Here is a 112,773-nt window from a genome sequence, read left to right on the forward strand (position 1 = left end):
GCTTGGCGCTGCGGCGGACGCATAGGGGGAGAGAAGTGTCACCTATGTATCCGGTTCAAAGTGTTACCCATCTATCGGCTGGACACTGACCGCAACCTTGGCGCTCATTCTGACGAGCTGGCGAAATCCTCGTAACAGCCTCTTTCTCCCCGTCACTATACGGGGAGAAATGCCCGGCAGGGCATGAGGGGCGGCGCCGACGGTTGGAGTCACCATCGCAGCGGTGGGTCCCTCTTTCTACCGCTGGTACTTATCCGCCTTACGCGTCCCCAGCAAAAGCTTGCGCTCAAGCTGTGCCCGCAGCTCGCCATAATAGGCGGTGAGGAAGGCCCTGGAATCGACCGGCTCGATCGTCATGCCGATCTTGCGCCCGATCGTCTCGGCCACGGCTTTCAGCGCGAAATAGTCGTCGCGGCGGAGCACCTCTTCCAGCTTGTGCAGTTCGGCGATGCCATAGGCATCGAGCTGCGCCTGGGTGAAGCGGAAGGCGCGGGTGGTGGTATCCTGGCGTCGCGACAGGTCTTCGACCAGCGCCAGCTTGGGCGCCTCCACCACCCAGGTTCCGGCCAACAGGTCGCCGATGCGCATGCGGTCGCGGTTGAACAGCGGGAAGAGCGCAAACAGCAGCGTCCACACCAGCCCGAAGATCGTCGACAGCGTGTCGGCGAGCCCCATCTGGCTGCGGCCTAGGATGATCGACAGCGGCAGGAAGATCTCGATCTCGCGCATCAGGTTGCGGGCAATGACCTGATCGATCGACAGGCCGGCGCCGCTGCGCGATGCCACCCGGATGCCGAGCATCCGTTTGCCGGGTGTGGCGGCGCGGCGGCCGGCTTCGAAGACGATGAAATATGCGTTGCGCAGGAAGAAGATCAGGATGATCCAGACGATGAACAGCGGCTGCGCGCCTTCGCCTTTGAGGCCGGCCAGCCCGAACAGTGCAACGATCGAGATCACGATCGCCGTGACGATGATGATGACAAAGTCGAGCAGGAAGGCGGCGGCGCGGGTGCCGGCATCGGCGAGCTTGATCCGGAGATCGACGCCTTCCGGCGTGACCAGCGGCCGTATTGTCGAGACGGCAGCACGCCTAGCGGTTGCCATGCCGCACCACCCTGAACACATAGAAATAGCAAAGCCACAGCGTCAGCATGACGCCGCCAATGGCGTAGCGTGTCACGTCGCTGGTGATCACCTGCCTGCCGATGCCTTCGAGCAGGCCGGCAAACAAAAGCATGATCGTCACCCCGACCATGGTGGTTGCGGCCACGCGCCCGGCATCGGCTGCCGCCGTCATCCGCGTCAGTTCGCCGGGGAAGGCGATGCGCGTGCCGATGCGCATGCCGGCGGCGCCCGCCAAGGCGATCGCGAACATCTCGGTGGTGCCGTGGATGGACAGCCAGCCGCCCAGCTCCAGCCCGAGCCCCTTGGCGACGTAGATCTGGAACATCGCGCCAAGCAGGCAGCCATTCATCAGGATCAAGAGCACGCTAGGCACCGCGAAGGCAAAGCCCAGCGCGAAGGCCAGGATCGCCACCTGGACATTGTGCGTGAACAGATAGGCGGCGAAGCCCGACAGGAAATTGCTGTCGGCGCCGTCATAAAGCACCTGTCGCAGGACTTCGGCCGAGGCATCCGGGTTGCGCCCGCCGGCCAGGCTCGGCGGAATGATGGCGTCGAACCAGCCCTTGTCCTTCGCCACCAGCCAGTAGCCGGCGCCGGCGCCGACAAAGGTCAGGACGACCGACAGCAAGGTCTCGCGCCACAAATCGCGAATGGCATGCGGCCAGTCATGCAGGAAGAAGTCGCCGATGCGCTGCCGCAAGCCGCGACGTGCGCCATAGAGGTAGAAGTAGCCGCGCAGGCACAGCGCTTCGAGATAGCTGACCAGCGCATTGTCGAGCGACGTCGCCCGCGCCACCGAAAGCGAGGACAGCGCCGAGCGGTAGAGCAGCGGCAGCGACAAAAGCTCGTCTTCCGACAGCGTGCGCGGCGCACGTTTCTCGACCCGGGCAAGCAGCGCCTCGAACGCCTTCCAGTCGGCCTCGCGCTCCGAACGGAAGCTCGCCAGCGACTGGCGCACCGCATCCTTGCCGACCAGCGCGTTCACAACAGATCCTCCCGCTTTAGCTCGAGATAGCGCTCGACCAGCGCCGGTCCGAGCCTCTGATGGTCGGCTTCGATGACATGCGCGCCGAGCAGCCTGAGCCTGCCGATGACGACCTGCCTTTCGCGCAGCAGCCCGCCGGCGACGACCGAGCGCGCCACATCCTCCGGTGCGTCCGGCGGCATGTCGGCCAGTGTCTCCAGTTCGACATCCTTCATCATCATGAACAGCACCAGATGCCGTTCGGTGAGCCGACCGACGGTGCGCAGCATCAGTTCGGCGCTGATCGGATCGACGAAGTCGGTGAAGATGATCACCAGCGAACGCCGGTCGAGCTTTGCTGCAAGGGTCGTCAGCGCCAGGGTGAAATTGGTCTCTTCGGTGGAATAGTCGATCTCCGCCGCCCGCTTCTGGATCATGGCGAAGCTGGCGGAGCCGCGCACGGCGCCGCTGGAGACGCGCGGCCGCGCATCGAAGCCGAACAGGGAGACCATGTCGCCGCCCTTCAGCGCAATGAACGCCGACAGCAAGGCGGCGGTGACCGCGCGGTCGACCTTCGGCACGCCGTCGACGGGCTCGCACATCAGCCGGCCGCTATCGATGGCCAGCACGATGTTGTTGTTCTCCTCAATACGGAATTCGCGCGCCAGAAGCCTGCCGTGGCGGGCGCTGCGCTTCCAGTCGATCATGCGCCGGCCCATGCCGGGCTGGTAGTCCTTGAGCGCCTCGAATTCGCGGCCCTGGCCGGCGCGGCGCTGCGCATGTCCGTCGGGCAGCGCCTGGCGCTGCAGAAGCGTGATCGCCTCGTCGCGGGCGCTGCTGACGTTGGGCAGCACCGCCACCTTGCCGTCCATCGGCAGAACCACCTGGTTCCAGACCAGCCCGAACGGCCCGCGCCAGCGCACCCACAGGCGATCGAACCTGGCAATGCCGCGCCGCAGCGCCTGAAATCTGAGATCGAGCGATGCGCTGCCGGCCTCGGCGGTCGATGCGCCGCCGGTGCCGCCCAGCGGTTGCAGCCGCTCGTCATGGCCAAGACGCGCCTGCACGGCGCGCGGCCGTCCGCCGAGCCTGGCGGTGACATTGACGGTGAGCTGGCCGCCGACGCTGACCTGCGGCGGGGCGTGGATGCTGGCGTTCAGAGAAGCCCGTCCGCGCCCGGCGGCCGCGTCCACGGCCAGGAAAGCAAGCAGCGCGCAGATCCACAACAGGCCGAGATACCACAGCGACGGCAGCGCGAGCGCGATCAGGAAGGCCGGTATTGCACCGGCCGCACCTGCCCAGACTGCCCGGCCGCTCGGATAAATCAACGTGGCGCTTCCGTCTGGTCTACAAGGTCGGTCACGATCTGTTCGACCAGGCGGCCGTCGATCTGCGCCGCCGGCGACAGGATAACGCGATGGCGCAGCGCCGGCACGGCAAGCGCCTTGACGTCGTCGGGGATGACATAGGCGCGCCCGTCGAGCGCTGCCCGGGCGCGTGCGGCTCTCGCCAGCATGGCGCCCGCACGCGGGCTGGCGCCGACTTCCAGATCGGGGCTGGCGCGCGTGGCCCGCACCAGCCTTGCGATATAGTCCACGACGTCGTCGACAAGCGTGACCCCGCCGACGGTCGCCAACGCCTTTTCCAGCGTCTTGCAGTCGGCCTGGGCGGTGATGCCGTATTGCTTGATATCGTGCGAGGCGGTGCCGCCGCCATGGTGGATGATGATCGCCTTTTCCTCTTGCGCGCCGGGGTAGCTCACCCGGTGCTTGAACAGGAAACGGTCGAGCTGGGCTTCGGGCAGAGGATAGACGCCCTGATGTTCGATAGGGTTCTGCGTCGCCACCACCATGAAGTTCGGGCCGAGCGCATGAGTGGTGCCGTCGAAGGTGACGGCATGCTCCTGCATCGCCTCCAAAAGGGCAGCCTGGGTCTTGGGCGGCGTGCGGTTGATCTCGTCGGCGAGCAAAAGGTCGCAGAAGATCGGGCCGCGCGTCAGCGTGAATTGCCCGGTCTGGAAATTGTAGATGTTGGAACCGACGATATCGCCGGGCATCAGGTCGGGTGTGAACTGGATGCGGCCATAGGCGACGCCCAGCGCCTGGGCAAAGCAGCGCGCCGTCATCGTCTTGGCCGTTCCCGGTGGTCCTTCGAGCAATATATGCCCGCCGGCGAACAATGCCGTGAGCATCAGATCGACCGTATCGTGTTGCCCGGTGATGGCCTTGGCCACCTCTTCCCTGATCTGTGTCGCCAGGGCCTTCACATCATCGACGTTCACCGAGCCTCCTTGCCGTCCAGTCGTGCAGCTTTTCGGCTGCATCATGCATTTGTGTCAGGGTCTTTGCCGCGTTCGCAGCTTGCAGGCGGGTCGTGAAACCGCCGGCTTCGTCCTTGTCGCGGGAATCGAGCCAGCGGTCGAGCGCTTCGCCCTGCAAACCGTGCGGCGCGCCGAGCAGCGCGCCGGCGCGCACGCGTGCCAGTGCTCCATAGCGGTCGCCCAGTTCCTCCAGCCGGCCGGCGCGGCGCAACAGCATCGCCGTGGTGTCGACCAGCGCGCGTTTGCCGAAGGCGATGGCGCGCTGATCGGCCCGTGGCGGCCCGAACCGGCCAAGGCCATGCAGGAAGGCAAGTGCCGCGGCCGCCAGGATGGTCAGCGTCAGCGCCAGGAAAGGCGGTTCAACCAGAAGCTTGGCGAGATCGTATTTTCGCCCGACGCCATGCAGCGTCAGGTCGAACATGACGGCACCCTCTTCGGGCTGGAGGAGCTCGATCAGCTTGAGCGCCGCCGCCGCCTTGTCGGGATCTTTCAAGCCAGCGTTGTTGATGAGATCGGGGTCCGTCAGAATGTAGAACCGCTCGTCTTCGACCTCGGTCAGCACGGCCTTGCCGTTGCCGGCGGCAATCAGCGGGTGTTCGTCGGCCACCCATTGCAACTGGTCGGGAACGCTGACCATTTGCCCTGAGACGTCGAGTTGCTTGACCGTGGTCTCACCTTCGCCGAGCTTGGCCTTGGCGATGCGGCCGAGCCAGTCGTTGACCACCACATCCGGCAGTCGCTGGATCTTCATCTCCCAGCCCTCGTGCTGGAACAGCGGCAAGGTCGCCCATTTGGGCAGCACGAACAGCGTATGCATGCCCTTGCGAAGCTTGATGATGTTGGCGAGCGCATCTGGGTTGCTGTCAGGCGAAATGGTGACGATCAGCAGCGCCGTGTCGATCTCAAGATCGCTGTCGGACCGCGCCATATCCGGCGGCTCGCCGGTCAGCTTCAGCCATTCCGCCAAGCCGGCATAGCCGATGCCGCTCTTCGACAGTGGGGTTGCGCCACCGACGCTCGGCTGGCGAAAGTCGGGCGCATAGGTGGACAAAAGGAAGAAGCCCGCTGCCGCGAGCAGGCTGGCGAAAATGCCCCAGAACAGCGTCCTTCGGCTGAACGGTTCCTGCTGGGCGATGTCGGCTGTCGCGTCGCTCACGTCCAGGCATCCCTGAAGACGAATCGCTCATAGGCGCTGCGCGCCTCCTGCCAGCCCTCGGGCCCGACCGGCCGGCGCGCGAACAGAGCGGCCTCGACGATGCGCGCGATCTGGGTAAAGGCGCCACGCGCCCGCGTTGGCAGCGACGCCGCTCCCGCGATATCGCGCGCGGTCAGCGACGGGCGCAGGAAGTCGGGCAGGCGGCCGGCAATGTCGGCAACGCTGCGGCGCAGCAGGAGATGCACCGCCTCGTCATACTCGCCCCGGGCGGCGAGCGCATCGGCTTCCGACAGCAGGACCTGCGCGGCGCCAACGTCGGGGTGCCATGTCGCTTCCGCCTCGGTCACGCTCTTTTTGCGCCACCAGGGCAGGCGCCAGGCGACGCCTTTCACCTCAAGGAAAATCAGCATGAGGATGATGGCGGCACCTGTGATCACCGCTCCCCAGAACAGGTAGATCATATAGGGGCCGAGCCACTTGAGGAACTCGCCCAGCGGCTTCAGCCACTCCGGCGTCTCCGGCGGCCTGAAGGCCGGCAGGTCGAACTGGATCGAATCGTCCGACAGCAACTGCTTGTGCAGTTTGGCCAGCCATTCGGCTTGCGCAGCGTCCGGCTGTGCAGCAGTCACCTTCTCGCCCCCATGAACCTGCGGTCCCCGAGCCGACACTGGCAATGCAGCGTAACTTTTGCAAGTGGGCTAGACGCCAGTCGTTAATCTTGGCAAATTTACTACTGCGGCTGCCGGACAATATTCGGCGGTGGAACAGGGGGCGCATCATGACTTCGGCAACATTTGCACGGCCTGAGAAATTTCAGATCGGCAGGGTCTTCAACAACAGCTTCTCCGTCATCGGCCGCAACGTCGTACTTTTCGTGGGGCTTTCGGTGCTGTTTGCGGGGGTGCCGGCAGTTATTCTTCGGCTATGGACCGAATCGCGCATGCAGGCGCTCCTAACGGCCAATCCCGGCGCTGCGGCCGACCCCGCCCTGGTGTTTAGCAACATTTGGGTGACGCTCCCGGCCAGTTTCATTGCCTCCCTTTTCGTATTGGTGCTGCAGTCGGCGCTCGTGCGAGCCACAATCGAGGATTTGAACGGCAAGCGGCCGACCTTGGGCGATTGCCTGCAGATAGCCATCCGATATTTTCTGCCGACATTGGCGATCGGCCTGCTCGTCGGCCTGGGCGCAGGCCTAGCCGCGCTTGCGTTGCTGGTGCCCGGCATCATCTTGTGGCTGGGCTGGTCGGTTGCGATACCGGTTCAGATCCAGGAGCGGCTCGGCGTGTTCGGCTCGATGTCGCGCAGCCGCGCCCTGACCAAGGGCAGCCGCTGGTCGCTCTTCGGCTTGTTCCTTGTCCTGATCATCATCGGCATGGTCATCCAGGGCGCGGTGGGCGTGTTTGTCTACCTGTTTCACGACATTGTCGCTACTGTCGTGGCGGCACTGGTGCAGAGCGTGATGTCGATGTTGCTGTCGGTCGCCGCCGCCGTCAGCTATGTCGAGCTGCGCCAGGTCAGGGAAGGCACCAGCATCGACGAACTGGCCGAGATTTTCTCGTAAGCCGACGGGTTTGCACCGCCTTGACCCGGTCAGGTCAAGGCGGGTGCCAGGGCAGGAGGCATCGTGACGTCACTGGCGCAGGACCGACCGGAAAAATTCCGCATCGGCAGGGTCTTCAGCAACAGCTTCGCGGTTATTGGCCGCAATCTGGGTTTCCTTGCTGTGGTTGTCGGACTTTTCTCGACACTGCCCGCACTGCTGTACAACCTCTGGAACCTGTCCCGGGCGGCTACATCTGTGAACGTCGACAGCGCCGGGAACGCCGCCGCTTTCGAAACGTCGGCCATGGGAGACTACTCGGCCTTGTCGATAATCGCTTCCTTGATCATTTTCGTGCTGGCCTTGTTGGTGCAAGCGGCGCTTGTCAGGGCGGCGATCGAGGATTTGAACGGCAAGCGGCCGGTCATCGGCGACTGCATCCAGATAGCATTGCGCAGCTTCTTGCCCACGCTGGGCATAGGCATTCTGGTCATTGTCACTGTGGTGGTGGCTGTTTTTGTGATGGTTTTCATCGCCTGGGTCATCCCCCCTATCGGCTGGCTGATCGGGCTTGCCCTGGCGTTGATCCCAGCTTTTATGTGGCTGATTTCCGTGTCGGTTTCCGTGCCCATTGCGGTTCAGGAGCGGCTTGGCGTATTCGGCTCGATATCGCGTAGCCGTGCCCTGACCAAGGGCAGCCGCTGGTCGATATTCTGGCTGCTGCTGATCATTGGCGTGGCGGCGATGCTCATCCAGGCGGTGTTCACTTTGTTTTTCGGACTGGCGGTCGCCACCACCGGCGGCATTACCGGCGTCGGTGTCCTGGTCGGAGCGCTCGGCAGCACTCTGGTGTCGACGATCTTTTCGACGATGCTGTCGGTGACCATTGCCGTCACCTATGTCGAACTGCGCCAGGTCAAGGAAGGCACCAGCGTCGACGAACTGGCGGAGATTTTCTCGTAGGAGGCGAAAGCTGACTCGGCTGGTCGGACGGCGGGATCTCAGTGACAACAAGCGTGTTTCGCCTGCACGCTCGTCCGTGCTCCTTCCAGGTGAGGTTATAAAAAGGCCCGGCGGCATAGGCGATGCCCCAATGCACGAAGGCGCAATCAGGATCTGTCTCCAGCGCCTTCTCGAAGCACTTTATGCCTTCCTCATGGTTGAAGCCGTAGCACCAGTTCAGCCCGATATCGAACCAGCGCTGCGTCTCGGCCGAGGTGGTGGAATGGGGTGGCGATAGGTGCCGAGGTCGAAATGATCCATGCCTGATTCGCTCTGAGCCGAGAGTCGGTCAGGCGCAATCTGTGCCAAAATTCTTGCGCATGGCAAATGGCATTCGGCTGGCGTGGTCCTCCGAACCCCCAGCCGTTTTCGTTCTGGAAAGGATCACCCCTCCAGCCACACCTTCTCAAAATGCTGCTCCAGCGACTGGTGCTGTTCGCAGCCCTGCACGCCTTTGCGATAGGTGCGGTAGACCGAGCGCCAGTAGGGCTGGATGATGATGCCGGCATCGCGCAGATTCTGCTCGACCCTGGCCATGATCTCCTTGCGCTGGGCGGCGTCCGGCGTTGCCAGCGCCTTGTCGAGAAGCGTGTCGAATTCCTTGTCGGCATAGGCGCTTTCGTTCCAGGCGGCGCCCGATTTGTAGGCGAGCGCCAACACCTGGACGCCGAGCGGGCGGCCCAGCCATTCGGTTGTGGAGAAGGGGTATTTGCTCCAGTCGTTCCAGAAGGTCGCGGCGGGCAGCACGGTTCGCTTGATCTTCAGGCCGGCCTCACGCATCTGCGCGGCGATCGCATCGCCGGTGCTCTTTTGCCATTCGACGTCGACCGAGATCAGCTCGAATTCGTGGTCCGTCTTGCCGGCCTCGGCGAGTAATTTCTTGGCCTGTTCCGTGTCGCGCTTGGCCGGGCCGATATCGGCAAATTCCGGGTGCATCGGGCCGACATGGTGATTGTCGGCAGGCTTCCCGCGGCCGCCGAGGCCGAGCGCCAGCACGGCCGAATTGTCGACCGCAAGCTGGGCGGCGCGGCGCACCTTGACGTCGTCATAGGGCGCGTTGCCGACATTGAAGCGGGCAACGATAGTCGAGCCGGTGGCGATCTCGGAATTCAACAAGCCCATTTGCTCGGTCTGCGACACGGCGTCGGACGCGGTCTCGTGGTCGGTGTCGATTTCGCCGGATTCGAACGCCGACAGCATGGCGTTGGGGTCGGAGCCGTAATCGACCCATTTGATGCCGTCGAGGTAGAAGTCGCCCTTCCACCAGGGCTTGTCCTTGCGCTTCACCTCCGCACTGGTCTCGGCTTTCCAGCTGACGAGTTCGCAGGGGCCGGTGGTGATCGCCAGCGCCTTCATCGGGTCGTCGCCGCCCTCATAGGAGCGGTGCATGATCAGCGCGGGATAGTCGGCCATGCCGGCGATCAGCGAAATGTCGGGTTTCGGCAGATTGAGCTTTACGGTGAAGTCGTCGACCTTCTGGATGCCGCCATCGACCGGCTTCTTGGTGTCGGCATTGACCAGCGCGCCCATGCGTGCGGCGACCGAATTGCCGGCGACGGAAGCATCGCACCAGCGGCTGAGATTGTGGATGACGTCATCGGCGTTGAAGGCGTCGCCATTCGACCAGGCGATGCCCTTGCGCACATGAAGCGTCAGCGTCTTGGCGTCGTCGCTGGTTTCCCAGCTTTCGAGCAGCCACGGCTCGAAGGTGAAGTCGCGGTTCCAGCGCACCAAATATTCGTTGCAATGGCGCGCTACATTGGACATTTCGACGCCGTCGAAAGTACGTGGATCCTTGAAGCCCTTGACGTTCATGGCGACGCGCAAGGTGCCGCCGCGTTTCGGCTCTTCGGCCCGGGCAGGCGAAGGGGAAAGGCCGCCCAGCGCCAGCGCGCCGGCGGCGCTGACGCCGAAGCCGGCCATGATGGCGAGATATTCGCGCCGGTTGACGCCGCCTTTCCTGAAATCATCGGCAACGGGCTTCGCCTGCGGGTGCAAATTGCGGTCGGTCAGCATGAATTTCATCGTTGTTCCCTCTTTTGTCGGGCGCCCCGACGGTCCGCCTCCGCTGGGGGGCGGATGCGATCATCGGGCGCCGTTGCCTGAGCAGGTGATGATAAAGCGGGCCGATCCCGGGAAATGTTCTCATTTCCGCAATTCTTGTGCGCCACTCCGCAGAGGTAGACGGCCAATCTCCCCCCTTGTGGGGGAGATGTCCGGCAGGACAGAGGGGGGCGCTGTCCCGCCATCCCGTCTGCCGACTGGAGTATCTTCACAGATAATCGTTGCGTTGATTTAGGATACTGAAGGGCCGCGATCCTTCGCGCCCCCCTCTGGCCTGCCGGCTTTCGTCGTTCGGAAAGCCAAGCAATTGGCTTTCCATCCGCTACGCGGACCACTCCTCAACCCCCATGAGGGGGAGATCAGCGCTTCGCCGCCTCAATATGGCCAGTCGTTCTTGCCGAGCACGGCGACGGCGGCGATGGCTGCAAGCGTGCACACGAACGCCTCGCCGGCGCGCGGAACACTTTTGCGGGCGCGCAGAAAACTGTGCACCAGCCGCGGCTCCTCATACCACCAGGCGCGGCCGCCGGCGGCAACGACGCGGTCGCGATAGGTCTCGCCGTCCGACGACAGCGGATCGCACTGGGCAGTGATGATGACAGTCGGCGGCAGGCCGGAGAAGTCGTTGTCTTTCAGCGGAGAAAAAGTCGGGTCGTCGGGCGACTGTGCCGGGGCAGCGCGAATGGTGCGGTAGAACGCGATGTCGCGCAGCGTCAGCAACGGTGCCTCGGCATGTTCGACATAGGAGCCGGCACTCTCGTCGCCGCCGAGGCCGGGATAGATCAGCACCTGGCCGGCCGCCCGGCGCAGGTGGCGGCGAGACGCGTGCGCGACCGCGGCGGCAAGGTTGCCGCCGGCGCTTTCGCCGACGAGCACGATCGGCAGGTCCGTTGTCACCGCCGCCCATTCGAACACGGTCAGCGCGTCGTCGAAGGCGGCCGGGTGGGGATGTTCCGGCGCCAACCGGTAGTCGGCCGAGACAACGTCGAAACCGGTGCCGGCGCAGATCTCGGCGCAGATGTCGTCATGGCTGTCGAGCCCGCCAAGCACAAAGCCGCCGCCATGATAGTAGACGATGACGGCGCGCACGGGCTTGCCCGCCATCCGATAGTAGCGGATCGGGATGGCGTGCCCTGCATCGGCGGCGATGATGCCGCCGCTGGCCGAAACCCCTTTGGGATAACCCTGATGGAAGGCGCGGCACATCGCATCATAGACCGACCTTTGCTCGGCGATCGGAAGTTCGGCGATTTCTGGCGGGAACCAGTCATTGACCAGGTCGATATACTCCCACAGCGCCGGATCGAGCAGGGTGGCGTATTTCCCCCGCCTGGCGGTCTTGAGCTTGTGGACCGTGCCCATCTCTCAGAGCTCGCCGTAGAGCCGTTCGGCGTTTTCAAAGGTGAAGCGCAGCGGTACCGAGCCTTCGACCTGCCATGCATCGATGGTGTCGCCCGCCATCAGCCGGCACGCGTCTATCGTGTTGGTGACGGCGCCGCCATAGAGCCGGTTGGCAAGGTTGAGGATGGCGGTCTGGTGCATGGCGGCACTGCCGCTGCCGCAGGCATCCTTGACCAGAAGCACGCGAAAGCCGGATGCCACCGCGTCCTTCACGGTGGCGTCGATGCAGGCCTCGGTCCAGACGCCGGCGACGATCAGCCATTCGATGCCGCGCGCCTTGAGTTCGGTTGCGGCAGGCCCGGCGCCGAAGGCGCTGGCCTGCGTCTTGACCAGCATCGTCTCGCCGGCCGCGGGCGCCACTTCCGGGCAGATTTCCGTCAGAGGATCGCTCTTGTCGGAAAAGGCGGACTTGCCGTCGGCGTCGAGCGGATGGAAGGGATGCGCCTTGGCGGCATCGACGATATAGGCCCAGTGGCAAAGCGGCACGAAGTTGCGCCGCGCCGCCGCCTGCAGGCGCTGGACGTTGGCCAGCACCTCGCCATAACCTTCGACCAGATAGCGCTTGTCCTGCCGATGCTCTTCCTGGAGGTCGATGAACGCCGCGGCGACCGCGCCGCGTTTGATCGAGATGGGGCTTTTCATGCGGATGGGCCTATGCCTGTCGTCGCCAACGCCGCTCGGGTCGTGTCGACGCAAACGGTGGCGATTAGCGGGTGCCTCCCCACCTTCGTCATCCACGGGCGAAGCAGGAGCGAAGCTCCGTCGCGAAGACCCGAGGATCCATTCCGTGAGGTTGGCCGTGGGGTGCGGCGGAGCAGAACTTGCACCGTTGCGGCGCGGATGAGTCCCGGCATGGATCCTAGGGTCTGCGCCGCGTCGCTGCGCTCCTTGCTTCGCCCTAGGATGACGACGGGATTGGCGTTCGCGCTGGTTGCCAAGGGATGCGAAACGACCATCAAACCTGTTTCTCCAGAAACTCATCCTCGTAGGGAAAGCGCGACAGAAGCTCGGTGCCGGTGTCGGTGATCAGGATTTCGTCCTCCAGCTTGACGCCCTCGCGGCCACCTTTCTCGCCGATATAGCTTTCCACGCTCACCACCATGCCGGGCACGACAACACCGTCGCGGCCATAGGTCTCATAGTCCATGGCATGCGCGATGAACGGCGTCTCGCCATGCATGCCGACGCCATGCATCACCGAGGTATAGCGCTGGTCGACGAAACGGTCCGGGATTTTCCACGCTCTTTCGGCGATCTCGCGAAACGCCATGCCAGGTTTGACAATCGAAATGTTGTGCTGAACCTGGTCGTGCGCCATGCGGTAGAGCGATTTCTGATAGCCGGTCGGCTTGCCCGGCCCGCAGCGGAAGGTGCGCGAAAAATCGGAATAATAGCCATAGCAGCCGATCGTATCGGTATCGAGCGCCAGAAGCTCGCCCGGCCGGATCTTGCGGCCGCTGGCCTCGTTGAACCACGGATTGGTGCGCTGTCCCGAGGTGAGGAGCCGCGTCTCGATGAACTCGCCGCCCTGGCGGATCACCTCGCCATACATGATGGCGAACAGCTCATTTTCGGAGACGCCGGGTTTTATCGCCTCGCGCACCGCATAAACAGCGGCTTCCGCGCCGGCCATCGACACCTGCAGGCATTTGACCTCCTCAGGCGTCTTGACCGCGCGCACCGCCAAAATCTCGCCCTGGCAATCCTTGACCTCGCAGCTGCGCTTTTCCAGCGCCAGCGCCTGCAAATGGCTGCAGCGGTCGAGCCCGAGCTTCATCGAGCCGCCGCCGTGCTTCTTCAAAAGCTCGGCGATCTCGTCGGCGAAGGGACCGGCGGTCTCGTCGTCACGGCCCGACACCGAAGACCACACCAGCTTGGACGACCGCGCCTCGTCGATCGTGTCGAGCACCATCGAGACATGGTAGCTCTGCGGGTACTCGAACAGCACGATCGGCCCGTCGGTGGGGATGAAGAAATACCGCGTCGAGTTGCGCAGGAAATAGCCGAACATGTTGCGCGAGCCGGTGGCGTAGCGCTGGTTGTAGGGGTCGAACAAAACGACGCCGCCATAGCCCGCCTCGCGCATCCAGCCGCGCAGTTTCGCCAGCCGCCCCTTGCGCAAGGCGTCGGCATCGATGAAGGACGGCTCGGTGTCCGACAGCCACATGCCGCCGGCGGAGTCAGCCGCGACCGGGTGGCGCATGCGGTCCTTGAAATCCACGTCTTCGGTGCTGTCGGGATCGAAAACGACGATGCTCATTGGGTGCGCCTCCTGAAGGGCTAGACCATAGCCATGCGCCGAAAAATGTCTGTGCGAGAATCCGCAGATGTCGTGCGAAATGCCGCAAGAAGGGCATGGATACAAAGGGCAATGTTGCGATCCTTCGCGCCCCCCCTCTGTCCTGCCGGACATCTCCCCACAAGGAGGGAGATTAGCAGCTTTCGCGTCCCGCTCGCCCTGCAACGTTGGTGATTGGCGAAAGCCGAGGCGACATCTGATCTCCCCCCGTGTGGGGGAGATGTCCGGCAGGACAGAGGGGGGCGCTGTCCCGCCAGCATCTCACCGCGTTAGCGCGCAGCGCCCTCTAATGCCGCCGCATCGCCTTCGGCGCGTGCCCATGCTCCTCGCGAAACGCTCGGGCAAAACTTGACATGGACGCGAAGCCGCAGGCCAGCGCCACGTCTCGCACCATCAGCGTCGAATGGGCCAACAGGTCGGCGGCGCGCCGCAGCCGGAGCCGCCGGTAATATGCATTGGGCGAAATGCTGAGCTGGGCGCGGAAATTGCGCTCCAACTTGTCGGAGGAGACACCGAGCCTTGCCGCCAGCTCCGTCATGCCGAGCCGCTCTTCCACCGCATCCTCCATGATGGCGATGGCCGACAGCACCAGTTCGTTCTGGACGCCGGTGCGCAGCCTGAGCGGCATCAGCTTGCGGTCGACGCTCGAACGCAAGGGGCTGTGCACGAACCATTCGGCAACGCCCGCCGCGAGCTCGCCGCCATAATCGTTGGTGATGATCTCCAGCATCATGTCGAGGCTGCCGACGCCACCGGCCGAGGTGAAGCGCTTGCGGTCGATGACGTAGAGATCGCGCCGAAGCTCGATATCCGGGAACGCCTCGGTGAAGGCGGCCTGGCTGGTCCAGTGCAAGGTGCAGGCATGGCCGTCGAGCAGGCCGGCCCTGGCGAGGAAGAAGGCGGCGTCGGCCACCGCGCCGATATGGGCGCCGGCGCGCAGGCTCCTGCGGATCCAGGCAACCGCATCGTCCGCGACAAGCAAGTCCGCATTGCCGCCGGAGCAGACGACGATGCGGTCGACCTTCGGTGCGCTGGAGGCTGAGAATCCCGGTTGTATGACAACCCCGTTGGACGCCTCGACCGTTCCCTGGTCGGCGCCGACGATCACCCAGCGGTAACAATCGCGTTTGGCCAGCACATTGGCGGCGCGCAGCGGCTCGATCACCGAACTGAACGCCATCATCGGAAAGCCGGGAAAGACCAGCACGGCGAAGGTGAGGGGACCTTCGCTTGCTGCGGGTTGCGCCCGGTCGTGTGTTTGGCTGGCACGGTCGGTATTCACAATTGTGTATTTCCCGGGAGCATCATTGGTGGCAGACAGGAAATGTAGCGGGCTTTTTGGCCCGCCGGCAATGGAGACGACGCCATGTTTGCGGCCCAGACCATCGACAGCACCAACAAGCCAGCCTTCTACCGCGAACTGGCCACCCAGTTGAAGGCGCTGCTGGAAGGCGAGAGCGACTCCGTCGCCAACGCCGCCAACACATCGGCGCTGATCTTCCAGATGGTGCCCGATCTCAACTGGGCCGGCTTCTATTTCCTGGCCTCCGACGAGGAACTGGTGCTCGGACCGTTCCAGGGCAAGCCGGCCTGCGTGCGCATCGCCGTCGGCAAGGGCGTGTGCGGCACCGCGATCGATCTCGAAATGTCGATGCTGGTCAAGGATGTGCATGAATTTGCCGGCCACATCGCCTGCGACGCCGCCTCGCGCTCCGAACTGGTCGTGCTGCTCAGGGACAATCAGGGCGTCTTCGGCCTGATCGACCTCGACAGCCCGACGCCCGGCCGCTTCGACAAGGACGACCAGGCCGGCATCGAAGCGCTGGCCGCGATCTATGTCGCGGCGAGTTCGTTCGAGGATTAAGCGAACTTCACCAGCATCAGGCTGAAGCAGCCGATGAACAGGAAGGCGCAGTAGGCGAGCGCCAGCGGGCGAAGGCCGCGCGAGCGCAGCTGCGAAATGTTGGCCTGCAGACCCATGGCGGCGAGCCCCATGGTCAGCATGATGGTGGTGGCGAACGCCATGGCCGACTTCACTTCGGCCGGCACGGCAACCAGGCTGTTCAGCGCCACGACGGCGATGAAAGCGGCGACGAACCACGGCATCGGCGGCCGCGCACCGGATTGGTCGCTTGGGCGATCGCCATTGCTCTTGCGGCGCGCCATCAGGCCGAGCGCGATGACCATCGGCGCCAGCATGGCGACGCGGGTCAGCTTGGCGACGGTGGCGATCTCGCCGGACTGGGCGCCGTTCTGGAAGCCGGCGCCGATGACCTGCGCCACCTCGTGGATCGAGGCGCCGGCCCACAGGCCGAATGCATGCTGGTCGAGGCCGAGCACCGGCGCCAGCAGCGGAAGGCCGAGCATGGCGACGGTGCCGAACAGCGTGATCGAGGCGACGGCATAAGTGACGTCCTCGTCGCGCGCATCGGTGACGATGTTGGTGGCGACGATCGCCGAGGCGCCGCAGATCGAGGTGCCGGCGGCAATCAGCTGCGCCAGCTTGGCGTCGACGCCGAGCAGCCGGCCAAGCGTGATGGTGAAGACGAAGGTGGCGCCAAGGGTGGCTGCCACGATGCCGACGCCGCCGGCGCCGATGGAGACGACCTGGCCAAGCGTCAGCTGGAAGCCGAGCAGCACGACGGCAAAGCGCAGCAGGCGCTTCTGCGAAAAGGCGATGCCGGCCTTGGCATGGGCGGGGGTGCCGAGCACGTTGGAATAGATCATGCCGGCGCCGACGGCGAGGATCATCGGGCTGAACAGCGCGAAGCCGGAGACATTATGGGCCGAGAAGGCCACAGCCGTGATCATCGCTACCAGCACGATCCCGGGGATGACGCCATTCCACATGGAATCGAGCCGCTTCCGGCCCACGGCGGAAATCATGCTGATCGGAATATCGTTCGCTAGTTGGGCGGCGGCAGACAATGCAATTCTCCAGGCAAGTACCTCAGGAGAATGTCATTCCAGAATCGATCTTTCCAACGAATTGTTCTTATTGGAATGATCGATCTTTGCGAACGGTCGGCAATGCTTCAATCTTGCCTGTGCCATGCAAACATGATGACTGGCTCGGTTATGCAGCTTGACGCTCTGCGTCTTGCACTCCAGCGTGGCGTCATGTCCATTTTCTCGCTCGCCATCGCCCAGCGACGTCGCCTCTGCACAGTGCGGAGCGGCAAGGCGCGACGACAAAGACCGGCACACTAAATCGGTTCGTTCGTTCCAGCCCCGCCCGCGACGTGTGCCGGCGGGGTTTTCATGTCTGGAGCCTTTGCCATGTCCAATTCTTCCATCCTGTTTCGGCCGGCCCAACCGGCGGACGCTGCCGCCATCAAGGACATTGTGCGTGCCGCCTATGCCAAATGGGTGCCTCTGATCGGCCGCGAGCCGCTGCCGATGCGCGCCGACTATGACAAGGCGGTCGCCGAACATCCGTTCGATCTCGCCATCGAAAATGGCCGCATCGTCGGCATGATCGAGACCATGCCGGCCGACGATCATCTCTGGATCGAGAATGTCTGCGTCGCGCCACAGGCGCAGGGCAGGGGAATCGGCCGGCTGTTGCTGGAACGGGCGGAGCAGAAGGCGCTGGAGGCCAGCTGCTTCGAACTGCGCCTGCTGACCAATGGCGCCTTCATGGCCAATGTGTTGTTGTACAAACGGCATGGCTATACGATCGACCGGGAGGAGCCGTTCATGAACGGCATCACGGTCTATATGAGCAAGAAACTGGGGTGATGGCCGATAACAGGGAGGATCGGATGGTAGTCAGGGTCCGGTTGAAGCCGCTCTCGGGGAGGTATGCGGTTTCGCGCCTCGAAGCAAAAGACAGCATTCCCGGCTGGGCGGACGGGCCGGGCTTCGTCAGCATTACCAGGACCGACGACGAGCTTTCGGTTGTCTGCCTGCAGGATCGGGTGCCGGACGGGGTGAAGCATGACAGGGACTGGGTCGCCCTGAAACTCCAAGGTCCCTTTGCCTTCGACGAAGCCGGCATCGTGCTGTCGGTGATAAAACCATTGTCGGAAAACGAACTCGGCATTTTTCTGGTATCCACATTCGATGGTGACCATCTGCTCGTCAAAGCCAAGGATGAAGCCGCGGCAAGGGGGCTTCTGGTCGCGGCGGGGCACACGCTTCTGTAGCCGTCCGCTCAATCGCCCGCCCTTGCGTTTGACATCGCTCTTGCCCCATCGTTATCCCTGAACCGATACGACGATCTGGCGATCGCCCCCCATCAATTCAGAAATCCCCCGAGGAGAAGCCCGTGTCACACAATCTGCAGTTCTATATCGACGGCGTGTGGGTCGATCCTGTCGTGCCCAGCACACTCGACGTCATCGACCCGTCAAACGAAGATGCTTTCGCGCAGATTTCGCTCGGCTCAAAGGCCGATGTCGACAAGGCGGTTGCCGCCGCCAAGCGCGCCTTCGAGACATTCGGCTTTACTTCGGTCGAGGAGCGCCTGGATATCCTCAACCGCATAATCGAGATCTACAAGAAGCGCAGCGCCGATCTGGCGCTGGCCGTATCGCGCGAGATGGGCGCGCCGCGCCAGATGGCACTCGACAGCCAGGTCGGCATCGGCCTGGCACATCTCCGGAAGATGGCCGAGGTGCTGAAGTCGTTCGAATTTCGCCACGTCAAGGGCTCGTCGCTGATCGTCAAGGAGCCGATCGGGGTCGTCGGCCTGATCACGCCGTGGAACTGGCCGCTGAACCAGATCACCTGCAAGGTCGGTCCCGCGCTCGCCGCCGGCTGCACCATGGTGCTGAAGCCCTCGGAAATCGCGCCGCTCGACGCCATCATCTTTGCCGAAATCATCGACGAGGCCGGCGTTCCCAAGGGCGTCTTCAACCTCGTCAATGGCGACGGCCCGGGCGTCGGCCAGGCGCTGTCCAGCCATCCCGATGTCGACATGATGTCGTTCACCGGTTCGACTCGCGCCGGCATCCTGGTCGCCAAGGCGGCCGCCGACACGGTCAAGCGCGTGCATCAGGAGCTTGGCGGCAAGTCGGCCAACATCCTGTTTCCCGATGTCGATCTTGAAAAGGCCGTCAGCAAGGGCGTCGCCGGCTGCTTCAGCAACTCAGGCCAGTCCTGCAACGCGCCGACCCGCATGTTCGTGCCGCGCGACCGCCACGACGAGGCGACCGGCTACGCCAAGACGGCGGCCGAAAAATTGACCGTCGGCCCGGCCGATGCGGCCGGCACCAAGCTCGGCCCGGTGGTCAGCCAGATCCAGTTCGACAAGATCCAGGACCTGATCCAGGCCGGCATAGATGAAGGCGCCACGCTGGTCGCGGGTGGACCGGGGCGTCCGGCCGAGCTCAACCGCGGCTACTATGTCCGCCCCACCGTGTTCGCCGACGTCACATCAGATATGCGCATCGCGCGCGAGGAAATCTTCGGGCCGGTGCTGGCGATCATGCCTTACGACACCGTGGAAGAGGCGATCGGCACCGCCAACGACACTGTCTATGGGCTGGCGTCCTACATCCAGGCCAAGAATATCGAGAAGGCCCGCGAAGTCGCCGCCCGAATGCGCACCGGCAACGTCTACATCAACTATCCCCAATGGGACGCCGGCCTGCCATTCGGCGGCTACAAGCAATCCGGCAACGGCCGCGAATACGCCGAATACGGGCTGGAGGATTTCCTCGAGATCAAGGGCATCGCCGGCTACGAGGCGGCGGAGTAGGGCTAGCCCTTGGGGACCGGCAACCAGCCGGTCTCGAGGCTTCAGCTCTCAAAGGTGCGGCTTCACTCTTCCCGGAAAGCTTTCTGGATCTGATCCGACATCGGCTTCACCAGATAGGAAAGCATCGTCCGGTCGCCCGTCGGGAAGAACACTTCGGCCGGCATGCCCGGCGCCAGCGCCAGCCCGCGCAGCTTGGCGACCTCGGTTTTGGGCAGCGTCACCCGCGCCACATAGAAGGCTGCTCCGGTGCGCTCTTCGATGGTGAGATCGGCCGAGATCCGCGACAGCGTCCCGGTCAGCTCCGGCGTGGTTTGCCGATTGAACGCCGACAGGCGCAAAATCGCATTCTGGCCCATCGTCACCTGGTCGATATCCTGCGGTGCGATATGCGCTTCAACGGTCAGGTCGTCCGTCACCGGTACGATCTGCATCACCTGTTCGCCGGGGGTGATGACCCCGCCGATCGTATGCACCGCCAACTGCAGCACCACGCCATCCTGCGGGCTGCGCAGATCGATGCGCTTCAACTGGTCCTCGGCCGCTACCTTGCGTTCGACGAACTCGGAGATCTTTCCCTGGGTATCGCGTAAATCGGTCGCGACCTCGCTGCGAAGATCCTGGTCGATCTGGATGATCTGCAGTTCGATCTCGGACGCCTTGCCTTTCACCTGGGCAATTCCGGCTGTCAACTGGCCATGCTCGCCTTCGAGCCGCACCGCGTCCCGTTCCAGCGACGTCATGCGGTCGATTCCTATCAGCTTGCGATGCCAGAGCGACCGCACACCTTCCAGCTCGATCTGGATCAGCTCGATCTCGCGGCGTTTCGCCTGCAGCTGCTCGGTCAGGCCGGCACTCTCCTGCGTCAACTGCGCGATCCGTTCGCGCAATTGCGATCGCTGGCCAGACCGCGCCTGGTGTCGGAAATCGAACAGCGATTGTTCTCCGGCCATCGATGCGGCGACACCGGCTTCGTCGCGCCGCGATGTCAAAACGTCCGGAAAGCTGATCGTGTCCTTGCCGTCACGCTCCGCCTCCAGGCGCGCCAACCGGGCATAAAACTCATCCAGACCTTTTGAGACGATCGCCAGATTGGCGCGCGTTGTCGTTTCATCCAGCCGTACGAGAATATCGCCCGCCTTGACCCGGTCGCCTTCACGCACCCTGATCTCGCCGACCACGCCGCCCGTCGGATGCTGAACCTTCTTTACATTGGAATCGACCACCAGCCGGCCAGCTGCGATCACCGCACCCGACATCTTGGTCACTGCCGCCAGACCGCCAACACCTCCGACAAGCAGCAGACAGGTAGCAACGCCAGCCACGAGATAGCGGCGGACCTGCCGATGATGCAAAGCGCTTCTGTCCTCGCTCATGCAGGAACGCCTCTTTCCGTGGCGGCAACGACCTTGAGCGGTGCCGCCGATCGGAAGACCTTGTTCAGCACCTCGTCCTTCGGACCGAAGGCCTGCACATGGCCATTGGCCATCACCAGCACCGTATCGACATTGGCCAGCACACTGGACCGGTGCGCGACGACGATAATGATGCCGCCGCGGTCCCTGATGCCCTGGATGGCGGCGGACAAGGCCACTTCACCCTCCGAGTCGAGATTGGAATTCGGCTCGTCCAGGATGACCAGGAACGGATCGCCGTAGAGAGAGCGGGCCAGGGCGACACGCTGGCGTTGCCCCGCCGACAGCGAGGCGCCGGCTTCGCCAACCTTTGTGTCGTAACCGTCCGCCAGATGCACGACGAGATCATGCACGCCGGCGGCCTTGGCTGCCGCAAGCACCATGTCGGACGACGCATCCGGGTCGAAGCGGGCGATGTTCTGCGCAATCGTGCCGTCGAACAACTGCACATCCTGCGGCAGATAGCCGATATGTTTGCCCAGCTCGTCGGCCGGCCACTGGTCAAGCGTCGCGCCGTCCAGCCGCACGGCGCCGCGCGCCGGCAGCCAGACACCTGCAAGCGTACGCACCAGCGATGATTTGCCGGAAGCACTCGGGCCGATGACCCCCAGGCCTGCTCCCCTGGCCAGTGAAAAACTTGCATCCCACACCACCGGCGTGCGTTCGCCCGGCGGCGCGACACTGACATTCTCGACCGCCAGCGCGCTGACAGGCGCGGGCAGGGTCACGCCGGTTGCGCCTTCCGGCAGCGCGGACAGAAGCTGCTTCAGGCGTGCCCAGCTTTGCCGCGCCGAAATGAAACCCTTCCAATGCGCTATCGCCAGTTCGATCGGAGCCAGCGCCCTGCCCATCATGATCGAGCTTGCGATCATGATGCCGCCGGTCGCCTCTTGCTTGATGACCAGATAAGCGCCGATCGTCAGCATTGCCGATTGCAGCATCAACCGCAGGATCTTGGAAATCGTGCCAAGCGTTCCCGCGACATCGCTGGCCGCCGCATGGGCGTTCAGGTACTCGGCATTGACGGCAGACCACCGCTCGGCGATACGCCCGCCAAAACCCATGGCCTGCATGGCTTCGGCATTGCGCCTTGTCGCCTCGGCCAACGTGCTGCGAACGGCCGCGTGCTGTCCGGCGATCCTTGTCGGGCCGCGGGTCCGGAATTCGGCCAGAAGCGTCAGTGCAAACAGGACAACGGCGCCGGCAAGCGCGGTAACGCCGATCCAGAAATGAAAAATGAAACAGATGCCGATATAGAGCGGCATCCATGGCAGGTCGAACAAAGCGGTCGGTCCGGCACTACCGATGAAGGAGCGGACCTGATCGAGATCCCGTAGGGGTTGCAGCCCGTCGCCGGAAGGCTTGGCGCGCAGCGGCAGGCGCATCAGCGCCGAATAGACCGACGGGCTCAGCTTTGCGTCCAACCCCTGTCCCAGCCGCACCATGAGGCGAGAGCGGATCAGCTCCAGCACTCCCTGAAACACGAACAATGTTCCCGCAAGCACCGCCAGGCCGACCAGCGTCGGCACGCTGCGACCCGGAACGACGCGGTCATAGACTTGCAACATGAAGAACGAGCCGGTCAGGGTCAGCACGTTGACGACCCCGCTCATCAGGACGATGCCCGAAAACGCACGTCGAAAGGACGCCAGGATTCCGACCAGCGTAAGCGGCGTCGATGGCGTCAGCTGCATGCAGGCTCGCAATCAGGATATGGCATCTCGTCCCTTCAATAGATAACTGCCTTGAGTGTGACATGGACGGGCAAGCCGGCCTGGAACTGCGCGCTGCCCCGCGCCACCAGCCAGCCGTCCGCACGCTCCAGGCGCGCAACGACCTGCAGCGTTGGTGAAGCGGTCGAGCTTGCGGGCAGGGGCAAGGAAAATTCTATCGTCTTTGAGCCGCCCTCGCTCTTGAGGCTGGTTTTGGCGGCGCGGCGTCGCCCACTGTCCTGAATGGCGGGATCCTCAAGATAGATCTCGAGATGACCTTCCGGGATAGCCTTGCCGCCCACAAAGGTGACCGCGCCGCGAATATCTGTTGCGCGAATATCTGGCGCGCGAATATCTGGCGATTGCGCTGCCGCTGCCCCGGTGGCCGCGGCGACTGCCGCAACTCCGGCGGCCATTAACACCGTGCGGCGGTCGGTCATCGCGTCCTCTCCCTTTTCACTGCGCTGGGGTATGCGGGAGGGCAGCCTGACGGCACCCCTCCCGGCAACGCGTTAGATGACGATGAAGTCTGCAGCCGAAAGATCCAGATTTGTGTTCAAGTGTGCAAACTGAACGGCTGCTCCCTGTCCGGAACCATCGGCGTCGTAAGACAATATTCCACTGTCGGTGTCGTAGATGATGCGGTCGTCGGCATCATGAGCAACACCGGCTGCGCTCTTGTAGAATGAGCCCAAAGCGAGGGCACCGTCGCCGCCAACGCTGGCAAAGATGAGGTTGTCCAGCAGGATCGTATCGTCGGCGACCTTGAAGTCCTTGATCCAGTCGATATTGCCGTTCCCGAGTTCTGTCGAGAAGCGGAAATAGTCGTCGCCGGCGCCGCCGGTCAGCGTATCGGCAGCCAGCCCGCCATCCAAAAGGTCGCTGCCGCCGCCGCCGTTGAGCGTATCGGCGCCCGCAACGCCCGGCTGAGCTGGTGCCGGCGGGAATTCGACCGATACGTTCAGCTTGTAAGTCGAGCCCTCCGGCACGGATTCCACCCAGCCATCGCCAGGAGCGGAGTCCGACCATTCGCCCTCCACAATATAGTAGGTTCCGGTTTCCGGAACGATGAAGCTGGTGCTCGAATCGCGGCCGTTGTTGGAGCCGGGGTCGTTGCCGCCATCGTCGTTCTGGGCGACGATATTGCCATCGCTGTCCAGCACCCTGACGATGCTGTCATGGACATTGGGGTCGGCAATGCCATCGATGTCGATGGTGATGATCGTGCCGGCCGCCAGGTTGATGCTGTAATATCCGCCGAGGCCGTTTCCGGTGGCATTGACGGTGGTGTGAAGGGTGGTCGTCGAATCGAAGATGTCGGGGTCGGCGGTCAGCGAGAAGTTGTTCGAGATGTCGAAGGCGGTCGAGACCGAATTGTTGGTCGCGTCCGGTCCGAGCGTGGCGTAGCCGGTGCCCATGCCCGGGCGTGGCGGAGCATCGCCCTGATAGGCGAAATCGCCGAGCAGGGTGTCATCGCCGCCGCCGCCGTCGATCTTGTCGGCGCCGCCCTGGCCGGTCAGCACATTGGCCGCACCATCGCCGGTCAGGTGATCGTTGAAGCCCGAGCCAGCCAGATTTTCGATCGAGATATAGGTGTCGCCGCCGGATTTGCCGCCACCCAGCTTGAGGTTTTGCCCGCTGGCCGCGTCGGCGTAGTCCGCCGTGTCGCTGCCGGCGCCGCCATTCAATATATCGGCGCCGCCACCGCCGGTCAGCGTGTCGTTGCCGGCGCCGCCGGAAAGTTTGTTGGCCTGGGCGTTGCCGATGAGATGGTCGTCGAAGAACGACCCGACGGCGTTTTCGAAGCCGACCAGGATGTCGTGCCGGATAACGGTGCCGCGCCCGACGATCTGCACCGGGCCATCGCCGTCGCCGCCATTGGCCGTGCCATTGGCGAGGTCGATCGTCACGCCGGCGGAGCTGCCTTCGTAGACGACCGTATCAATGCCGGCGCCGCCATCCAGATAGTCCTGGCCGGCGCCGCCGATGATCGTGTCGTTGCCGGCTTCACCGTACAGGATGTCGCCGTCATTGCCGCCATCCAGTATGTCGTTGCCGCCGCCGCCATTGAAATAGTCGCCGCCGCCCCGGCCCCAGAAATGATTTGCCGCCGACGTACCGATGAAACGGTCGATGCGGTCATCGGAGCCGATCAGGTTCTCGATGCTGTAGAAGGTGTCGCCCGTGGCGGTTCCGCCGCTGGCCACGTTCGTCTCGAGGTTGACGAGCAGTTGGAAGGGGCTCTCCTTGCTGAAGTCGACCGTGTCGACGCCGGCGCCGCCTCTGAATATATCGACGCCATCCTGGCCGCTCAGCGTATCGTCGCCGTCGCCGCCGTCGAGGATGTCGTTGCCCTGGCCGCCGAGGATCGTATCGTTGCCGCGGCCGCCATAGAGCGTGTCATTGCCGTCGTCGCTCTCGGTCTGGTCTGGAAGGTCGGCGACATCGATGGTGTTGTTGATGTCGCGGCTGGCGAGCGAGTCGCGGCCGCCGATGATGAGATCATCGCCGCCTTGGCCGAAGATCGTGTCGTCGCCGGCGCCGCCGTCGAGCGTATTGTTGCCATTGTCGCCGAAGATGACGCTGGTCATCGTGTTGTCGCCGATGATTGGCGGGGTTTCGGTGCCGCCGTCTCCAGGCTGGAGTGTCGACTCGTCGGCGTAGATGATGTGTTCGACGTTGGCGATTTTCCGGATATTCAAGTTCCGGTTCAGCAGAACGACCGTGTCATTCCCGCCATTCGCTTCCTCGCGCACGATGTCGTCGAGGGAATCGACGAAGTAGGTGTCGTCGCCGCCATTGCCGGCCATGCGGTCGCCGCCCCCGCGGCCATCCAGCACATTGGCTCCGCCATTGCCAATCAGGACGTCGTCATAGCTGCTGCCGATGCCGTTCTCGATGTAATAGTCCGTGCCGTCGGCGTTGTGCCCGGCAAAGATCGACACATTGTTGCTATGGCCGTTGACGCTGGAGAACTGCCCGGCGCGCAGATCGAGGATCGTGCCGGCCGTCGAGCCGGAGAAGTCGATCGTGTCGGTTCCTCCGGTGTCATTGATGACAAAACCGATATCGTGCTGCATGCCCGAGGAGGTCAGCCGGTAGCCGTCCACGGCACTGCCGAAACCGTAGACGTTGTCGCCCGTGTTGAGGTCGATATGCTGATAGGTGCGCACGCCGTTCTCGTCGACGGTGGAGAAAAAGCGGCGGATGACTGCCTCGATGTCGGCCATCATCGGCGTTGACGCCGACCAGCGGCTGGTTTCACCGACATCGATCCCGTCGAAATAGGACATGACGCTGTATTGCTGACGGTCGTAGGTCCAGGTCGCATTGTTCAGATAATTGATCTGTACGCCGCCGGGGCCGCTGTAATTGTAGAGCCCGGGGTGGTTCAGGCCGAACTCATGACCGAATTCATGGATGAAGGAATCGAAGACATAGCCGCCAATATCCGTCTTGTTGACCTCGGTGTCGTGGAAACGCTGGCCGATGCTGACATAGCGGTCGTTGGAATAGGCGCTGCCGTCGTCCTCTTCGCCCAGTTCGGGGCTGACAACCTGCATCCAGTCCGTTGCGCTGTTGTATGGTGCATTGTCGACGATTTCGAACTTCAACGGGGTGACACTGGCCCACATCTGCAGGGCGCCGATCGCGGCGGCCTTGTATTCGGGATGGTCATTGAGCTCGGATACATTGATCCTCAGCGTTCCCGCCGCGACCGCCGGCGTTATCGACCGGTCCAGCGCTCCAAGATAGGTGAGGAAGGCTCCGTAATCTTCGCTTTTGCCGTACGGGTTGTCCGGCGTCTGGTCGTTAACCCACCATTGATCGCTGGTTTGGCTTGGGTTCGGCATCCTTGGGACTCCTTGGTCTCGCAGCCGTGGCAATTACGGCTGTACGGTTTAGCAGTTGCCAACCACCGACAAGCATCGTTTGCGCTTGCCGGTCGAGCCCCGTCCCAGTGCCAACAATGCTATTGGAATCTTCACTTGTCTAGCCTCAGTTCGCGCTCGGTACATATGAAGGTTCTTGGGCGCGCTTGTACCGGCGATTTGAGATACTGGTTTGGTGTTAATTGAGCTATCGCTAATCTATGGTCGTACCTCGCCCGTAGGCACGAGGGGCTGAATGCACAGGCGTGCTTCAGGATCCCGTCCGGCGCGCGAAATGTTCATATGTCACGCGCCAGGGGTCGCTCTCCGCTCGTCTCTCCTCACCGATCCAGTGAAAGCTGGCGGCGGTGATCTCGGTGAACCGCCACCGCGCCTGCAGGCCGCGCGAGTCGGCGCCCATCTGGACGATGTCCTTGCCTTCGGCCCGCCCGATCTGGCGCGAGTAATCCTGGTTGAGCGGATCGCTCCAGATGACGTGCCAGCCACCCATCCCGGGATCGAAGACGCGCAAGGTCGTGCCATACATGGTGGACGGGGCAGGGCGCCTGGGCCTGATCCAGATGTCCTGAATGGCGCGGCCTTCGAGCACCCAACCAAAGTGACACTCGCCATCCCATTTCTGAATTGTGCCGTCGTTGCGGTGGTGGAGCGTCTCCATGTCCCAACTGCCGATCAACCATCCATACAGGTCCATGTCTTTAGCCCAGTCGGCTGGCGGACCTTCGGATGCGAGAGCGGAAAGAAACGTCGCCATGATTGTCTCCAGGCAAGCCGCGCCGAAACGCTGGGCGTTCGTTGCGGGTTCCTGGTCTTGGGAAAAATTGCGGTAATGCTGCTGTGAAGGCAGCCGGCCTTCCGCGTTCGCGCCATACCAAATCTATGCGTGAATGCTAATGTAGCGTCGGCGGGTACCCCAATGCCCGCCTGGCCGGCGCCTCCTCAGGCAATCTCTTGATGAGCGGCGCCGGCCGCTGACTTCGGCGGCGACCAAGTTCCTGCCGGGGAAATATCAGGCCTTGCGGGAGGGTTACCGCTGGGCGGTTTTGGCCGGCATTTGGATATCGGTCTGTATTCCCAGAACGTCCGTTGCCCAATCGCGCAGTTCCGGAGAAGCATCGCCCGATTTTATGATCGACACGGCCAGGGCCGCCACGTCCGCGGGCGGCTTTGTTGTGCGAAGTCACATAGGTGAAATAGCCGGCCATGATGGCGTATCCCACCAAAATGACCAGCGGGGCGATCTGGCGTGTCGCCAAACCTATTGCGCGCCAGCGGCCTGATCGGCTGGGTGCCGGAAGCTCATCCTCATCCACAAGGTTAGTCCATTCCACGCTGCTCACCAGCCGGGAGAACGTTCTCCGTGAGGATTGTCTACATTAGTTAAATTGCGGATAAATCCGCGTTGGGATGCCGAGGAACCTCGTCAAAGCGCACCGAGGGCAATGCCCACCGCGCTAGGCGAAATAGATCAACAGGGCGAGGAGTCCAAAGACAACGATAAGGCCAACCGGCCAATACCGTACGATCTGATCAGGATATTTCTCGCTCAGGCTAAGCAACCGGTCCTCGTAAGGGAGACGACTAAAGCCTGCCGGGCCGTTCTGTTGCTTGATGTCCCGGAGGATGCGGCGCGATTCCCTGATATCTCTGTCCTCTGGTTCGGCCATTGCAAAAGTCCTCCCTGCCGGGACCGATCTTAGCTTCTTTACGTGAAGTGCCCAACAGCGTCGACCGGATCGCACGCCAGCGGCGCATGACATCGTTGGAACCCAATCAATTCTCGGGTGGCGCTTCATCTTCCCAGCCGGCCAGCTCCGGCAGGTCGTCAAGCCAGCTTTTCTCTGTGATCGAGGTTTCGCCGGTCTGCGGCACTTCCTCAGTCGCGTTTTGAATAAGCCAGTCCATCCACTTGCGATAGGCAGCCGGCGCCAATTCGGGCGGCAGCACCTTGGCCTTGGCCAGCATGCGTTTGCGGAAACTGAGTTGCCGGCGCAGTTTGGTCGTCGTGAATTTTATCGCCTTGCCCTGGTATTCCACCGTCCAGCGCCCATCGCCGTGGCTGGTCAGCCTGTCGATGGCAAAACCGGCATCGACGGGCCTGTCCCGCCAGGGAAGCTCGATGGCATTCCGCCTCAGATCGAGAGCCCATCGCCGGTAGTCGGCCCCGGTACGCCGCGGCGGCAGCACGCCAGCCTGTTCGAGGATTTTCCTGCGAAAGGTCGGCTGCTTCTTGATCTGGCCGGTCGTCAGCTCAATGCGGTGCCCGCGCAATTCGACATGCCAGCGGATCCTGCCGTTGCCGACATATTTTGCCAGCCTGTCGATGGCGAACTCGTCGTCGGACAACTCCACGCATCCCTGGCGGATGCGTTCGAGGATGTACGGGCTGTCAGTGGGCATGACGTGCATTGGCTGGGGAACCTGGATTCGAACCAGGACTAACGGAGTCAGAGTCCGTGGGTCTACCGTTAACCTATTCCCCAGCAGGCGCTGTCGCGCTGGTGGGCCGCCGAAGCAGCCGCGCGTGCCTTGTAGCCGCCGCCGGAAAATAGTCAAGCCTAAGCTGCGTTTCAATCACAGCGTTTCATAGGGGCAATTACGCCCGGGTGGCGCGCCGCACCCAATCATCCTCAGCTCTCCGTCCGGCTGTATTGCGAATGCTCGAAGAACAGCACCACGCCGAGCGCGATCAGCAGCGGGATGATCAGGTAGAACAGCCGGAACACCAGAAGTGCCGCCAGCACGCCGACCGGGTCCATATCAGACAGGCCGGCGAGGAACACGACCTCGAACACGCCGAGCCCGCCCGGCGCATGCGAGATCTGCGCCACCGAGAACGAGACCAGGAACACGCCGAGGATGACGAAATAGCCGGGGTTGCCGGCAACGGGCAGGGCAAAGAAGATGATCGCCGCCGCCGCCAGCAGCTCGATCGGGCCGATCAGCAATTGCCGCGCCACGATCGGCAGCGCCGGGTAGTGCAACTGGAAGCCGGCGATTTTCAGCGGCTTCAGATGCAGCCAGCTGCCGAAGATGTAGGCGCCGACCAGGATCAGCAAAGCGATGCCGGCGGCGATCGCCAGCCCGTGGTGCGGCGCTCCGGAAAAGCGGTCGATGATCGCAGGCTCGAACACCAGCACCAGGCCGCCGACCAGAATGCTGGAGAGCACGAAGGTGATCCAGCAGATCGCCACCAGAATGCCGACATCCTGGCCGGTCAGCCCCCTGGTGCCGTAGGCGCGGTAGCGGATCACGGCGCCCGAAAACACCGAGCCGCCGATATTGTGCGACAGCGCATAGGTGGTGAAGGAGCAGAAGGTGACGAACAGCCACGACACCTTCTTGCCGATATGTAGAAGGGCAATGTGGTCGTAGCCGGCAAGCGAGGCGTAGGCGACCACCGAGCTCAGCGCCGCCAGCACCCAGCCGCGCGTCGGGATGGATGATATGCCGTCCCAGACATCGTCGATCGAGATGCCGCGCAGTTCATGCCACAGCAACAACAGCGACCCCATGACCGCCGCGACACCGATGACCGGCCACAGATAGCGCTTCCAATTCGTGGCCCCCCAATTCATGGAGTTATCGTCATGTGTTGCTGCCCATCGCCCAGGCGGGCGTGAAAACGTCCGCGATTCACCAATATTCCCCCTCATTTCAGAAATGCCTCATCGAAGCCGGCTATTCAACCGGCAAGGGTGAGCAGCCGGTTCGCCAACGGCGAATTCATCGTGCCAGTGGCACGAAGAAAGGCTAGCGAACGCCGGGACGCTGCAAAGCAGCGGGGACCTGGCAGGACGCAGCCGGCAAAAATTGAGCCCTTGCTCTTGGTGATCCGGTCCGGCGCTGCTACTCTGGCGGCAACTTAAAAGATTGAAGCGCCTGCTGCGTCCGGTTTTCCGGTTCGCGCGGCGCCGGAAGGAACTGAAGTGGAAGACCACGACACCGGCGCTGGCGCGCCGGAAGTGGGCGTGTCCAGGGCTTCGCCGCCATCAGGCGGGCCAAGCCCATCCGCCGGGCGGCCCCGCCAGGCGGGGCCCCAGTCCGGCAACGGACAGGCCGGCGACGCCCAGCATCAGCGCGGCAAGGCGAGAAAGCGGCGCAAGCGCCGGCGTGGGCGCAAGGTTTTTGCGCGCGACGACAGCCCTCTCGCAACGGCCGCGGCGGTTGGTGCGCCGGCCTCCGTCGGCCCGGCCGCTCCAGCGCCGGTGCCTTTGCCCTCGGCGCCACAATCCCGACCGGAACAGCCCGCGCATCGGCCGCCGATGCAGGAGCTGCCGGTGTTTGCCGCGCTCGATCTCGGCACCAACAATTGCCGGCTTTTGGTCGCGGTGCCCCACCGCCATGGCCAGTTCCGCGTCATCGACGCCTTCTCACGCATCGTCAGGCTGGGCGAGGGGCTGACCGCCAATGGGCATCTGAGCCAGGCGGCGATGGACCGCGCCGTCGAGGCGCTGAAAATCTGCGGCGACAAATTGCGCAACCGCAAGATCCGAAAAGCCCGGCTGATCGCCACCGAGGCCTGCCGCACCGCCGACAATGGCGTCGAATTCCTGCAGCGCGTCGAGCACGAGGCCGGCTTGAAACTCGAGATCATCGACCGCCAGACCGAAGCGCGGCTTGCTGTCTCCGGCTGCGGCTCGCTGGTCGAGCGCGACACGCAAGGCGTGGTGCTGTTCGACATTGGCGGCGGCTCGTCCGAAATCGCGCTGATCGACCTCACCGGCCAGCGTTCGCCGCGGCTTGCCAACCACATCGTGTCGTGGACCTCGCTGCCGGTCGGCGTTGTCTCGTTGGCCGAACGCTTTGGCGGCCGCACGGTGACGCGCGAAATCTTTGCCGCCATGGTCGAGGATGTCGCGGTGCGGCTGAAGTCGTTCGACGGCCGCGATCGGCTGAGCCATGTGCTGGCCAGCCCGAAATTCCATCTGCTGGGCACATCCGGCACGGTGACGACGCTGGCCGGCGTCCATCTCGACCTCGAACGCTACGACCGGCGCCGCGTCGACGGGCTGTGGATGGACCGCGACAGCGTCGACCGCATGGTCGAAAAACTGGTCGGCTGGGATTTCCAGCAGCGCTGCGCCAACCCGTGCATCGGTACGGACCGCGCCGACCTAGTGCTGGCCGGCTGTGCTATCCTGGAAGCCATCCGTGCGGTGTGGCCGTCGGAGCGGCTGCGCGTCGCCGACCGGGGCTTACGCGAAGGCATTTTGAGCGAGCTGATGGCCGATGACGGCGTCTGGCGCAACAGTGGGCGAGGCCGAGCATGATCCGCATTGCTTTGGTGAACGGTCGACCCCCACTCCGTCTAGCTTCGCTCGACACCTCTCCCCCGGTCGACGGGGTAGAGGAAGGGCGCGAACTTATGCAGACCGGCGCCTTTCCTCTCCCTCCGGAGGGGGGAGAGGTGGCGCCGCGAAGCGGCGACGGAGTGGGGGAAGCCCTTCGCGAAACGCGAAGCCGCCGAAAAACGGCGGCAACTCGGCCAGCGCAAAAACTCAAACAAGAAATAACGTCATGACCAAGAAGCCGGAAAGGCCGGGCTCCGCCAGCATTCGTGTCCTCAAGACGCGGATCAAGAAGAAGAGCGGCCTGAAGGAATCGTCGCGCCGCTGGCTGCAGCGCCACATCAATGATCCCTATGTCCAGCGCTCCAAGGCCGACGGCTATCGCTCGCGCGCGGCCTACAAGCTGATCGAGATCGATGACAAGCATCATCTGCTGAAACCCGGCATGAAGGTCATCGATCTCGGTGCGGCCCCCGGCGGCTGGTGCCAGGTGGCGGCCGCGAGGACGAAATCGACGGCTGATAATCCACATGTCATCGGCATCGACTATCTCGAAATGGATGCGGTGCCGGGTGCGCCGGTGCTGCTGATGGATTTCCTCGACCCGGAAGCGCCGCAAAAGCTCGCCGAGGCGTTGGGCGGCGACCCCGATATCGTGTTGTCCGACATGGCCGCGCCGACCACCGGCCACAAGCGAACCGACCACATCCGCACCATGCATCTGTGCGAGGTGGCCGCCGATTTCGCGCTGTCGGTGCTGAAGCCGGGCGGGCACTTTTTGGCCAAGACGTTTCAAGGCGGCGCCGAAAACGAGCTGCTGTCGATGCTCAAGAAGAACTTCCGCTCGGTGCACCACGTGAAGCCGCCGGCGTCGCGGGATGAGTCGGTGGAACTGTATTTGCTGGCGAAGGATTTTAAGGGCAGAGACGGCACGGCGTGAAAGGCGCTTCGTAGCGTTCCGTCCCTCTGTCCTGCCGGACATCTCGCCCGCAAGGGGGGAGATTGGCAGCTGCGACCGCCTCGCCATTCCTTCAAAGTTGCAAGATTGGCGAAAGCCGCGTGATATCCGATCTCCCCCCTTGCGGGGGAGATGGCCGGCAGGCCAGAGGGGGGTGTGAAGGATCGCCGACGTCGACGATTTTCGTCGCGCCGCCCCTTACTTCCCAGCCGTGCTCACCGGCTCCAGTGTCTTCGGCGTCGTCATCCGGCCATGACCCGACACGGCGTTGCCGGCATCCGGCGCCAGCCGCGTGAACGACACCGACGCCGCCGCTGACACTGCCGCCACGATGAAGAAGGCAATGTGGAAATCGCCGAGCATCAGCGGGCCGCCATGGATCGAGGTCGAGACTTCCAGGATGCCGCCGGCCAGCGCCACGCCGAGTGCGATCGACAGTTGCTGGAACACCGCCGTGATCGGCGTTGCCTTGCTGGTGTCTTCAGCCGACACTTCGGCATAGGAGAGCGCATTGACGCCGGTGAAGAACATCGAGCGGATAAACCCGCCGACCAGCAATATCGCCAGCATCAGCGCGTAAGGCGTCTCCGGCGTGAACAGGCCGTAGATGGCGATCGATGTGGCGGCGATCAGCGAGCCCCAGATCAGCACCCGGCGGAAGCCGGCGAGCCGGAAGATCAGCGCGGTGACGAACTTCATGCCAATGGCGCCGATGGCCGAGACGAAGGTGATCATGCCCGACTGGAACGGCGTCAGCCCGAAGCCGATCTGGAACATCAGGGGCAACAGGAACGGCACCGCGCCGATGCCGATGCGAAACAGCGAGCCGCCGAGCACCGAGGAGCGGAACACCTGGTTGCGGAACAGTTCCAGCGCCAGTAGGGGATTCTTGGCGCGCCGCGCATGCAGCAGATAGAGCACGCCGGAAATCAGCCCGACCGCCACGGTGATGAGGCCGGTCGCCGGCGGCAGATAGGGCAGGCTGACCACCGACAGGCCGAAGACGACGCCGGAGGCCGCCAGCCCGCTCAGCACGAAACCGACGAAATCGAGCGGCGGCGTCTCCATCGAGTCGGTTTGCGGCAGGAAGCGCGTCGCCAGCCAGATGCCGATCAGGCCGATCGGCACGTTGATCAGAAAGATCCAGTGCCAGGTGAAATAGGTGGTGATGAAGCCGCCGATCGGTGGTCCCACAAGCGGGCCGACCAGCGCCGGCACCGTCAGCCACGACATGGCGGCAACCAGCTCGCTCTTCGGCGTCGCGCGCACCAGCACCAGGCGGCCGACCGGCGTCATCATGGCGCCGCCTATGCCTTGCAGGAAGCGCGAGACGACGAAGGCCGGCAGTGAATTGGAGATGGCGCAGCAGACCGAGCCGACGATGAACACGCCGATCGCGGCGCGAAAAATGGTCTTGGCGCCGAACCGGTCGGCCATCCAGCCGCTGATCGGAATGAAGATCGCCAGCGCCACCAGATAGGCGGTCAGCGCCAGCTTGAGCGCGATCGGGCTGGTGTGGATGTCGACGGCAATCGCCGGCAGCGATGTCGCGATGACGGTCGAATCCATGTTTTCCATGAACAAGGCGACCGCCAGAATGAGCGGAATGATGCGGTTCAACGAACGCGTCCGAACTGGTCTAAATGTGCCTGCCGGCCAATCCAAACAATGAAAAGGCGGGCAAGCCGATACAAACGGGCGGTTATCACGCCTCAGGCGCGATGTCGCATTAATTTGCTGTCACTTTTGTGCGACCGTGGGCGGACAAGAGGCGTCGCTGCGTTTCGCCACATTGAATGAACTTGCGAAAATTGACCGGGTTCACTATGCTGTAGTGAATATAACTACTATATGGACAATGCCATGGAAGAAGCCGTTTCCGCAGCCGACGCCAACCGCAAATTCTCGCTCCTCCTGCGCGGTGTCCGCGAAGGACAGAGCTATGTCGTGACCAGCCATGGGCGTCCCGTGGCGCGGATCGTGCCTGCAGGGCAGCCCGACCCTGCGGCGTCTCGTTCGCGCACAGCGCTGCTGTCGCGCCTCGAACGCCAGCCTGTTGTAGAAGCCGGGCGCTGGAGCCGCGACGAGCTTTACGAGGACGAGCGGTGAAGGTCGCGCTCGATACCAACATCCTTGTTTATGCCGAGGGGATCAACGGAGCCGAGAAGCGCGACATCGTTTTCGGCCTGCTGCACGACATTGCGCAAGAGGCAGCCGTCATTCCAGTCCAAGTGCTCGGCGAATTGTTCACCGTTCTCACACGCAAGGCCGGACGATCACGTGCACAAGCGCGCGACGCCCTGTTGAGCTGGCGCGACGCGTTTCCGGTTGTCGGCACGACGCCGGAGGTGATGACGGTCGCGGCTGATCTTGCGACCGATCACCATTTCGGCATCTGGGATGCGACCATCCTGTCTGTTGCCTCGCAAACCGGTTGCCGGCTGCTGCTGTCGGAAGATCTGCAGGACGGCTTCACCTGGGGCGGCGTAACGGTCGTCAATCCTTTCGCGTCACCGCGCCATGTCTTGCTCGATGCCCTGTTGGGCAAGTCCGCCGAATAGGCCACGACCGGCTTTTCATCGGCGCCGCGACGTGTTACCAGCCAGCGCCAATCCTGAAAGGGAAGAAACGAGTCGGCGCTGTCCATTTCGGTCCAGCGCTTTTTTGTATTCTCCCAGCGCTTTTCGTATCCGAGGACTGGCCATGGCAAAAATCATCGAAACGTCCACCGGCGCGCTGGCGCTGACCTTTGACGACGTGCTGTTGCAGCCCGGTCATTCCGAGGTCATGCCCGGTGAGACCGACATCCGCACCCGCATCGCCACCGACATCGACCTCAACGTGCCGATCCTGTCGGCCGCCATGGACACCGTCACCGAGGCGCGGCTCGCCATCGCCATGGCGCAGGCCGGCGGCATCGGCGTCATCCACCGCAATTTCTCGCCGGCCGAACAGGCCGAGCAGGTGCGTCAGGTCAAGAAGTTCGAATCGGGCATGGTCATCAATCCGGTCACCATCGGCCCCGACGCCACGCTCGCGGACGCGCTGGCGCTGATGCGCACCTATTCCATCTCGGGCATTCCGGTGGTCGAGAATGGCGGCAGCGGCGGCCAGAAGATCGGCCGCCTGGTCGGCATCCTGACCAACCGCGACGTGCGCTTCGCCTCCGATCCGGGGCAAAAAGTCTACGAATTGATGACCCGTGAGAACCTGATCACGGTCAAGGAGAATGTCGACCAGGACGAGGCCAAGCGGCTGCTGCACCAGCACCGCATCGAAAAGCTCGTCGTCGTGGACAAGTCCGGCAATTGCGTCGGCCTGATCACCGTCAAGGACATCGAGAAGTCGCAGCTCAACCCGCACGCCACCAAGGATGCGCAGGGGCGCCTGCGGGCGGCGGCCGCCACCAGCGTCGGCGATGACGGCTTCGAGCGCGCCGAGCGGTTGATCGACGCCGGTGTCGACCTCCTGGTCATCGACACCGCGCATGGCCATTCGCAGCGCGTGCTCGATGCGGTGACGCGGGCCAAGAAGCTTTCCAATTCCGTGCGCATCCTGGCCGGCAACGTCGCCACCGCCGAAGGCACGCAGGCGCTGATCGACGCCGGCGCCGATGCCGTCAAGGTCGGCATCGGCCCGGGCTCGATCTGCACCACCCGCATCGTCGCCGGTGTCGGCGTGCCGCAGCTTTCGGCGATCATGTCGGCGGTGGAGACGGCGCATAGATCAGGCGTGTCGGTCATCGCCGACGGCGGCATCAAATATTCGGGCGATCTGGCCAAGGCGCTTGCCGCCGGCGCCAGTGCGGCCATGATCGGTTCGCTGCTGGCCGGCACCGACGAAAGCCCGGGCGAGGTCTATCTGCATCAGGGCCGCTCCTTCAAGGCCTATCGCGGCATGGGCTCTGTCGGCGCCATGGCGCGCGGCTCGGCCGACCGCTACTTCCAGGCCGAGGTTCGCGACACGCTGAAACTGGTCCCGGAAGGCATTGAAGGGCAGGTGCCCTACAAGGGACCTGTGTCTGGCGTGCTGCACCAGCTTGCGGGCGGGCTAAAAGCCGCTATGGGTTATGTCGGTGGCCGCGACCTTGCCGATTTTCGCGAACGCGCCACCTTTGTGCGCATATCCAACGCCGGACTTCGTGAAAGCCACGCCCATGACGTCACGATTACCCGCGAAAGCCCGAACTATCCTGGCGGAGCCTGACCGGCAGCCAGAGCGGTACATGCTCTGGCGCCACCAGGCGACGATCGTGCTGCGGCTGGCGCGCCATGCCGGCGCGCTGTGCTTTGCCGCCGCGGCGGTTTTCATCATCATGACGCTGCTGGAATTCTTCTATTTCCGCCGGCTGAGCGGCGGCCTGCCGTCGCTCGACGTGCGCCTTGGCGGGTTCACGCCCGACGAGGGCATGGCCTGGCTGACGGCACTCGGCCGACGCGGCAGCGAGATCATCCTGGTCTGGCACTATTTGACTTTCGACCTTCTCTTCCCGGCGCTGCTGTCATTGACCATGGTCAGCCTGATCCTGGCAACCGGGCGGCGGCTGAAACCCTTTCGCGCCCTGCCGGTACAGGTTCAGTCGCTGTTGGCGCTGGTCGTAGTGCTGCCCTACACCTGCGCCGACTATGCCCAGAACATTGCGCTGGCGCGGCTTTTGTCCGATGCGCTGTCGGCCAATCCGGATTCGCTGTCCTTCGCCTCGTCGCTGATCGTCACCAAATTCGCGCTTCTGGCCATACCTGTCGCCGTCATCGCGGCCTTCATCGTTGCCAGCCAGCGGCGTCCACAGGCATGAACAACAAGGCAGGGGCAACGCCATGAGCCAGACCGCAATCTTCTGGCCGATGCTGGCGCAGGTGTTGCTGGTCTATATCGTCTATGTCGTGATGGGCCGGCGCCGCTACGGTGCGGTCAAGTCAGGCGAGGCCAAGGTTGGTCAATACAAGATGCGCACGACCGAACCTGCGTCCAGCGTCACGGTCGCCAACAATCTCATCAACCAGTTCGAACTGCCGGTGCTTTTCTACGTGCTGTGCCTGGCGCTGCACGCGACCAATGGCGTCAATTATCTGACCTTGGCCTTGATGTGGATTTTCGTGATTTCCCGCTATGCCCACGCCCGGGTCCACCTGACCAGCAACAATCTGCGGTTTCGCAGCCGCGCCTTCTACCTGGGCGCGATCGTTATCTTGCTGGCATGGATCTGGTTCGCGCTGCACCTGCTCGGCCTGGTTTGAGCAGGCCAGCAAATCTCTACAGATCGAACACCGCAATCTTGCGCTTGTCGAACTTGATGCCGATTTCGCCACGCACCAGCTTCAGCGCGGCTTCGCCGAACACGGCGCGCCGCCAGCCCTGCAGCGCCGGCACGTCGGCGGCTTCGCCTTCGGCGGCGATGCGGTCGATGTCGTCGCTGGACGCCAGCACTTTCGAGGCGACGCCTTCCTTCTCGGCGACGATACGCAACAGCACTTTCAACAGTTCGGCAGCGGCATTGGAGCCCTCGGGCGGCTGAAAGCTCTTGGGCAGCTTCGGCATCTCTTCCCGGGGCAAGGCGAGTGCGGTGTTGACCGCGCCGAGCAATGCGGTTGCCGTCGATGAACGTTCCCAGCCTTTCGGCGTCGTGCGCAGCTTGCCCAACGCGGCCGCATCGCGCGGCGCCTGCTGGGCGACCTCGTATATGGCGTCGTCCTTGAGCACCCGGCCGCGCGGCACGTCGCGCTCGCGCGCCTCGCGCTCGCGCCATGCCGCCACTGTCTGCACGATCGCCAGCTCCTGCGGCTTGCGCAGCCGCATCTTCAGCCGCTTCCAGGCGTCTTCGGGATGCGGATCGTAGGTCTCGCGCGAGGTCAGCACCTCCATTTCCTCGTTCAGCCAATGGGCGCGGTTTTCCCGCTCCAGTTCAGCGCTGAGGTGCTTGTAGACGTCGATCAGATGGGTGACGTCGGCCAACGCATAGTCGAGCTGCTTGTCGGACAGCGGCCGGTGGCGCCAGTCGGTGAAGCGCGAGGATTTGTCGAGCCGGGCGCCGGTGATGCGCTGCACCAGCTGGTCGTAGGAAACGCTGTCGCCGAAGCCGCAGACCATGGCCGCGACCTGGGTGTCGAACACAGGATGCGGCACCAGATCGCCGAGATGGACGATGATTTCGATGTCCTGGCGCGCGGCGTGGAAGACCTTGACCACCGCTTCATTGGCCATCAGCCGGAAGAACGGGGTGAGGTTGATATCGGGCGCCAACGGATCGATCAGCGCGGTGACGCCGGGCGCCGCCATCTGGATCAGGCATAGAATCGGCCAGAACGTCGTTTCGCGGATGAATTCGGTGTCGACGGTGACGAAATCCGACTTTTCGAAAGCGGCGAGAACGGACTCGAGCTCATTTTGGGTGGTGATGACGTGCATCAAATCGCTTTTTAGTAACGGGTAAGGTTCTCTTTCAATTTCAGCCGTGGGCGCTTTCGTCAAGCCGCCCTTCGGTCAAGTATCCGTCGATCCGTCGGAATCGCCATTCCTGCGCGCCAGCCGCGCGAACACAGTCGATGTGCGCAGCAGCGCCGTGAAGCGGCTGCGCTTGCCCGCCGGCACGCTGCCACGCACCTGCATGCGGTAGAGAATGACGGCGATGAGAACCGCATAGACTGCGCCAGTGAATACAAACAGGGCGCCCGGTCCGAAATATTGCATCACCGTCGACGCCGCGAAGGGGCCGCCGATGGCGCCAAAGGAATAGAACAGCATCAAAGCGGCATTGATCAGCACGAACTCGCCCTTGTCGGCGCGATCGTTGGAATGCGCCGCCGACAGCGAATAGAGCGGCATGGCGAAGCAGCCGAAGATGAAGACGATGATCAGGTTGAGGGTAGGGTTGGCGCCGGCGATGAAGGCTAGCGCCAGCGCCGCCAGTAGGGCGCCGCACGTCGTGGCCAGAAGCACCGCGCGCCGGTCCCAGCGGTCTGAGAGATAGCCCAGCGGATACTGGATGAGGGCGCCGCCGAAAATGCCGACGCTGACGAAGGTGACGACATCGGCCACCGACATGCCGATCTGCTCGGCATAAACCGGCGACAGCGTGCGGAAGGCGCTGTTGGTGACGCCGACGCAGATGCAGCCGAAGCAGCCGAGCGGCGAGATTCGCCAGACGCGGGCAAGGTCGAGTTTGACGTCTTCAGGTGGCGTCGGATTGGAGCGGTCGCCAAGCGACACCGGCACCAGCGACAGCGTGATCATCATCGACATGATGGCGAAGATGGCAAAGCCGCCGGGGCCGAAGATCGGGATCAGGAACTGCGCGCCGGTTACCGAGCCGATATCGACCATGCGGTAGATGGCGAGCACCCGCGCGCGATCCTTGTTTTCGACGCCGGAATTCAGCCAGGCTTCCATGACGGTGAACAGGCCGGCAAAGCAGAAGCCGCCGGCAAAGCGCACCGCGCACCACATCACCGGGTCGATTACCAGCACCAGAAGCAGCGTGCCGGCCGAGGCGGTGGCGGCGAGCGCCGAAAACGTCCTGACATGGCCGACCGCCTTCAGGATGCGAGTGACGGCGAGGCAGCCGAGCAGGAAGCCGGCGAAATAGAACGTGCCCATCAGGCCGATGTCGGAGGCGGAAAATCCCTCCTGCGCGCCGCGCAGCGCGATCAGCGTGCCCTGCAGCCCGTTGCCGCCAAGCAGGATGCCGGCGGCGATGAGGAGCGGGATCAGCGGGCGGATGGAGGACATATGGAACCGATGCTTAGGTGGCTCCGCAGTTCTGAACCATCGATGCGGCCATTGCCAGCTTCATATCCCGCCGCCAACAGGTGTGTGACCTTCAGGTCTCTCTTGCCTGTCCAGCCACCCGCTTCAGGACGTTGATCGACGGCCGTTCAAGCTTCGTGAGCCTCGCCAACGCTTCGCCCGCCGCCGGCGCGACAGGGCTGGCCGTCCTTCGGCCAAGCGAGCCGGCGGTCAGCAGGCTGAGCACGATAAACGGGATGCCGATGCCGAAGGCCGAACGGATGCCCCAATGGTCGGAGACGAAGCCGAGCAGCGGCGGGCCGAGCAGGAAGGCGACGAACGAGATCTGCGACAGCGCCGCGACATTGATTGCCGCGGAGCGGTCCGTCCGCTGAGCGGTCGCCGAGATCGCCAGTGGAAAAATCGCACTGCTGCCGATGCCCAACAGGGCAAAGCCCAGCATCGATACGAGCGGGGCAGGCGAGAAGAAGACCAGCAGCACGCCGACCGCCATCGTCGCCAGCAGCACCCGCGCCACGCCGCTCGGTGAATGGCGTTCGACAAAGGAGTCGGCGAAGAAGCGCGTGCTCGCTTGCGAGAATGCAAACAGCGCCACCGTGAAGCCGGCGACGAACGGGCCCGCATCGAACACGGTGCGCATGTAGATCGCCGACCAGTCGATGCTGGCGCCTTCCATCAGCATCGCCGACAGCGTCACCGCGACGAGGACGAGGATCGGCAGCGTCGGCCGCACCAGCCTTGGCGCCGTCTCGTCATTGCCGGCGAAGCGGCTTGGCGCCGATTCGTAACCGCCGAGAAACAGCGCTATTCCCATCGCCACCATCGGTACGACGATGGCCAGGTGCAGTTGCGGCGATATGCCGAGATGCGCAAGTGCGGCGCCGAACAGGCCGGCGCCGAAAAAGCCGATGCTCCAGAACGAATGCGCCCGGTTCATGATCCGGCGCTTGAGCAGGAATTCGGTTCTGTCGGCCTCGACATTGAGGATGATCTCGACGCTGCCGATCATCAGGCCGACCGGAAACAGCATCAGGAACAGCGCCAGCGGCCCAGGCGCATGCACGGCAATGGCAAAGACAACCGACAAAAGCGGAACCAGCCCGAGTAGCGCACGGCGGAAGCCGACACGTTCCAGGATCGGCGCCGCGAGCGTCAGCGCGGTCAAGGTGCCGATCGGCGTCCCGATCAGGCTGAGCCCGAGCGTGCCGTCTCCTATGCCCATGGCGTGCTTGATGTCGGGCAGCCGCGGAAAGATGTTGCCCATGGCGAACGAATAGATCGCAAACCCGGCATAGACCCGGTGTTGCGGAGCGAGGCGGAGGCCAAAGGTCATGACGATGCTTTCAAGGCAGAGAGGCGGCGGTTGCCAGCTTGGTATGCCTCATATCTTGCACAAACATGCAAATCGTGCAAGAACGTGCATACAGAAAAGAGGGATCATGTAGTGCTGACCGATGAACGGCATCAAATCATTCGCGATCGCCTCGCCGTCGAGGGACGGGTACTGGCCGGCGAGCTGGCAAGCCGCTTCGGCGTTTCGGAGGACACGGTTCGCCGCGACCTCAGGGAACTCGCCAAGGCCGGGCAATGCCGCCGCGTCTATGGCGGTGCGGTCGCGCCCGCACCCTTCGCATCGACACCAGTCGGCCTGCGCGCCGGCCATGCGGTCGAAGAAAAGACGCGGCTGGCCCGCGCGACCGTGGCATTGCTTTCGCCCGGACAGACCCTGTTCATCGACAGCGGCTCGACCAATGCCGCGATCGCCAGGGCCATTCCGCGCGACCTCGAACTGACCGTCGCCACCAATTCGCTCGAAATTGCCTCCGTCCTGTCAGACCACGCTTTGGTCGAGCTGATTGTGCTGGGCGGGCGGTTCGACCGCCATCTCGGCGCCTGCGTCGGCGCCGACACGCTTGCCGCTGTCGCGCAACTTGGCGCGGACCTGTTTGTTCTCGGATCCTGCGGTCTCGATGCGTCGCGCGGCGTCACGGCCTTCGATTCGGCTGAGGCCGAGGTAAAGCGGGCCATGGCCAAGAACAGCGCAGGCATCGTCATCGCTGTAACCAACGACAAGCTGGCCACAGCCGCACCCTACCGGGTCGCCAGGCCAGAGGCGATCCGCCACCTCGTGGTCGAAAAGACCGCGCCGGCCGCGATCCTCGCCGACTTTGAACGCCAGGGCGCTGAAATCCACTTTGCTTGAACGAAGGGTGCGTCCGGGATAGCCTCCTGGCTTTGCCAGAAGTCGAGTACTTGGAGGCGGCTTATCCATATATGGGCTTGATTGATAGCCGTTTCCTGGATGAAGTATTCTTATCAGACCGAACAATATATCACCGAAATAGCGGCAAACAATTGTACCCGTTGGAGACTACCTGTTAACCGCACATCTGTTTTTCGCTGGCCTCGGCCCATAGGATCGCGTAACTGCACTTGCGGCTGAGGGCTGCGTCGTGAGGCATTTAATTATCTGGGTTGTTGCGCTGGTCTTCGCGGCCTTCGCCCTGATCGCATCACCGCTCCCCATTTTGCAGAAGCAACGCAACGCCTTGGCGCACTGGTTGGTCGCCGAGGGTTTCACTGCCGCCGGAGCCAAGGTTTATCTGGCTGTCGCATCATCCGGCGACGCAACAGCCAAGAACAATCTCGGCGTGTTGCACTATCGAGGCGTCGGCGTCTCGACCGACCTCGAGGCGGCGCGCGGGCTGTTCACGCAAGCCGCAGCGCTCGGTTCGTCGCAAGCAGTTGCCAACCTCGCTCTTATACGAGGTGGCGGCTGCGGTCTCGACAGCGCCCGCAGCGCCCAAACGGTGGGACAACTGGAGACCGCCGTCGCTGACGGAAATGCGGCAGCCGCAAAGCAGACGATAGACTGCCTCTATTTCAATGCTGCCAAGAACCGCCTGGAGGATCCTGACGGTGCGATGATCGCGGCATCGCTTGCGATCGCTTCCGGCGATGGACCGGGCCGCTTCAAATCGGGCAGGGCGCTGGTCAACGCAGCCCGTTCGATCCAGCTTCCAGGCTATCGGGGCAGCCCTACACAGCAGGAGTATGACAACCGTGTGGTTCGGCTCATCGACCGCGCCAGCCTGGATCTTTTCGCCGCGACGGAACTCGGTCAGCCGCAGGCCTACGAATGGCTGGGCGTGGCACGCCACCAGTTCAACAAGCTGTTGCCGCGCCTCCAATTGGGTGACCGGCTTGGCAAGAAGACATTTGAAGAGTGGATGCAAGCCGGCGCTGTCAACGGTGACTGGGCGATGATCTGCCGCACCGCCTCATTTGCCATGGAAGACCTGCTGCATCGTGTTGGCCGCTACAGCCGTTCTGAATTCAACGCGGTGGTTGCGCGGGCGCATGCATGCATCGACCGGCAGGAAGACAGCGCCGCATCGTTGGAATGGTACGACGCGGTGGAATACCCTGCCGTGAAACCGCATCCGGTTGCTTCGAGTTATCCCACCTTTGACATCGGTCGGGCGGCGGATGCGCTGCGGCGTCTTTTGTTCCAGGACGCGGCGGCACGGCTCAAGGAACCGACATCTTAAAGGCAACAATGCGCAAACTTCTCATGATCCTCGGTTCGGTTGCCGTTCTATCGTTGGTGGCCATTGGGGTTTTCGCCAATACCACGCTCGCCCGTAGCGCCCTTAACGCCGGCATGCCGTCGCTCGCGGTCGCCGTCCTGAAGCCGGCCGCTGGCTTCGGCGATCCGAAAGCGATGAACGATCTCGGCGTTCTGCTCAATCGCGGTACGGGAACCGAAGAAGACCCTGCCGAGGCCGCGCGTCTTCTGTCTGCTGCTGCCGAATCCGGTCTGCCGCGCGCACAACTCAATCTCGCTCTGGTACAAAAATCGCGCTGCCGTATCGACGGGGCAGACACCGCTGTTTTCGCAATGCTGGAAAAGATGGCGCTGACGGGCGATGTCACCGCGGCGTCTTTTGCGGCGGAATGTTTCGGCCGCAGCAGCGCCGCACAGCGCGACTTCGCGCCTTGGGGCGAACGTTTCCTGAAGTTGGCCGAGGTCGGCGCGACCGGAGACGGCAAGGAAAAGATCAAGTTCGCATGGACGCTCATAGAAGCCTCCGATGACTCGATCCTTGGAACACTGGAATCCATAGCCGCCGACCACGCCGTGAAGAACCGTCTGCTCAATATGGCAGCGAAGATACTGCTCGCCGCACGCGATGAAGATGCGGCTGCATTCTATGGTCTTGCAACCATGCGTGACAAATATGCCGACCGCCTGGAGAAAGGACCGGTGGCTGACGAGGTGATGCGGCGGACGTCGGATCAGTGGCTTCTCGAAGGCGCTACAGCCGGCCATCAGGTCAGTGGCTGCAACGTCGCCCGGAACTACATGCGTGATTTCATGGAAAAGCCGGGCGAGGATACGCGCGCGCGGCTGGTGGCTATCGACAAGATCATCTACGCCTGCCTTACCAACCGTACCAGCGCGCGCGAAACGATCGTCATCGAACAGGGCGGCCGCAAGGTGGCAAGGTCGTTTGGCGAGGATTTCGCACAGGATCGCTGGCGCGGCGACGGGCCACTGCTCGTGGCCGGCCCGAAATACGACGACCGCGACTTCGACACGGCGGCGCATGATGATGTCGTCCAGATCTTCAACAGGATGCAGGCCAGGTTCGGCAGCTAGCCTCTTTCTTGCCGCAAGGCGGTCCCTTCTGAGGCGCCGTGACTGAGGCGACCATATCGGCACAGGGCCCTGCAAACGAGCGAAGTCAGAAAGGGCGCTTGCCAAACCCGGCTTGCCTTGACAAATCGGGCCTCCCATGCGCTTTTCGCGCAAATTTTGGACCGGGCTTTGACGCTCGGCCCACAACCCAGCACCCCGGACTTTTGACATGACAATGCATCGTTACCGCAGCCACACCTGTGCCCAGTTGAGAAAGAGCGATGTCGGCTCTTCGGTTCGCCTGTCGGGCTGGGTGCATCGCGTGCGCGACCATGGCGGCCTGCTGTTCATCGATCTGCGCGACCATTACGGCCTGACCCAGATCGTCGCCGATCCGGATTCGCCCGCCTTCAAGGTGGCCGAGACGCTGCGTGGCGAATGGGTGATCCGCGTCGACGGCGAGGTCAAGGCGCGCCTGCCGGACACCACCAACGCCAACCTGCCGACCGGCGAGATCGAGATCTTTGCCCGCGAGATCGAGGTGCTGTCGGCAGCCAAGGAATTGCCGCTGCCGGTGTTCGGCGAGCCCGACTATCCCGAAGACATCCGCCTGAAGTACCGTTTTCTCGACCTGCGCCGCGAGACGCTGCACAGGAACATCGTGGCGCGCACGAAAATCATCGCCGAGATGCGCAAGCGTATGACCGATGTCGGCTTCACCGAATTCTCGACGCCGATCCTGACGGCCTCGTCGCCGGAAGGCGCGCGCGACTTCCTGGTGCCGTCGCGCATCCATCCCGGCACCTTTTACGCGCTGCCGCAGGCGCCGCAGCAGTACAAGCAACTGATCATGGTTTCGGGCTTCGACCGCTATTTCCAGATCGCGCCCTGCTTCCGCGACGAGGACCCGCGCGCCGACCGTCTGCCCGGCGAATTCTACCAGCTCGACCTCGAAATGAGCTTCGTCGAGCAGGACGACGTGCTGTCGACCATGGAACCGGTGATGCGCGGCGTCTTCGAGACCTTCGCCAACGGCAAGCCGGTGACGCAGACATTCCAGCGCATTCCTTACGATGTCGCGATGCGCAAATATGGCTCCGACAAGCCGGACCTGCGCAACCCGATCGAGATGCAGGCCGTCTCCGACCATTTTCGCGATTCCGGCTTCAAGGTCTTCGCCAACATCCTGGCCAACGATCCGAAGGCCGAAGTGTGGGGCATTCCGGCCAAGACCGGCGGCAGCCGCGCCTTCTGCGACCGCATGAACTCGTGGGCGCAGGGCGAGGGCCAGCCGGGACTGGGTTACATCTTCTGGCGCAAGGAAGGCGACAAGCTTGAAGGCGCCGGTCCGCTGGCCAAGAACATCGGCGAGGAGCGCACCGAGGCGATCCGCCAGCAGCTCGGCCTTGCCGATGGCGACGCCGCCTTCTTCGTCGCCGGCGATCCGAAGAAGTTCGTTACCTTCGCCGGTGCCGCGCGTACGCGTGCCGGCGAAGAACTGAACCTTGTCGACCGCGAGCGCTTCGAATTGTGCTGGATCGTCGACTTCCCGTTCTTCGAATGGAGCGAGGAGGAGAAGAAGATCGACTTCGCCCACAACCCGTTCTCGATGCCGCAAGGCGGTATCGACGCGCTCAACGGCGACGACCTGCTCGGCATCAAGGCCTTCCAGTACGACATGGTCTGCAACGGCTTCGAGATCGCCTCTGGCGGTATCCGCAACCATTTGCCCGAGACCATGGTCAAGGCGTTTGAGACGGTCGGGCTGGACCGCGCCACGGTCGAGGAGCGCTTCGGCGGCCTCTATCGCGCCTTCCAGTATGGCGCGCCGCCGCATGGCGGCATGGCGGCCGGTGTCGACCGCGTGGTCATGCTGCTGGTCGGGGCCAAGAACCTGCGCGAGATCACCATGTTCCCGATGAACCAGCAGGCCTACGATTTGTTGATGAACGCGCCTTCGGAAGCCTCGCCGCAGCAGTTGCGTGATCTGTCGCTGCGTGTCGCGGCAGTGAAGAAGGACTGACGGCAGCGTTGCAGCTGCCCTTTCTCCCCGTCTCTATACGGGGAGAAATGTCCGGCAGGACAATGAGGGGCAGCACGCATGCAGGCGATTGGCGAACGGCCTTAGCAGTTGGCGCCTTCTGACAATCGGTTCAGCATCGAACTACAATTTGCAGGCGTTGGCGCCGCCCCTCATCTGCCTGCCAGCACCTTCTCCCCGTATAGTGACGGGGAGAAGGGAGCGAACTTCGATCAGTCTTCGTTGGCCTTGACGTGGACGCCCAGCGTCTTGGTCAGGTCGGCCGGGTTGGACATGGCGCCGGCCATGATCAGCGCGAACGGCACCGCTGCCGGCGGCTCGGCCGAAATCTCGAGGCTCTTCGGATCGTCGAGGTACTTGCTCACCGCGGCCGTCACTTCGGCGGTCAGTTCGGGATTGTTGAGCTGCGCCATGCCGAACGGCACGATCGCCTTGGCCTGGTTGGCGATGTCCTTGCCCGACATGCCCTGCTGCTTGCCGACATACTCAAGCACTTTGCCGGTGAGCGAATCGTCATCGAAGCGGATCGATGCGCTGTTGAAGGAGAGCTGCTGCAACAGGCCGAGCAGGGCCATGCCTTGCGCCGAATTGTCAGCCCCTTCGGGCTGCGCCGCCATCTTCTTCTGCATCTCCTGCAGCGACTTGACGAAGTCGACCGTGTAGCCGCCGAGGCCGAAGGTCATGCCGAGCGTGCCGGCATTCTCGACCGAGATGTCGTATTTCGACAGGTCCATCTTGCCGTCGCTCGGCTGCCAGGTGCCGCCGATTTCGATATTGCCCGAGATGTTCTGGTAGCCGAGGGCCTCGATGGCTTCCTTGGATTTCGCATCGTCGACCAGGGTCAGGTCGGCGTTGAACTTTTCCGTGGTGGCGGAAAACTCCATCGCCTTGCCGTCGGCCGGCGGCGTGATCTGGACAGCAAGCCCATCCACCGAGAAGGCGGTCTTGTCGGCAACCTTGACCGTCAGGTTTTCGAGTTCGGCCGACTTGTAGATCATCATCGAGCCGAGCGGGCCTGTAGCGCCCTCAGCCGGGATGTTGGCGTCGTGGATGACGAAGGGGGTGAGGTTGAGCGTGACGCCGTCCTTGCTGTGCTCGAAGGCCGAAGTCGTGATGGTCGCGACATCGAAGCCGCCATTGGCTTCGGTCACGCCCTCGAGCTTGACGTCGCCGATCGGCAGCGCCTCCTTTTCGGCCGCCGGTTTGACCGACACGCCCTGCAGCACCATGCTGGAATTGTCGCCGGTAACGCCGGTCCAGGTGATATCGACGCCCTGGACGGCAAGTGCGGCCTTCAGTCGGTCGGCAACCGCCGTGTCTTGCGCAAAGGCGGCATTCAGCGGCAGCGTCAGCAAAAAGGTCGAAAAAGCAAGTTTCTTGAGTGTCGAACGTTGGATTGTCATCGCGAGTTCCCTGAGAGAGTCCTGAAAAAGTGTTTTCTCAATTCTACGCCATCACCATTCCGTGACGAACTGGACGGGAAAAAGGCGCTTTCCCGCAGAGTTGTCGAAAATCACGGCGAAAGGCAAATCGGAGCGGGAGCCTTCGCCCGATGCGGTGAATATGTCATGAAGGTCGGGCTCCCCTGCGTACCGTCTCCTGCCTTAGAGAGGGCGTGTAACAGATTGATGTTGGTTGGCAACAGCACTGCTACCGTTGCTGTTGCACAGGGACGGCAAGGGGGAACATGAAGTTCGTCACATCCATCGTCGGACCTTGAGCCGCCCTCGTAAGCCAAAGGCTGCAAAGTGCGGATTTCCGCAGCCCCGCCTTGCCGCGAATCACCCGCTCGGCTAGTCCAGCCGCATGGGAAAAAGGATTTTGCCGCCTGAAAATGGCGGCGGTGACCACATCGAACCGGTGGATCTGAAGAAGGCGCTGGAAGAGCGCTATCTCGCCTATGCGCTGTCGACCATCATGCACCGGGCGCTGCCTGACGTGCGCGACGGGCTGAAGCCTGTGCATCGTCGCATCATGCATGCCATGCGACTGCTCAGGCTCAACCCCGACCAGGGCTTTGCCAAATGCGCCCGCATTGTCGGCGACGTGATGGGCAAGTTCCATCCGCACGGCGACCAGTCGATCTACGACGCGCTGGTGCGCCTGGCGCAGGATTTCTCCATGCGCTATCCCCTCGTCGACGGGCAGGGCAATTTCGGCAATATCGACGGCGATAACGCCGCCGCCATGCGCTATACCGAGGCGCGCATGACCGAGGTGGCGAGCGATTTGCTTGCCGGCATCACCGAGGACGCCGTCGATTTCCGGCCAACCTACAATGAGGAGGACGAGGAGCCCGTAGTGCTTCCCGGCGCCTTCCCGAATCTGCTCGCCAACGGTTCCTCCGGCATTGCGGTCGGCATGGCCACGTCCATCCCGCCGCACAATGCCGCCGAGCTTTGCGACGCAGCGCTGCAGTTGATCGAGCAGCCGGACGCGCCGGTGACAAAGCTGATGGAGTTCGTCCAGGGGCCGGATTTCCCGACCGGCGGCATCATCGTCGACAGCCGCGCATCCATCCTGGAGGCCTATGAGACCGGCCGCGGCGGTTTTCGCGTGCGCGCCAAATGGGGCCAGGAGGATCAGGGCAGGGGCACCTGGAGCATCGTCGTCACCGAAATCCCCTACGGCATCCAGAAGGCCAGGCTGATCGAGAAGATCGCCGAGCTTTTGATCGCGCGCAAATTGCCGCTGCTTGAGGATGTCAGGGATGAAAGCGCCGAGGACATCCGCATTGTGCTCGTACCGAAGAGCCGTTCGGTCGATCCCGGCATTCTGATGGAATCGCTGTTCAAGCTGACCGAGCTCGAAAGCCGATTTCCCCTCAACATGAACGTTTTGTCGCGCGGCAAGGTGCCTAACGTCCTGTCGCTGAAGGGCGTGCTGAAGGAGTGGCTCGACCATCGGCGCGATGTGCTGATCCGCCGCTCGAAGCATCGGCTTGGCGAGATCGAGAAGCGGCTGGAAATCCTTGCCGGCTACCTGATCGCCTATCTCAACATCGACGAGGTCATCAGGATCATCCGCGAGGAGGATGAGCCCAAGCAGGTGATGATGGCCCGTTGGTCGCTCACCGACACCCAGGCCGAAGCCATCCTCAACATGCGGCTGCGGGCCTTGCGCAAGCTGGAAGAGTTCGAGATCCGCAAGGAGTTCGACGGTCTCACCACCGAGAAGAAGCAGATCGAGGCATTGCTCGCATCCGACGCCAAGCAATGGTCGACGATCAAATGGGAAGTCACGCAGGTTCGCGACAAGTTCGGCCCCGAGACCGAACTCGGCAAGCGCCGCACCCAGTTCGCCGACGCGCCGGAGCATGATCTGACCGACATTGCGCACGCCATGATCGAGCGCGAGCCGGTCACCGTGGTGGTCTCGGAAAAGGGCTGGCTGCGGGCGATGAAAGGCCATCTGGCCGACCATTCCACGCTCACCTTCAAGGAAGGCGACAGCCTCAAGCTCGCCTTCCATGCCCAGACCACCGACAAGATCCTGGTCTTCACCACCGGCGGAAAATTCTACACCATCGGCGCCGACCGGCTGCCGGGCGGCCGCGGCCATGGCGAACCGATCCGCATCATCGTCGACATGGACAACGACCAGGACATCGTCACCGCCTTCGTCCACGACCCGAAGCGCAAGCTGCTGCTCGTCTCCTACGATGCCAATGGTTTCGTCGTGCCGGAGGAGGAGGTCGTCGCCAACACCCGAAAGGGCAAGCAGGTGATGAACGTCAAGGCGCCCGACGAGGCCAAGGCCTGCGTCCCCGTGTCAGGCGATCATCTCGCCATTGTCGGCGAGAACCGCAAGATGCTGGTGTTTGCGCTCTCCGAAATTCCGGAGATGGGCCGCGGCAAGGGCGTTCGCCTGCAGAAATACAAGGATGGCGGTCTGCTCGACCTGAAACCCTTCACGCTGGCGAGCGGCCTGTCGTGGCAGGATTCCGCAGACCGCACCTTCGTCAGGTCGCGCGAGGAGCTGGCGGAATGGATCGGCGCGAGAGCGTCGGCCGGTCGCATGGTGCCGAAGGGATTCCCGCGGACCGGGAAATTTGGTTGAAGCTGCTGATCTCCCCCCAAGTGGGGGAGATGGCCGGCAGGCCAGAGGGGGGCGCTGTCCCGCCAGCGCATCAAATGGTCATGGCTCGCCACTCGGTCGCAACTCTTGGGTCTTCAATGTCGGGTGCCAGGCGGCGATCCTTCGCGCCCCCCTCTGTCCTGCCGGACATCTCCCCCACAAGGGGGGAGATTGGCAGCTTCACCAACCATTTGGACTATCGTCACGATTGCGGCACTATAACAGTGCATAAACGCTGTGTAGGCTGGGGAGAATTGACCGTTTGAAAGAAGCGAAGACCCAGAAGCCGGAACGTCAGCAGCGCCTGTTCGGCCTGTCGACACCGCTGCGGGCCGCCGTCATCCCGCCGCTGTCGGCGGCGCGCTGGCTGTTGGTGCTGATCGTCGCCGCCGGCGTCTATTTCTTCCACGGGTTCCTGTTTCCCGTGCTGGCAGCCCTCGTCATTGCTTTTGCCAGCTGGCCGCTCTACCGCCGGCTGCTTGCCGGTGTCGGAGGCAACCGCACGGTCGCCGCGACGCTCGCCATCCTGTTCATCCTCGCCTTCCTGGTGGTGCCGATAGCGCTCGCCGGCACCTACGCCATCAACGAGGTCCGCGAATGGGTCGGCTGGGCGATCGAGACCAACAGGCACGGCGCGGTCACACCGCACTGGATCACCTCGCTGCCTGTCGTCGGCGAGTGGCTGAACGAACAGTGGATCGACAATTTCGGCCATCCCGGCGGCATCGGCGAGCTGATCCAGCTGGTCAGCGGCGCCAATATCGGCAGCATCTATCGCGGCGTGCTGGCTGCCGGCGGCAGCGCCTTCGGCCTGTTGCTGACGCTGCTGTTCATGATGATCGCGCTGTTCTTCGCCTACCGCGACGGCGAACACTTTGCCAGCCAGATCGACCGGCTCGGCGAACGCATCCTGCCGACGCGCTGGGAGCGGATTTCGCGCGTCGTGCCGGCGACCATTTCCTCGACCGTTACCGGCATGACCGTGATCGCCATCGGCGAGGGGCTGGTGCTCGGCATCGCCTACTGGCTGGCCGGGGTGCCGTCGCCGGTGACGCTGGGCGCATTGACCGGCGTGATGGCGCTGATCCCCGGTGGCGCGCCGCTGTCGTTTACGCTTGTGTCGATCTACCTCGCCGCCAGCGGCTCGCCGATGGCGGGTCTGGCGCTGTTCATCTGGGGCGCAGTGGAACTGTTCATCGTCGACAAGACCTTGCGCCCGAAGCTGGTCGGCGGGCCGATCAAGCTGCCCTTCCTGCCGACTTTTTTCGGCCTGATCGGCGGCGTAAAGACAATGGGCTTTCTCGGCCTGTTCATCGGCCCGGTGCTGATGGCGCTGCTCGTCGCGATCTGGCGCGAATGGCTGCGCGAGGTGGAACTGGCCGAAGACACCGTTCCCGACGCGGCGGCCGAGCTCGAAGGCGGGCCGCCGCAGATCGAGATTGTCGCCGGCCCGGCGAAGAAAAGTCAGGCTGGGTAAGCGACGGCGAGCGCTGCCCGGCGCTTGCGCCCTTCATGCAACTGCCACAGGGAATGGGCAACCAGCGTGACGATCAGGATCACGCCGCCGATCAAGCTGTTGCGCGACGGCGTCTCGGCAAAGATCATCCATATCCAGACCGGCGCCAAAACCGTTTCCAGGAGATAGAACATCGCCACTTCCGGGCCTGAAATGTATTTCGGCCCGTTGGCTAGGCAGAAGAAGGCGAACGGCATGATGACGGCGCCGTTGAAAACGATCCACCATGGCGCTTCCACCTGGAAACCGGTCCTGGAGACCATGAGCGCCGCCAGCCCGAACGGCAGCAGGACGCCGGTCAGCGCGGTGAATCCCATATCCCTGCCGCTGGCGCGTGAAACGGTGATTGCGCAGGCAATCGCCAAGGCCGAACACAGCGCCATCACATCGCCGAACAGATTTCCCGTGCCGACGGAATCGCCGACGATGATCGCGATGCCGACGATCATCAGCGCCATTGCCGCAAGCGTCAGCGGCTGCGGTCGCTCCTTCAGGAACAGCCACGACAGCAGCGCCGAGAACATGGTGGAGAAGGCCAGGATGAAAACCAGATTGGCGGTCGAGGTGTTGTAGACGGCAGTGATGAAGGCGATTGCGCCGAGCCCGTAGAGGGTGGCGACGACGAGCCCCGACCAGCCGGGTATCAGCTGCGGAGCATTCTTGCTGAACGAGCGCCAGATGGCCCATACGATCAGCCCCGCCACGAAGGTGCAGCCGGTGCGCAGCAAAAGGATCGTCCAGGCTTCGCCATGGGCGAGCCGGATCAGGGGAATGTCGATGGTCAGCGCCAGCCCGCCAAGCGCGGTGAGCAGAAGTCCTTTGGTTTGGGCATTGTGAGAGGACATGCAACGGCTTTCGCAATGATTTGAGCAGATGCCGGTCGGCGCAATCGCCCCGCCAACGGGCGGAAGACCAGCATCGTCTCGGCTGAAAATGTTTAGATCAGGATCTGGTAAGAAGAAAAATCAGCGCGTGACCGCTTCGTGGTCGTAGCGTTCCCAGCCCTTCGGGCCGAGATGCTCCTGCGGCATGAAGCGCATTTTATAGTTCATCTTGCGCGAGCCGTTGACCCAGTAGCCGAGATAGACATGGGGCAAGCCCATGGCCCGGGCGCGGGCGATATGGTCGAGGATCATGAAGGTGCCGAGCGAGCGGTCCTCGAACTCGGGATTGAAGTAGGAATAGACCATCGACAGGCCATCGGCCATCTTGTCGGTCAGCGCCACGGCGATCAGCTCGCCCTGGCCCTTGCCGGTGATAAATGTGTCGGGGCCGCGGCGCCGGTATTCGATCACCTTGGTGTCAACATGGGTATCCTCGACCATCATGGCGTAATCGAGCACCGTCATGTCGGACATGCCGCCGCGGCGGTGGCGGGCGTCGAGATAGCCGCGAAACAGCGAATACTGCTCGGTCGACGGCTGCGCGTCGTGCATGGCGCCGATGAGATCGGAATTGCGCTGGATCACCCGCTTCATGTTGCGGCTGGCGGTGAACTCCTGCGCCAGGATGCGCACCGAGACGCAGGCGCGGCAGGTCTCGCAGGCGGGACGGTAAGCGATGTTCTGCGAGCGCCGGAAACCGCCTTGCGTCAACAGGTCGTTCATCTCCGGCGCCTTGTCGCCGACCAGATGCGTGAACACCTTGCGTTCGAACTGGCCCTCAAGATACGGACACGGCGATGGCGCGGTCAGGAAGAACTGCGGCGACTGGGTCGGATGGTGCGTCATCGAACCTTGGGAACACTCCTGCGAATCGCTCTACCTTTGGCTTGGCTGGCGAAAAATTCAACAGGATTGTGAAGGCGGGGTTGAACGGACCCCTTCACATTTGCGCACAAATGCCTGTTGGCGTCGGTTGAACGCCGGTTCAACGGTCGCTGCGGCTGACGACGGTGCCAAGCAGCAGGTCGTGCAGTGTGCGCTTGCGATCGGAAAACAGCGTCACCAGGAGGACGAGCGGCGTCAGGATGACCGTGCTCGCCCAGAACAGCACCGAATGGACAACGGCGGTGAGGCCGTCGATACGGCTGCCGTCGAGACGATCGAGCCGAATGCCCATCATCTTCATGCCTGATGTGGCCTGGTTGCGACCGCCCAGCGTGTTCCAGATGTAGAGAATGGCGACCGCCGGCACGAGGATGGAATACAGCGCCCAGCCAAGACCGAATGTCAAAAGGCCAAGCACGGCCACCAGGATCGCGAACGGAATGGTGAGCAGCGCCACGATGCAATAGTCGATGATGAAGGCCAGGATGCGCCGCGTGCGCACACCGTCATAGGCCCTGACGTCGTCGAGCCTGCTGGTGATGATTTCGCCGTCAAGTACCCGCGCGTTCATGTCATGTCCTCATAACAGGCGCCACGCTAGGGTGCGCCGCCACTGAAATGGTGAAGACCGCGGGCGGAATCAAGATCGGTTCGTCCATCGGTCCGGGTCGGCAGTGTGGCGCGGTTGAGCCGATTGAATTTGGTGGACGGATGGCGTTAGCTTGCTGCGGCGCAACAAGACGCCGAGGGGACGGGGTTACATGGATTACGACATGCTGGTCATCGGCAGCGGCCCTTCCGGGCGCCGCGCCGCGGTGCAATCGGCAAAGCTCGGCAAATCGGTGCTGGTGGTCGACAGGGGCCGGCGCCTCGGCGGCGTCTCGGTGCACACCGGCACCATCCCGTCGAAGACGCTGCGCGAGACGGTGCTGAACCTGTCCGGCTGGCGCGAGCGGGGCTTTTACGGCCGCGGCTACCGGGTCAAGCAGGACATCTCCATCGCCGACCTGGTCGAGCGGCTGCACAAGACGCTCGACCACGAGGTCGAGGTGCTGCAGCACCAGTTTATGCGCAACGCCGTCAAAAGCGTCCGCGCCATGGCGAAATTCGTCGGCCCAAACAAGGTCAGCCTGACGGCAGACAATGGCGACTACTCGGAGGTTGGTTTCACCAATGCGCTGATCGCGGTCGGCACCAGGCCGCACCGGCCGCGCGACGTGCCTTTCGACAAGATCCGCGTCTTCGACAGCGATGAGATGCTGGAACTCGACCATCTGCCGCGCACGCTGACGGTGATCGGCGCCGGCGTCATCGGCGTTGAATATGCGACGATCTTTTCGGCGCTCGACGTACCGGTGACGCTGGTGGAGCCGCGCAACACCATCCTCGATTTCGTCGACCGCGAGATCGTCGACGACTTCATCCACCAGATGCGCGACCGCGGCATGACCATTCGCCTCGGCAGTACGGTCAAGGAAATCGTCTCAAAACCCGACTATGCCGAAGTGACGCTCGCCGATGGCCGCACCATCCGCTCCGAGATCGTGCTTTACGCCGCCGGCCGCAGCGGCAATCTCGGCAGCCTCGGCCTCGACGTGGTCGGCATCGAGGCCGATTCCCGGGGCCGCATCAAGGTCGATCCGCAGACCTTCCAGACCAGTGCGCCCAACATCTATGCCACCGGCGACGTCATCGGTTTCCCCAGCCTTGCCTCGACATCGATGGAGCAGGGCAGGGTGGCCGCCTGCCACGCCTTCGGCGTGCAACTGCCACCGCCGCCGGAAACCTTCCCCTATGGCATCTACGCCGTGCCGGAAATCTCCACCGTTGGTCAGTCGGAGGAGCAGGTGCGCGAGAGCGGCGCTGCTTATGAAGTCGGTCTGGCGCGGTTCCGCGAAACCTCGCGCGGCCACATAATGGGCGTCAACTCCGGCTTTCTGAAACTGCTGTTCTCGGTCGAAACGCGCCGCCTGCTCGGCGCCCACATCGTCGGTGAAGGCGCCACCGAACTGATCCATATCGGCCAGGCGGTGATCAACCTCGGCGGCACGGTTGATTTCTTCGTCAACAACACCTTCAACTATCCGACGCTGGCCGAAGCCTACAAGATCGCCGGGCTCGATGCCTGGAACCGGATGGGACAGGGCTAGGCGACGAGCATCTGCTCAGCCGTTCCGCCGGGCGCCGATGCGGTCTACCAAGGTCTCTTAGCCTGCCTGGCGTGCGACCAATGCTGGTCCCGCCAGCCATTGCCGGACGATGGCGGCATCCGGGTCGCCGATTTCGTGACCTGAAGGCACGATGCGCGCATCGACCTCGGCGCCATGTTTGTTGAGCAGCCTCACCAGTGGCGGCGCAAACGGCCCGTAGGTCTCGTCCGCGGCACCAGCGACAATCAGGACGCGCCTTCCTGTCAGATCGGTTGCCGGCGCATCGTCAAGCACGGGCATTGCTCTCAGCAACGCCGCTTTTCGGACGAGGCCGGAGTTGAGCAGCATCAGGCTGGAAACCAGATTGGCGCCGTTGGAATAGCCGAGGAAAGTCGCCCGGGCGAGGTCGAGCCCGTGGCGCTTTGCGGCCTCGCTTGCGAAGGCGGCAAAGTACGATGTTTCGGCACGGATGCTCGCCTGTTCGAAACTGGTCGGCGTGATCCGCTCGAACCAGCGGAAGCCGTCTTCTTGGCGGATGCGGCCACGCACCGCGACCAGCGTGGCGTTAGGGGCGATCTGCCTCGCAATCGGGACCATCGTCGTTTCGTCGACACCCGATCCGTGCAGTAAAAACAGGCTCTCGCCGCCGGCATTCTCCGGCTTGAGGAGGCGGTAGGGAAAGGCCAGATCCTGGTGCAGAAAGGCGTTCTCGTCGCTATATCGATCCACGCTCATATCTCGTTGTTTTCACGGAGACATTGGTCCTTTGCCAGCTTCAAAACGGAATATTTTCACGCTCCGCCAAATGTGATTGCAACAGGCTCATTTCAGACCGTTTCTGCGCCGATATGCTCCCTGCGGGAGGAATCGAAGCGGTGTGCGCCGATGGTCGCATCCCGGCATGAACAACGCGAGCATCCTTGCTCTCCTTTGAGGCCTTTTGTCGATGACCCTGCCAGTCCCGCCCGATCGCGCCCCGCGTATCGCCGATCGCGCTCCGCGTATCGCCGATCGCGCTCCGCGTATCCCCGATCGCGACACGCGCATTGACGTGTTCCGTGCGCTCGCACTCCTGACCATCTATATCGACCACGTGCCGGGCACCGTCTTCGAAACGCTGACCTACAAGAATTTCGGATTCTCGGACGCGGCGGAAGCCTTCGTGCTGATTTCCGGCATGTCGGTCGCACTCGCATATGGCACCAAGTTCCAGCCGGGCGGCCGGCTGCTGGCGATGTTGAAGATGTGGCGCCGGGCCGGCGTGCTTTACAGCGCCCACATCGTCACCACCATGGTTGTGATGGCGTTGTTCTGCGCCGCGGCGGTGTTCGGCCGGCGGCCGGAACTGCTCAAGCTGATCAACATCGAGCCGCTGATGAAGAACACGCCGGAGGTCATGATCGGCATTGTCACGCTCGGCCACCAGCTTGGCTACAACAACATCCTGCCGGTCTATGCGGCGCTGCTGTTGATGGCGCCGCTCTTCCTGCTCTTCGTCAGCTACCGGCCGCTGCCGGCGCTGGTCTTTTCCGGCGCGCTGTGGCTCGTCGCCGGCCTCTGGCAGATCGCGCCGCCGAACTATCCCGAGCCCGGCTTCTGGTTCCTCAACCCGCTGTCCTGGCAATTCCTGTTCAACATCGGCCTTGCCGGCATGCTGCATGTCAGGCGCGGCGGCACAATTCCCGTCAATCGTTGGCTGGTGGGCGCCGCGGCGACCTATGTCGCGGCAGCGGCGGTCTGGGTGCACAGCCCGCTCTGGGGCGAGATAACGTGGTTTAACCTGCCCGTGGTGATCGGCGGCTTCGACAAGACGTTCCTGTCGCTGCCGCGGCTCCTGCACATATTGGCGGTGAGCTATCTGATCGTCGCCCTGCCGGCTTTCTCGAACCTGTTCCGTCTCAGCCCGGACCATCCGCTTGCCCTGCTCGGCAAGCGCTCCTTGCCGGTGTTCCTCGCCGGCACGCTGATCGCCATGGCGGCGCAGGTGATGAAGCTGATCAATCCGGGCGGCTTTGCCTATGACGTCTTGCTGATTTCGGCCGGCATCGCCATGCAATTCGCGCTCGCCTTCTATCTTGAGTGGCTGTCCGGCATCGGCTTGGGCAAAAAGCCGGTTCGCAAAGAAGCGCCAGCCGTTCACCAGACCTTCGGCATGCCCGCGATGCCAAGGCTAAGCCGATGATCCCACATCAGCCGCCTAGCTAGCAGGCGAGGGGCCGGACGACCCCCGCACCACAAGATCGACCGGCAGCAATTGCCGGTGCTGCGAGCCGTCATTTTCGAGGATCGCCTTGACGGCCAGCCGGCCCATCTCGGCGATCGGCTGGGCGACAGTGGTTAGTGGCGGCTCGGAGTCGGCGCCTTCCGGCACGCCGTCGAAGCCGACGATTGACACATCGCCCGGCACGGCAATGTTACGCTCGCGCAGCCAGTCGAGCGCATGCAGCGCGATCTTGTCCGACATGGCCAGGATTGCCGTCGGCGTCTGCGGCAGCGCGAAAATATGATCGAGGCCGGCCCGAACGCTCGCCTCGTCATTGAGGGTTTCGTAGATTGGCACTTGCGAGACGTCGATGCCGAAGCGGGAGAGCTCGCCGAAATAGCCACGCAGACGGTCGCGTGTGCCCGAGTAGAGGGATGTCGTCTCGACTTGCTCCTGCGTGACGGGACCAAAGCCAGCGTCGGCAGATTCCAGGGCGAGTACGGCAAAGCTGCGATGGCCGAACTCGGCCAGATGGCGCGCCGCCAGACCCGCGCCGGCGACGTTGTCGACGCCGATCGCAGCGACCGCCTCATTTTCCGAATCGAGATCAAGCGCCACGAAAGGCAGTTTGCGTTCGCGCGCCAGTTCGACCAGCCGCGACCCACCCTCGATGCAGAACACGATGAAGCCGTCGACCAGGGCGCTCTGGATGTTCCAGGCGAGCTGCTCGCTGTTGGCGGCCGAGACCAGCGAAATTCCGGCGCCGGTGGCGTCGCAGGCCTGCGAAATGCTGGCCATCATGACGCGGGCAAAGGGATCGTCGAAGAAATAGGACAATGGTTCCGCCGTTGCCACGCCGATGGCGTTGACCTTGCCGGCGCGCAGCAGCCGGCCCTTGGGATCCGGGCCGGCATAGCCCATCGCTTCCGCCGCCGCCTTGACCCGCTCGCGGACCTCTTCGCGCACGATTTCCGGGCGAGCGAACACGTTGGACGCGGTACCGTGCGAGACCCCGGCCGCCTTGGCGATGTCGGCAAGCCGCACTGGTCTCGTCTTGCCGGAGGTCAATGCCGTCATTTTCGTCTCCTGAACCGGAGCCTGTTTAGCACTTTCGTTGGATCGGTTCAAATTTTCCCTTGATCGGACGGCGGAGAGGGTCTATATTTGAATCGATCCAAGGGATTCACCAAGTATAACTTGGATCGATTCAAGAGGAGGGTGCCGTGCATCCCGTGAATTATCTGTTCGAAGACATCTACGGCAATGATTGGGGCATAGTCTCCGACGCCGCCACCCGCAGGCGCCGCGACAAGGTCGGGCCGTGGAGGCGTGACCTGCAATACCTTGTGAAACGCAAGCGCAGCTGATCGGCCCCGGCATTTTCGTGCCAGCTGATTGGATCGATTCAAGTTCTTGAAGAGGAGACGAACATGCATCCCGTGAAGCATCTGTTCGAAGACATTTATCGCAATTACTGGGGTATCTCGCCTGCCACGGAGCAGCCGGAAAGGCGGCGGCCGACCAAGTCTGCCAAGCGCAACCGCGACCTGCTGCCGCAAAACCGGCAGGATTAAGCCTCGTGTGATATCTGATGGGACAGGGTTCTTGGCTCGTCAGGACCGTTGCCGCACGAGCGCCGAGGCCGCGATCACCAGCCAGCCCGCGATGAGCAAGGTGCCGCCGATCGGCGCCGACATCGGGAACAGCCGCGATCCCACGAAATCCCGTGCCAGCAGATCGCCGCAGAACAGAACAAGCCCGACGAGCAGCACCAGGCTGCCGATCCGCAAGATCCGGTTTGCGCCGGCGAGGCCGACGGCCAAAAACACCGGCGCATTCATGAGCAGGAAGGATGCGGCCGTGCCGACGAAGGCGCCGCCGAGATGCGCTGATGCCGCCGACAGCGCCACGCCCGCCGCGCCGGCAATGCCGCCGGCGAAAACGAGGATGCGCGCGCTGTTTGCTGGTGCTGACTCGGCGATGCTCATGTCTCGGGCTCCGTGATTGACGATAGGCGGCGCGACCTGTCTGTCAGGATTTTTCCGATATCGCCAGCATGTCGCGCGTGCGGCGCGCCTGGGCCAGCCAATTATACGCGGCACCGCCCGCCATCAGCAACGACGTGCCGAGAAACACCGCGCGCATGCCGAAATGGCCGCCGACGAAGCCGCCCAGCAGCGGCCCCGCAACCTGGCCGACATATTGCGCCGAGATTGCCAGGCCCAGCACATTGCCGCCGACCCCATCGGGAACATTGTGGCGGATGACGCTGGTGATGCAGGGCAACAGCCCGCCCAGCACCAGACCCATAAGGAACCGCAGCCCGACCAACTGCCAGCTCTCGGTGACGAAGGCCTGCGGTATCAACAGCAGCGCCGAGACGGCCAGCGATGCGACGATGACGTTCCAGTGGCCGATGCGGTCGGCGAGTTTGCCCAGCCGTGACGCCGACAGGATGGCGCCCAGCGCCGCCGCCGACATGACGACACCTGAGACCAGGGTCACCCGGCTTGCCTCCGCGACCAGTTGCTGGACGTAAACGGTGATGATCGGCTCGATCGACATGTTGGCGAAGGTGAACAGCATGCCGGTCGCCAGCATGGCCACGACAGGGCGTTTGTCGGGGATCTGCGCCCAACTTCCCTTTGGTTTCTCCTCGCGTTTTGCCTGTACTGGCGGGCGAGGCATCTCCTTTATCAGGAACGTCGTCGCCAGCGCCGCCAGGAAAATGACGCCGCCCGCGATGAGGAAGGTGGCGCGAATACCGATCAATGGCGGCAGCGCGCCGCCAAGCAACGGGCCGACCAGGGAGCCTGCGGTGATGCCGGCCGACAGCACGCCAAGCGCCCAGCCGGAGCGCTCCTTCGGCGTCTGCATGGCGACAAGGATCGTCGAGCCTGAGGAATAACCGCCGGCAAAGCCGATCAACAGGCGCAAAAGCACCAATTGCCAGACGGTCTGCACCATGCCGGTCAGCGACATGCAGATCGCCATGCCGAAACTGGCACGCACCAGCATCACCTTGCGGCCATAACGGTCACCCAGCCGTCCCCACAGTGGCGCGACAAGGGCGGCGGCAAGGAAGGTGGCGCCGAAAGCGATGCCGGACCATTGCACGATCGCCGCGTGGCCCACGGCGCCCAGCTGTTCGACATAGAGCGGCAGGAACGGCAGCAGCAACGTCATCGCCACAAGCGTGCTGAACGATCCGGCAAAGCACACGAACAGGTTGCGCCGCCAATGAATGTTGTAGGTGGAAGGCGCTTCGGCGGCCCGCGCTGCACTGTCCTGCGGCATGTCCTGTCCTGTCCGCTTGCTGCGGATACCATTTTGGGATACCAATTTGGCACCCTCATGGACGCAAAGCCCGGCTGCTGTCAATCAGGCGCCCTCAATGTGATCGGCAAGACCAATGGGCAAGGCCGATCGCCAGCAATGGAAGCAACTATGTCGCAGATGCAGATCGTCGAAAAAGCGCTTCGCGAGATGATCCTTGGCCTCGAGGTCGGTCCTGGCGAGCGGCTGACGGAGCGCTGGATCGAGAGCCGCTTCGGCGCCTCGCGCACGCCGGTCAGGGCAGCCCTGCTGCGGCTGGAGACGGAAGGGCTGATCTGCCGCGACGGGCGCGGTTGGACCGTGTCGCCGATCAACCTTGCCGAACTGGAACAGATCGCGGTGTACCGCGAAGCCGTCGAGGTCGCGGCGGTCAGGCTGACTTCGGCGCTGGCCGACAGGAGCGCAGCCGATGTCATCAAGGCGATGCTGGACTCCTGCGACACTGCCACGCCGCGCGAGGAATGGCACCGCGTCGGCATGGATTTCCATATCGAACTGGCGCGGCTCTCCGGCAACGAGTTCCTGTTCCGGGCCGTGCGCGATGCCATGACGCGCCTGTCGCGGGCGCGCTGGCTGGAGGTGCGCGACGAGGCAGCGCTCGGCCGCGTCTGGAGCGAGCATCACGCCATTCTGGCAGCGGTGCGGGCCGGCGATGCCGATGCGGCGGCGGCGCGACTTTCCGCCCATATCGCCGGCAGCCGCGCCCGCCTGGTGACGTCGTTGCACAATGACCGGCGCGGCCTGCGCGCCAGGGGTTTTGCCGTCGTCGCCGCTTGATACCGGTCACGAAAACGAAAGAACGCCGTCGCGATCCGCTTTCGGCCTCGCTTCGCGGACGCCGATGGCGTAAGAGGCGGCCATGGAAAACAACCGATTTGAAACACCCGTGACCGTTAAGTCGGGCACGGAGGGAAGCACTCAGCACTTACGTACGGTGCGCGAGGCTTCCGATTACCTGCTCAACAGCTGGCCCGGCAAGCGCAGCCCCAAGCACCGCGAAGCGCTGCAGGCCTGCCATGACGCGCTGGCCGGCGACAAGCCGGCGATGATTGCAAGACGCGCCTTCATCGCCGCCGCGCGCGAGGTCAACGTCTTCGTCAGCGACAAGGCCCCGGCCTGATCACATCGGCCTGATCAGACCGGCATTTTGCCAGGATCCGGCCCGTTTCGCGGGCCGGTGATCCTGTCTTGCCTATTTTTCTGTCTCGGTGTCGGTTTTGGAACTTGCCTCGTTCTCAGGCTCGGCGCGCTCCTTGGCCGCGACCTTGGCGGCGAGCTTCTCCGCCTTCTTGGCGGCCTTCTGCCGGTCGCGCTCTTTGCGTTCCTGACCGTAATTCGGTGGTCGAGCCATATCGTTTCCTTTCGCTGTGCCTGATCCTGCCTAGAAGCATTGGCCGGCAAACACAACAGCGCCGCGAGGGCAGATGCCAGCGGTTCTGGACTTGCGTGATGGCGAACACAATGGTTTAGAAAAGGCTGCGGGACAGTTGCTGGAGCCGCCGCCGACCGATTTCGAATCAAAACGACCGATGGCCACGCTTCAAAGAAACGCACAGAAGCTGATCTACTATGCGCGCAACGCCATGCGCGACATCGCGCCGCCGGTTCTTTTCCGGCGCCGGCTCGGCCGGCTGCTCGATCAGGCCAGGCTTTCCGACGCATCGGTCCGCCAGCGGCTCAATTACTACAACACGCTGCGGGAGCCTTTTAGCCCCAGCCCCGAGGCCGTGCCGGTCAGCCGGCTGCCGTCGGACCGCAGCATGTACTATTACGATCTGAAGGAGTTCACCCGTTATTTCGACCCAGATCTGCGCATCGACCTGGAATTCGGCGACGTCATCGAAGTGCCGAAGATGCCGTCGATCGTCAAGGACCGGCCGATAGCGGGCGACAACGGCAACGGCGTCCTGTTCAAGCTGAACAAGTTCCGTCATTTCTACATGCCGGCCGACGATGTCGCCTTCGCCGACAAGCATCCGCTCGTCGTTTGGCGCGGCGAACTCAACAATCCGATCCGCACCTTGTTGCTGGATGCAGCCCGCAATCTGCCGTTCTGCGATGTCGGCACGCCGAGGGCGACAGCACCTGCGGAATACCGCAAGCCCTATCTCAGCATCGATCAGCAGCGCCGCTACCGCTATATCATCTCGCTCGAAGGCAATGATGTCGCGACCAATCTGAAATGGATCATGAGCTCGAACTCGCTCTGCCTGATGCCGCCGCCGACCTATGAGACCTGGTTCGCGGAAGGGCAGCTCGAGCCCGATGTCCATTATGTGCCGCTGGCGCCCGACTTCAGCGATCTGGCCGAGCGCGTGCACCATCTCGAGAAACATCCGGCCGAGGCCCAGCGCATCGTTGCGGCGGCCAACGCCTATTGCCGCAAATTCGCCGACGAGCGGGCCGAGCAGGCGATCTGCCTGCTCGTGCTCTACAAATATTTCGTGCTCAGCGGCCAGATCGAGCCCGATCCGCAGGTCTGGCGGTTTATCGCGGGCTAGCGGCCTCCGGCGCCCTTAAGTCAGATGACGCTGCGGTCCATAACCAGATCGGCCGGGCCGAAGCGGTCCTTCGCCGTAAACTGCTGGTGCCAGTAGGGATAGAGCACCGGCGGCCGGCTGACGGCATCGAGACGCTGGCGTTCATCAAAGGACAGCGTCAGGCTTGCCGCGGCGAGATTGTCTTTCAACTGGGCTTCGTTGCGCGCCCCGATCACCAGCGAGCTGACGGCCGGCCGGCCAAGCAGCCAGGCCAGCGCCACCTGGGCCGCCGAAAGGCCGCGTGCCGCGCCGATATCGACCAGCACGTCGACAATCCGCCAGAGCCGGTCTTCGTCGCGGATCGGCGGTTCCGACCAGCCGCCGATCTGGCGCGCCGTCGGACTGTCGCGGCGGTATTTGCCCGACAGCAGGCCGCCGGCGAGCGGGCTCCACACCAGCACGCCAAGGCCCTGGTCGACCGAGATCGGCAAGAGCTCATACTCGGCCTCGCGTGCTTCCAGCGTGTAGTGGATCTGCTGGGTGACGAAACGCGGCTGGTGCTGGCTGTCGCTGATGCCCAGCGCCTTCATGACCTGCCAGCCGGAATAGTTGGAGCAGCCGACATAGCGGATTTTGCCCTGGGCAACCAGCGTGTCGAGCGCGGAGATGGTTTCCTCGAGCGGCGTCGCGCCGTCCCATTCGTGCAGGAAATAGATGTCGATGACATCGGTCCTGAGGCGCTTCAGGCTCTTCTCGCATTCGCGGATCAGATGATGGCGCGACAGGCCTTCGTCATTGGGGCCCTTGCCGATCCGCATGCGCGCCTTGGAGGCGATCAGCACGTCGTTCTTGCGCTTGCCGCCCAGCGCCTCGCCGATGATCTCTTCCGACAGACCGTTGGAATAGACATTGGCGGTGTCGATGAGATTGATGCCGGCATCGATGCAAGTGTCGATGATGCGCGAGGCCTCCGCGAGATCGGAATTGCCGACGGCAGCGAACGGCCCGCTGCCGCCGAAGGTCATGGTTCCCAAGGTCAGCGCCGAAACTTTCAAGCCGGAACGGCCAAGCGTGCGGTATTCCATGTCAGATCCTCGTAGTTTTGGTGGGGAGGCGGTTTTAGCAGGAAAGGGCGGGGAAGCCCGAACGGGTCCGCCATTTGTAGGACAATTTGAGCGGCTTGTCGCCATCCCAGGGCGATGGATCGGCAATGCTCGCTGGTTTGCAGTGATCACCGGCTGGCCGGCGGCTTGCAATAAAACCGTCATTGCCGGCCTATATCGAGTCGGCTCAGGGTTTTATGTCAGCCGGCAAGCGGAGCAGTGGAAATGACTGAGTTAAAGCAGAATTCTCCGGCCAGGGATTGGCTGGAAGCCGAACTCGCCGACACGCTCGATGAGGACTATGAGCTGGAAATGTCGGAGCCGGCGCTGTCGCTGGAGATCGCCAAGATCTACAAGAGCGCGCATCCGCCGTCGATCGATCGCATGCAGTATTTCCGCGACCTGATCGGCTTGCAGTCGGAACTGATCAAGCTGCAGTCCTGGGTCGCCTACCACAAGAAGAAGCTGGTGGTGGTTTTCGAAGGCCGCGATTCCGCCGGCAAGGGCGGCGTCATAAAGCGCATCACCCAGCGCCTCAACCCGCGCATCTGCCGCGTCGTTGCGCTGCCGGCGCCGACCGAGCGCGAAAAATCGCAGTGGTATTTCCAGCGCTACGTGCCGCATCTGCCGGCCGGCGGCGAGATCGTGCTGTTCGACCGCTCCTGGTACAACCGCTCCGGCGTCGAGCGGGTGATGGGCTTTGCCGAACCCGATCAGGTCGAAGAGTTCTTCCGCGATGTGCCGGAGTTCGAGCGCATGCTGGTCCGCTCCGGCGTCACCCTGGTCAAATACTGGTTCTCGATCACCGACGAGGAACAGCAGATGCGCTTCATGATGCGCATCCACGATCCGATGAAGCAGTGGAAGCTGTCGCCGATGGACCTGCAGTCGCGCGTGCGCTGGGAGCAGTACACCAAGGCCAAGGAAGAGACGTTCGCCCGCACCAACATCCCAGAGGCACCGTGGTACATCGTCGAAGGCAACGACAAGAAGCGGGCGCGGCTGAACTGCATCGACCATCTCCTCAAACAGCTGCCCTATGAGGACGTGCCGCACGAAGAAATCACGCTGCCCGAGCGGGTGTTCAACCCGGAGTACGAGCGCCAGGTCCTGCCGCGCGAGCTTTACGTGCCGGAGAAGTATTGAGCGTCTTCGCAATTGAAGACACGAGAGGACGGCATTCTTTCGCGCCCCCCTCTGTCCTGCCGGACATCTCCCCCACAAGGGGGGAGATTGGCAGCTTCGCCGATGGCGCCCTTCTTGCTACGTTGATGAGTGGCGAAAGCCGGCGCGACATCCGATCTCCCCCGGCGTGGGGGAGATGTCCGGAAGGACAGAGGGGGCGCGACGGATCGCAATTTTCCCAAATGAGGCTTACACCCGCTTGATCGTCACATGCGTGGCGAGCGCTGTCGCCACCTGCTCGGTGCACTGGTAACCCAGCTTCAGCATATCCAGCCCGGCAAACAGGCTCTCGCCCCTCCCGAGCAACACCGGCGACACCGCCAGATGCAACTCGTCAATGAGCTTCTCTTGCAGATATTGCCGGATGGTGGAAACGCCGCCGCCGACGCGGACATCCTTGCCGCCGGCCGCGGCCTTTGCTTGTTCGAGCGCGGCGTGGATGCCGCCGGTAACGAAGTGGAAAATGGTGCCGCCTTCCATCACAATGGAGTCGCGCTCGTAGTGGGTCAGCACGAAGGTCGGCACATGATAGGGCGGGTTGTCGCCCCACCAGCCTTTCCAGCTCTCGTCTGGCCATTCGCCGCGGATTGGACCGAACATGTTGCGGCCGAGGATCCAGGCGCCGACATTGTCGAAGCTGCGGACGGTGAACCGGTCGTCCACATCGGTGCTGCCGCCATCCTTGCCGACCATCTCGTGGAAGGTGCGGGTGCCGGTCATCCATTTGTGCAGATCTTCGCCACCAACGCCGAGCGGATTTTGCAGGTCCTGGTCAGGACCGGCGCCGAAACCGTCGAGCGACAAGGTGAAGGCATTGACGCGGAGTTTGGACATGGAAGACTCCCTTTGATGACCAGTTGTGATTTGCAATCAGTATTCAAACTGATTGCATTTTGCAACTAGTATTTTAGAGGCAAGCCGATCTGTGGAATGCGCAGGGACCTCAAGCCGCCACGCGCTTCGGCATCACCGCAAACGGGCTGAGCCCAAGCCAGATCTGCATCTTGCCGGCGACGTCGAGATCGCCGGTCAGGCTGATCTTGTCGCGTTCCTTGTGAACTGTCGTCAGCCCCATCCAGATCGAGGTCATGGTGCACAGATCGGTCGAGACGTAGAGATCGACGTCGAAGCCCGGATCGTACCAGCAAAGATCGACCTCGCCCTGCTTTTCGACGATCAGCCACCACGATCGTTTTGACGCCGGCAGGTCATGGTACAGGAATTGTATCACGGTGCGCCCGTCCGGCAGCGGACTGGGGTTCAGATTGCGCCGCATGTCCCACATCAGCAGCGACGGATCGAGGTTTTTGAGCGACAGCCTGGCCTCGACCCATTTCTGGCCCCAAAACCCCATCGCCTCGACAACCGGGCGCAAATCCCGGCCCGCCTCGGTCAGCCGGTATTCGAACACGCCCTTCTCGGTCGCGATCTCGGTCCGCTCGACGATGCCGCCGGCCTCGAGGTCCTTGAGCCGTTGCGACAGAAGGGTTGGCGACATTTTCGGCACGCCGCGGCGCAAATCGTTGAAGCGGGTCGATCCCGCCACCAGTTCGCGCAGCAGCACCATGGTCCAGCGTGTGCAGAGCAGCTCGGCGGCCATGGAGAGCGGGCAGAATTGCTTGTAACCGGCTTGTGTCATGTGGTGAGCTCCAAAAGATGTTGCCGGACCTTATTCAGAAAACCTGAGTTCAGCCAGTACAGAAGCTGTACTGGCACCCCCGGTACAGTTCTGTGACTGGAGCGGTCCGGCGCCGCCATGCGAGGCAGCGGTCACGTCACCGGGCAGTCCGGTGCCGATCCATGAGGAGTTGGACAATGACCGCTTACGTGATCGCAGACATCAAGGTGAAGGACGACAAATGGGTGCCGGCCTATGCCGCTTCGGTGCATGACCTCGTCCACAAGCATGGCGGCAAGTATCTCGCCCGCAGCGGCAATGTGAAGACGCTGGAGGGCAAGCCGCTCGACACCAGCCTGATCGCCATCATGGCGTTTCCGTCGGCAAAGGCAGCCGAAGCCTTCACCAACGATCCGCAATACGCTCCGTTTGTGGCGGAGCGCCGGAAGGGCAGCGACAGCCGCTTCCAGCTGATCGACGATACCGATCTCGCCGGAACGATTCCTTATTTGCCAAAGGCGTGAGGAAAAGCCGGAACCCGGAAAGTCCGGGTTCCGGCTAGCCCTTCAGCATTTGCGCCACTTCGGGCGCGAAGCAGGTGGACGGGTACTCTCACGCGATTTAGTCTTGAACTCGAAAGTGTCGGTAGACTGAGCAGGCGCGCACGTGACCATTATTTCACTCATTGCAAAACTGTTTGCCAACCGGAACCGCCCGCAGAATAGGCCAGCTCAAGTCCCAGAGCGGGTTTTCCGCAAAGAGGCGAAATTCAAGAAACATGGAAAATTCTTCCAGATCGGACCGACATATCGCGGCGGGTCCCATTGTCTTCAGCTGGAAAACGCCCAAGCTTTGGTGCCGCCATCCCGCATACTGCTCGGGCCGACGGAGTTTGGGGGATACGGCTTTCCTGAGTACCCGGAGACGCCCAGGCTACGGCCTGAAGCGACAGACTATTGCAGGCCACCAAAAGACTTAGAAGATTTTCATTGTTACTGGCTTGTATCCGAGCGCCTGAAGGAAGTTCTGCAGTCAGTCGACCCCGATGGGGTCGTGTTTAACGACTGCGACGTATTCTATTTGAGCGGAAAGCCGATCGAACCAAAGCACTACCTTTGCGACATTGTTCGCAAGATTGATGCCGTGGATCTCGAATCGTCGAAGTTTAGGCTTTTGATCGGCGAGAATGGAGGCGTCCACTACGACCGCGCCGGAGGCGCGTGCTTCTATTTCAAGGAGGAGATTGTTGGCGATGCGCATATCTTCAAACAGAAGAACATGGGCATCGTCATTTGCACCGCCAAATTGAGAGAAGCCTGTGTCGAAGCAGGCATCAAGAATCCCGACTTGTTCCAAGACATGTCGGTTTGCGGGCGTGGTCGGCTGGACTTCGAAACAAGAAATGTCAAAGAGAGTTATGTGCTGGAGTGAATTTATCCCTTCAGCATTTGCGCCACTTCCGGCGCGAAGTAGGTCAGAATGCCGTCGCAGCCGGCGCGCTTGAAGGCGAGCAGGCTCTCCAGCATTGCCTTTTCGCCGTCGATCCAGCCATTGGCGGCCGCCGCCTTGATCATCGAATATTCGCCTGACACCTGGTAGGCGAAGGTCGGCATCTGGAACTCGTCCTTCAGCCGGCGGATGATGTCGAGATAGGGCAGGCCGGGCTTGACCATCAGCATGTCGGCGCCCTCGGCGATATCCTGCTCGGCCTCGCGCACCGCTTCATCGGAATTGGCGTGGTCGAGATAGTAGGTCTTCTTGTCGCCCTTGAGCAGGCCCGCGGTGCCGACCGCCTCGCGGTAGGGGCCGTAGAAGGCGGAGGCGAATTTCGTCGCATAGGACATGATCGCCACATCCGAAAAACCGTTGGCGTCGAGTGCGTCGCGGATGGCGCCGATGCGGCCGTCCATCATGTCGGACGGCGCGATGATGTCGGCGCCGGCCGCTGCCTGGATGACGGCCGCGGCGGTCACCTGTTCCACTGTCTCGTCATTGACGATGATGCCGTCGCGCAAGATGCCGTCATGGCCGTGCGAGGTGAACGGATCAAGCGCGGCATCGGTGATGATGCCGATCTCCGGCACCGCGTCCTTGATGGCGCGGGTTGCGCGGTTGATGATGTTTTCCGGGTCGAGGATGTGCGATCCCGTCAGGTCGCGCAGGCTGAGTTCAACATTGGGGAAGGTGGCGATCGCCGGAATGCCGAGCTTAGCGGCCCGCTCGGCCTCCTTGACGGCGAGGTCCAGCGACAGGCGGAATACGCCGGGCATGGCGGCGATCGGCTCGCGCGTGTTCTTGCCGTCGATGACGAAGATCGGCCAGATCAGATCGTTCACCGTAAGCCGGTTTTCCTGCACCAGGCGGCGCGACCAGTCGGCCTTGCGCATGCGCCGCAAGCGGCGGCTGCCGGTGATCTCGTCGACGCTGCGCGCACCGCCGGGCTTTGCCGGCGCGAATTTGTTGCTCGTCGCGGGGGTGAATTTGTTCATCGCAAAAACTCCGGGTCGAGGCGGCTTTTACCACGAGGCCTTGCCGCTGACCAATGCGACACGATTGTGCCAGTCGATAACGCGCTGCTTACGGCTTCGGCGGCCACGCCAGCTCGGGGCCGGTTTTGAAGAACGACACATTGTTGGTGAAGATGCTCTTCGGGGCAAGCCGGATCAGGCGCCCGTCCGATGGCCGATGTCGGCGACATTGTCGATGAACCAGCGGTTCCAGGTCGCCTCCGGGCCGAGATATTTGTGCAGCAGCCGTTTGAAGCGATTCGGCGCCATCGGCTCGATGGTGGCGGAGCCGCGCAGGCCGAGATGCAGCAGGATGCCGGCCTCATTGTCGAAATGGACGATCTCCACGGCGCAGCGCGGGTCACGTTCGAGGTGTTTGACAGCACTTGCCCCGGTCGAGCCGAGCAGCCAGATTGCAGCGTCCTCCCAGATGAACCACATCGGCGCGTTGCGCGGCGCGCCGTCAGGCGTCACGGTCGCCAGATTGGCCATCAGCGGGCGGCTGAGAACATCATCCGGGTCGAACTTTTTCGCATCTCCCAGCCATGGCTCGGCGCTGCGGTTTCAAGCGTCATGCGTTTGTCCCTGCATCAGAAGAAAGGCTGTTTCGCCCGGCAATTCTGCGCGCTTTTCTGCGGGGGGCAAAGCACGGTCGCGTTCCCTTGCGAAAATCCAAACCGCGCCCGCCGGTTGACGCACCCATGCGCCACCTTTAGCACTTCAGTCCCGCAGGCGCGGGGAGGGATTCTCTGACGATGGATTTTGGCGGCGGCGACGAGATCCGCTTCGAACGGTTGGGCAAGGCGGGCGTCGTCACGCTGACGCGGCCGCAGGCGCTCAATGCGCTGACACATCGCATGATCAAGGCGCTGGACAAGGCGCTCGACGCTTTTGAGCGCGATACCGGCGTCGATGTCGTCATCGTCAAGGCCGAGGGCAGGGCGTTTTGCGCCGGCGGCGACATCATGCACGTCTACGAGGCCCGCGCCGGAAAGCCGCCGGTCGAGTTCTTCGCCGACGAATACCGGCTCAACGCCCGCATCAACAGTTACAAAAAGCCCTATGTCGCGCTGATCGACGGGATCGTTATGGGCGGCGGCGTCGGCATCTCTTTCCACGGTTCGCAGCGTGTGCTGACCGAGAACGCCCAGTTCGCCATGCCCGAAGTCGGCATCGGTTTCTTCCCCGATGTCGGCGGCAGCCATCTTCTGCCCGACCTTGGCGGCAGCTTCGGCATGTATCTGGCGCTGACCGGCAACCGCATTCGCTATGGCGATGCGCTGTGGTCTGGCCTGGCCACCCACACCATCAAGGCCGCCGACCAGGCTGCCTTTCTCGACCGGCTCTGCGCCAATGGCGATCCGGAATCGGTGCTGCGCGGCTTTTTCGTGCCGGCCAGGCGGGAGACCGGCCAGCCGGTGCTGGAAGCCATTGCCCGGCATTTTTCCCAACCCTCGCTCGCCGAAATCCTCGAGAGCCTGGAGCGGGCGGCAGGCGCCGACGAGTTTGCCGCCAAGACGCTGGCCACCATCCGCACCCGCTCGCCGACCAGCCTCAATGTCGCGTGGCGCCAGATCAGCGCCGGGCTGACGCTGTCGATGGAAGCCTGCATGAAGATGGAGTTCCGCATCCTCAACCGCATGCTGGCCGGGCACGACTTCTATGAAGGCATCCGCGCCGCCATCGTCGACAAGGGCTCGACGCCGCAATGGCGGCCGGCAAGCCTGGCCGAGGTTGACGCTGCTTCGGTGGACGCCTATTTCGCGCCGCTCGAACGGGAGCTCGAACTGTGAGCGAGGTCACGTCGCGGCGCATCGTGCTGCAGCCCTCGGGTGTCGAGATCATCTTCGCCTGGTTCCAGCGCGTCATAGCGGGCTATTGCCTGCTGTTCGGCATCCTGTACTGGATCCGGCTGATCGGCTTTTATCCCGGCCCGCTGTGGCGCTTCGACCTGATGCCGGTGCACTGGCAGGTCGTGGCGGTGATGCTGGCCGTGTTCTTCCCCTTCGCCGCCGCCGGCCTCTGGATGCTGGCGTCGTGGGGCCCGGTGATCTGGTTCATCTGCGCGGTGACCGAGACCATCATGTATGCCGGCTTCCCCAATCTGTACGGCCACCGGCCGCTGATCGTCTTCTCGCATGCCGCGGTGGCGCTGCTCTACATCGCCTTCCGCGTCGTTATCTGGATGCGCAAGCGCCCCGCGCGCGCCTGAAACGCCGCCCCGCAGCCATTGGCTAAATCTTTAGGTTAATTATCCTTGCTCGGGTGACCGTTCGTTAAGCGTCTTGCGAAACCTATTACCGGTAAGCTCTTGTTAGCCCTAGCGTTTAAGTCGAATTTTATGAGTATTCGATAGTGTCGCAATCAAGGTGAAAAACAAAAAATCACCAGGGCGACAAACGAGAGGCAAAGACAATGATCAATTCGCGTCCGGCGGCGAAGACCGCCAACGTATCCGACGATCGCCGCGAGGCTATCCGTTCGCTTTACATGGAATCGCTTCAGCTGGTGGAGCGTTTGCATCGCCGTCTGCTTGACGTGATCAAGGACGAGTTCGACCGCAACGGCCGTTCCGACATCAATGCCATCCAGGCGCTGCTTCTGTTCAATATCGGCAATTCCGAATTGACCGCCGGCGAGCTGCGCTCGCGTGGCTACTATCTCGGCTCGAACGTCTCCTACAATCTGAAGAAGCTGGTCGATCTCGGCTTCATCAACCACCAGCGCTCGCGCATCGACCGCCGTTCGGTCCGCGTTTCGCTGACGCCGAAGGGCAATGAAGTGGCGGAAGTCGTCGCCGGTCTCTATGAGCGCCATGTCGGCTCGATCGAACAGGTCGGCGGCATCAACAGCGAAGAGTTCAAGCAGATGAACCGCGCGCTGCAGCGCCTCGACCGCTTCTGGAACGACACCATCGCCTACCGGATGTAATCAGCGGGCCATTGAATAGCAGCTGCGCCGGAAGAAGCGCGGCCGGAGGAAAGTCTCAGCCAACAGGCCGGTGCCGAAAAGCACCGGCCTTTTCTTTTCGAGCCGCCGGCGTTCCAAATTCGGCGCAAAGCCACGTTGCCGCCATATTCGCGGTGGAAGCGAGGGTGTGGGTATGCGGCGGCGAAAGCTGTTCGCGCGCCTGTAAGGTCGCATCGCCGTCCGCTTTTGACGGCCAGGTGACGCAGGTCATGGTTGGCTAATTGTTAACAGTGCCAACTTTAGAGTGCGGGCGATAACGCCCAACATCGAGCACGTAGCCGAACGCTGCAACAGCCAAACGCTACAAGCCAAACACGACAAGAATGTCTGGAACGTCCATGAGAACCAGCCGCCGCTTTTTCCTTTCCGGAGCTTCCGCGCTCGCCGTTGCCATGGTTGCCAATGCCGCCAGCGCGCAGGATGTGATCGACGATATCCTGAAGTCTTCGAACCGTGGCAATTGGGACGACCAGTTCGACGCCCGCGCCTCCGAAGGCGGCAAGGTCGCCTCGACGCTGCCGATCTTCAGCCTGCAGACGGTTGCCTTCACCGAACAGGCTGTGGCGCAGTATCAGAACATCGTCGCCCAGGGCGGCTGGGGCGAGGTGCCGGCGACAAAGAAGCTGCAGCTTGGCGTCGACGATCCGGACGTGGTGCCGCTGCGCAAGCGGCTGATGGTTTCGGGCGATCTGGCGCAGAGCGCCGGCATTTCGACGTCGTTCGATTCCTACGTCGACGCCGCGGTCAAGCGCTTCCAGGCGCGCCATGGCCTGCCGGCCGACGGTGCCATGGGCAAGTACACTTATGCGGCGATGAACGTTTCGGCGCAGATCCGCCTCGGTCAGCTGCAGACCAATCTGGAGCGCCTGCGCGAAAAGGCCGGCACGCTGGGCAGCCGTTATGTGCTGGTCGATATCCCGGCGGCACAGATCGAGGCGGTCGAGAACGATCGCGTCGTGCTGCGCCACACCGCAATCGTCGGCAAGATCGACCGCCAGACCCCGGTGGTCAATTCCAAGATCAACGAGATCATCGTCAATCCTTACTGGAACGCGCCGGTCTCGATCGTGCGCAAGGACATCATTCCGCTGATGCGGAAGAACCCCGACTATCTCAAGGACAGCCACATCCGGCTGTTTGCGCCTGATGGCAGCGAAGTCGATCCGATGACTGTCGACTGGTCGACGGATGATGCCGCAAAATACCGCTTCCGCCAGGATCCGGGTTCCGGCAACGCCATGGCCTCGGTGAAGATCAACTTCCCCAGCCCCGACGGCGTCTACATGCACGATACGCCGCAGCAAAGCCTGTTCGGCAAGATGATGCGCTTCGATTCCTCGGGCTGCGTGCGTGTCCAGAACGTGCGCGACCTCGTCACATGGATCCTGCGCGACACACCCGGCTGGGACCGCCAGCATTTCGAGGCGACCATCAAGACCGGCGAGAACACGCCGGTGCAGGTCGTCAACCCGGTCCCGGTCCACTTCCTCTATGTGTCGGCCTGGTCGACGGGTTCGGGAGTCGTGCAGTTCCGCGACGACGTCTACGCGCTCGATGGCGCCAGCGAACTGCAGATCACCTCTTCGCTTTAAGCGGCTGATCTCAGTCAGGAAAGGCCACCGCAAGTGGCCTTTCCGTTCGAAGTCCCACGAGGCGGGGCTGGTGGCGCCGGCCATGCGCCAGGCTTGCCGCCGCCGAAAACATCGTCGCCGGCTACCGGCGCCCAATCGCCACTTCGGACGAGGCCGACGACGCCCGGGCAGAGGCCCGCGAAGCCGGGCGGCTGGAGCTCGAAATGCGGCCTGCCGGCATCGAGGCCGAGCGCATCGCCGTGCGCGACATGTTAAGCAGCGGCGCGATCAACGACCATACGGCGCGGGCGCTGTTTACCGAGATCACGCTCACCGAAGCCTTGCTGCAGGGGCGGCAGGAGCGAAAATAGCGGTACAGGGCCGCTCTGGCGCAATCCGGCCAGCAAATTTCGCGCTGCAAACGTGGCGAGGCGAAAACAACTGTGTTAATGGCGCGGCAATGCATGTCGCCCGGAACCGTGCAGCGGTTTCGGGGCAACGATATGCATAGATAAATGCCCCGAACCGAAGGATTTCAGGCCATGGCAACTGCAGCGGCAGCGTCGAACAAGTTCGAATCCTTCTTCGAAACCACGCTGGAAGATGCCGATCCGGAGATCTTCGGCTCGATCCGCAACGAGCTTGGCCGCCAGCGTCACGAGATCGAGCTGATCGCCTCGGAAAACATCGTTTCGCGCGCCGTGCTCGAGGCGCAGGGCTCGATCATGACCAACAAATACGCCGAGGGTTATCCGGGCAAGCGCTATTATGGCGGCTGCCAGTTCGTCGACGTCGCCGAGGAACTCGCCATCGAGCGCGCCAAAAAGCTGTTCGGCTGCAACTTCGCCAATGTCCAGCCGAATTCCGGCAGCCAGATGAACCAGGCGGTCTTCCTGGCGCTCTTGCAGCCCGGCGACACCTTCATGGGCCTCGACCTGAATTCCGGCGGCCACCTGACGCACGGCTCGCCCGTCAACATGAGCGGCAAATGGTTCAAGGTCGTTTCCTACGGCGTGCGCAAGGACGACCATCTGCTCGACATGGACGCGATCGAAAAGACCGCGCATGAGACCAAGCCGAAGCTGATCCTGGCCGGCGGCACCGCCTATTCGCGCATCTGGGACTGGAAGCGCTTTCGCGAGATCGCCGATGCGGTCGGCGCCTATCTGATGGTCGACATGGCCCATATCGCCGGCCTGGTTGCCGGCGGCGTGCATCCGTCACCGCTGCCGCACGCCCATGTCGTGACCACGACCACGCACAAATCGTTGCGCGGCCCGCGCGGCGGCATGATCCTGTGCAATGACGAGGACATCGCCAAGAAGATGAACTCGGCGGTTTTCCCCGGCCTGCAGGGCGGGCCGCTGATGCATGTCATCGCCGCCAAGGCGGTCGCCTTCGGCGAGGCGCTGAAGCCGAGCTTCAAACTCTATGCCGAGAGTGTCGCCGCCAACGCGAAGGCGCTGGCGTCGAGCCTCAAGGAAACCGGCCTCGACATCGTCTCCGGCGGCACAGACAACCATCTGATGCTGGTCGATCTCAGGCCCAAGAACGCCACCGGCAAGCGCGCCGAGGCAGCGCTCGGGCGCGCCAACATCACCTGCAACAAGAACGGCATCCCGTTCGATCCGGAAAAGCCTTTCGTCACCTCTGGCGTGCGTCTGGGCACGCCGGCCGGCACCACGCGCGGCTTCGGCCAGGCCGAGTTCCGCGAGATCGGCAAGCTGATCGCCGAAGTGCTGGACGGGCTGAAGGTCGCCAATTCCGACGAAGGCAATGCGGCGGTCGAGGCGGCGGTGAAGGCAAAGGTCGTGGCGCTGACCGATCGTTTCCCGCTCTATCCCTATCTCGGTTGACCACCAGCGGCGCTTCGTCTTTTATCCCGCGCTCTGCGCCGCTTGCTGTCCGGGCGGCGCGGCCTGTTGGAGATCTGACGATGCGCATGTTCCGTCCTGCCGTTCTGGCCTTCATCGGCTCGCTTGCCGCTTTCACCGCGTCAGGCGCGATAGCCCAGGAGCAGACGCAGCCGGGCACGGATATCCCGGCCACCAACACCTTTGGCAGGTGGACCACCATCATCGATGCGCTCGACACCGGCCAGGATTCGCACAAGACCTGTGCGGCCTCGACAGCCTTTGTCGACGGCAACGGCAATGCCGGCACGCTGACGCTTTCGATCTCGACTGGCGACGCCCTGCCGCCCGATGCCTATCCGGCGATCATGTTCACCATCGCCAACAAGGAGCTGCCGACCGGCAAGAAGATCGCCGCGACCTTTGGCGACCCCGGCGTCAAGGTTTCCGCGACCGTCTATTCCAATGATGCCGGCCGCCCGAGCTGGACCGTCGACAACCAGGCCAAGACCAGTCTCGCTTTGTTGCGGGCCATGCGCCAGGTCATCTCGCTCGATGTGACGTTCGGCAAGCAGGCTGTCGCCAGCATCCCGATGGATGGCTTCACCAAGGCCTACCGCAACCTCGGAACGTCCTGCGGCTTCCCGACCAAGGACGTCGCCCCCTGACATATCTGGCGCGGCTGGCAATTTTCCTCCCGCCTCGCTATCTCTGAGGGCGCGAGCGGCCGTTGCCGAACCTTTGCCGTCCCGGCAAAAACCTCTAAGCCTATCGTTCCGCCAGAATCGCCAACCCGAAGGCTCTCCATGCGCTGTCCCTATTGCCAGTCCGAAGATACGCAGGTGAAGGATTCGCGCCACGCCGAGGATGGCGCCGCGATCCGCCGGCGGCGCGTTTGCCCCGATTGCGGTGGCCGTTTCACCACCTTCGAGCGCGTCCAGTTGCGCGACCTCGTGGTGGTCAAGAAGTCCGGCAGAAAGGTGCCGTTCGACCGCGACAAGCTCTTGCGTTCGGTGGAGATCGCGGTGCGCAAGCGCAATGTCGATCCCGAGCGCATCGACCGCGCCGTCACCGGCATCGTGCGCCAGCTCGAAAGCTCCGGCGAGACTGAAATCGCCTCGGGCGAGGTCGGCCGGCTCGTCATGGAAGCGCTGAAGTCGCTCGACGACGTCGCCTATGTCCGCTTCGCCTCTGTCTATCGCAATTTCCGTGAGGCCAAGGATTTCCACGATGTGCTGGGTGAGCTCAAAGGCGACGAGCTCAAGGGCGACGAGCTGAAGAGCGAAGAGGACGCCGGCTGAGCATGGCAACCCAAACGTCAGGGAAGGCCGATCAGCAGGCTCTCGATCGCGGTTTCATGGCGGCAGCGCTGAGACTCTCGCGCCGAAATGCCGGCCGCACCTCGACCAACCCTTCGGTCGGCACCATCATCGTTCGCGACGATGGCGCCGGGCCGATGATCGTCGGCACCGGCGTCACCGCTGTTGGCGGCCGGCCGCATGCCGAGACCGAGGCGCTGGCTGAAGCCGGCGAGTTGGCCCGCGGTGCCACCGCCTATGTCACGCTGGAGCCCTGCGCCCACCATGGCCGCACCCCGCCTTGCGCCAACGCGCTGGTCAATGCCGGAGTGGCGCGGGTCGTCGGCGCCGCCAGCGATCCCGATCCGCGCGTCTCCGGCAAAGGCTATGCCATCCTGCGCGCCGCCGGCATCGAAGTGGTCGAAAAGGTGCTGGCCGAGGAAGCCGCCGAGCAGATGGCCGGCTATTTGATTCGGTCCCTGAAAAAGCGCCCGGAAGTGATTCTGAAGCTTGCGCTTTCCAGCGACGGCAAGATCGGCAGGCACGGCGCCGGCCAGGTCGCGATCACCGGCGATGTCGCCCGCCGCGAAGTCTATCTGATGCGCGCCGAAGCCGATGGCATACTGGTCGGCATCGGCACGGCGCTGGAGGATGATCCGGCGCTCACCGTGCGGCTGCCGGGGCTGGAGAACCGCTCGCCGGCGCGCATCGTGCTCGACCGCCAGATCAGGCTGCCGGAAGCCTCGAAGCTGGTCTCCGGCACCGACCGAGTGCCGCTCTATGTCGCCGCGAGCCTGGGGGCCGATCCGCTGCGGCGGTCGGTGCTGGAGCGTGCCGGCGTGCGCTTCATCGGCACCGAAACCCATGAAGGCGGCGTGGCCTTGCCGGAACTGCTCGAGGATCTCGGCGCGCTCGGCATGGCCAGCGTTCTGGTCGAAGGCGGCGCCAAGGTAGCCAGCGCCTTCCTCGCCGAAGGACTGGTCGACCGCATCGTGCTGTTCCAGGGACCGGAAGCGATCGGCGAGGGCGGCATTGCATCGCCCATCGACGCCAACCATATCCCGGCAGGCTTCCGCAAATTGCGCGAGATGCGCTTCGCGGAAGACAGCTATGCCGAATGGGTGAGAGATATCTGAAATGTTCACTGGAATTGTCACCGATATCGGCACCGTCGCGGCCGTCAAGCCGCTGAGCGAAGGCGTCGGCCTGCGCATCGACACCGCGTATGATCCCGCGACCATCGCTATTGGCGCCTCGATCTCCTGCGGCGGCGTCTGCCTGACGGTGACGGCGCTGCCAGATGGCGGGTCCAACGCACGCTGGTTCGAGGTCGAAGCCTGGGAAGAGGCCCTCAGGCTGACCACGGCGTCGGGCTGGAAATCAGGCACCAAGGTCAATCTTGAGCGAGCACTGAAGATCGGCGACGAACTTGGCGGGCACATCGTGTCGGGCCATGTCGACGGCATGGCCGAAATCATCGAGCGCAAGGATGAAGGCGATGCCGTTCGCTTCACGCTGGAGGCGCCGCGCGAACTGGCAAAATTCATTGCCCCAAAAGGCTCCGTCGCACTCGACGGCACCTCGCTTACCGTCAACAAGGTCGAAGGCGCCCGTTTCGACGTGCTGTTGATCCACCATTCGCTGACCGTGACGACCTGGGGCGAGCGCAAGGTGGGCGACAAGGTCAACCTCGAGATCGACACCATGGCCCGCTACGCCGCGCGACTGGTCGAGGCGGTGAAAGAGGGGCTTTGAGCCCCCCTGGGAAATTAGACCGGGCCTGAGCGTCGGACAAAGCTTGCGAATGTGACCGCTTCAGCCTAAGTCACCGGTACCCCCGGAGACATTCATGGCAGGCACATCCCAACACGGCAAAGCGTTCATTCGCCCGAAGAAGAAGGCCCACCTTCTGATTATCGAGGCGCGCTTTCATGACGATCTTGCCGACGCGCTGCTCGACGGCGCGACGAGCGCGCTCGACGAAGCCGGCGCGACCTATGACGTCATCACCGTTCCCGGTTCGCTGGAAATTCCAGCAGTGATCACTTTTGCGCTCGACGGCATGGGCGAGGGCGGCAAGGACTATGATGGTTTTGTCGCGCTCGGCACCATCATTCGTGGCGACACTTATCATTTCGACATCGTCGCCAATGAATCGAGCCGCGCGCTGATGGATCTCTCGGTGCAGGAAGCGATTGCGATCGGCAACGGCATCCTGACCACCGAGAACGACGCGCAGGCCTGGACGCGCGCCAAGCGCTCGGAGGGCGACAAGGGCGGCTTTGCCGCGCGCGCGGCGCTGACCATGATCGCGCTCAAGGAGAAGCTGGGAGCGCAATCGTGAGCGAACCCGCTTCGCCCGGCCAGCCCGCGACACGCCATGCCAATAAGCGTGGCGCCGCCCGTCTGGCCGCCGTGCAGGCGCTTTACCAGATGGACGTGGCCGGCAGCGGCGTCTTCGAGATCACCGCCGAATACGAGGCGTTCCGGCTCGGCAAGGAAGTCGACGGCGCGCTTTATCGGGAGGCCGACGCGCAGTGGTTCCGCGCCATCCTGGCCGGCGTCGTCGAGAACCAGACGACCATCGATCCGATCATACGCCAGGCGCTGACGGAAGACTGGCCGCTGTCCAGACTCGATTCGACGTTGCGCGCCATCCTGCGCGCTGGCGTCTACGAACTGATGAAGCGCGACGACGTGCCGGTGGCCGTCATCGTTTCGGAATATGTCGACATCGCGAAGGCCTTCTACGAGGAAGACGAGCCGAAGCTGACCAACGCCGTGCTCGACCGTGTGTCGCGCCGGGTGCGGGGCGAGGGGCGCGGCAAGGACGCATTGTGACCGGCACCGTCGCCGGCGCAGCACGGGACGCGCGCCGCACGGCGATTATCCTGGCGACGTCGCAGGCGATTATCGGTTCGGCCGCGCCGATTGCCATTTCCATGGGCGGGCTGGCCGGGCAATATCTGCTTGGCCCCGATAAGTCGCTGGCAACGGCGCCAATCACCGGCTTCAACATCGGCGTGGCGCTCGGCGCGTTGCCGGCCGCGGCCATCATCCGTTGGCTCGGCCAGCGCGGCGGTTTCATGACCGGCACCATCGTCACCGCGCTTGGCGGCGTCATCTCCACGTTGGCTCTGTTCCACGCCAGCTTCTGGCTGTTCGCTTTCGCGCTGCTGGTGATCGGCGTCGGCGGCGCCTTCGTCCAGCAGTTCCGCTTCGCCGCCGCCGATAATGCTCCGCCCGAATTCAAGGCGCGCGCCATTTCCTTCGTGCTGGCCGGCGGCGTCATCACCGCGATTCTCGGGCCGCAGATCGTCATCTTCACCCGCGAATTGCTGGCGCCGGTGATGTTTGCCGGCTCGTTCGTGGCCATTCCGGTTCTGGCGGCGGCCGGCGCCATCATCCTGTCATTCCTGCGCATCCCGGCCAAGGCTCCCGGCCACGCGGAAGTCGCGTCAAGCGACGCCCGGCCGCTGTCCGAGATCGTCAGCCGGCCGCGTTTCGTCGCAGCACTGTTTTGCGCCGTCGGCAGCTATGCGCTGATGAGTTTCGTCATGACCGGCGCGCCGCTGGCCATGGTCGGCTGCGGCCTGTCGACGGACGACGCCACGCTCGGCATTTCCTGGCATGTGATGGCGATGTTTGCGCCGAGCTTCTTCACCGGATCACTGATCCATCGCTTCGGCGCCGAACGCATCGTCGCAACCGGCCTGGTCCTGCTCATCGGCTGCGCCGCGGTGGCATTGTCCGGCCTGCATTTGTGGCAGTTCTGGACGGCGCTGATCCTGCTTGGCCTCGGCTGGAATTTCGCCTTCATCGGCGCCACCTCCATGGTCGCCGACAGCTACCATCCGTCCGAAGAGAGCAAGGTGCAGGGCTTCCACGACTTCGTCCTGTTCGGCTCCGTCGCCTTCGCCTCGCTAATGTCGGGCGCCATCTACAATGCCTGGGGCTGGGAGATGCTGAACTGGCTGGTTTTCCCGGTCGTCGCCCTGTGTTTCGTCGCCCTTGGCGCGCTCAAACTGACCGGATCGCGCAAAGCCCGCGCCTGATCCGGTTCTATCTTTGGCTTGGCACGACGTGTCAGCATGGCGGCGGCCGAAATCGCGGCGACCGCACAAAATTATTGCGTCTGTACTCATTGTTATGAAACCGTGTGCCCCGACGGGGCGTTGAAGCCATGCTCATATGCGGCCACCGCATTTCGGTCCAAAGCAAGGGGTTTTCACAATGTTTTCAGTCAAGATTCTGGCCGGCGCGGCGTTGGCGCTCGGCATCACGGCCGCCTCCGCCAATGCCCAGGTGGTCGTCTCCTCGAAGATCGACACCGAGGGCGGCGTGCTCGGCAACATCATCCAGCTTGTGCTCAACGCCAACAACATCAAGACCACCGACCGCATCCAGCTCGGCGGCACGCCGGTGGTACGCAAGGCGATCACTGCCGGCGAGATCGACATCTATCCCGAGTACACCGGCAATGCCGCTTTCTTCTTCGAGAAGGCCGACGATCCGGTCTGGAAGGATGCCGCCAAGGCCTATGAGACCGCCAAGAAGCTCGACTATGACGCCAACAAGATCGTCTGGCTGTCGCCGTCACCGGCCAACAACACCTGGGCGATCGCGCTGCGCAAGGAGGTTGCCGAGACCAACAAGCTGGCGACCCTGACCGACTTCGGCAAATACGTCGCCGGCGGCGGCACGGTGATTTTGGCGGCGTCGGCTGAGTTCGTCAATTCGGCGGCAGCCCTGCCGGCGTTCCAGACCACATACGGCTTCACGCTGAAGCCCGAGCAGTTGATCACGCTTTCGGGCGGCGACACCGCCGCGACAATCGGTGCTGCCGCCAACCAGACCAACGGCGCCAACGCCGCCATGGTCTACGGCACCGACGGCGGCATCGCGCCGTCCGGCCTGGTCGTGCTCGCCGACGACAAGGGCGTGCAGCCGGTCTACCAGCCGGCGCCGATCATCCGCGAAGCGGTGCTGAAAGAGCATCCGGAGATCGAGACGCTGTTGAAGCCGGTGTTCGCCAAGCTCGACCTCGTCACGCTGCAGGAACTCAACGGCCGCGTCCAAGTCGGCGGCGAGCCGGTCAAGGGTGTCGCCGAGGACTTTTTGAAGAAGAACGGGTTTTTGAAGTAGTCAGCGCATAGCTGATCGTGACGCTGGTGCGAGACACCCCTCTCTGGAAGCTGCTGATCTCCCCCCTTGCGGGGGAGATGTCCGGCAGGACAGAGGGGGGTGCTGTCCCGCCGACCTCACAACCGGTAGCAGGTGCGTGCCTCGACAGGGTTGCTTCTGAACAGGCCGACGCTCGAAAGCTGGCGATCCTTCACACCCCCCTCTGGCCTGCCGGCCATCTCCCCCGCAAAGGGGGAGATCGGATTTCGCGTCGGCTTTCGCCGATCATCAGCGTAGTCTGCGCAACGTGGAAAATCGCTCCTCATGAGGGGCATCCATGACCCTGCGTTTCGACAAGCTCGGCATGGTTATCGCGGCGATCGTTGCCTATGCGGCGTTTCTGGCCCCGTTCGCCACCTTCCGCGCCAATCGTATCGTCCCCGGTCAGGCGCGCTCGATGCTGGAGGCGTTGCCCGCAACGATCGGGCCGCTGCTGCTGGCAGTCGTCGTCGTGGCCGCAATTGTTGCCTTGCTGAAAACCCCGCTTGGCCTGCGCCTGGCCGCAAGCGTCGTGGCGCTCGCCGCCCTTGCCATCCTGATCGGTGTCGCCGGCACCTTCCTGATGCCGGCCGGCAACACCTTCGCCCGCATCTCGCCGGCTTCCGGGTTCTGGCTGTTGATCTTTGCCTTCACATTGTTGCTCGCGGACGTGCTGACCAGGCTCAACCTGTCGCCACCGGCCCGCGTCGGCGTGCTCGTCGTCGCGGCGCTGGCCATCGGCTTGTTGCTGATATCGGGGCAGTGGGACAGCCTGTCGATCCTCAAGGAATATGCAAACCGCGCCGATAGTTTCTGGGCCGAAGGCTCCAAGCACATCACACTGGCGCTGGGGTCGCTGGCGGCGGCGGTGATCGTCGGCCTGCCGCTCGGCATTCTATGCCATCGCGTAGAACGGTTGCGCGCCGGTGTGCTCAACGTGCTCAACATCGTCCAGACCATACCCTCGATCGCGCTGTTCGGCCTGCTGATCGCGCCGCTCGGCTGGGTCGCCACCCATGTTCCGGGTGCCGCAGCGCTCGGTATCAGAGGCATCGGCACCGCGCCCGCCTTCGTTGCCTTGTTCCTCTATTCGCTGCTGCCGGTGGTGGCCAACACCGTGGTCGGGCTTGCCGGCGTACCCCGCGCGGCCAATGATGCAGCGCGCGGCATGGGCATGACCGATGGCCAGCGCCTGTTCGGCGTCGAGTTTCCGTTGGCCTTTCCGGTGATCCTCACCGGCATCCGCATCGTGCTGGTGCAGAACATCGGCCTGGCCACCATCGCAGCACTCATCGGCGGCGGCGGCTTCGGTGTGTTTGTGTTTCAGGGCGTTGGCCAGACGGCGATGGACCTGGTGCTGCTCGGCGCCGTGCCGACGGTGGCGCTGGCCTTCGCCGCGGCCATCATCCTCGACGCAGTGATCGAAATGACCGCCACCAGGCGCAGGGTTGAAACGGCATGATCGAGATCGAAGGCATTACCAAGCGCTATGACGCGACGACCGTGGTCGACGACGTGTCCATGGTCGTCGAGCCGCGCACGGTTTGCGTCATTGTCGGTACCTCCGGTTCCGGCAAGACGACGCTGCTGCGAATGATCAACCGGCTGGTCGAGCCGACCGCCGGCGTCATCAAGCTCGACGGCAACGACAACCGCTCGCTGCCCGGCTACGAACTGCGCCGCAGCATCGGCTACGCCATCCAGGGCCACGGCCTGTTCCCGCACCGCACCGTTGCGCAGAACATCGCCACCGTGCCGGTCCTGCTGGGCTGGGACAAGGACCGCATCAAGGCCCGCGTCGATGAGTTGATGACACTCTACCAGCTCGACCCCGAGGCCTATGGCCAGCGCTACCCGCACGAACTGTCCGGCGGGCAACAGCAGCGTGTCGGCGTCGCGCGCGCGCTCGCCGCCGAGCCCAATGTGCTTCTGATGGACGAGCCGTTCGGCGCACTCGACCCGATCATCCGCACCAAGGCGCAGGAAGATCTGCTGGCGATCCAGAAGCGCTTCGGCACCACCATCATCCTCGTCACCCACGACATGGAGGAGGCGGTCCATATGGGCGACAAGATCGCCGTCATGGATGCCGGAAAGCTGGTGCAATACGCCAAGCCGGAAGAGATCCTGGCGCGGCCGGCGAACGCCTTCGTCGAAACCCTGGTCGGCGCCAGCGAAAAGCCGTTCCGGCTCTTGTCGCTCGGCCGCGTGCGCGACGCCGTGGAAAAGGGGTCTGCCGAAGGCGAGGCGATCCCAGGCGACGCCAGCCAGCGCGACGCGCTGGCCGAGCTTCTGTGGTCGGGCCGGCCGGCGCTGCCGGTCAAGGGCGAAGACGGCAAGCCTCTCGGCCGCGTCACCGTCGACGGGCTGGTGAAGCGCGCGGCGAGACCGGCATGAAAGGGGCCGGTCTAAAAGCCTGGCTGCCTTCGCTGCTCAGGCTTGCCCTGGTGGTGCTTCTCATAGCCTTCGTTACCAATCCCGGCTGGTTCGAGCCGCTGTTGAAGCCGCTGACCGAAAACAATGCGCCGGCGATCTACAATCAGGGCAGCCTGCTGACGCTGACCCTGCTGCATCTCAGGACCGTGCTGATCGCTACCGTCGCCGCAACCATCGTTGCCGTGGCGCTTGCCATCCTGGTGACCAGGCCGGCGGGCGCCGAATTCCTGCCGCTGTCGCGCAGTCTGGTCAATATCGGCCAGACCTTTCCGCCGGTGGCGGTGCTGGCGCTGGCGGTGCCCGCCGTCGGTTTCGGCGAGAAGCCGACGCTGATTGCGCTGTTTCTCTACGGCCTGCTGCCGATCTTCGAGAACGCGCTGACCGGCCTAACGACGCTGCAGGGCAACATCATGGAGGCCGCGCGCGGCGCCGGCATGACCGGCTGGCAAAGGCTGATCAAGGTTGAATTGCCGCTGAGTGCGCCGATCATTCTGGGCGGCATAAGGCTGTCGGTGGTGATCAGCCTGGCCACGGCGACGATCGGTTCGACGGTTGCCGCCAAGACGCTGGGCGAGGTGATCATCGCCGGCCTGCTGTCCAACAATCTCGCCTTCGTCCTGCAAGGCGGCCTGATCGTCGCGGCGCTGGCGGTGCTGATCTATGACGGACTGTCCGCCATCGAGCGCTATACGGCGCGCAAGATGGGGCAGGAGACTGGCGACTGACCTTCGCTGGACTGCGGGCAAAGCATTGACTGACGCGGCGTCATTTCAATCGATCTAATAGCAGGGCATCGGCAATGGGAATGTTGTGGCCTAAACCTTTTGGCTGAAAGCGGGGCAAAAACCGAACAATATCTTGACGTTCCGAGCCGTGTTTCGCATACACCGCTGCGAAGGACGGATTCCGCCTAGGCTTATCCGCTCCCCGCACCAACGGCCCAGGGAGGGGTTCTTTTGGGCCATCAATCGAGGAAAATTCGGCAATGACCATCATTTCTGCCGTCATCGCCTGCGGCTTGCTTTCAATCCTTTACGCCATCTGGGCGACACGATCGGTTCTTGCAGCCGATCAGGGCAATGCACGCATGCAGGAAATCTCCGCCGCCATCCGCGAAGGCGCGCAGGCCTATCTGGCGCGCCAGTACACCACCATCGCCATCGTCGGCGTGGTCGTGCTCGTGCTCGCCTGGTGGCTGCTTTCGATCACCGCCGCAGTCGGCTTCCTGATCGGCGCCGTGCTCTCGGGCGCCGCCGGTTTCATCGGCATGCACGTCTCGGTGCGCGCCAATGTGCGCACCGCGCAGGCGGCGTCCAACAGCCTCGCCGCCGGTCTCGACATCGCCTTCAAGTCGGGCGCCATCACCGGTATGCTGGTGGCTGGCCTCGCGCTGCTCGGCGTGTCGATTTACTACTATATCCTGACCGGCCCGATGGGCCTGCAGCCCAATGACCGCATCGTCATCGATGCGCTGGTTTCGCTCGGGTTCGGCGCATCGCTGATCTCGATCTTCGCCCGTCTGGGCGGCGGCATCTTCACCAAGGGCGCCGACGTCGGCGGCGATCTCGTAGGCAAGGTCGAAGCCGGTATTCCCGAAGACGATCCGCGCAACCCGGCCACCATCGCCGACAATGTCGGCGACAATGTCGGTGACTGCGCCGGCATGGCCGCCGACCTCTTCGAAACCTATGCGGTGACCGTCGTCGCCACCATGGTGCTGGCCGCCATCTTCTTCGGCGGAACCGCCGCTCTGGGTGCGGCGATGCTCTATCCGCTCGCTATCTGCGGTGCCTGCATCCTGACCTCGATCGTCGGCACCTTCTTCGTCAAGCTCGGTTCCAACGGCTCGATCATGGGCGCCCTCTACAAAGGCCTGATCGTCACCGGCCTGCTGTCGATCGTCGGTCTCGGTGTCGCTACCTCGGCAACCGTCGGCTGGGGCGAGGTCGGCACCGTCGCCGGCATGACCATCATCGGCAAGAACCTGTTCATCTGCGGCCTGATCGGTCTCGTTGTGACCGGTCTCATCGTGGTGATCACCGAATACTATACCGGCACCAACAAGCGCCCGGTGAACTCCATCGCCCAGGCCTCGGTGACCGGTCACGGCACCAACGTCATCCAGGGACTTGCGGTGTCGCTGGAATCGACCGCACTGCCGGCAATCGTCATCGTCGGCGGCATCATCTCGACCTACCAGCTCGCCGGCCTGTTCGGGACGGCGATCGCGGTCACCACCATGCTCGGCCTGGCCGGCATGATCGTCGCCCTCGACGCCTTCGGCCCGGTCACCGACAATGCCGGCGGCATTGCCGAAATGGCCGGCCTGCCCAAGGAAGTGCGCCACTCCACCGACGCGCTCGACGCGGTCGGCAACACCACCAAGGCGGTGACCAAGGGCTATGCCATCGGTTCGGCCGGTCTTGGCGCGCTGGTGCTGTTTGCGGCCTATTCGAACGATTTGAAGTTCTTTGCCGCCAATGGCGACAAATATCCATACTTCCAGGGCATGGGCGATGTCTCCTTCGACCTCTCCAATCCCTATGTTGTCGCCGGCCTGATCTTTGGCGGCCTGATCCCGTACCTGTTCGGCGGCATCGCCATGACGGCCGTCGGCCGCGCGGCGGGCGCCATCGTCGAGGAGGTGCGCAAGCAGTTCCGCGAGGATCCGGGCATCATGGCCGGCACCTCCAAGCCGAACTATGCCCGCGCCGTCGACCTTCTGACCAAGGCGGCGATCCGCGAAATGATCATCCCCTCGCTGCTGCCGGTGCTGGCGCCGCTCGTCGTCTATTTCGGCGTGCAGCTGATCTCGGGCTCCAAGGCGTCCGCCTTTGCGGCACTCGGCGCCTCGTTGCTCGGCGTCATCGTCAACGGCCTGTTCGTCGCCATCTCGATGACTTCGGGCGGCGGCGCCTGGGACAATGCCAAGAAGTCGTTCGAGGACGGTTTTGTCGACAAGGACGGCGTCAAGCACCTCAAGGGGTCCGAAGCGCACAAGGCTTCGGTCACCGGCGACACGGTTGGCGATCCCTACAAGGACACCGCCGGCCCGGCGGTCAACCCGGCAATCAAGATCACCAACATCGTGGCGCTTCTGCTGCTGGCCGTGCTCGCGCACGGCTAAGGCAACGCCACTGCTTCAGGAACAAACCCGCGGGAGCGATCCCGCGGGTTTTTGTTTGAGATTTACGCTAGTGGCAGTCAACCCTCATCCGGCTCGGTCCCCACATCGCCGCGCTTGCGGTAGCGATCCAGCAATTCGCTCACGCCAGGTTCGCGCTCAGGCATCGGCGCCAGGCCACGCAGGCGCCGCAGCTTGGCAAGGAAGGCGCCTCGCTTATACTTGCGGCGGAAGGCGCGGGCGCGGGGATGGATGCCAAGAGCCGCCATCAGCCTGCGCCTGAGATAACTCGATGCCGCCAGGCGAATGGGTTCGCCCGCGCAGCCAAGGATTTTCACGCGCAAGGCGTCCGGCGTCTGCATGGCATCCAGAAGATCCTTCTGTTCCTGCGCATTGTCGCCGAGATAGGAACCCTTGCGTATGCCGGAATGCAACTTGATCACCGTGAGGTGCGGCATCGTCGCGATCACCGCGCCCTTTCGCCATGCCCGAAACAGCCAGTCCTGCGAGCTTTCGCAAAAGCACTGGCTGGCGGGTCGCCAAGGTCCGAGCAGGCTGAACGAAGCGCGGCGAAACATGTGTGCCGAGCCAAATCCTTCCGTCGTGACGGGGTCGTAAAAACCATCCTTGCCGATCCCGAAGATCGAATTGACAGGATTGCCGGCCGCCGACGGCGGCTGGATGACGGCACCGCGCGCCAGCACCACGTCGGCGCCCGAGGCGTCGATCCAGCCGGTCATCGCCGCCAAATGGTCGGGAAACCACAGATCGTCGTGGTTGAGCAAGGCGACGAAGCGGCCACGCGCCCTGGCAAAGCCGATATTGTTGGGACCGGACTGTTCGCCGAAATTGACAGGAAGATCGATGTAGACGATGCGGGCATCGTCAAATTCAGCGACAACGGCCGCCGTATCCGGCCTGCAACCGTCGCCGATGACCAAGGCTTCCCAGTCTTGCAACGTCTGGCGCATGACGCTGGTCAATGCCTGCCGCAGTGCTGCCGGCCGGTTGTGCGTCGCGATCACGATCGAAACCAGCGGTTCGCCGCCGGCCTGATCGCGCTGCGCCGATGCTTCCACGCTACACCAGTCTGTAGGGAATGTGGTCGGTGTCTGGCGGCAGGCGCCAATGGTCGGGCTGATCGTAGGCATAGGCCTTGTCGACGAGGTTGAGCAGCACCGCCGTCTCCGCTCCGAGCGAAACAACACCGTGCCATATTCCGGGTGGAATGATGACGACCGCCGGGCGCAACGGGCCGATAATCTTGTGCCAGACGGCGCCGAAGGTCGGCGAGGCCTTGCGTCCGTCAAACAGCGAAATGCGAACGCTGCCGACGCAGCAGAACAGCCGGTCGGTCGTCACCGCATGGGCATGCCAGCCCGTCACCGCGCCGGGATACAAGGTGCGTTGGAAGACCTGGCGGACCGGCTCCGAATCGAGCTCCCACTCCTCGCGAAAGATCTCGGTCAGATAGCCGGTGGAGGTTGCGACCGGCCTGATCTCCTTGACCCTCACGCCATCGATCGTCACCGGCTCGATGGGCATCCAGTCAGGCGTGACCACTTGGCTGTCAGCCGTTCCGGTCGCCATCCAGCCTGTCGGTTTTGTCCGGGTTTTTTCCGGCACGGATGCTCCTCCCAATTCAGCGTGATGCGCCATTGGCCAGCACGGTCTGATACGAATTTGACCGGTCGCTGGCAAGTACGCGTCAAGGTTTGCTGATAGGTTTCGACCTCACGGCACTTGATGTTTCCGACGCAATTGGAGGGCCGCATTGCCCAAAACATCGTTCCATCCTACCCAAGCCCGGACCGTCCGCCTGCTTTAATACCCCGGCCATTGGCCAGGACATTGCAATAGGCGCGGTGTCGGGCTCGCCTCTGCGGCGATTTTGGCCAGGGAAACGACATTCGGGCAGGGAAAAGACATGGACATTTTCTTGATGGCGGCTTCGCTTGCGCTGGCTGGAATTATTGCCGGCATCTACGTCTGGGGCGTAATCCACGATTTTCGCATCGATGATCTTACCGCCGGCCAGTACATGGCCATGCATCAGATGCGCGACCGGACGTTTACCCGGGTGATGCCGTTCGTCAGGCTGACGACGCTGGTGCTGATCGCGGCGATGGCGATGTTTGCGGTCGATGCCGGCCTGCCGCGCATCCTGACCATCGTCGCCGCGGCGCTGGTGGTGATCGACATTGGCTTCACCGTCAGCCGTCAGGTGCCGCTCAACAAACAGGTGCAGAGCTGGACGCCGGTGACCATCCCCGATGATTGGGCGCAGACGCGCGACAGCTGGGCGGCCAACCACAATTTGCGCCTTGTGCTTGGACTGGCCGAATACGCCTGCCTGTTTGCCGCGGTCATCCTGACGCTCAGCCGGTGATTCAGTTTTTACGGAACGCCGCGGCATGGGTCGCCACTTCTGCCGGCCGCCGCCGTTGAAAACAGGAGTATTGCCATGCTGCATCACGCTTCATTCAACGCCCGCGATCCGCAGGCCGTCGCCAGCGTCCTTGCCGAAATGCTTGTCGCCACCGCGGTTCGTGCGCCGTCGCCGCCATTTCCTGAGGGCGCATGGTTTGTCTGCCTCGGCGACGATTTCGGCTCGCTGATCGAAATCCTGCCGTGCGGCACGGTTCTGGACCAGCAAGCGCCGCTCGGCATCGGCTTCGACCCGAACATGCGCCTGCGCTCCGGCTCGCATGTGCTGCTCAGCACGCCCAATTCGACCGAAACCATCCAGGGCATTGCCGCCCGCATGGGCTGGCATAGCGAGCTGATCGATGCCCGCCTGTTCAAGGTGCTCAAGGTCTGGGTCGAGGACGAAACCCTCGTCGAATTCCTGACGCCCGAGATCGCACCGCTGTACCGCGCGACATTCGGCTGGGGTGGCATGGCGACACTCGACGCCAAGCTGCGCGAGCTGGAGAGCCAGATGGCGGCAGCGCTTGCCGCCAAGGCCGCGAACCAGTCGGGCCGCAAGGATGAGCAACCGGCCGGTGCAATGAGTCCTTGAGCACCGGGGGGCGCCTTCTGCTGACCTCCCGAGGAGAGTTCCCAAACGGCCGCCGAGGTCAACCGGCGCCGGCGCTGTCGCCGGCTTCCGCCTTCAGCCAGTTGATGAACGATCTGGCAGGCTCCCAGGCGGAGATGGACGGGTGCACGACGACGTAGTGGTTCCAGTTCGTCGGTATGTCCGTGGTCAGGAGGCGGACGAGCCTGCCGGTGCGCAAATCGCTCTCGACCAGCGACTTCCTCGCGATAGCGACGCCCAGACCGCTCGCCGCCGCTTCGACCGCCAACAAGGTGCCATTCAGATTCATGCCGTCGCCAACCGTATCCAGCGGCAGATTGTTTCTCTCGAACCAGTGGCGCCAATTGGCGCCACTCTCGTCATTTTCGGCCGTCGTGTCGAGGATGCGGAACAGTCGCAGCACATCGTGCTGGTCTCTGACCGGGCCGTTGGCGGCGAGATAGTCGGGACTGACGACAGGAAAGATCGCATCTGCCATCAGCCATTCGGTCTCGACGGCCGGATAGTGTCCGCCGCCGAAGCGCAATGCGATGTCGACTGTTCGCTGCGAAAGGTCGACGACTGCGAGATCCGCATTGATGTCGATCTCTGTTTCGGGATGCTTTTTGCGAAACCTGTGCAGGCGCGGGGCCAGCCAGCGCACGGCATGCGAAGGAATGGCAGTGACCCTCAGCCTCGTGCGCTCGTTGCGCGCGACACTCGCGATCGTGCTCTGGATTTCCAGCAATGCGCGTCGCACGCCCGCGGACAATCTTTCGCCTTCAAGCGTTAGTTCGACGCGGCGGACATGGCGGGTGAACAGAAGCACGCCGAGATCGGCTTCGAGATCGGCGATGCGGTGGCTGAGCGCGCTTGGCGTAACATTCAGCTCATCGCCGGCGCGCTTGAAGCTGCCCAGCCGGGCAATGACCTCGAAAGCACGAATGGATTCCAGTTGTGGAAGCCGTCTTGTCATTTGCCGTTACCCGATCCTGCCCATGGGTTCCTTAGCATGAATGAACAAATCTCATCCATAGCTTCGTAAATAGTCTTTTGTCCAAGTGCGCAAATCATTGTAGCCATCCAGTGCCCCCCGATTGCCGCCGTCGGATGAGAGGCCGTTCATGGAACGAGCCTCGACTACGAACGACAGTGAAATGAAGACAATCGCTTGGGAGTACCCCATGACTATTCGACCCCCCGAGTTTGCGTATGCGCGCTTTTCGACCGCCATGTGGCCGCGAGCGGAATGGCGAAACGTCTATTGCGACCTGTTGCGCCGGATGGTGACCGACATGGATTTTAACGTCACGGAGGAAAAGCTCTCCGTCGACGCGACCATCCTGCGGCTGCCGGGCGTCGGCATTGCCGATTCGAGGACCACCGCCTTCCGCACCATCCGTTCCCGCGCCATGGCCAAGGGGACCGATGATTACATTTTCTTCATGTGTCTGGAGGGCGCTGCCACCTTCTCGCATCTCGGCCGCGAGGCCAGCATCGAGGCCGGCCAGGCAATCCTTCTGTCCTCCTCTGATCCGCATGTGATCGAGCGGGCGATGTCGCATCATCTCTTCATCACCATCCCCAAGGCAGCCCTCGGGCCCATGGCTGCGAATGCGGATGCCGCCCTGATGACGCCGATGTCATGCGTGGGCGAAAAGTTCTTGCTGCTGACCAGCTATGTCCGTCTGCTGATGCAGGAGCCGAACCTGGCCGCGTCCGAATTGCGCTGGCTTGCCGCCAAGCACATACAGGACCTTGTCGCGGTCGTGGTCGGGGCAACGCAGGACGCCACCGAGGTCGCCGCAGGCCGCGGCATACGCGCCGCGCGGCTGCGCGCCATCAAAGCCGATATCGAAAGCAATCTGGCTTCCGGCGATGTCGGGTCGGACGCGCTGGCCGGGCGCCACCGCGTCAGCGCGCGCTATATCAGAAAGCTGTTCGAGGGTGAGGGTACCTCGCTGTCGCAGTTCGTGCTTGGCCGGCGGCTGGCGCTGGTTTGCAGCAAGCTATCCGACCTGCGCCTGGCACACCGCACCATCGGCGCCATCGCCTTCGACGCCGGCTTCGGCGATCTCTCGACCTTCAACCACGCCTTCCGCCGGCATTTCGGCATGACGCCTTCGGAAGCGCGGCAGAGTGCGGCTGTGCACCGCGCCTCGCTGGAGCCCGGCGGCCGAACAGGCCACGCGCGGCAAAGCGCGACGGGTGTTGCGGCCGCATAACCTCAAAACAAAAGCCCGCAGGATCGCTCCCGCGGGCTTTTGGTCGCCTGAGATGGTGTCGCTTCGGGGGAAGCAAAAATCTGAGGAAGGCGGTCGCTTCTTAGGCGCCGCCGCCAGGAATGGGGGGCGCCAGCTTGCTGGCGCCTTTGATGATCTGGCTGAGGAAGTTCTGGTCCTTGCCGCCGGTCGGCGTGGTGCGCGAGATGAAGTCGAAAATCTTGCCGTCCTTCAGACCGTAATTGGCAATCTGGGTGACGCGCCCGTCCTCGCCAAAATAGACCGCGAGCACTTTCTGGTCGACCAGGCGCGGCTTGTCGAAAGCGACATAGCGCTTGCGCGTCTGCGAAATGTAATAGAACGCCTCATTGTCGAAGGTGGCTTTCGTCGATGGCGTGCCGAGCGCCAGAAGCACCTGTTCGCGGCTGGAGCCCACCGGCACCGAATCGACCGCTTGCTGGTCGATAACATAGCCCTGCGTCAGCGTCTCGCTAGGGTTAAGGTCGCCGAACATCTTGGACGAATTGCAGCCCGACAGCGCAGAAGCCACCAGCACCAGCGAAACCGCGGCGGTGGCCCCAGGCAGAAAAGTCGACTTGAATTTCAGCGCGCGCAACAACAACTCCATTAGCTGGCCGCAACTTGCGCTGGGCGGCAAAACCGGTAAACCAGCTTGCTTGCCGATGCAACAAGGCCCATTCAAACAATCGGTCCCCAGGAGACCACCCTCAATGTTCCAGCGCCTTTTTGGCCGCGAACGCAATGCCAACCGCGCTATCACCGAGGCGCTTTACGCACAAATCGTGGCGGCGGCGCGGCAGACCGTGTTTTATTCCCTCTGGAATGTGCCGGATACGCCGCTCGGCCGTTTCGAGATGCTGTCGCTGCACATGTTCCTGTTTCAGCACCGGCTGCGCGGCGAAGAGGGCGTCGCGCATGAGGTCGCGCAGGTGCTGATCGACGAGTTCTTTCTCGATGTCGAGCATTCGCTGCGGGAACTGGGCGTTGGCGATGTCGGCGTGCCCAAGCGCATGAAGAGGCTGGCCAAAATGTTCTACGGCCGTACCGCCGCCTATGACGACGCGCTGGAACGCAGCGACCGCGACGCGCTTGCTGCCGCCCTGGCGCGCAATGTCAGGCCCGATGCCGGCGCCTGGCCGCAAGCCTTGCCGCTGGCGTCCTATGTAATCGATGCCGCAAGGCAGCTTGAAGCACAGCCGTCCGAATTGATCGTTTCCGGTGCCGTGGCGTTTCCCGTCGCGAAAGCGGAGTGAGGAGGGGAGACCAAGATGAAACATGTGGACACGCCTAGCCCGGTCTCATTCGCGGCCAATGTCGGCCGCCTGCCGCACAAAGGTTTGCAGGTGGTGATCGACGCCGACGCCGCGCAGCGCGCAATGCTTGCGCGCGAGCACGAGCTGCTTTCGGTCGAAAACTACCGTGCTGAGCTTTTGGTGGCGCCGTGGAAGCGCAATGGCGTCAAGGTCAGCGGCCGCGTCGAGGCTGATATCACCCAGGCCTGCATCGTCACCCTTGAGCCGGTCGCGGCCCATATCGACGAGGAGGTCGAGGCGCTGTTCCTGCCGGAGCAATCCAAGCTCGGACGGCAAGGGTTCGAAGGCGGCGGCGAGATCCTGCTCGACGCCGACGGGCCGGACAGCCCGGAAACATTCTCCGGCGACACGATCGACGTCGGTGCGCTCGCCGAACAGTTCTTCGGGCTGGCGATCGATCCCTATCCGCGCAAGGCAGGCGCCTCTCTCGATGCCGCCGGCCCGGACGAGCCCGTCGAGAATGAATTCCAGCAAAAGCTGCGATCCTTGCTTGGAAAATCCTAAAACCCGAAGCGATCGCAGAAAAGCCGGTTGTGCGGCAGCCCAAAACCGCTATTTTCGCCGAACCTTCGCGAGCCCCCGAATTTCGCGAGTTTCGTATTTCTTTCGCGGGCCATGTGCCTTGGCCCAAGCTAGTGAGATAAAGACCGCGTGATCAGGATTTCCATCGATGCCATGGGTGGCGATCACGGGCCAAACGTGGTCATCCCGGCACTCATGACGGTCGCCGTCAGGCGTCCCGACATCCGCTTCGTCATATATGGGCGCGAGGAATTGGTGCGCCCCGAACTCGCCAAATTCCCCAAACTGGCCGAGGTCAGCGAGTTCCACCATTGCGAAGTTGCGGTCAGGATGGACGACAAGCCGAGCCAGGCGCTGCGCCACGGCCGCTGGAAGTCGTCGATGTGGAAGGCTGTCGAAGCAGTCAAGAGTGGCAGCGCGCAGGCCTGCATTTCGGCCGGCAATACCGGCGCGCTGATGGCGATGTCGAAATTCTGCCTGCGCACGATGGCGACCATCGATCGTCCGGCGATCGCGGCGATCTGGCCCACGATGCGCGGCGAGAGCGTGGTGCTGGATGTCGGCGCCACCATCGGCGCCGATGCGCACCAGCTGATTGACTTTGCCATTCTCGGCACCGGCATGGCGCGCTCGGTGTTCGGCATCGACCGGCCGAAAGTCGGCCTGCTCAATGTCGGCGTCGAGGAGATCAAGGGACAGGAAGAAGTCAAGGAAGCCGGGCGCATGCTGCGCGAGGCCAACATGGCCTCGATGAATTATCATGGCTTCGTCGAGGGTGACGACATCGGCAAGGGCACGGTCGACGTGGTCGTCACCGAGGGCTTTGCCGGCAACATCGCGCTCAAGACGGCAGAAGGCACTGTGCGCCAGATCTCAGGCTATCTGCGCGCCGCGATGAACCGCACGCTGATGGCCAGGATCGGCTATGTCTTCGCCAAGGGCGCTTTTGACCGCCTGCGCGAAAAGCTCGATCCGGGCCGCTCCAATGGCGGTGTTTTCCTGGGTCTGAACGGCATCGTGGTAAAGAGCCATGGCGGCGCCGATTCGGACGGTTTCGCGGCGGCCATCGAGCTGGGCTATGACATGGTGCGCAACAATCTGATCGACCGCATCGAGGCCGATCTCGACCTGTTCCATGCGCGCAACCCGCATGCCCAGGCAAGCAGGAAATCCGACGCCACCGTCGACGAAAAGGAATAGGAAAGAGCTTTGATCAGATCAGTCGTGCGCGGCACCGGTGCTGCGCTGCCCCTCCGCATCATGAAGAATGCCGATTTCGAAGGCATGGTCGAAACCTCGGACGAGTGGATCGCCCAGCGCACCGGCATCCGCCAGCGTCATATCTCCGCCGATGACGAGACGACGGCGTCGCTGGGCGAGGCGGCGGCGCGCGCAGCGCTCGACAATGCTGGTCTTACGCCTGCCGACATCGACCTGATCGTGCTGGCGACCTCGACGCCCAACAACACCTTTCCGGCGACCGCCGTCGAGATCCAGAACCGGCTCGGCATGCATCACGGCTTTGCCTTCGACCTGCAGGCGGTGTGCTCGGGCTTCGTCTATGCGGTGACCACCGCCGACCTCTACATCAGAGGCGGCCTCGCCAAGCGCGTGCTGGTGATCGGCGCGGAGACCTTTTCGCGCATCCTCGACTGGAGCGACCGCTCGACCTGCGTCTTATTCGGCGACGGCGCCGGCGCGCTGGTGCTGGAAGCGGATGAGGGCACCGGCGGCATTGCCGACCGTGGCGTGCTGGCGATGAGCCTGCGCTCCGACGGCGCGCACAAGGACAAGCTTTTCGTCGATGGCGGTCCCTCGACCACCGGCACGGTCGGCCATCTCAGGATGGAAGGCCGCGAAGTGTTCAAGCACGCCGTCGGCATGATCACCGATGTCATCGAGGCGACGTTTTCGCAGGCCGGCATAACCGCCGACGACCTCGACTGGTTCGTGCCGCATCAGGCCAATAAACGCATTATTGACGCTTCGGCCAAGAAGCTCGGGATTGCTGAGCAAAAGGTGGTGGTCACCGTCGATTTGCACGGTAACACCTCGGCTGCTTCCGTGCCGCTGGCGCTTTCGGTGGCCGTCGCCGACGGTCGCATCAAGAAGGGTGATCTCGTGCTCCTGGAAGCGATGGGCGGCGGCTTCACCTGGGGCGCGGTTCTCGTTCGCTGGTAAGTGCCGAACGGTCCGGTTTCGGTCCTTGACCTTGCCGGATCAATTACTTAGGCTCTGCCTTTACCTGTATCGATTTGTGTTTTTTGAACTGATGGGACGGTCGCATGGGGGGAAAGACACTTACGCGCGCCGACCTTGCCGAAGCTGTTTACCGTAAGGTCGGCTTGTCACGCACTGAATCGGCAGAACTCGTCGAGGCGGTGCTGGACGAAATCTGCGAAGCCATCGTACGCGGCGAGACGGTGAAGCTGTCGTCCTTCGCCACCTTCCACGTCCGTTCCAAGAACGAACGCATCGGCCGCAATCCCAAGACCGGCGAGGAAGTGCCGATCCTGCCGCGCCGGGTGATGACCTTCAAGTCGTCGAACGTGCTGAAAAGCCGTATCCTGCGCTCGCACCAGAACAGCAAGGCCAAGGGCGGCAAATAGGTTCTGCCGCAGGCTTCGGTTGAAAACGCCGGGCCGTTTTGACGCCGGGCTTGAATATTGTTTCATAAACCGCTGAAATGATACCCGATTCGGCAGACTGGGCCGGATCGCCGTCCAGCGTGAGGATTTCGCCCATGGACAAGAGCCCCGACGCTTTCCGCACCATCAGCGAGGTCGCGGAGGATCTCGATCTGCCGCAGCACGTGCTGCGCTTCTGGGAAACCCGTTTCAACCAGATCAAGCCGATGAAGCGCGGCGGCGGCCGCCGCTACTACCGGCCGCAGGATGTCGAACTGATCAAGGGCATCCGCCACATGCTCTACGACCAGGGTTACACGATCAAGGGCGTGCAGAAACTGCTGCGCGAGAACGGCAACCATTTCCTGGTCGCCATCGGCAATGGCGACATGGCTGCCGTCGAAGCGATCTCGCAGCGCAGGCAGGCCGATCAGGTGCCGCTGACGCCAGCCGCCCAGCCGCGCGGCATGGATGACGAGATGCTGGTCGGTCAGCCCAAGGTAAAACCCAGCCGCCGCTTTTTCGGCCTGGGCAAGACCGAGGAGGAAGGTCCGGTCCAGCCCGGCGCATCGAAACTGTCGCGCGACAACCGGGCCTTGCTGCAGGAGGCGCTGTTTGACCTCCTGGAGTGCAAGCGCCTGCTCGACCAGGTGCGCTAACCTTTCCGCTGCCCTCGGGCAAGCAGACCGGAACCGGTTCCGAGGCCATGCGTTTGGCCTTCTCTCAAAAGAAGGAAAAACAATCATGGTATCGCTTTCGACCCTCTCCGATCTCGATCTCGAAAAGCAGGTCGCGACCCTTTCCAAAGAGCTCGCCGCGTTGCGCAAAGTCGTGGCCAAACGCGGCGGTGCTTACTACGAGGACGGGCGCGATGCCGCTTCGGACTATTATGGGCAGCTTGCCGACCTTGTCAGCGATGCGCTGCCGGCGATCAGGAAGCAGGGCAGGGCGATCGAAAGGACGGCGCGCGATCGTCCGGCAACAGCCGCTGCTGTTGGGTTGGTCGTGGTCGGCCTTCTCGCCAGCCTGTTGCTCAGCCGGCGCTAAAACAATTCACGAAAACAAAAAGAAAATGGCGGCCGTCCCGCGGACGACCGCCATTTCCCTGATCTGCGGCCGATTACTTGGCGAGCTTGATCTTGGCCTGCGGCGAAACCTGCGCGGTCTGGCTGCATTTGCCATAGACAGTGCCATTCTTGTCCGTGGCGTCGGTATAGGTGCCTTTGCACTCGATCGAGAGCACCAGGCAATGCCCAGAGCCCTTGCAAACCGCGCCGCCGTCGCCCGTGGGATGCGTGCCGTTGGCGAAAGCCGAGGTCGGAACGGAAGCCGAACCGAAGGCCGAGACGATGAGGGCCGCGGCGAGCGTGATGCGCTTGAAGTTGGTCATTTGAGCATTTCCTTCTCTGGATCGAGGATCGCCACCATGGCGTCCTTCTGTGTTGGGATCGCCTTCTCGGCGTCCATGCCGGGTTAGTGCGGCCTCCAAAGCAAAGGTTCATGCGTGGTTCGAATTTTCTTCGCGTTTTTTTGCGACGTTGATTTTTTAGCCTTCGCCAACGGACGGCGCATGGCGGGGCCGGGCATCGATCATGCATTTCGCGTGAAGTACGCTGACGTAGCAGCGCGGCATCCCATGCGAAGGTCACACCGTGGCGTGCCCAAATGGCCGGCCAAGACCGAGTCCGCGCCCGGCTCTTGTCAGGTGGCGGCAGCAGTCATTGCCGCCACTTGGCACCGCGCTTTCTGCCACTCCCGGCTGCGACTATAACGCCAGTCCAAAGGTACCGGCGGAGGAGACGGGCGTGGTCGCAAATTACATCGACGAGTTCATCATGTTCTGCGCTGGGCTGTGGATGACAGGCGTTGGTTTTGGGCTGCTCCAAAGTCCTTTTCAGGCCCAACAAGGTCAGCAGCCATGGTGGCTGCAGGTCGCGAAGCATTTCAAATGGATGGGACCGCTTTTGATTTTGATCGCAATAGTGCTCGCGTTCGCGGCGCCGTCCTAGCGGGTTCCGACGGCATTGAGAGACCAGTGGTGTCCTGCAGCTGGCAACCTGTGGTTGCTCGCATTCTGACGCATGGGCGCCATCGAATCCTGCCTTCAGCTTTTCCACGTGTCGCCTGGCAAAAACCAACGGGAAGGCGGCCTTGGCGAGGACTCCAGGGCCAGCCTTCCCGTTGGGCAAGTCGGCCCTGTCAGGCCTTCTTGGCCTCCACCTTGTTGTGGTGGTGGTGGTGATGGCGGTGATGCTTCTTGTGATGATGATGATGGTGGTGATGCTTCTTGTGCAGCGGTGCTGCGTCGGCGCTGCTGGCGCCGATGAGGGGCAGAGAGACAGCCAGGGCAAAAGCCAGCCCGAGAGCCGACAGGAGGGACTTCTTCATGACTTCGTTTCCTTTTCTGCGCGGGCTGAATTTGGCCGTCACCGAGCAAGATCGGTGCCGGTGAACCCCGCAGTCATGACTATCGCCTCCGAACTTTTCGACAGTTTTTCCGGACTGTAGAATTTTGTTTCTGGATTGTGTCTGGCGGCTTCGTCGGCAACTTACATCGGCGGAATGACGCCGTTGGTGCCGACAACGACCCGGCCCGCGGTCAGCTTGCCGTCACTGCCGCGCTCGGCGTTGACGAACACCACAGCGCCAGGCTTGAGGTCGGCGGGCGTCGCCGGCGCGAAGGTCACCACCGGCGTCGTCTGCGGGATCGCGATCTGCTTTTTCTGGCCATTGTCGTAGGTCAGCGTCACCGTGCGACCTGCAATCTCGGTGACATCGGCGACCGCGCCGTTGGTCATCCGGCTGTTGGGCTCGAGATCCCACGGGCGGTCGCCTTCGCCGGCGCCCTTCAGCGCGGCCGGGAAGATCACCACCTCAAGCGCGCCGCTGCCGCCATCGGCCTTCGAAACAGAGGCAATGCCGAGGAAATCGCCTTGCTTGATATCCCCGGCATCCGCCTTGGCGACGCCGGAAATCTTCCACCCTTCAGCCAGCGCGATGGCGTCGGTAGCGCCTTCGCGGGTCTTCACCGTCAGCGTCGCTCCGGCAAAGGCGGTCACCGTGCCGCGAATGCGCACGGCCTCGGCGGCTTGCGCCGCGACCATGCTCGCGCCAGCGAGGCCTGAAATCGTGGCGAGCACGATGGCTGATGTCTTGAATGTCATGGATCTGATCCTCTTGGGAAAAGCTGGCCCGATGCGGCTGCCAGCAACATCAGGCTAACGCGCGAGCGGCGCAAAACCGCTGAACACTTCGGCGTGCGGCCCTTCAAAAGAACTTGATTGGGAGATCGGGGCGGAGATCCTATATGTGCCCTGGCGCCTGCGGTTTTGACGCCGGTTCACGATGCTGTGACGGTCGGTTTGGGCCTTGGCAAATCGCCGTCAAGCGGGCATTGTCCCGGCTCTCAGGCAACACCCTATCATTTGATCCAAAACTCTTTAGCCCCATGGAGTTGCCAATGCCCCAAACTGCAAAACACGAACCCTTCTCCAGGCTGGCGGCCGATGTTGCGGCCGATGTTGCGCTCGAGCACCCCGGCCTCAAAGCCATCCGGGAGACAAAGGGATACAGTATTGAAGAGCTTTCCCTGACCTGCGGTCTGTCGACCAGCGAGATTGCCGACATAGAGAGCGGCAAGGACACCGATCCGACGAAACTTCGCCGGATCGCCGCAGCATTGCAATTGCCGGAAACGGCCCTGATCGATGCCCCGGCGCCCACGGCGCCTGTGGAAAACCGGTCCGTTTCATAAACAACGGCCAAGCGTCGTTCAACAAGCCCGCCATGGTTTGCCCTGGCGGGCTCGTTGCATTCGCCCAACGGCGAATGTCACTTCTTGCTCGGATCGTCCGCCGGGTTGACGTAGGTGATCGCGAACGGCCCCTCGCCATGAACCTGGACGATCGTAGCGCTTGTCGTCCAGGCGTAATGGTTCATTCCCTGTGGGGCTACGCCGAAGCCGCCGGCGGTCAGTTCGATGCCCTTGGTCTCGTCGAGCTTGTCGCCCATGCCGATATGAAAATTGCCGGAAATCACCGTCACATATTCCGAGGTGGGATGGTTGTGCGCGGCAATCCTGTAGCCGGCCGGCAGCTTCAACCGCAGCACGTAGATGCCATCCTTCGAGGGGTCCCCGGCGATGACAGCCATGTCCGCGCCGGCGGGCAAGACAGCAGGAGCAGGGCCCCATTTGATGGCGTCCACGTTTATCGGCATGTCGTCGGCAAGCAGCCGCGCCGTCCCGATAAGCAGCAGCGCCAGAGCCGAGGCGAGCTTGAGCATGATGATCTCTCCGGTTGGTCGTGGGAGCACAGCATCAGCGCCGGCCCTGATCCATTGCGACGTACCAAGGCAGCAGCCCGAACACATCTCCCGCACGGGGGATGCGCCTTGCGTTGCTGACATGCGGCGCGACCCGCCTGGCCTGGTATCGCTGCAGCCGTCGAGGGGCGGGGAGGTTGCCGCCGACCGAGCGTGAAGCTATCCAGTGTGAACGCTAACCGCATTTTTCGAATGGGACGATGCCGAGATGAGCCTTGAGACCGTGCGCGCCTTCCTGGCTGCCCATGCGCCCGATGTCGAAGTGCTCGTCACCGAAGCGAGTTCGGCGACGGTGGCGCTGGCGGCTGACGCGCACGGCGTGGAGCCGGCGCAGATCGCCAAGACCATCTGCCTGCGCGTCGGCGGTGAGACCATGCTGATCGTGGCCGGCGGCATGTCGAGGCTCCACAACCGCAAATTCAAGGACCGTTTCGGCGGCAAGCCGCGCATGCTTGACGCCGACGAGGTTGTCGCGATTACCAGCCATCCCGTCGGCGGCGTCTGCCCATTCGGCCTGCCGGCGCCGCTGCCGGTCTATTGCGACGTCTCGCTGCGCGCCTTCGATGAAGTCGTGCCCGCGGCCGGCGCCACCAACGCCGCGGTGCGGCTGAGCCCTGAGCGCATGGCACAGATTGTCGATGCCGAATGGGTCGATGTGTGCCAGTAGTAATCGTCGGCTGATTTCAGCAGGAGATTTCTGGGAGCAAAACGACTGCGAGCGCAGCTAGTAGAAGATTGAACGACCCATTATACGTGGCGGAATGAACGACGTTTTTGGTTACATTGCCTATGGTGAGAACGAGCTTTACCATAGCGGCGCGCTACTCAGCGCCCTCAAGCTTTTGCACCATTGCCCGACCGCCAGAATAGTCGTCGCAACGGACAGGACTGACCTATTTCGCGCTTATCCTGTTGAGACAATGCTCATAACGGCCGAACAGAAAGACCAGTGGTCTTTCGGCGGAAGCTACCATTTCGGTATCAAGGCCGGGGCTATGCGTGAGCTTTTGCAGCGAGCAGATCGGCTCCTTTTCATGGACACCGACATGTACCCGGTGGGTGACCCGTCGAAGGGCTTCCGCTCGATCTCTGCGACCCATTCCACTATGCGCCTGTGCGAAGGGCCGCATCGCATCTATCAGAACGCGCTGCCGGGCAAGAACATCAGCGTCGGCGGCCAGGTCCTGACCGGCCAGGAACCGATGTGGAACAGCGGCATCGTCGGGATCCACCGGGACAACCTCACAGCCATGGTGGACGCCTTCGCCGCTATCAAGGCCGTTCATAAGGTGACCGACACTTGGGCGCCCGAGCAGTTCTGCCTCGGGGTAGCCCTTTCTCAAAACGGCCGAATCATAAGCCCTCATAGCCTGCCGATCCGACACTACAATACCCGAGGCAAAAAGCAGTTCGCTGAGCCGCGTGTTCATGCGTTCTTTAACGCGTACGGCATGGCGCCAGTCGGCCAGCAGGTTGCAAAGGCCAGTCGATATCGTCTATGGCGGACTCCCGCGGATCTCTTGCTCCAGAAGCTTAAGAGGTCACTGTGACGGGCTGGCTGCGCATGAGGAATCTGTTTCGATCCAAGCTGCCCCCAAGCGTGACCGTTGGACGTCACACCTATGGGGTGAGCCGGAAGAAGGTGCTTGGAGCGTCTGCCGCCACTCCGTTGGCCCTTGGGGCGTTCTGTTCGGTCGCCGGCAACGTGAGCTTTGAATGTTCCGGGGGAAGCCACGTGCCTTGGGCTGCAACCACTTTTCCGATCCACAGCCGCATGATGAACGCGACCGATCTCAATTCGCACGGCGGCAAACCCGTCGGCATTACCATCGCCAATGATGTCTGGATCGGCCGCCAAGCGCTGATCATGCCAGGCGTCCACATCGCGGATGGCGCTATTGTTGCGGCCGGCGCCATTGTCACCAGGGATGTGCCGCCATACGCGATCGTCGGCGGGGTCCCGGCCAAGCTTATCCGGTATCGCTTTTCACAGGATGTTATTGCGAAATTGCTGGCGATCCGGTGGTGGGAATGGAGCGACGAGAAGATCAAGCAGGAGGCTGCTTTTCTCACAGGTCCGATCGAACTCTTTATCGAGCGGCACGCCAGCATGGCGGCTTAAGAATGCACCTTGTTTGCGGGAAGTCGAAAAGACGGTAGCCACCTTGGGGGAAGCGGCCAACTATTTGTTTGGTCGGAGTGGCCGGATTCGAACCGACGACCCCTTGACCCCCAGTCAAGTGCGCTACCGGGCTGCGCTACACTCCGGACCGCGCAAAGCCATATATTTTCAAGGGTTATGGTGCAAGCGCTAAAACGGCGCGTTGGACCGGAAAAATCGCGAGGCATCCGGCCTTGTCGGCGCAACGCCAAGACGGTATGGCTCGCCCAATACCGAGACGGTATGGCTCGCCCAATACCGATAAGAAGGATTGCGCGTGGCAAATTCCTGTTTTTTTCTAGCGGCCGACGCCAACTATTTCCCATATGCATGCTTGGCGGCGCGCAGAATTCTGGACGTTTCGGGAGACGCAACGCCAGGCTTCATCCTGCATTTCGGCGCACGCGATGCCGATATGCGTGTTGCTGAACGCCTGCTGAAGAATCGCCTTCGCATAATGGACGTATCGGCGTTGTTTGCGCAGGCCGGTCATACTTTCCGGCCAAGCAATGTCGGCACTTTTGTTCGGCTTTTCGCCGACCAACTGCCTCAGTTCGCGGACTATGACCGCATCGCCCATGTTGATTGTGATGTCCTCTTCAATCGGGATATAGGTGACCTGGTGGGCCAGACACTTCATGCCCCATTGTTGGCCGCCCATGACGATTATATGTACTTCCGCCCAGGCTACCGGCACAAATTGTCGATGCAGCCGGGAGCGCCTTACTTCAATGCCGGTATCATCGTCTTCAACATGCCGCTGGTGCGTGAACAGGGACTTTTGCACCGCGCCAGAGATGTCGCCGTTGCCGGGCAGATGAACGATCAGAACGCGCTGAACATCGTCTTCGAGGGCAAGTGGCAGACGATGCATCCGAACTGGAATTTGATGTCCAACGATACGAAGGAATTTCGGTTCGCCCAAGCCTATGCCCGGCATTTCGCCGGCGGCAAGCCGTGGGGGAGCCAGGTCGACGTGGAACTTGAGGCGCTTGCCGTCTGGCGCGGTCTGGCAAGGGATACGCCTTGGCTCCAGCCCTTCCGGCAGCGCATTCCCTTCGAGCGAGGCGTCATGAGGCGATTCGCTCGCAGATTCGACGGCATCATGGGGATGTTGCCTGCCAAGGATCGGTATCGGCGGCGGGCAAGGTATGATGGAAGCAAGGTGCATAGGATTTATGCCGAGCATGCCCTTGCCGGTGCGATGGCCGTGCAGTTTCCTGAAATACTCGGCGGTTTCGCTTGAGATATTCGCGACTTTGATCCGTAAGGCGCAGGGCAGGAGAATTAGACTGTGTCGCAAAAGCCATGCTTCTTTTTCGCCGCCGATCAAAGGTATTTTCCGTACACCTGCTTGGCGGCGCGCCGTGTGTTGGATTTGTCCGGCGCCGTCGACGGCTTTATTTTGCACACCGGCGTCATTCCCAGTGACGACCGGTCTGCCGGTGAGCGTTTGCTCGAGGGGAGGATCGGCATCATCGACGTAACGAAGTTCATGGAGGCGACGAACTTCAATCGTGGAACGCATCCCACGCTTGCGACCTACATCAGGCTGTTCGCCGATCAATTGCCTCAATTCGAGCCATACGACCGCATCGCCTATTCAGACGCCGATGTGCTTTTCAACCGATCGATAGCAGATCTCTGCAACACCCCGCTCAACGCTCCGCTGCTGGCCGCACACGACGAGCAGACCTATTTCGACGTAAAGTATCGACAGCATTTGCCGATGCAGCCAGGGGCGCCGAAGTTCAATGCCGGCGTGCTGGTGTTCAACATGCCGCTGGTCAGGCAGGAGGGGCTTCTGGAGCGTACTCGGCAGTTGGCCTCCGAGCAGGCTTACGGGATGGATCAAGGTGCGTTGAACGTGGCTTTCGAGGGCAGGTGGCAGACGATGCACCCGTTCTGGAACGTGATGACCAACTACACCAGCCAGATCCCTTTCAGCCGCTGCTACGCTCGCCACTTCGCCTGGGGCAAGCCCTGGGACCGTCCGCCGATCGGTGTCGAGGTCGACGCCATGGCGATCTATCGCGATCTGGCGAAAGGCACTCCCTGGGCCGGCCGTTTCAGCAGCAGCTGGCCGATCAAGAGAGGCATACTGAAAAACCTCGGCCGCAAGTTCGACGCCATCAGCGGGATTTTGCTCAACGACGAGAAGCGCAAGCGACGGGCGCGGTTCGACGCCGAAAAGGTCAGCGCTATCTTCGCCGATCACGCCGACAAATCGATGCTGGCAGTGCAATACCCCGAGCGGGTTGCCGGCATCGCGAGATAGAGGAAATCCCGACAATCCGTCAGCAGGGCGGGGTCATCCGAACTCGGCGGCGTTCCCGTCGGTTTAGCTTGCCGCCACCGCCCGCAACCCGCGCTGATGCCTGTATTCCAGCGCGATCGCGCCCCAGATCAGGCCGAGCAGCAGGTAGACATGGCGCCAGTGGTCGATGTCGATGAAGGTGCCGACCCCGATATTGCCGATGAAAGCGACGTAGGCGCAGAGCAGATAGGGCTGCCATGGCCGGTCGCGCAAAAGGATGCGGAAGCCGGCCGCGATCGTCCACAGCGTCAGCGACAGGAACGAGACGAAGCCGAGCCAGCCATAATCCATCAGCGTCTTCAGCCAGATGTCGTGCGTGTCTTCGCCGAAAATGGTGCCGAACACCAGCGGGCCGATGCCGAGCGGATATTCGAGCGCCATCTCGAAGCCGATCGTGTAGCGGGCGAAGCGGCCAAGGCGCGCCGTGTCGTAGCTCTGTTCCAGCTGGGCGCGGCTGGAAAACATCTCGCCGACGCCGGGCAGCTGCAGGATGACGATCATGGCGACCACCAGCAGGGTGACGGCGGCAATGGTCATGATGATGACGCGCAGCCGGAACTTGCCGCTGTTGCTTTGCAGGAACAGGGCGCCGGTGAGCAGGATGGCCGAGACGGCGAACATGCCCCAGGCGCCGCGCGAGAACGAAAAGAAGATGCCCGCGGTGATGATCAGCAGCGGCACCGCCAGAAGCGGCATGCGCGCGATTGAGCCGGTCAACAGCAGATAGAGCAGATAGATGCCGGGCAGCACCAGGAACGGCCCGAACACGTTCGGATCCTGGAAGGCGCCCTGGGCGCGGTCGTATCTGGTGAAGATTTCAGCGCCCGGGAAAGCGTGGAAATAGCCGGCAATGCCGAGCAGCGAGGTCACCACCGCGGAGACGACATAGGCGATGAAGATCAGCCGGTAGAAGCCGGGCTTCACCGCCGTCACCGACGAGAAGAACACCGCGGTGAACGCGAGAAAAAGCGAGACGGCGAGATAGAGCGGTGTGTTGGCGAGATCGGCCATCTGCGTCATGGCAATGATGCCGCCGATGTTCATCGTGATCAGCAGCACGAGCAGCGGCACGGCCGCGCGCGATATGCGCAGGCCAAACAGCACCCACACCCCGATCAGCCCGACCATGAAAAGATCGTAGGGCGCCGGCTCGTCGATGACGAAGCCTGACAGGAAGACGCCGAAAAACACCGCGCCTGACGATATCAGCGCGATCAGCTTGGCATTGACCGCCGAGGGCGGCACATCATGGGAAATCGCGCTCAATAGGCGTTTTCCGTGTTGAGCAGCCGCAGCGGCGTCATGAGCAGGATGCGCAGATCGAACAGCATCGACCAGTTCTCGATGTAATAGAGGTCATATTCCGTGCGCATGCGGATCTTCTCATTGGTGTCCATCTCGCCGCGCCAGCCATTGATCTGCGCCCAGCCGGTAACGCCGGGCTTGACCTTGTGGCGGGCGAAATAGCCGTCGACCACCTCGTTATAGAGAAGGTTGTGCGACTGCGCGGCAATCGCATGCGGGCGCGGGCCAACCAGCGACAGCGTGCCGAACAGCGAGTTGAAGAACTGCGGCAGCTCGTCGATCGAGCTCTTGCGGATGAAGCGGCCGACGCGGGTGACGCGCGGATCGTTCTTGGTCACCGTCTGCTTGGCGGTCGGGTCCGACCGGTCGGTATACATGGAGCGGAATTTGTAGACTTCGACGATCTCGTTGTTGAAGCCGTGCCGCTTCTGCTTGAACAGCACCGGACCCTTGCTGTCGAGCTTGATGGCGATGGCCGTCGCCAGCATCACCGGTGAGAACAGGACGATGCCGATCAGCGAGAAGACGATGTCGAAGGCGCGCTTGGCGACCGAATCCCAGTCGTTGATCGGCCTGTCGAAGATATCGAGCATCGGCACCGAGCCGATGTAGGAGTAGGCGCGCGGGCGAAACTGCAAAGCGTTCGAATGCGCCGAGAGCCGGATGTCGACCGGCAGCACCCAGAGCTTCTTCAGCAGCTGCAGCACGCGCGTTTCGGCAGTCAGCGGCAGCGACACGATCAGCATGTCGATGCGCGCGATGCGGGCGAATTCCATCAGCTCCGAAATGGTGCCGAGCTTGGGATAGCCGGCCACGATCGGCGGCGAGCGCTTGTCGCCGCGGTCATCGAAGATGCCGCAGATGCGGATGTCGTTGTCTGGCTGCTTCTCGACCGAGCGGATCAGCATCTCGGCCGCCTTGCCGCCGCCGACGATGACGGCGCGGCGTTCCATGCGGCCGTTGCGCGCCCAGCGCCGGATCAGCTTCGACATCACCAGCCTGAGGCCGAACAGCAGAAGCAGGCCGACGACAAACCAGGTGCCGAACAGCAGACGCGAATAATCCTCCGACATTTTCATGATGAAGGCCGTCAGCGCCATCAGCGCGAAGGTGCCGGCCCAGACCATCAGCACGCGGCCGAGATTGGAGATCGGTCGCATCAAGGCGGAGATCTGGTAGCAATCGCTGACGTCGAGCAGCACCACGGCCACGAATGACGCCGCGGCAATGGTCAGCGGATATTGCCAGGCGAGATAGTTGAAGAAGCCGACAAAGTGGAAGTAGAGCGCGAGCCCCGACAGGAACAGCAAGCCGAATTCGACGATGCGCAATACGCCGCTGACCATGACCGGCGACATCGTATCGCGCCGGTATTGCGAGGCGACCTGGCGGGCAACACTGTTCATGCCGCCGGGCGTGGGGCTCTCGGCAGGACTGTCGAATTTGCGCACCGCATCGGCCGAAAAGCGGCGCGTGGGGTCGGTCTCGTTCATCGGGTTTCCCACAAGCTTCCGCGATGACGATAGCAGAAAGAGAGCTAAAAAAACCTTGAGACAACTTGTGGTTTTGGAGGGTCGTCTATCTGTTGAGCGCGGCGAAATAGGCCTTTTCGATTTCGGCGGCCATCACATCGGCGCCGAATCGCGCCCTGAGGCTGGCCGTATCGGGCATGGCGCGCCGGTAGGCGTCGAGATCGCGCAGCGCCTCACCCATCTTGTCGCCGAGTTGGTGCGGATCGGGACGGATCAGGGCAGGGGATCCCTCCCCGAAGATTTCGGGAATGCCGCCGACGGCCGTGGCGATCATCGGCCTGCCGGCCGCCAGCGTCTCCAGCACGATATAGGGCATGGCTTCCGCGCGCGACGGCACAACCACGAGGTCGGCCAGTGCAAAGGCCTCCCTGGCTGGCATAGGCGGCAAGAAGCGGACCTGTTTTCCGAGGCCCAGCCGTTTCACCTGCGCATGGTAGCGCGGCAGGTCGTCGCCATCGCCGACCATGACCGCGGTCAAGCGGCGCTCAAGCTGGGACCCGGCCAGCACCAGCGCGTCGATGAAAATGTCAGGCCCTTTGAGGTCGCGCATCATGCCGATGTAGAGCAGGTCGGCCGCGTCGGGCTGTGCGACCACCGGTTCGAACTCGGCGGCGCGCAGGCCGTTATAGACCAGCGTGTTCGGGATAGGCGGTTCGCCGACCTTCCTGCGATAGGTGCGCCGCTCATAGTCGGAGACGAACAGCAGGCAGTCGGTGAAGCGCGCCATGAAGCGCTCGAGCGCGAAGAACAGCTTCCCGGTCGTCGTCGTTTCATCATAGTGGAGGGAGCCGCCATGCGGCGAATAGAGGCGGGCTACGCGAGACCTAGATACCCGCAACAATGAGCCGAACAGACGGGCATAGGCGCCACCTTTGGCGCCGTGCCCGTGCAACACGTCCGGCCGCAATTCCTTGATGATTCGATAGGTACGCCAGGCCGAGGCGAAGTCGCCCGGCCCGACATGGCGCTGCATCGGCGTGCGATGGATGCCGAGCGCCAGGCTGTCCTTCATCTGGTCGAACAGGCGTTCCTCGTATTCGCCGCCGGTGGTCGAATCGCAGACGATGCCGACAACATGTCCGGCGGCGAGCTGGGCCTCCGTCAGGTCGCGCACATGCCGGAAGATCCCGCCGACGGGTGAGCGAAAGCAGTGGACGATCCTGAGCTGGTCCGCCACGTTGATGTCAGAACAGGCGTTCGCGAACGTAGACCGTGTCGCCCGGCAGCAGCGGATCGGAGGTAACCACCCGGCCTGTCATCACCTTGCCGTTGATGTCGCGGGTGATGTCGACGCTTTCCTGGTTGGCGCGCGGCGAGAAACCGCCGGCAATCGCGATGGCCTTCTGCACGGTGAGGCCCGGCACGTAGGAATACTGGCCGGCGGCGCCCACTTCGCCCATGACGAAGATCGGCCGGTAGCGATCGATCTCGACCGACACGTCGGGGTCGCGCAGATAGCCTTGGCGCAGTTTGTCGGCGAGCGCTTTTTCCAGCTGCTGGGCCGTGTGGCCGCGCGCCGGCACCGCGCCGACCAGCGGGAAGGACATGTAGCCGGACTGATCGACACTGTAGGTGTTGGTCAGACCGTCCTGTTCGAACACGGTGACGCGGACACGGTCGCCGGCGCCGAGCCGATAGGGCTGGTCGAGTACCTCGTGGAAGGCCGCCGGCGTCGGCCGGTAGCTGGAGCAGCCGGCGAGCATCGACACGGCCAGCAGAGCGCGAAACAGACCAGCAGCGCTTTTCATGATCGGACACACACCTTCGTCGCTATGGCCGCCAGGA

At 63.0% G+C, this 112,773-nt stretch carries 114 protein-coding genes, 2 tRNA genes and 1 pseudogene; 64 read left to right on the plus strand and 53 right to left on the minus strand.

Annotated features, from left to right (window positions below):
- Positions 1-237: 237 nt before the first annotated feature.
- Genes NKI10_RS14440 through NKI10_RS14465 form a run of 6 tightly spaced genes read right to left on the minus strand, consistent with a single transcriptional unit; the run spans position 238 to position 6,194 of the window.
- Positions 238-1,104: an RDD family protein gene (locus NKI10_RS14440; RefSeq protein WP_352860599.1), complete on the minus strand. Its 867-nt coding sequence runs from the start codon at positions 1,102-1,104 to the stop codon at positions 238-240.
- Positions 1,091-2,110 (minus strand): stage II sporulation protein M, encoded by a 1,020-nt coding sequence (locus NKI10_RS14445; protein WP_352860601.1) that lies wholly within the window; start codon positions 2,108-2,110, stop codon positions 1,091-1,093. Before NKI10_RS14445 ends, NKI10_RS14440 begins: the two co-directional genes overlap by 14 nt.
- Positions 2,107-3,417, minus strand: coding sequence for a DUF58 domain-containing protein (locus tag NKI10_RS14450; RefSeq protein WP_023711604.1), 1,311 nt, complete (start codon positions 3,415-3,417; stop codon positions 2,107-2,109). The genes NKI10_RS14445 and NKI10_RS14450 overlap by 4 nt, the downstream gene beginning before the upstream one ends.
- Positions 3,414-4,370, minus strand: coding sequence for an AAA family ATPase (locus NKI10_RS14455; protein WP_352860603.1), 957 nt, complete (start codon positions 4,368-4,370; stop codon positions 3,414-3,416). The genes NKI10_RS14450 and NKI10_RS14455 overlap by 4 nt, the downstream gene beginning before the upstream one ends.
- Positions 4,357-5,565, minus strand: coding sequence for a DUF4350 domain-containing protein (locus tag NKI10_RS14460; protein ID WP_352710198.1), 1,209 nt, complete (start codon positions 5,563-5,565; stop codon positions 4,357-4,359). Before NKI10_RS14460 ends, NKI10_RS14455 begins: the two co-directional genes overlap by 14 nt.
- Entirely contained in the window at positions 5,562-6,194 is a 633-nt protein-coding gene (locus NKI10_RS14465; RefSeq protein ID WP_023711601.1) for a DUF4129 domain-containing protein, read from the minus strand. The genes NKI10_RS14460 and NKI10_RS14465 overlap by 4 nt, the downstream gene beginning before the upstream one ends.
- Before the next feature lie 44 nt (positions 6,195-6,238).
- Between NKI10_RS14465 and NKI10_RS14470 the strand changes: the two genes are divergently transcribed.
- Positions 6,239-7,126 carry a hypothetical protein gene (locus tag NKI10_RS14470; protein ID WP_245264537.1) on the plus strand — a complete coding sequence of 296 codons (888 nt, stop codon included), beginning with the start codon at positions 6,239-6,241 and terminating at the stop codon, positions 7,124-7,126.
- Between the two features lie 63 nt (positions 7,127-7,189).
- Positions 7,190-8,068 carry a hypothetical protein gene (locus NKI10_RS14475; protein ID WP_023711599.1) on the plus strand — a complete coding sequence of 293 codons (879 nt, stop codon included), beginning with the start codon at positions 7,190-7,192 and terminating at the stop codon, positions 8,066-8,068.
- A gap of 67 nt (positions 8,069-8,135) precedes the next feature.
- On the opposite strand, the pseudogene NKI10_RS14480 reads toward NKI10_RS14475, so the two are convergent.
- The 6 genes and pseudogenes from NKI10_RS14480 to NKI10_RS14505 form a co-directional block, all read right to left on the minus strand.
- Positions 8,136-8,368, minus strand: a pseudogene (locus tag NKI10_RS14480) (hypothetical protein); the annotation flags it as partial.
- 123 nt (positions 8,369-8,491) lie between these two features.
- Positions 8,492-10,132, minus strand: a complete 1,641-nt coding sequence (locus NKI10_RS14485; RefSeq protein ID WP_352860606.1) for an ABC transporter substrate-binding protein — start codon at positions 10,130-10,132, stop codon at positions 8,492-8,494.
- Positions 10,133-10,546: 414 nt separating this feature from the next.
- On the minus strand, positions 10,547-11,533 hold the full coding sequence (locus tag NKI10_RS14490) for an alpha/beta hydrolase (protein WP_023713599.1): 987 nt from the start codon (positions 11,531-11,533) through the stop codon (positions 10,547-10,549).
- Positions 11,534-11,536: 3 nt separating this feature from the next.
- Positions 11,537-12,214, minus strand: coding sequence for an isochorismatase family protein (locus NKI10_RS14495; protein ID WP_023824570.1), 678 nt, complete (start codon positions 12,212-12,214; stop codon positions 11,537-11,539).
- 313 nt (positions 12,215-12,527) lie between these two features.
- On the minus strand, positions 12,528-13,832 hold the full coding sequence (locus tag NKI10_RS14500; protein ID WP_352860609.1) for a M24 family metallopeptidase: 1,305 nt from the start codon (positions 13,830-13,832) through the stop codon (positions 12,528-12,530).
- Between the two features lie 325 nt (positions 13,833-14,157).
- Positions 14,158-15,054 carry a GlxA family transcriptional regulator gene (locus tag NKI10_RS14505; protein ID WP_352860795.1) on the minus strand — a complete coding sequence of 299 codons (897 nt, stop codon included), beginning with the start codon at positions 15,052-15,054 and terminating at the stop codon, positions 14,158-14,160.
- A 183-nt stretch (positions 15,055-15,237) separates the two neighbouring features.
- Here NKI10_RS14505 and msrC point away from each other — a divergent pair, with 183 nt between their 5' ends.
- Entirely contained in the window at positions 15,238-15,735 is a 498-nt protein-coding gene (gene msrC / locus NKI10_RS14510; protein ID WP_352860611.1) for a free L-methionine (R)-S-oxide reductase MsrC, read from the plus strand.
- Here msrC and NKI10_RS14515 read toward each other — a convergent pair.
- On the minus strand, positions 15,732-16,757 hold the full coding sequence (locus tag NKI10_RS14515; RefSeq protein ID WP_352860613.1) for a YeiH family protein: 1,026 nt from the start codon (positions 16,755-16,757) through the stop codon (positions 15,732-15,734). The genes msrC and NKI10_RS14515 overlap by 4 nt on opposite strands.
- A gap of 393 nt (positions 16,758-17,150) precedes the next feature.
- Here NKI10_RS14515 and NKI10_RS14520 point away from each other — a divergent pair, with 393 nt between their 5' ends.
- The 3 genes from NKI10_RS14520 (at position 17,151) to NKI10_RS14530 (ending at position 19,575) form a co-directional block, all read left to right on the plus strand.
- A complete protein-coding gene (locus tag NKI10_RS14520; protein ID WP_352860615.1) occupies positions 17,151-17,612 on the plus strand; it encodes a GNAT family N-acetyltransferase in 462 nt (153 codons plus the stop codon).
- Between the two features lie 23 nt (positions 17,613-17,635).
- On the plus strand, positions 17,636-18,019 hold the full coding sequence (locus NKI10_RS14525) for an ACT domain-containing protein (RefSeq protein ID WP_352860617.1): 384 nt from the start codon (positions 17,636-17,638) through the stop codon (positions 18,017-18,019).
- Between the two features lie 122 nt (positions 18,020-18,141).
- Positions 18,142-19,575, plus strand: coding sequence for an aldehyde dehydrogenase family protein (locus tag NKI10_RS14530; RefSeq protein WP_352860619.1), 1,434 nt, complete (start codon positions 18,142-18,144; stop codon positions 19,573-19,575).
- A gap of 62 nt (positions 19,576-19,637) precedes the next feature.
- Here NKI10_RS14530 and NKI10_RS14535 read toward each other — a convergent pair whose 3' ends face one another.
- From NKI10_RS14535 to NKI10_RS14575, 9 genes are all read right to left on the minus strand, one after another.
- Entirely contained in the window at positions 19,638-20,948 is a 1,311-nt protein-coding gene (locus tag NKI10_RS14535; RefSeq protein WP_352860621.1) for an HlyD family type I secretion periplasmic adaptor subunit, read from the minus strand.
- Entirely contained in the window at positions 20,945-22,681 is a 1,737-nt protein-coding gene (locus NKI10_RS14540) for a type I secretion system permease/ATPase (RefSeq protein WP_352860623.1), read from the minus strand. The genes NKI10_RS14535 and NKI10_RS14540 overlap by 4 nt, the downstream gene beginning before the upstream one ends.
- A 35-nt stretch (positions 22,682-22,716) precedes the next feature.
- A complete protein-coding gene (locus NKI10_RS14545; RefSeq protein ID WP_023682883.1) occupies positions 22,717-23,139 on the minus strand; it encodes a hypothetical protein in 423 nt (140 codons plus the stop codon).
- Positions 23,140-23,211: 72 nt separating this feature from the next.
- The gene (locus tag NKI10_RS14550; protein WP_352860625.1) at positions 23,212-26,553 is read right to left on the minus strand and encodes a M10 family metallopeptidase C-terminal domain-containing protein; all 3,342 of its coding nucleotides are present in this window, start codon (positions 26,551-26,553) and stop codon (positions 23,212-23,214) included.
- 289 nt (positions 26,554-26,842) lie between these two features.
- Complete coding sequence (locus NKI10_RS14555; RefSeq protein ID WP_352860627.1) at positions 26,843-27,346, minus strand: hypothetical protein; 504 nt, start codon at positions 27,344-27,346, stop codon at positions 26,843-26,845.
- Between the two features lie 700 nt (positions 27,347-28,046).
- Entirely contained in the window at positions 28,047-28,259 is a 213-nt protein-coding gene (locus NKI10_RS14560) for a hypothetical protein (protein WP_023672559.1), read from the minus strand.
- A 106-nt stretch (positions 28,260-28,365) separates the two neighbouring features.
- On the minus strand, positions 28,366-28,992 hold the full coding sequence (locus NKI10_RS14565) for a hypothetical protein (RefSeq protein ID WP_352860629.1): 627 nt from the start codon (positions 28,990-28,992) through the stop codon (positions 28,366-28,368).
- Positions 28,993-29,001: 9 nt separating this feature from the next.
- Positions 29,002-29,075 (minus strand) — tRNA-Gln (locus NKI10_RS14570).
- Positions 29,076-29,222: 147 nt separating this feature from the next.
- Entirely contained in the window at positions 29,223-30,170 is a 948-nt protein-coding gene (locus tag NKI10_RS14575) for a lysylphosphatidylglycerol synthase domain-containing protein (RefSeq protein WP_352860631.1), read from the minus strand.
- A 351-nt stretch (positions 30,171-30,521) separates the two neighbouring features.
- Between NKI10_RS14575 and NKI10_RS14580 the strand changes: the two genes are divergently transcribed.
- Together NKI10_RS14580 and NKI10_RS14585 are read left to right on the plus strand one after the other, a co-directional pair.
- Complete coding sequence (locus NKI10_RS14580; protein WP_352860633.1) at positions 30,522-31,865, plus strand: Ppx/GppA phosphatase family protein; 1,344 nt, start codon at positions 30,522-30,524, stop codon at positions 31,863-31,865.
- A gap of 247 nt (positions 31,866-32,112) precedes the next feature.
- Positions 32,113-32,823, plus strand: coding sequence for an RlmE family RNA methyltransferase (locus tag NKI10_RS14585; protein ID WP_352860635.1), 711 nt, complete (start codon positions 32,113-32,115; stop codon positions 32,821-32,823).
- A 216-nt stretch (positions 32,824-33,039) separates the two neighbouring features.
- On the opposite strand, the gene NKI10_RS14590 is transcribed toward NKI10_RS14585, so the two are convergent.
- Positions 33,040-34,461, minus strand: a complete 1,422-nt coding sequence (locus tag NKI10_RS14590) for an MFS transporter (RefSeq protein WP_352860637.1) — start codon at positions 34,459-34,461, stop codon at positions 33,040-33,042.
- A gap of 243 nt (positions 34,462-34,704) precedes the next feature.
- Between NKI10_RS14590 and NKI10_RS14595 the strand changes: the two genes are divergently transcribed.
- The 5 genes from NKI10_RS14595 to NKI10_RS14615 all read left to right on the plus strand — a co-directional run bounded on the left by NKI10_RS14595 (position 34,705) and on the right by NKI10_RS14615 (position 38,078).
- A complete protein-coding gene (locus NKI10_RS14595) occupies positions 34,705-34,950 on the plus strand; it encodes a type II toxin-antitoxin system Phd/YefM family antitoxin (RefSeq protein WP_023673036.1) in 246 nt (81 codons plus the stop codon).
- Complete coding sequence (locus NKI10_RS14600) at positions 34,947-35,402, plus strand: PIN domain-containing protein (protein WP_023673035.1); 456 nt, start codon at positions 34,947-34,949, stop codon at positions 35,400-35,402. The genes NKI10_RS14595 and NKI10_RS14600 overlap by 4 nt, the downstream gene beginning before the upstream one ends.
- A gap of 142 nt (positions 35,403-35,544) precedes the next feature.
- Complete coding sequence (guaB, locus tag NKI10_RS14605; protein ID WP_023742866.1) at positions 35,545-37,047, plus strand: IMP dehydrogenase; 1,503 nt, start codon at positions 35,545-35,547, stop codon at positions 37,045-37,047.
- A gap of 19 nt (positions 37,048-37,066) precedes the next feature.
- On the plus strand, positions 37,067-37,636 hold the full coding sequence (locus tag NKI10_RS14610; protein ID WP_352860640.1) for a hypothetical protein: 570 nt from the start codon (positions 37,067-37,069) through the stop codon (positions 37,634-37,636).
- A 22-nt stretch (positions 37,637-37,658) separates the two neighbouring features.
- On the plus strand, positions 37,659-38,078 hold the full coding sequence (locus NKI10_RS14615; RefSeq protein WP_352860642.1) for an MAPEG family protein: 420 nt from the start codon (positions 37,659-37,661) through the stop codon (positions 38,076-38,078).
- A 16-nt stretch (positions 38,079-38,094) separates the two neighbouring features.
- Here the strand turns inward: NKI10_RS14615 and rnd are convergent, their stop codons facing one another.
- From rnd to NKI10_RS14630, 3 genes are all read right to left on the minus strand, one after another.
- Positions 38,095-39,246: a ribonuclease D gene (gene rnd / locus NKI10_RS14620; RefSeq protein WP_352860644.1), complete on the minus strand. Its 1,152-nt coding sequence runs from the start codon at positions 39,244-39,246 to the stop codon at positions 38,095-38,097.
- A gap of 75 nt (positions 39,247-39,321) precedes the next feature.
- Entirely contained in the window at positions 39,322-40,566 is a 1,245-nt protein-coding gene (locus NKI10_RS14625; RefSeq protein WP_352860647.1) for an MFS transporter, read from the minus strand.
- 91 nt (positions 40,567-40,657) lie between these two features.
- On the minus strand, positions 40,658-41,917 hold the full coding sequence (locus tag NKI10_RS14630) for an MFS transporter (protein ID WP_352860649.1): 1,260 nt from the start codon (positions 41,915-41,917) through the stop codon (positions 40,658-40,660).
- 111 nt (positions 41,918-42,028) lie between these two features.
- Here NKI10_RS14630 and NKI10_RS14635 point away from each other — a divergent pair, with 111 nt between their 5' ends.
- The 4 genes from NKI10_RS14635 (at position 42,029) to aspS (ending at position 47,249) form a co-directional block, all read left to right on the plus strand.
- Positions 42,029-42,787 carry a DeoR/GlpR family DNA-binding transcription regulator gene (locus NKI10_RS14635; protein WP_352860651.1) on the plus strand — a complete coding sequence of 253 codons (759 nt, stop codon included), beginning with the start codon at positions 42,029-42,031 and terminating at the stop codon, positions 42,785-42,787.
- 358 nt (positions 42,788-43,145) lie between these two features.
- Positions 43,146-44,135: an SEL1-like repeat protein gene (locus tag NKI10_RS14640; protein ID WP_352860653.1), complete on the plus strand. Its 990-nt coding sequence runs from the start codon at positions 43,146-43,148 to the stop codon at positions 44,133-44,135.
- Positions 44,136-44,158: 23 nt separating this feature from the next.
- A complete protein-coding gene (locus NKI10_RS14645) occupies positions 44,159-45,247 on the plus strand; it encodes a tetratricopeptide repeat protein (protein ID WP_352860655.1) in 1,089 nt (362 codons plus the stop codon).
- A gap of 214 nt (positions 45,248-45,461) precedes the next feature.
- Positions 45,462-47,249, plus strand: a complete 1,788-nt coding sequence (gene aspS / locus NKI10_RS14650) for an aspartate--tRNA ligase (protein WP_023682421.1) — start codon at positions 45,462-45,464, stop codon at positions 47,247-47,249.
- Positions 47,250-47,479: 230 nt separating this feature from the next.
- Here the strand turns inward: aspS and NKI10_RS14655 are convergent, their stop codons facing one another.
- The gene (locus NKI10_RS14655; protein ID WP_023697470.1) at positions 47,480-48,670 is read right to left on the minus strand and encodes an aq_1923 C-terminal domain; all 1,191 of its coding nucleotides are present in this window, start codon (positions 48,668-48,670) and stop codon (positions 47,480-47,482) included.
- 403 nt (positions 48,671-49,073) lie between these two features.
- Here NKI10_RS14655 and parC point away from each other — a divergent pair, with 403 nt between their 5' ends.
- On the plus strand, positions 49,074-51,326 hold the full coding sequence (parC, locus tag NKI10_RS14660) for a DNA topoisomerase IV subunit A (protein ID WP_352860657.1): 2,253 nt from the start codon (positions 49,074-49,076) through the stop codon (positions 51,324-51,326).
- 280 nt (positions 51,327-51,606) lie between these two features.
- On the plus strand, positions 51,607-52,821 hold the full coding sequence (locus tag NKI10_RS14665) for an AI-2E family transporter (RefSeq protein WP_352860659.1): 1,215 nt from the start codon (positions 51,607-51,609) through the stop codon (positions 52,819-52,821).
- On the opposite strand, the gene NKI10_RS14670 is transcribed toward NKI10_RS14665, so the two are convergent.
- From NKI10_RS14670 to NKI10_RS14680, 3 genes are all read right to left on the minus strand, one after another.
- Positions 52,809-53,705 (minus strand): DMT family transporter, encoded by an 897-nt coding sequence (locus NKI10_RS14670; protein WP_023682418.1) that lies wholly within the window; start codon positions 53,703-53,705, stop codon positions 52,809-52,811. The genes NKI10_RS14665 and NKI10_RS14670 overlap by 13 nt on opposite strands.
- Positions 53,706-53,825: 120 nt before the next feature.
- Complete coding sequence (locus NKI10_RS14675; RefSeq protein WP_023682417.1) at positions 53,826-54,590, minus strand: arginyltransferase; 765 nt, start codon at positions 54,588-54,590, stop codon at positions 53,826-53,828.
- Positions 54,591-54,729: 139 nt separating this feature from the next.
- On the minus strand, positions 54,730-55,200 hold the full coding sequence (locus NKI10_RS14680) for an RDD family protein (RefSeq protein WP_023673020.1): 471 nt from the start codon (positions 55,198-55,200) through the stop codon (positions 54,730-54,732).
- A 190-nt stretch (positions 55,201-55,390) separates the two neighbouring features.
- Here NKI10_RS14680 and sthA point away from each other — a divergent pair, with 190 nt between their 5' ends.
- On the plus strand, positions 55,391-56,779 hold the full coding sequence (gene sthA, locus NKI10_RS14685) for a Si-specific NAD(P)(+) transhydrogenase (protein ID WP_023682415.1): 1,389 nt from the start codon (positions 55,391-55,393) through the stop codon (positions 56,777-56,779).
- 57 nt (positions 56,780-56,836) lie between these two features.
- Here the strand turns inward: sthA and NKI10_RS14690 are convergent, their stop codons facing one another.
- Positions 56,837-57,508, minus strand: a complete 672-nt coding sequence (locus NKI10_RS14690) for an alpha/beta hydrolase (RefSeq protein ID WP_023682414.1) — start codon at positions 57,506-57,508, stop codon at positions 56,837-56,839.
- Between the two features lie 217 nt (positions 57,509-57,725).
- On the opposite strand from NKI10_RS14690, the gene NKI10_RS14695 reads away from it, so the two are divergent.
- Positions 57,726-58,961 carry an OpgC family protein gene (locus NKI10_RS14695; protein WP_023700562.1) on the plus strand — a complete coding sequence of 412 codons (1,236 nt, stop codon included), beginning with the start codon at positions 57,726-57,728 and terminating at the stop codon, positions 58,959-58,961.
- 15 nt (positions 58,962-58,976) lie between these two features.
- On the opposite strand, the gene NKI10_RS14700 is transcribed toward NKI10_RS14695, so the two are convergent.
- Positions 58,977-60,059, minus strand: coding sequence for a LacI family DNA-binding transcriptional regulator (locus tag NKI10_RS14700; RefSeq protein WP_023682412.1), 1,083 nt, complete (start codon positions 60,057-60,059; stop codon positions 58,977-58,979).
- Positions 60,060-60,205: 146 nt separating this feature from the next.
- Here NKI10_RS14700 and NKI10_RS14705 point away from each other — a divergent pair, with 146 nt between their 5' ends.
- Complete coding sequence (locus tag NKI10_RS14705) at positions 60,206-60,349, plus strand: hypothetical protein (protein WP_023673015.1); 144 nt, start codon at positions 60,206-60,208, stop codon at positions 60,347-60,349.
- Between the two features lie 63 nt (positions 60,350-60,412).
- Positions 60,413-60,556, plus strand: coding sequence for a hypothetical protein (locus NKI10_RS14710; protein ID WP_023673014.1), 144 nt, complete (start codon positions 60,413-60,415; stop codon positions 60,554-60,556).
- A gap of 39 nt (positions 60,557-60,595) precedes the next feature.
- Here NKI10_RS14710 and NKI10_RS14715 read toward each other — a convergent pair whose 3' ends face one another.
- Together NKI10_RS14715 and NKI10_RS14720 are read right to left on the minus strand one after the other, a co-directional pair.
- Positions 60,596-60,970, minus strand: a complete 375-nt coding sequence (locus NKI10_RS14715; protein WP_352860662.1) for a DUF423 domain-containing protein — start codon at positions 60,968-60,970, stop codon at positions 60,596-60,598.
- 43 nt (positions 60,971-61,013) lie between these two features.
- Complete coding sequence (locus NKI10_RS14720) at positions 61,014-62,279, minus strand: multidrug efflux MFS transporter (RefSeq protein ID WP_023693244.1); 1,266 nt, start codon at positions 62,277-62,279, stop codon at positions 61,014-61,016.
- 150 nt (positions 62,280-62,429) lie between these two features.
- Between NKI10_RS14720 and NKI10_RS14725 the strand changes: the two genes are divergently transcribed.
- Both NKI10_RS14725 and NKI10_RS14730 read left to right on the plus strand, forming a co-directional pair.
- Positions 62,430-63,095 (plus strand): GntR family transcriptional regulator, encoded by a 666-nt coding sequence (locus tag NKI10_RS14725; RefSeq protein ID WP_352860664.1) that lies wholly within the window; start codon positions 62,430-62,432, stop codon positions 63,093-63,095.
- A gap of 82 nt (positions 63,096-63,177) precedes the next feature.
- Positions 63,178-63,438: a DUF982 domain-containing protein gene (locus NKI10_RS14730; RefSeq protein ID WP_352860666.1), complete on the plus strand. Its 261-nt coding sequence runs from the start codon at positions 63,178-63,180 to the stop codon at positions 63,436-63,438.
- Between the two features lie 72 nt (positions 63,439-63,510).
- On the opposite strand, the gene NKI10_RS14735 is transcribed toward NKI10_RS14730, so the two are convergent.
- Positions 63,511-63,669, minus strand: a complete 159-nt coding sequence (locus NKI10_RS14735; protein WP_023673009.1) for a hypothetical protein — start codon at positions 63,667-63,669, stop codon at positions 63,511-63,513.
- A gap of 178 nt (positions 63,670-63,847) precedes the next feature.
- Between NKI10_RS14735 and NKI10_RS14740 the strand changes: the two genes are divergently transcribed.
- The gene (locus NKI10_RS14740) at positions 63,848-64,819 is read left to right on the plus strand and encodes a glycosyl transferase family 90 (protein WP_023697459.1); all 972 of its coding nucleotides are present in this window, start codon (positions 63,848-63,850) and stop codon (positions 64,817-64,819) included.
- 20 nt (positions 64,820-64,839) lie between these two features.
- Here the strand turns inward: NKI10_RS14740 and NKI10_RS14745 are convergent, their stop codons facing one another.
- Entirely contained in the window at positions 64,840-65,883 is a 1,044-nt protein-coding gene (locus NKI10_RS14745) for an aldo/keto reductase (RefSeq protein ID WP_023697458.1), read from the minus strand.
- Between the two features lie 243 nt (positions 65,884-66,126).
- Between NKI10_RS14745 and ppk2 the strand changes: the two genes are divergently transcribed.
- Positions 66,127-67,047 (plus strand): polyphosphate kinase 2, encoded by a 921-nt coding sequence (ppk2, locus tag NKI10_RS14750; protein WP_023697457.1) that lies wholly within the window; start codon positions 66,127-66,129, stop codon positions 67,045-67,047.
- Positions 67,048-67,275: 228 nt separating this feature from the next.
- On the opposite strand, the gene NKI10_RS14755 is transcribed toward ppk2, so the two are convergent.
- Positions 67,276-67,920 carry a dihydrofolate reductase family protein gene (locus NKI10_RS14755; RefSeq protein WP_023727512.1) on the minus strand — a complete coding sequence of 215 codons (645 nt, stop codon included), beginning with the start codon at positions 67,918-67,920 and terminating at the stop codon, positions 67,276-67,278.
- A 109-nt stretch (positions 67,921-68,029) separates the two neighbouring features.
- Positions 68,030-68,725, minus strand: a complete 696-nt coding sequence (locus tag NKI10_RS14760) for a winged helix-turn-helix transcriptional regulator (RefSeq protein ID WP_023682403.1) — start codon at positions 68,723-68,725, stop codon at positions 68,030-68,032.
- A 176-nt stretch (positions 68,726-68,901) separates the two neighbouring features.
- Here NKI10_RS14760 and NKI10_RS14765 point away from each other — a divergent pair, with 176 nt between their 5' ends.
- Both NKI10_RS14765 and NKI10_RS14770 read left to right on the plus strand, forming a co-directional pair.
- Positions 68,902-69,228 (plus strand): DUF1330 domain-containing protein, encoded by a 327-nt coding sequence (locus NKI10_RS14765; protein ID WP_023673003.1) that lies wholly within the window; start codon positions 68,902-68,904, stop codon positions 69,226-69,228.
- 142 nt (positions 69,229-69,370) lie between these two features.
- The gene (locus tag NKI10_RS14770; protein WP_352860670.1) at positions 69,371-70,135 is read left to right on the plus strand and encodes an imm11 family protein; all 765 of its coding nucleotides are present in this window, start codon (positions 69,371-69,373) and stop codon (positions 70,133-70,135) included.
- 2 nt (positions 70,136-70,137) lie between these two features.
- Here the strand turns inward: NKI10_RS14770 and hemB are convergent, their stop codons facing one another.
- Positions 70,138-71,193 (minus strand): porphobilinogen synthase, encoded by a 1,056-nt coding sequence (hemB, locus tag NKI10_RS14775; protein WP_027049604.1) that lies wholly within the window; start codon positions 71,191-71,193, stop codon positions 70,138-70,140.
- A gap of 174 nt (positions 71,194-71,367) precedes the next feature.
- Complete coding sequence (locus NKI10_RS14780; protein ID WP_352860672.1) at positions 71,368-71,703, minus strand: pyridoxamine 5'-phosphate oxidase family protein; 336 nt, start codon at positions 71,701-71,703, stop codon at positions 71,368-71,370.
- Between the two features lie 263 nt (positions 71,704-71,966).
- On the opposite strand from NKI10_RS14780, the gene NKI10_RS14785 reads away from it, so the two are divergent.
- From NKI10_RS14785 to NKI10_RS14870, 18 genes are all read left to right on the plus strand, one after another.
- On the plus strand, positions 71,967-73,004 hold the full coding sequence (locus NKI10_RS14785) for an enoyl-CoA hydratase/isomerase family protein (RefSeq protein ID WP_352762228.1): 1,038 nt from the start codon (positions 71,967-71,969) through the stop codon (positions 73,002-73,004).
- On the plus strand, positions 73,001-73,423 hold the full coding sequence (locus tag NKI10_RS14790) for a DUF6163 family protein (protein ID WP_023689511.1): 423 nt from the start codon (positions 73,001-73,003) through the stop codon (positions 73,421-73,423). The genes NKI10_RS14785 and NKI10_RS14790 overlap by 4 nt, the downstream gene beginning before the upstream one ends.
- Before the next feature lie 203 nt (positions 73,424-73,626).
- The gene (gene ldtR / locus NKI10_RS14795) at positions 73,627-74,142 is read left to right on the plus strand and encodes a transcriptional regulator LdtR (protein WP_023672997.1); all 516 of its coding nucleotides are present in this window, start codon (positions 73,627-73,629) and stop codon (positions 74,140-74,142) included.
- A 377-nt stretch (positions 74,143-74,519) separates the two neighbouring features.
- Positions 74,520-75,773: a L,D-transpeptidase family protein gene (locus NKI10_RS14800; protein WP_023693255.1), complete on the plus strand. Its 1,254-nt coding sequence runs from the start codon at positions 74,520-74,522 to the stop codon at positions 75,771-75,773.
- Between the two features lie 203 nt (positions 75,774-75,976).
- A complete protein-coding gene (locus NKI10_RS14805; protein ID WP_023705070.1) occupies positions 75,977-76,123 on the plus strand; it encodes a hypothetical protein in 147 nt (48 codons plus the stop codon).
- A 171-nt stretch (positions 76,124-76,294) separates the two neighbouring features.
- Positions 76,295-77,608, plus strand: a complete 1,314-nt coding sequence (gene glyA / locus NKI10_RS14810; RefSeq protein WP_023669349.1) for a serine hydroxymethyltransferase — start codon at positions 76,295-76,297, stop codon at positions 77,606-77,608.
- A gap of 80 nt (positions 77,609-77,688) precedes the next feature.
- Entirely contained in the window at positions 77,689-78,273 is a 585-nt protein-coding gene (locus tag NKI10_RS14815; RefSeq protein WP_023689508.1) for an invasion associated locus B family protein, read from the plus strand.
- A gap of 138 nt (positions 78,274-78,411) precedes the next feature.
- Entirely contained in the window at positions 78,412-78,906 is a 495-nt protein-coding gene (gene nrdR, locus NKI10_RS14820; RefSeq protein ID WP_352860674.1) for a transcriptional regulator NrdR, read from the plus strand.
- Between the two features lie 2 nt (positions 78,907-78,908).
- Positions 78,909-80,039 (plus strand): bifunctional diaminohydroxyphosphoribosylaminopyrimidine deaminase/5-amino-6-(5-phosphoribosylamino)uracil reductase RibD, encoded by a 1,131-nt coding sequence (ribD, locus tag NKI10_RS14825; protein ID WP_352860676.1) that lies wholly within the window; start codon positions 78,909-78,911, stop codon positions 80,037-80,039.
- A gap of 1 nt (position 80,040) precedes the next feature.
- Positions 80,041-80,658, plus strand: coding sequence for a riboflavin synthase (locus tag NKI10_RS14830; RefSeq protein WP_023815664.1), 618 nt, complete (start codon positions 80,041-80,043; stop codon positions 80,656-80,658).
- A gap of 94 nt (positions 80,659-80,752) precedes the next feature.
- The gene (ribH, locus tag NKI10_RS14835; RefSeq protein ID WP_023669354.1) at positions 80,753-81,247 is read left to right on the plus strand and encodes a 6,7-dimethyl-8-ribityllumazine synthase; all 495 of its coding nucleotides are present in this window, start codon (positions 80,753-80,755) and stop codon (positions 81,245-81,247) included.
- Entirely contained in the window at positions 81,244-81,744 is a 501-nt protein-coding gene (nusB, locus tag NKI10_RS14840; RefSeq protein WP_023669355.1) for a transcription antitermination factor NusB, read from the plus strand. The genes ribH and nusB overlap by 4 nt, the downstream gene beginning before the upstream one ends.
- Positions 81,741-82,958 (plus strand): MFS transporter, encoded by a 1,218-nt coding sequence (locus NKI10_RS14845; protein WP_352860678.1) that lies wholly within the window; start codon positions 81,741-81,743, stop codon positions 82,956-82,958. The genes nusB and NKI10_RS14845 overlap by 4 nt, the downstream gene beginning before the upstream one ends.
- Positions 82,959-83,136: 178 nt before the next feature.
- Complete coding sequence (osmF, locus tag NKI10_RS14850; RefSeq protein ID WP_352860680.1) at positions 83,137-84,048, plus strand: glycine betaine ABC transporter substrate-binding protein OsmF; 912 nt, start codon at positions 83,137-83,139, stop codon at positions 84,046-84,048.
- 316 nt (positions 84,049-84,364) lie between these two features.
- A complete protein-coding gene (locus NKI10_RS14855; protein ID WP_023826074.1) occupies positions 84,365-85,528 on the plus strand; it encodes an ABC transporter permease in 1,164 nt (387 codons plus the stop codon).
- A complete protein-coding gene (locus NKI10_RS14860) occupies positions 85,525-86,463 on the plus strand; it encodes an ABC transporter ATP-binding protein (protein ID WP_352860682.1) in 939 nt (312 codons plus the stop codon). The genes NKI10_RS14855 and NKI10_RS14860 overlap by 4 nt, the downstream gene beginning before the upstream one ends.
- Positions 86,460-87,227: an ABC transporter permease gene (locus NKI10_RS14865; RefSeq protein ID WP_023700549.1), complete on the plus strand. Its 768-nt coding sequence runs from the start codon at positions 86,460-86,462 to the stop codon at positions 87,225-87,227. Before NKI10_RS14860 ends, NKI10_RS14865 begins: the two co-directional genes overlap by 4 nt.
- Positions 87,228-87,487: 260 nt before the next feature.
- Positions 87,488-89,629, plus strand: a complete 2,142-nt coding sequence (locus tag NKI10_RS14870; protein WP_023689501.1) for a sodium-translocating pyrophosphatase — start codon at positions 87,488-87,490, stop codon at positions 89,627-89,629.
- A 77-nt stretch (positions 89,630-89,706) separates the two neighbouring features.
- On the opposite strand, the gene NKI10_RS14875 is transcribed toward NKI10_RS14870, so the two are convergent.
- Positions 89,707-90,705 (minus strand): glycosyltransferase family 2 protein, encoded by a 999-nt coding sequence (locus NKI10_RS14875; protein ID WP_352860684.1) that lies wholly within the window; start codon positions 90,703-90,705, stop codon positions 89,707-89,709.
- Between the two features lies 1 nt (position 90,706).
- Positions 90,707-91,252, minus strand: a complete 546-nt coding sequence (locus tag NKI10_RS14880; protein ID WP_352860686.1) for a dTDP-4-dehydrorhamnose 3,5-epimerase family protein — start codon at positions 91,250-91,252, stop codon at positions 90,707-90,709.
- A gap of 301 nt (positions 91,253-91,553) precedes the next feature.
- On the opposite strand from NKI10_RS14880, the gene NKI10_RS14885 reads away from it, so the two are divergent.
- Both NKI10_RS14885 and NKI10_RS14890 read left to right on the plus strand, forming a co-directional pair.
- Positions 91,554-92,015, plus strand: a complete 462-nt coding sequence (locus tag NKI10_RS14885) for an anthrone oxygenase family protein (RefSeq protein ID WP_352860687.1) — start codon at positions 91,554-91,556, stop codon at positions 92,013-92,015.
- Positions 92,016-92,090: 75 nt separating this feature from the next.
- Positions 92,091-92,648 carry a hypothetical protein gene (locus NKI10_RS14890; RefSeq protein WP_352521820.1) on the plus strand — a complete coding sequence of 186 codons (558 nt, stop codon included), beginning with the start codon at positions 92,091-92,093 and terminating at the stop codon, positions 92,646-92,648.
- 58 nt (positions 92,649-92,706) lie between these two features.
- On the opposite strand, the gene NKI10_RS14895 is transcribed toward NKI10_RS14890, so the two are convergent.
- Positions 92,707-93,621 (minus strand): LysR substrate-binding domain-containing protein, encoded by a 915-nt coding sequence (locus NKI10_RS14895; protein ID WP_023669366.1) that lies wholly within the window; start codon positions 93,619-93,621, stop codon positions 92,707-92,709.
- 208 nt (positions 93,622-93,829) lie between these two features.
- Between NKI10_RS14895 and NKI10_RS14900 the strand changes: the two genes are divergently transcribed.
- Positions 93,830-94,870, plus strand: a complete 1,041-nt coding sequence (locus NKI10_RS14900) for a helix-turn-helix domain-containing protein (protein WP_352535650.1) — start codon at positions 93,830-93,832, stop codon at positions 94,868-94,870.
- A 100-nt stretch (positions 94,871-94,970) separates the two neighbouring features.
- Here the strand turns inward: NKI10_RS14900 and NKI10_RS14905 are convergent, their stop codons facing one another.
- A complete protein-coding gene (locus NKI10_RS14905) occupies positions 94,971-95,483 on the minus strand; it encodes an outer membrane protein assembly factor BamE (protein ID WP_023669368.1) in 513 nt (170 codons plus the stop codon).
- Positions 95,484-95,598: 115 nt separating this feature from the next.
- Here NKI10_RS14905 and NKI10_RS14910 point away from each other — a divergent pair, with 115 nt between their 5' ends.
- The 7 genes from NKI10_RS14910 (at position 95,599) to NKI10_RS14940 (ending at position 100,397) form a co-directional block, all read left to right on the plus strand.
- Positions 95,599-96,141, plus strand: coding sequence for a ubiquinol-cytochrome C chaperone family protein (locus tag NKI10_RS14910; RefSeq protein ID WP_352860690.1), 543 nt, complete (start codon positions 95,599-95,601; stop codon positions 96,139-96,141).
- Between the two features lie 15 nt (positions 96,142-96,156).
- Complete coding sequence (locus NKI10_RS14915) at positions 96,157-96,705, plus strand: YceD family protein (protein ID WP_352860691.1); 549 nt, start codon at positions 96,157-96,159, stop codon at positions 96,703-96,705.
- Between the two features lie 147 nt (positions 96,706-96,852).
- Entirely contained in the window at positions 96,853-97,923 is a 1,071-nt protein-coding gene (gene plsX, locus NKI10_RS14920; RefSeq protein WP_023700539.1) for a phosphate acyltransferase PlsX, read from the plus strand.
- Between the two features lie 9 nt (positions 97,924-97,932).
- Positions 97,933-98,904, plus strand: coding sequence for a beta-ketoacyl-ACP synthase III (locus tag NKI10_RS14925; RefSeq protein WP_352860693.1), 972 nt, complete (start codon positions 97,933-97,935; stop codon positions 98,902-98,904).
- A 104-nt stretch (positions 98,905-99,008) separates the two neighbouring features.
- On the plus strand, positions 99,009-99,332 hold the full coding sequence (locus NKI10_RS14930; RefSeq protein WP_006201891.1) for an integration host factor subunit alpha: 324 nt from the start codon (positions 99,009-99,011) through the stop codon (positions 99,330-99,332).
- Positions 99,333-99,466: 134 nt separating this feature from the next.
- Complete coding sequence (locus NKI10_RS14935) at positions 99,467-100,009, plus strand: MerR family transcriptional regulator (RefSeq protein ID WP_023669374.1); 543 nt, start codon at positions 99,467-99,469, stop codon at positions 100,007-100,009.
- Positions 100,010-100,094: 85 nt separating this feature from the next.
- A complete protein-coding gene (locus NKI10_RS14940; protein WP_352860695.1) occupies positions 100,095-100,397 on the plus strand; it encodes a hypothetical protein in 303 nt (100 codons plus the stop codon).
- A gap of 73 nt (positions 100,398-100,470) precedes the next feature.
- On the opposite strand, the gene NKI10_RS14945 is transcribed toward NKI10_RS14940, so the two are convergent.
- Positions 100,471-100,740, minus strand: coding sequence for a hypothetical protein (locus NKI10_RS14945; RefSeq protein WP_023669376.1), 270 nt, complete (start codon positions 100,738-100,740; stop codon positions 100,471-100,473).
- Positions 100,741-101,155: 415 nt separating this feature from the next.
- Between NKI10_RS14945 and NKI10_RS14950 the strand changes: the two genes are divergently transcribed.
- Positions 101,156-101,359, plus strand: a complete 204-nt coding sequence (locus NKI10_RS14950; RefSeq protein WP_023697438.1) for a hypothetical protein — start codon at positions 101,156-101,158, stop codon at positions 101,357-101,359.
- Positions 101,360-101,549: 190 nt separating this feature from the next.
- Here the strand turns inward: NKI10_RS14950 and NKI10_RS14955 are convergent, their stop codons facing one another.
- Together NKI10_RS14955 and NKI10_RS14960 are read right to left on the minus strand one after the other, a co-directional pair.
- Positions 101,550-101,738: a hypothetical protein gene (locus NKI10_RS14955; protein WP_352860697.1), complete on the minus strand. Its 189-nt coding sequence runs from the start codon at positions 101,736-101,738 to the stop codon at positions 101,550-101,552.
- Between the two features lie 161 nt (positions 101,739-101,899).
- Positions 101,900-102,514, minus strand: a complete 615-nt coding sequence (locus NKI10_RS14960) for a hypothetical protein (RefSeq protein WP_352860699.1) — start codon at positions 102,512-102,514, stop codon at positions 101,900-101,902.
- 296 nt (positions 102,515-102,810) lie between these two features.
- Between NKI10_RS14960 and NKI10_RS14965 the strand changes: the two genes are divergently transcribed.
- Positions 102,811-103,104 carry a helix-turn-helix domain-containing protein gene (locus NKI10_RS14965; protein ID WP_023682373.1) on the plus strand — a complete coding sequence of 98 codons (294 nt, stop codon included), beginning with the start codon at positions 102,811-102,813 and terminating at the stop codon, positions 103,102-103,104.
- Between the two features lie 77 nt (positions 103,105-103,181).
- Here NKI10_RS14965 and NKI10_RS14970 read toward each other — a convergent pair whose 3' ends face one another.
- Positions 103,182-103,634 (minus strand): cupin domain-containing protein, encoded by a 453-nt coding sequence (locus tag NKI10_RS14970; RefSeq protein ID WP_352860701.1) that lies wholly within the window; start codon positions 103,632-103,634, stop codon positions 103,182-103,184.
- A gap of 247 nt (positions 103,635-103,881) precedes the next feature.
- Here NKI10_RS14970 and NKI10_RS14975 point away from each other — a divergent pair, with 247 nt between their 5' ends.
- From NKI10_RS14975 to NKI10_RS30915, 3 genes are all read left to right on the plus strand, one after another.
- Positions 103,882-104,340 (plus strand): YbaK/EbsC family protein, encoded by a 459-nt coding sequence (locus NKI10_RS14975; protein ID WP_352860703.1) that lies wholly within the window; start codon positions 103,882-103,884, stop codon positions 104,338-104,340.
- A gap of 94 nt (positions 104,341-104,434) precedes the next feature.
- Entirely contained in the window at positions 104,435-105,223 is a 789-nt protein-coding gene (locus tag NKI10_RS14980) for a hypothetical protein (protein WP_352860705.1), read from the plus strand.
- Positions 105,220-105,795: a CatB-related O-acetyltransferase gene (locus NKI10_RS30915; protein WP_280790704.1), complete on the plus strand. Its 576-nt coding sequence runs from the start codon at positions 105,220-105,222 to the stop codon at positions 105,793-105,795. Before NKI10_RS14980 ends, NKI10_RS30915 begins: the two co-directional genes overlap by 4 nt.
- A 69-nt stretch (positions 105,796-105,864) precedes the next feature.
- Here NKI10_RS30915 and NKI10_RS14990 read toward each other — a convergent pair.
- Positions 105,865-105,941: transfer RNA gene (locus NKI10_RS14990), tRNA-Pro, on the minus strand.
- A gap of 170 nt (positions 105,942-106,111) precedes the next feature.
- Between NKI10_RS14990 and NKI10_RS14995 the strand changes: the two genes are divergently transcribed.
- Together NKI10_RS14995 and NKI10_RS15000 are read left to right on the plus strand one after the other, a co-directional pair.
- Positions 106,112-107,080 carry a glycosyltransferase family 8 protein gene (locus tag NKI10_RS14995; RefSeq protein WP_084013644.1) on the plus strand — a complete coding sequence of 323 codons (969 nt, stop codon included), beginning with the start codon at positions 106,112-106,114 and terminating at the stop codon, positions 107,078-107,080.
- 48 nt (positions 107,081-107,128) lie between these two features.
- Complete coding sequence (locus tag NKI10_RS15000) at positions 107,129-108,112, plus strand: glycosyltransferase family 8 protein (protein WP_023705052.1); 984 nt, start codon at positions 107,129-107,131, stop codon at positions 108,110-108,112.
- A 63-nt stretch (positions 108,113-108,175) separates the two neighbouring features.
- Here NKI10_RS15000 and NKI10_RS15005 read toward each other — a convergent pair whose 3' ends face one another.
- The 4 genes from NKI10_RS15005 to NKI10_RS15020 form a co-directional block, all read right to left on the minus strand.
- Positions 108,176-109,417 carry an O-antigen ligase family protein gene (locus tag NKI10_RS15005; protein ID WP_352860707.1) on the minus strand — a complete coding sequence of 414 codons (1,242 nt, stop codon included), beginning with the start codon at positions 109,415-109,417 and terminating at the stop codon, positions 108,176-108,178.
- A complete protein-coding gene (locus NKI10_RS15010; protein WP_023711534.1) occupies positions 109,414-110,949 on the minus strand; it encodes an undecaprenyl-phosphate glucose phosphotransferase in 1,536 nt (511 codons plus the stop codon). Before NKI10_RS15010 ends, NKI10_RS15005 begins: the two co-directional genes overlap by 4 nt.
- An 85-nt stretch (positions 110,950-111,034) precedes the next feature.
- On the minus strand, positions 111,035-112,165 hold the full coding sequence (locus tag NKI10_RS15015; protein ID WP_352860725.1) for a glycosyltransferase: 1,131 nt from the start codon (positions 112,163-112,165) through the stop codon (positions 111,035-111,037).
- 7 nt (positions 112,166-112,172) lie between these two features.
- Positions 112,173-112,736 carry a polysaccharide biosynthesis/export family protein gene (locus NKI10_RS15020; protein ID WP_023669390.1) on the minus strand — a complete coding sequence of 188 codons (564 nt, stop codon included), beginning with the start codon at positions 112,734-112,736 and terminating at the stop codon, positions 112,173-112,175.
- Positions 112,737-112,773 lie beyond the last annotated feature (37 nt).

It is taken from the genome of Mesorhizobium sp. M0802 (assembly GCF_040320115.1).
Lineage (GTDB): Bacteria > Pseudomonadota > Alphaproteobacteria > Rhizobiales > Rhizobiaceae > Mesorhizobium.

What these genes read in the sequence shown, in the direction of transcription:
- NKI10_RS14440 (WP_352860599.1), bottom strand. Translation starts at nt 1,104, where the DNA reads ATGGCAACCGCTAGGCGTGCTGCCGTCTCGACAATACGGCCGCTGGTC.
- NKI10_RS14470 (WP_245264537.1), top strand. Translation starts at nt 6,239, where the DNA reads ATGCAGCGTAACTTTTGCAAGTGGGCTAGACGCCAGTCGTTAATCTTG.
- NKI10_RS14485 (WP_352860606.1), bottom strand. Translation starts at nt 10,132, where the DNA reads ATGAAATTCATGCTGACCGACCGCAATTTGCACCCGCAGGCGAAGCCC.
- NKI10_RS14490 (WP_023713599.1), bottom strand. Translation starts at nt 11,533, where the DNA reads ATGGGCACGGTCCACAAGCTCAAGACCGCCAGGCGGGGGAAATACGCC.
- NKI10_RS14495 (WP_023824570.1), bottom strand. Translation starts at nt 12,214, where the DNA reads ATGAAAAGCCCCATCTCGATCAAACGCGGCGCGGTCGCCGCGGCGTTC.
- NKI10_RS14500 (WP_352860609.1), bottom strand. Translation starts at nt 13,832, where the DNA reads ATGAGCATCGTCGTTTTCGATCCCGACAGCACCGAAGACGTGGATTTC.
- NKI10_RS14505 (WP_352860795.1), bottom strand. Translation starts at nt 15,054, where the DNA reads ATGATGGCGTTCAGTTCGGTGATCGAGCCGCTGCGCGCCGCCAATGTG.
- msrC (WP_352860611.1), top strand. Translation starts at nt 15,238, where the DNA reads ATGTTTGCGGCCCAGACCATCGACAGCACCAACAAGCCAGCCTTCTAC.
- NKI10_RS14515 (WP_352860613.1), bottom strand. Translation starts at nt 16,757, where the DNA reads ATGATTTCCGCCGTGGGCCGGAAGCGGCTCGATTCCATGTGGAATGGC.
- NKI10_RS14520 (WP_352860615.1), top strand. Translation starts at nt 17,151, where the DNA reads ATGTCCAATTCTTCCATCCTGTTTCGGCCGGCCCAACCGGCGGACGCT.
- NKI10_RS14525 (WP_352860617.1), top strand. Translation starts at nt 17,636, where the DNA reads ATGGTAGTCAGGGTCCGGTTGAAGCCGCTCTCGGGGAGGTATGCGGTT.
- NKI10_RS14535 (WP_352860621.1), bottom strand. Translation starts at nt 20,948, where the DNA reads ATGAGCGAGGACAGAAGCGCTTTGCATCATCGGCAGGTCCGCCGCTAT.
- NKI10_RS14540 (WP_352860623.1), bottom strand. Translation starts at nt 22,681, where the DNA reads ATGCAGCTGACGCCATCGACGCCGCTTACGCTGGTCGGAATCCTGGCG.
- NKI10_RS14545 (WP_023682883.1), bottom strand. Translation starts at nt 23,139, where the DNA reads ATGACCGACCGCCGCACGGTGTTAATGGCCGCCGGAGTTGCGGCAGTC.
- NKI10_RS14550 (WP_352860625.1), bottom strand. Translation starts at nt 26,553, where the DNA reads ATGCCGAACCCAAGCCAAACCAGCGATCAATGGTGGGTTAACGACCAG.
- NKI10_RS14555 (WP_352860627.1), bottom strand. Translation starts at nt 27,346, where the DNA reads ATGGCGACGTTTCTTTCCGCTCTCGCATCCGAAGGTCCGCCAGCCGAC.
- NKI10_RS14560 (WP_023672559.1), bottom strand. Translation starts at nt 28,259, where the DNA reads ATGGCCGAACCAGAGGACAGAGATATCAGGGAATCGCGCCGCATCCTC.
- NKI10_RS14565 (WP_352860629.1), bottom strand. Translation starts at nt 28,992, where the DNA reads ATGCCCACTGACAGCCCGTACATCCTCGAACGCATCCGCCAGGGATGC.
- NKI10_RS14575 (WP_352860631.1), bottom strand. Translation starts at nt 30,170, where the DNA reads ATGAATTGGGGGGCCACGAATTGGAAGCGCTATCTGTGGCCGGTCATC.
- NKI10_RS14585 (WP_352860635.1), top strand. Translation starts at nt 32,113, where the DNA reads ATGACCAAGAAGCCGGAAAGGCCGGGCTCCGCCAGCATTCGTGTCCTC.
- NKI10_RS14595 (WP_023673036.1), top strand. Translation starts at nt 34,705, where the DNA reads ATGGAAGAAGCCGTTTCCGCAGCCGACGCCAACCGCAAATTCTCGCTC.
- guaB (WP_023742866.1), top strand. Translation starts at nt 35,545, where the DNA reads ATGGCAAAAATCATCGAAACGTCCACCGGCGCGCTGGCGCTGACCTTT.
- NKI10_RS14610 (WP_352860640.1), top strand. Translation starts at nt 37,067, where the DNA reads ATGCTCTGGCGCCACCAGGCGACGATCGTGCTGCGGCTGGCGCGCCAT.
- NKI10_RS14615 (WP_352860642.1), top strand. Translation starts at nt 37,659, where the DNA reads ATGAGCCAGACCGCAATCTTCTGGCCGATGCTGGCGCAGGTGTTGCTG.
- rnd (WP_352860644.1), bottom strand. Translation starts at nt 39,246, where the DNA reads ATGCACGTCATCACCACCCAAAATGAGCTCGAGTCCGTTCTCGCCGCT.
- NKI10_RS14625 (WP_352860647.1), bottom strand. Translation starts at nt 40,566, where the DNA reads ATGTCCTCCATCCGCCCGCTGATCCCGCTCCTCATCGCCGCCGGCATC.
- NKI10_RS14630 (WP_352860649.1), bottom strand. Translation starts at nt 41,917, where the DNA reads ATGACCTTTGGCCTCCGCCTCGCTCCGCAACACCGGGTCTATGCCGGG.
- NKI10_RS14645 (WP_352860655.1), top strand. Translation starts at nt 44,159, where the DNA reads ATGATCCTCGGTTCGGTTGCCGTTCTATCGTTGGTGGCCATTGGGGTT.
- aspS (WP_023682421.1), top strand. Translation starts at nt 45,462, where the DNA reads ATGCATCGTTACCGCAGCCACACCTGTGCCCAGTTGAGAAAGAGCGAT.
- NKI10_RS14655 (WP_023697470.1), bottom strand. Translation starts at nt 48,670, where the DNA reads ATGACAATCCAACGTTCGACACTCAAGAAACTTGCTTTTTCGACCTTT.
- parC (WP_352860657.1), top strand. Translation starts at nt 49,074, where the DNA reads ATGGGAAAAAGGATTTTGCCGCCTGAAAATGGCGGCGGTGACCACATC.
- NKI10_RS14670 (WP_023682418.1), bottom strand. Translation starts at nt 53,705, where the DNA reads ATGTCCTCTCACAATGCCCAAACCAAAGGACTTCTGCTCACCGCGCTT.
- NKI10_RS14675 (WP_023682417.1), bottom strand. Translation starts at nt 54,590, where the DNA reads ATGACGCACCATCCGACCCAGTCGCCGCAGTTCTTCCTGACCGCGCCA.
- NKI10_RS14680 (WP_023673020.1), bottom strand. Translation starts at nt 55,200, where the DNA reads ATGAACGCGCGGGTACTTGACGGCGAAATCATCACCAGCAGGCTCGAC.
- sthA (WP_023682415.1), top strand. Translation starts at nt 55,391, where the DNA reads ATGGATTACGACATGCTGGTCATCGGCAGCGGCCCTTCCGGGCGCCGC.
- NKI10_RS14695 (WP_023700562.1), top strand. Translation starts at nt 57,726, where the DNA reads ATGACCCTGCCAGTCCCGCCCGATCGCGCCCCGCGTATCGCCGATCGC.
- NKI10_RS14700 (WP_023682412.1), bottom strand. Translation starts at nt 60,059, where the DNA reads ATGACGGCATTGACCTCCGGCAAGACGAGACCAGTGCGGCTTGCCGAC.
- NKI10_RS14710 (WP_023673014.1), top strand. Translation starts at nt 60,413, where the DNA reads ATGCATCCCGTGAAGCATCTGTTCGAAGACATTTATCGCAATTACTGG.
- NKI10_RS14715 (WP_352860662.1), bottom strand. Translation starts at nt 60,970, where the DNA reads ATGAGCATCGCCGAGTCAGCACCAGCAAACAGCGCGCGCATCCTCGTT.
- NKI10_RS14720 (WP_023693244.1), bottom strand. Translation starts at nt 62,279, where the DNA reads ATGCCGCAGGACAGTGCAGCGCGGGCCGCCGAAGCGCCTTCCACCTAC.
- NKI10_RS14725 (WP_352860664.1), top strand. Translation starts at nt 62,430, where the DNA reads ATGTCGCAGATGCAGATCGTCGAAAAAGCGCTTCGCGAGATGATCCTT.
- NKI10_RS14730 (WP_352860666.1), top strand. Translation starts at nt 63,178, where the DNA reads ATGGAAAACAACCGATTTGAAACACCCGTGACCGTTAAGTCGGGCACG.
- NKI10_RS14735 (WP_023673009.1), bottom strand. Translation starts at nt 63,669, where the DNA reads ATGGCTCGACCACCGAATTACGGTCAGGAACGCAAAGAGCGCGACCGG.
- NKI10_RS14740 (WP_023697459.1), top strand. Translation starts at nt 63,848, where the DNA reads ATGGCCACGCTTCAAAGAAACGCACAGAAGCTGATCTACTATGCGCGC.
- NKI10_RS14745 (WP_023697458.1), bottom strand. Translation starts at nt 65,883, where the DNA reads ATGGAATACCGCACGCTTGGCCGTTCCGGCTTGAAAGTTTCGGCGCTG.
- ppk2 (WP_023697457.1), top strand. Translation starts at nt 66,127, where the DNA reads ATGACTGAGTTAAAGCAGAATTCTCCGGCCAGGGATTGGCTGGAAGCC.
- NKI10_RS14755 (WP_023727512.1), bottom strand. Translation starts at nt 67,920, where the DNA reads ATGTCCAAACTCCGCGTCAATGCCTTCACCTTGTCGCTCGACGGTTTC.
- NKI10_RS14760 (WP_023682403.1), bottom strand. Translation starts at nt 68,725, where the DNA reads ATGACACAAGCCGGTTACAAGCAATTCTGCCCGCTCTCCATGGCCGCC.
- NKI10_RS14765 (WP_023673003.1), top strand. Translation starts at nt 68,902, where the DNA reads ATGACCGCTTACGTGATCGCAGACATCAAGGTGAAGGACGACAAATGG.
- hemB (WP_027049604.1), bottom strand. Translation starts at nt 71,193, where the DNA reads ATGAACAAATTCACCCCCGCGACGAGCAACAAATTCGCGCCGGCAAAG.
- NKI10_RS14780 (WP_352860672.1), bottom strand. Translation starts at nt 71,703, where the DNA reads ATGGCCAATCTGGCGACCGTGACGCCTGACGGCGCGCCGCGCAACGCG.
- NKI10_RS14785 (WP_352762228.1), top strand. Translation starts at nt 71,967, where the DNA reads ATGGATTTTGGCGGCGGCGACGAGATCCGCTTCGAACGGTTGGGCAAG.
- ldtR (WP_023672997.1), top strand. Translation starts at nt 73,627, where the DNA reads ATGATCAATTCGCGTCCGGCGGCGAAGACCGCCAACGTATCCGACGAT.
- NKI10_RS14800 (WP_023693255.1), top strand. Translation starts at nt 74,520, where the DNA reads ATGAGAACCAGCCGCCGCTTTTTCCTTTCCGGAGCTTCCGCGCTCGCC.
- NKI10_RS14805 (WP_023705070.1), top strand. Translation starts at nt 75,977, where the DNA reads ATGCGGCCTGCCGGCATCGAGGCCGAGCGCATCGCCGTGCGCGACATG.
- glyA (WP_023669349.1), top strand. Translation starts at nt 76,295, where the DNA reads ATGGCAACTGCAGCGGCAGCGTCGAACAAGTTCGAATCCTTCTTCGAA.
- NKI10_RS14815 (WP_023689508.1), top strand. Translation starts at nt 77,689, where the DNA reads ATGCGCATGTTCCGTCCTGCCGTTCTGGCCTTCATCGGCTCGCTTGCC.
- nrdR (WP_352860674.1), top strand. Translation starts at nt 78,412, where the DNA reads ATGCGCTGTCCCTATTGCCAGTCCGAAGATACGCAGGTGAAGGATTCG.
- ribD (WP_352860676.1), top strand. Translation starts at nt 78,909, where the DNA reads ATGGCAACCCAAACGTCAGGGAAGGCCGATCAGCAGGCTCTCGATCGC.
- NKI10_RS14830 (WP_023815664.1), top strand. Translation starts at nt 80,041, where the DNA reads ATGTTCACTGGAATTGTCACCGATATCGGCACCGTCGCGGCCGTCAAG.
- ribH (WP_023669354.1), top strand. Translation starts at nt 80,753, where the DNA reads ATGGCAGGCACATCCCAACACGGCAAAGCGTTCATTCGCCCGAAGAAG.
- osmF (WP_352860680.1), top strand. Translation starts at nt 83,137, where the DNA reads ATGTTTTCAGTCAAGATTCTGGCCGGCGCGGCGTTGGCGCTCGGCATC.
- NKI10_RS14855 (WP_023826074.1), top strand. Translation starts at nt 84,365, where the DNA reads ATGACCCTGCGTTTCGACAAGCTCGGCATGGTTATCGCGGCGATCGTT.
- NKI10_RS14860 (WP_352860682.1), top strand. Translation starts at nt 85,525, where the DNA reads ATGATCGAGATCGAAGGCATTACCAAGCGCTATGACGCGACGACCGTG.
- NKI10_RS14865 (WP_023700549.1), top strand. Translation starts at nt 86,460, where the DNA reads ATGAAAGGGGCCGGTCTAAAAGCCTGGCTGCCTTCGCTGCTCAGGCTT.
- NKI10_RS14870 (WP_023689501.1), top strand. Translation starts at nt 87,488, where the DNA reads ATGACCATCATTTCTGCCGTCATCGCCTGCGGCTTGCTTTCAATCCTT.
- NKI10_RS14885 (WP_352860687.1), top strand. Translation starts at nt 91,554, where the DNA reads ATGGACATTTTCTTGATGGCGGCTTCGCTTGCGCTGGCTGGAATTATT.
- NKI10_RS14890 (WP_352521820.1), top strand. Translation starts at nt 92,091, where the DNA reads ATGCTGCATCACGCTTCATTCAACGCCCGCGATCCGCAGGCCGTCGCC.
- NKI10_RS14895 (WP_023669366.1), bottom strand. Translation starts at nt 93,621, where the DNA reads ATGACAAGACGGCTTCCACAACTGGAATCCATTCGTGCTTTCGAGGTC.
- NKI10_RS14900 (WP_352535650.1), top strand. Translation starts at nt 93,830, where the DNA reads ATGACTATTCGACCCCCCGAGTTTGCGTATGCGCGCTTTTCGACCGCC.
- NKI10_RS14910 (WP_352860690.1), top strand. Translation starts at nt 95,599, where the DNA reads ATGTTCCAGCGCCTTTTTGGCCGCGAACGCAATGCCAACCGCGCTATC.
- NKI10_RS14915 (WP_352860691.1), top strand. Translation starts at nt 96,157, where the DNA reads ATGAAACATGTGGACACGCCTAGCCCGGTCTCATTCGCGGCCAATGTC.
- NKI10_RS14930 (WP_006201891.1), top strand. Translation starts at nt 99,009, where the DNA reads ATGGGGGGAAAGACACTTACGCGCGCCGACCTTGCCGAAGCTGTTTAC.
- NKI10_RS14935 (WP_023669374.1), top strand. Translation starts at nt 99,467, where the DNA reads ATGGACAAGAGCCCCGACGCTTTCCGCACCATCAGCGAGGTCGCGGAG.
- NKI10_RS14940 (WP_352860695.1), top strand. Translation starts at nt 100,095, where the DNA reads ATGGTATCGCTTTCGACCCTCTCCGATCTCGATCTCGAAAAGCAGGTC.
- NKI10_RS14945 (WP_023669376.1), bottom strand. Translation starts at nt 100,740, where the DNA reads ATGACCAACTTCAAGCGCATCACGCTCGCCGCGGCCCTCATCGTCTCG.
- NKI10_RS14955 (WP_352860697.1), bottom strand. Translation starts at nt 101,738, where the DNA reads ATGAAGAAGTCCCTCCTGTCGGCTCTCGGGCTGGCTTTTGCCCTGGCT.
- NKI10_RS14960 (WP_352860699.1), bottom strand. Translation starts at nt 102,514, where the DNA reads ATGACATTCAAGACATCAGCCATCGTGCTCGCCACGATTTCAGGCCTC.
- NKI10_RS14965 (WP_023682373.1), top strand. Translation starts at nt 102,811, where the DNA reads ATGCCCCAAACTGCAAAACACGAACCCTTCTCCAGGCTGGCGGCCGAT.
- NKI10_RS14970 (WP_352860701.1), bottom strand. Translation starts at nt 103,634, where the DNA reads ATGCTCAAGCTCGCCTCGGCTCTGGCGCTGCTGCTTATCGGGACGGCG.
- NKI10_RS14975 (WP_352860703.1), top strand. Translation starts at nt 103,882, where the DNA reads ATGAGCCTTGAGACCGTGCGCGCCTTCCTGGCTGCCCATGCGCCCGAT.
- NKI10_RS14980 (WP_352860705.1), top strand. Translation starts at nt 104,435, where the DNA reads ATGAACGACGTTTTTGGTTACATTGCCTATGGTGAGAACGAGCTTTAC.
- NKI10_RS15010 (WP_023711534.1), bottom strand. Translation starts at nt 110,949, where the DNA reads ATGAACGAGACCGACCCCACGCGCCGCTTTTCGGCCGATGCGGTGCGC.
- NKI10_RS15020 (WP_023669390.1), bottom strand. Translation starts at nt 112,736, where the DNA reads ATGAAAAGCGCTGCTGGTCTGTTTCGCGCTCTGCTGGCCGTGTCGATG.